This window comes from Pantoea sp. EKM103V (assembly GCF_011800365.1).
GTDB lineage: Bacteria > Pseudomonadota > Gammaproteobacteria > Enterobacterales > Enterobacteriaceae > Pantoea > Pantoea anthophila.
In genome coordinates, this window is record NZ_JAALFQ010000011.1 from 1 (window position 1) to 115,343 (window position 115,343).

At 56.0% G+C, this 115,343-nt stretch carries 93 protein-coding genes and 2 pseudogenes (1 of these 95 running past the window's edge); 49 read left to right on the forward strand and 46 right to left on the reverse strand.

Going from position 1 to position 115,343, the window contains the following annotated elements; genetic code table 11:
* The first annotated feature begins 472 nt into the window (after positions 1 to 472).
* From HFD97_RS18200 to HFD97_RS18230, 7 genes are all read left to right on the forward strand, one after another.
* Entirely contained in the window at positions 473 to 940 is a 468-nt protein-coding gene (locus HFD97_RS18200; RefSeq protein ID WP_167432306.1) for an SgcJ/EcaC family oxidoreductase, read from the forward strand.
* Between the two features lie 270 nt (positions 941 to 1,210).
* Positions 1,211 to 2,422, forward strand: coding sequence for an SfnB family sulfur acquisition oxidoreductase (locus HFD97_RS18205; protein WP_167432305.1), 1,212 nt, complete (start codon positions 1,211 to 1,213; stop codon positions 2,420 to 2,422).
* A gap of 9 nt (positions 2,423 to 2,431) precedes the next feature.
* Positions 2,432 to 3,622, forward strand: a complete 1,191-nt coding sequence (locus HFD97_RS18210; protein WP_167432304.1) for an SfnB family sulfur acquisition oxidoreductase — start codon at positions 2,432 to 2,434, stop codon at positions 3,620 to 3,622.
* A complete protein-coding gene (locus tag HFD97_RS18215) occupies positions 3,619 to 4,977 on the forward strand; it encodes an LLM class flavin-dependent oxidoreductase (RefSeq protein ID WP_167432303.1) in 1,359 nt (452 codons plus the stop codon). The genes HFD97_RS18210 and HFD97_RS18215 overlap by 4 nt, the downstream gene beginning before the upstream one ends.
* A 24-nt stretch (positions 4,978 to 5,001) precedes the next feature.
* On the forward strand, positions 5,002 to 5,808 hold the full coding sequence (locus HFD97_RS18220) for a MetQ/NlpA family ABC transporter substrate-binding protein (RefSeq protein WP_167432302.1): 807 nt from the start codon (positions 5,002 to 5,004) through the stop codon (positions 5,806 to 5,808).
* A 2-nt stretch (positions 5,809 to 5,810) separates the two neighbouring features.
* A complete protein-coding gene (locus HFD97_RS18225) occupies positions 5,811 to 6,914 on the forward strand; it encodes a methionine ABC transporter ATP-binding protein (protein ID WP_167432301.1) in 1,104 nt (367 codons plus the stop codon).
* Positions 6,898 to 7,548 carry a methionine ABC transporter permease gene (locus HFD97_RS18230; protein WP_167432300.1) on the forward strand — a complete coding sequence of 217 codons (651 nt, stop codon included), beginning with the start codon at positions 6,898 to 6,900 and terminating at the stop codon, positions 7,546 to 7,548. Before HFD97_RS18225 ends, HFD97_RS18230 begins: the two co-directional genes overlap by 17 nt.
* Positions 7,549 to 7,583: 35 nt before the next feature.
* Here the strand turns inward: HFD97_RS18230 and HFD97_RS18235 are convergent, their stop codons facing one another.
* The 5 genes from HFD97_RS18235 to ssuD all read right to left on the reverse strand — a co-directional run bounded on the left by HFD97_RS18235 (position 7,584) and on the right by ssuD (position 14,545).
* Positions 7,584 to 8,801 (reverse strand): monooxygenase, encoded by a 1,218-nt coding sequence (locus HFD97_RS18235; RefSeq protein WP_167432299.1) that lies wholly within the window; start codon positions 8,799 to 8,801, stop codon positions 7,584 to 7,586.
* The gene (locus HFD97_RS18240; RefSeq protein WP_167432298.1) at positions 8,794 to 10,254 is read right to left on the reverse strand and encodes an MFS transporter; all 1,461 of its coding nucleotides are present in this window, start codon (positions 10,252 to 10,254) and stop codon (positions 8,794 to 8,796) included. The genes HFD97_RS18235 and HFD97_RS18240 overlap by 8 nt, the downstream gene beginning before the upstream one ends.
* Positions 10,255 to 10,464: 210 nt before the next feature.
* Entirely contained in the window at positions 10,465 to 11,871 is a 1,407-nt protein-coding gene (locus tag HFD97_RS18245; RefSeq protein ID WP_167432297.1) for an LLM class flavin-dependent oxidoreductase, read from the reverse strand.
* Between the two features lie 69 nt (positions 11,872 to 11,940).
* The gene (locus HFD97_RS18250) at positions 11,941 to 13,353 is read right to left on the reverse strand and encodes an FAD/NAD(P)-binding protein (protein ID WP_167432296.1); all 1,413 of its coding nucleotides are present in this window, start codon (positions 13,351 to 13,353) and stop codon (positions 11,941 to 11,943) included.
* Between the two features lie 19 nt (positions 13,354 to 13,372).
* Positions 13,373 to 14,545, reverse strand: a complete 1,173-nt coding sequence (gene ssuD / locus HFD97_RS18255; RefSeq protein ID WP_009093153.1) for an FMNH2-dependent alkanesulfonate monooxygenase — start codon at positions 14,543 to 14,545, stop codon at positions 13,373 to 13,375.
* 275 nt (positions 14,546 to 14,820) lie between these two features.
* On the opposite strand from ssuD, the gene HFD97_RS18260 reads away from it, so the two are divergent.
* The 3 genes from HFD97_RS18260 (at position 14,821) to HFD97_RS18270 (ending at position 19,201) form a co-directional block, all read left to right on the forward strand.
* Entirely contained in the window at positions 14,821 to 16,710 is a 1,890-nt protein-coding gene (locus HFD97_RS18260; RefSeq protein ID WP_167432295.1) for a sigma-54-dependent Fis family transcriptional regulator, read from the forward strand.
* Between the two features lie 94 nt (positions 16,711 to 16,804).
* Complete coding sequence (locus HFD97_RS18265; protein ID WP_150030299.1) at positions 16,805 to 17,752, forward strand: sulfonate ABC transporter substrate-binding protein; 948 nt, start codon at positions 16,805 to 16,807, stop codon at positions 17,750 to 17,752.
* Between the two features lie 315 nt (positions 17,753 to 18,067).
* Positions 18,068 to 19,201: a glutathione-independent formaldehyde dehydrogenase gene (locus HFD97_RS18270; RefSeq protein ID WP_009093156.1), complete on the forward strand. Its 1,134-nt coding sequence runs from the start codon at positions 18,068 to 18,070 to the stop codon at positions 19,199 to 19,201.
* Between the two features lie 530 nt (positions 19,202 to 19,731).
* On the opposite strand, the gene HFD97_RS18275 is transcribed toward HFD97_RS18270, so the two are convergent.
* A complete protein-coding gene (locus HFD97_RS18275; protein ID WP_167432294.1) occupies positions 19,732 to 20,799 on the reverse strand; it encodes a LacI family DNA-binding transcriptional regulator in 1,068 nt (355 codons plus the stop codon).
* A 197-nt stretch (positions 20,800 to 20,996) separates the two neighbouring features.
* Here HFD97_RS18275 and HFD97_RS18280 point away from each other — a divergent pair, with 197 nt between their 5' ends.
* The 5 genes and pseudogenes from HFD97_RS18280 to HFD97_RS18305 all read left to right on the forward strand — a co-directional run bounded on the left by HFD97_RS18280 (position 20,997) and on the right by HFD97_RS18305 (position 26,223).
* Positions 20,997 to 22,166, forward strand: a complete 1,170-nt coding sequence (locus tag HFD97_RS18280) for a Gfo/Idh/MocA family protein (protein ID WP_167432293.1) — start codon at positions 20,997 to 20,999, stop codon at positions 22,164 to 22,166.
* 10 nt (positions 22,167 to 22,176) lie between these two features.
* Positions 22,177 to 23,241: a Gfo/Idh/MocA family protein gene (locus HFD97_RS18285; protein ID WP_009093161.1), complete on the forward strand. Its 1,065-nt coding sequence runs from the start codon at positions 22,177 to 22,179 to the stop codon at positions 23,239 to 23,241.
* Positions 23,242 to 23,345: 104 nt separating this feature from the next.
* Positions 23,346 to 24,902: an MFS transporter gene (locus HFD97_RS18290; protein WP_167432292.1), complete on the forward strand. Its 1,557-nt coding sequence runs from the start codon at positions 23,346 to 23,348 to the stop codon at positions 24,900 to 24,902.
* Positions 24,903 to 25,027: 125 nt separating this feature from the next.
* Positions 25,028 to 25,332: pseudogene (locus HFD97_RS18300) on the forward strand (glucuronate isomerase); the annotation flags it as partial.
* A 186-nt stretch (positions 25,333 to 25,518) separates the two neighbouring features.
* Entirely contained in the window at positions 25,519 to 26,223 is a 705-nt protein-coding gene (locus HFD97_RS18305) for a haloacid dehalogenase type II (RefSeq protein ID WP_167432291.1), read from the forward strand.
* Between the two features lie 22 nt (positions 26,224 to 26,245).
* Here the strand turns inward: HFD97_RS18305 and HFD97_RS18310 are convergent, their stop codons facing one another.
* From HFD97_RS18310 to HFD97_RS18350, 9 genes are all read right to left on the reverse strand, one after another.
* Complete coding sequence (locus HFD97_RS18310) at positions 26,246 to 27,775, reverse strand: Fic family protein (protein ID WP_167432290.1); 1,530 nt, start codon at positions 27,773 to 27,775, stop codon at positions 26,246 to 26,248.
* Positions 27,776 to 27,924: 149 nt separating this feature from the next.
* Positions 27,925 to 28,290: a 4-amino-4-deoxy-L-arabinose-phosphoundecaprenol flippase subunit ArnF gene (arnF, locus tag HFD97_RS18315; protein ID WP_009093165.1), complete on the reverse strand. Its 366-nt coding sequence runs from the start codon at positions 28,288 to 28,290 to the stop codon at positions 27,925 to 27,927.
* A complete protein-coding gene (arnE, locus tag HFD97_RS18320) occupies positions 28,287 to 28,607 on the reverse strand; it encodes a 4-amino-4-deoxy-L-arabinose-phosphoundecaprenol flippase subunit ArnE (protein WP_167432289.1) in 321 nt (106 codons plus the stop codon). The genes arnF and arnE overlap by 4 nt, the downstream gene beginning before the upstream one ends.
* A complete protein-coding gene (arnT, locus tag HFD97_RS18325) occupies positions 28,607 to 30,274 on the reverse strand; it encodes a lipid IV(A) 4-amino-4-deoxy-L-arabinosyltransferase (RefSeq protein ID WP_167432288.1) in 1,668 nt (555 codons plus the stop codon). The genes arnE and arnT overlap by 1 nt, the downstream gene beginning before the upstream one ends.
* The gene (arnD, locus tag HFD97_RS18330; RefSeq protein WP_009093171.1) at positions 30,274 to 31,176 is read right to left on the reverse strand and encodes a 4-deoxy-4-formamido-L-arabinose-phosphoundecaprenol deformylase; all 903 of its coding nucleotides are present in this window, start codon (positions 31,174 to 31,176) and stop codon (positions 30,274 to 30,276) included. Before arnD ends, arnT begins: the two co-directional genes overlap by 1 nt.
* A complete protein-coding gene (gene arnA / locus HFD97_RS18335) occupies positions 31,176 to 33,155 on the reverse strand; it encodes a bifunctional UDP-4-amino-4-deoxy-L-arabinose formyltransferase/UDP-glucuronic acid oxidase ArnA (RefSeq protein ID WP_167434911.1) in 1,980 nt (659 codons plus the stop codon). Before arnA ends, arnD begins: the two co-directional genes overlap by 1 nt.
* Entirely contained in the window at positions 33,152 to 34,135 is a 984-nt protein-coding gene (gene arnC, locus HFD97_RS18340) for an undecaprenyl-phosphate 4-deoxy-4-formamido-L-arabinose transferase (RefSeq protein WP_058957519.1), read from the reverse strand. Before arnC ends, arnA begins: the two co-directional genes overlap by 4 nt.
* 1 nt (position 34,136) lies before the next feature.
* On the reverse strand, positions 34,137 to 35,273 hold the full coding sequence (gene arnB / locus HFD97_RS18345; RefSeq protein WP_167432360.1) for a UDP-4-amino-4-deoxy-L-arabinose aminotransferase: 1,137 nt from the start codon (positions 35,271 to 35,273) through the stop codon (positions 34,137 to 34,139).
* A gap of 251 nt (positions 35,274 to 35,524) precedes the next feature.
* Positions 35,525 to 35,728, reverse strand: a complete 204-nt coding sequence (locus HFD97_RS18350) for a hypothetical protein (RefSeq protein WP_167432359.1) — start codon at positions 35,726 to 35,728, stop codon at positions 35,525 to 35,527.
* Positions 35,729 to 35,933: 205 nt separating this feature from the next.
* Here HFD97_RS18350 and HFD97_RS18355 point away from each other — a divergent pair, with 205 nt between their 5' ends.
* From HFD97_RS18355 to HFD97_RS18365, 3 genes are all read left to right on the forward strand, one after another.
* Complete coding sequence (locus HFD97_RS18355) at positions 35,934 to 36,536, forward strand: YceI family protein (RefSeq protein ID WP_167432366.1); 603 nt, start codon at positions 35,934 to 35,936, stop codon at positions 36,534 to 36,536.
* 308 nt (positions 36,537 to 36,844) lie between these two features.
* Entirely contained in the window at positions 36,845 to 37,282 is a 438-nt protein-coding gene (locus tag HFD97_RS18360; protein ID WP_050544672.1) for a PACE efflux transporter, read from the forward strand.
* Complete coding sequence (locus HFD97_RS18365) at positions 37,275 to 37,478, forward strand: Hha/YmoA family nucleoid-associated regulatory protein (protein WP_009093180.1); 204 nt, start codon at positions 37,275 to 37,277, stop codon at positions 37,476 to 37,478. The genes HFD97_RS18360 and HFD97_RS18365 overlap by 8 nt, the downstream gene beginning before the upstream one ends.
* Positions 37,479 to 37,558: 80 nt before the next feature.
* On the opposite strand, the gene HFD97_RS18370 is transcribed toward HFD97_RS18365, so the two are convergent.
* From HFD97_RS18370 to HFD97_RS18385, 4 genes are all read right to left on the reverse strand, one after another.
* Positions 37,559 to 41,479, reverse strand: a complete 3,921-nt coding sequence (locus tag HFD97_RS18370; protein WP_185155364.1) for a S6 family peptidase — start codon at positions 41,477 to 41,479, stop codon at positions 37,559 to 37,561.
* A 525-nt stretch (positions 41,480 to 42,004) separates the two neighbouring features.
* Positions 42,005 to 42,250: a DUF333 domain-containing protein gene (locus tag HFD97_RS18375; RefSeq protein ID WP_150030287.1), complete on the reverse strand. Its 246-nt coding sequence runs from the start codon at positions 42,248 to 42,250 to the stop codon at positions 42,005 to 42,007.
* A 147-nt stretch (positions 42,251 to 42,397) separates the two neighbouring features.
* Positions 42,398 to 43,033: a LuxR family transcriptional regulator gene (locus HFD97_RS18380; protein WP_140923721.1), complete on the reverse strand. Its 636-nt coding sequence runs from the start codon at positions 43,031 to 43,033 to the stop codon at positions 42,398 to 42,400.
* 35 nt (positions 43,034 to 43,068) lie between these two features.
* On the reverse strand, positions 43,069 to 43,659 hold the full coding sequence (locus HFD97_RS18385) for a helix-turn-helix domain-containing protein (protein WP_033736875.1): 591 nt from the start codon (positions 43,657 to 43,659) through the stop codon (positions 43,069 to 43,071).
* Positions 43,660 to 45,128: 1,469 nt separating this feature from the next.
* On the opposite strand from HFD97_RS18385, the gene HFD97_RS18390 reads away from it, so the two are divergent.
* The 13 genes from HFD97_RS18390 to HFD97_RS18450 all read left to right on the forward strand — a co-directional run bounded on the left by HFD97_RS18390 (position 45,129) and on the right by HFD97_RS18450 (position 59,618).
* Positions 45,129 to 45,686: a fimbrial protein gene (locus HFD97_RS18390; RefSeq protein WP_223812778.1), complete on the forward strand. Its 558-nt coding sequence runs from the start codon at positions 45,129 to 45,131 to the stop codon at positions 45,684 to 45,686.
* A gap of 54 nt (positions 45,687 to 45,740) precedes the next feature.
* On the forward strand, positions 45,741 to 46,538 hold the full coding sequence (locus HFD97_RS18395) for a molecular chaperone (protein ID WP_154929200.1): 798 nt from the start codon (positions 45,741 to 45,743) through the stop codon (positions 46,536 to 46,538).
* The gene (locus tag HFD97_RS18400) at positions 46,516 to 49,101 is read left to right on the forward strand and encodes a fimbrial outer membrane usher protein (protein WP_167432357.1); all 2,586 of its coding nucleotides are present in this window, start codon (positions 46,516 to 46,518) and stop codon (positions 49,099 to 49,101) included. Before HFD97_RS18395 ends, HFD97_RS18400 begins: the two co-directional genes overlap by 23 nt.
* Positions 49,102 to 49,109: 8 nt before the next feature.
* On the forward strand, positions 49,110 to 50,453 hold the full coding sequence (locus tag HFD97_RS18405; protein WP_167432356.1) for a fimbrial protein: 1,344 nt from the start codon (positions 49,110 to 49,112) through the stop codon (positions 50,451 to 50,453).
* Between the two features lie 7 nt (positions 50,454 to 50,460).
* Positions 50,461 to 51,156 carry a fimbria/pilus periplasmic chaperone gene (locus HFD97_RS18410; RefSeq protein ID WP_244319828.1) on the forward strand — a complete coding sequence of 232 codons (696 nt, stop codon included), beginning with the start codon at positions 50,461 to 50,463 and terminating at the stop codon, positions 51,154 to 51,156.
* Positions 51,157 to 51,245: 89 nt separating this feature from the next.
* Positions 51,246 to 51,806 carry a LuxR C-terminal-related transcriptional regulator gene (locus HFD97_RS18415; RefSeq protein WP_167432355.1) on the forward strand — a complete coding sequence of 187 codons (561 nt, stop codon included), beginning with the start codon at positions 51,246 to 51,248 and terminating at the stop codon, positions 51,804 to 51,806.
* Positions 51,807 to 51,828: 22 nt separating this feature from the next.
* The gene (locus HFD97_RS18420; protein WP_167432354.1) at positions 51,829 to 53,148 is read left to right on the forward strand and encodes a TolC family outer membrane protein; all 1,320 of its coding nucleotides are present in this window, start codon (positions 51,829 to 51,831) and stop codon (positions 53,146 to 53,148) included.
* Between the two features lie 14 nt (positions 53,149 to 53,162).
* The gene (locus tag HFD97_RS18425; RefSeq protein WP_167432353.1) at positions 53,163 to 54,422 is read left to right on the forward strand and encodes an HlyD family secretion protein; all 1,260 of its coding nucleotides are present in this window, start codon (positions 53,163 to 53,165) and stop codon (positions 54,420 to 54,422) included.
* Between the two features lie 24 nt (positions 54,423 to 54,446).
* Positions 54,447 to 56,609 (forward strand): peptidase domain-containing ABC transporter, encoded by a 2,163-nt coding sequence (locus HFD97_RS18430; protein WP_167432352.1) that lies wholly within the window; start codon positions 54,447 to 54,449, stop codon positions 56,607 to 56,609.
* Positions 56,610 to 56,657: 48 nt separating this feature from the next.
* Complete coding sequence (locus HFD97_RS18435) at positions 56,658 to 57,095, forward strand: DcrB-related protein (RefSeq protein ID WP_167432351.1); 438 nt, start codon at positions 56,658 to 56,660, stop codon at positions 57,093 to 57,095.
* 645 nt (positions 57,096 to 57,740) lie between these two features.
* Complete coding sequence (locus tag HFD97_RS18440) at positions 57,741 to 58,079, forward strand: colicin V synthesis protein (RefSeq protein WP_167432350.1); 339 nt, start codon at positions 57,741 to 57,743, stop codon at positions 58,077 to 58,079.
* 197 nt (positions 58,080 to 58,276) lie between these two features.
* Positions 58,277 to 59,152 (forward strand): winged helix-turn-helix domain-containing protein, encoded by an 876-nt coding sequence (locus tag HFD97_RS18445; RefSeq protein WP_167432349.1) that lies wholly within the window; start codon positions 58,277 to 58,279, stop codon positions 59,150 to 59,152.
* Entirely contained in the window at positions 59,145 to 59,618 is a 474-nt protein-coding gene (locus HFD97_RS18450; RefSeq protein ID WP_167432348.1) for a hypothetical protein, read from the forward strand. Before HFD97_RS18445 ends, HFD97_RS18450 begins: the two co-directional genes overlap by 8 nt.
* A 95-nt stretch (positions 59,619 to 59,713) precedes the next feature.
* Here HFD97_RS18450 and HFD97_RS18455 read toward each other — a convergent pair whose 3' ends face one another.
* Together HFD97_RS18455 and HFD97_RS18460 are read right to left on the reverse strand one after the other, a co-directional pair.
* Positions 59,714 to 60,211, reverse strand: a complete 498-nt coding sequence (locus tag HFD97_RS18455; protein ID WP_058957537.1) for a FidL-like protein — start codon at positions 60,209 to 60,211, stop codon at positions 59,714 to 59,716.
* Positions 60,208 to 61,032, reverse strand: coding sequence for a transcriptional regulator (locus HFD97_RS18460; protein ID WP_167432347.1), 825 nt, complete (start codon positions 61,030 to 61,032; stop codon positions 60,208 to 60,210). Before HFD97_RS18460 ends, HFD97_RS18455 begins: the two co-directional genes overlap by 4 nt.
* A gap of 316 nt (positions 61,033 to 61,348) precedes the next feature.
* On the opposite strand from HFD97_RS18460, the gene HFD97_RS18465 reads away from it, so the two are divergent.
* Positions 61,349 to 62,230, forward strand: coding sequence for an ROK family protein (locus HFD97_RS18465; RefSeq protein ID WP_167432346.1), 882 nt, complete (start codon positions 61,349 to 61,351; stop codon positions 62,228 to 62,230).
* A gap of 210 nt (positions 62,231 to 62,440) precedes the next feature.
* Here the strand turns inward: HFD97_RS18465 and HFD97_RS18470 are convergent, their stop codons facing one another.
* The gene (locus tag HFD97_RS18470; protein WP_167432345.1) at positions 62,441 to 63,229 is read right to left on the reverse strand and encodes a MipA/OmpV family protein; all 789 of its coding nucleotides are present in this window, start codon (positions 63,227 to 63,229) and stop codon (positions 62,441 to 62,443) included.
* 129 nt (positions 63,230 to 63,358) lie between these two features.
* Here HFD97_RS18470 and HFD97_RS18475 point away from each other — a divergent pair, with 129 nt between their 5' ends.
* The 4 genes from HFD97_RS18475 to HFD97_RS18490 all read left to right on the forward strand — a co-directional run bounded on the left by HFD97_RS18475 (position 63,359) and on the right by HFD97_RS18490 (position 69,494).
* Positions 63,359 to 64,060: a response regulator gene (locus tag HFD97_RS18475; protein WP_150030274.1), complete on the forward strand. Its 702-nt coding sequence runs from the start codon at positions 63,359 to 63,361 to the stop codon at positions 64,058 to 64,060.
* Complete coding sequence (locus HFD97_RS18480) at positions 64,057 to 65,226, forward strand: cell wall metabolism sensor histidine kinase WalK (RefSeq protein WP_150030273.1); 1,170 nt, start codon at positions 64,057 to 64,059, stop codon at positions 65,224 to 65,226. Before HFD97_RS18475 ends, HFD97_RS18480 begins: the two co-directional genes overlap by 4 nt.
* Positions 65,227 to 65,319: 93 nt before the next feature.
* Positions 65,320 to 66,453, forward strand: a complete 1,134-nt coding sequence (locus HFD97_RS18485) for an efflux RND transporter periplasmic adaptor subunit (protein WP_167432344.1) — start codon at positions 65,320 to 65,322, stop codon at positions 66,451 to 66,453.
* Positions 66,450 to 69,494: an efflux RND transporter permease subunit gene (locus HFD97_RS18490; protein ID WP_167432343.1), complete on the forward strand. Its 3,045-nt coding sequence runs from the start codon at positions 66,450 to 66,452 to the stop codon at positions 69,492 to 69,494. The genes HFD97_RS18485 and HFD97_RS18490 overlap by 4 nt, the downstream gene beginning before the upstream one ends.
* A 38-nt stretch (positions 69,495 to 69,532) precedes the next feature.
* On the opposite strand, the gene HFD97_RS18495 is transcribed toward HFD97_RS18490, so the two are convergent.
* Both HFD97_RS18495 and HFD97_RS18500 read right to left on the reverse strand, forming a co-directional pair.
* Positions 69,533 to 69,778 (reverse strand): hypothetical protein, encoded by a 246-nt coding sequence (locus HFD97_RS18495; RefSeq protein ID WP_033736884.1) that lies wholly within the window; start codon positions 69,776 to 69,778, stop codon positions 69,533 to 69,535.
* Positions 69,779 to 69,849: 71 nt separating this feature from the next.
* Complete coding sequence (locus HFD97_RS18500) at positions 69,850 to 70,752, reverse strand: LysR family transcriptional regulator (protein WP_167432342.1); 903 nt, start codon at positions 70,750 to 70,752, stop codon at positions 69,850 to 69,852.
* 104 nt (positions 70,753 to 70,856) lie between these two features.
* On the opposite strand from HFD97_RS18500, the gene budA reads away from it, so the two are divergent.
* The 6 genes from budA (at position 70,857) to HFD97_RS18530 (ending at position 78,456) form a co-directional block, all read left to right on the forward strand.
* Positions 70,857 to 71,639, forward strand: a complete 783-nt coding sequence (budA, locus tag HFD97_RS18505) for an acetolactate decarboxylase (RefSeq protein ID WP_009093211.1) — start codon at positions 70,857 to 70,859, stop codon at positions 71,637 to 71,639.
* A 14-nt stretch (positions 71,640 to 71,653) separates the two neighbouring features.
* Positions 71,654 to 73,333 (forward strand): acetolactate synthase AlsS, encoded by a 1,680-nt coding sequence (gene alsS / locus HFD97_RS18510; RefSeq protein ID WP_167432341.1) that lies wholly within the window; start codon positions 71,654 to 71,656, stop codon positions 73,331 to 73,333.
* 23 nt (positions 73,334 to 73,356) lie between these two features.
* On the forward strand, positions 73,357 to 74,130 hold the full coding sequence (locus HFD97_RS18515) for a (S)-acetoin forming diacetyl reductase (protein WP_167432340.1): 774 nt from the start codon (positions 73,357 to 73,359) through the stop codon (positions 74,128 to 74,130).
* Positions 74,131 to 74,333: 203 nt separating this feature from the next.
* Positions 74,334 to 75,785, forward strand: coding sequence for a flagellin (locus HFD97_RS18520; RefSeq protein ID WP_167432339.1), 1,452 nt, complete (start codon positions 74,334 to 74,336; stop codon positions 75,783 to 75,785).
* Positions 75,786 to 76,116: 331 nt separating this feature from the next.
* On the forward strand, positions 76,117 to 77,430 hold the full coding sequence (locus HFD97_RS18525) for a CitMHS family transporter (RefSeq protein WP_009093217.1): 1,314 nt from the start codon (positions 76,117 to 76,119) through the stop codon (positions 77,428 to 77,430).
* A 165-nt stretch (positions 77,431 to 77,595) separates the two neighbouring features.
* A complete protein-coding gene (locus HFD97_RS18530; protein ID WP_167432338.1) occupies positions 77,596 to 78,456 on the forward strand; it encodes an MBL fold metallo-hydrolase in 861 nt (286 codons plus the stop codon).
* Here the strand turns inward: HFD97_RS18530 and HFD97_RS18535 are convergent.
* From HFD97_RS18535 to HFD97_RS18545, 3 genes are all read right to left on the reverse strand, one after another.
* On the reverse strand, positions 78,453 to 80,990 hold the full coding sequence (locus HFD97_RS18535) for an excinuclease ABC subunit UvrA (RefSeq protein ID WP_167432337.1): 2,538 nt from the start codon (positions 80,988 to 80,990) through the stop codon (positions 78,453 to 78,455). The two genes, HFD97_RS18530 and HFD97_RS18535, sit on opposite strands and share 4 nt — an antisense overlap.
* 252 nt (positions 80,991 to 81,242) lie before the next feature.
* On the reverse strand, positions 81,243 to 82,619 hold the full coding sequence (locus HFD97_RS18540; protein ID WP_244319826.1) for a DUF2382 domain-containing protein: 1,377 nt from the start codon (positions 82,617 to 82,619) through the stop codon (positions 81,243 to 81,245).
* A 363-nt stretch (positions 82,620 to 82,982) separates the two neighbouring features.
* Entirely contained in the window at positions 82,983 to 83,552 is a 570-nt protein-coding gene (locus HFD97_RS18545) for a pyridoxamine 5'-phosphate oxidase family protein (protein WP_167432335.1), read from the reverse strand.
* A gap of 247 nt (positions 83,553 to 83,799) precedes the next feature.
* On the opposite strand from HFD97_RS18545, the gene HFD97_RS18550 reads away from it, so the two are divergent.
* The gene (locus HFD97_RS18550; protein ID WP_167432334.1) at positions 83,800 to 84,336 is read left to right on the forward strand and encodes a GNAT family N-acetyltransferase; all 537 of its coding nucleotides are present in this window, start codon (positions 83,800 to 83,802) and stop codon (positions 84,334 to 84,336) included.
* A gap of 48 nt (positions 84,337 to 84,384) precedes the next feature.
* On the opposite strand, the gene HFD97_RS18555 is transcribed toward HFD97_RS18550, so the two are convergent.
* The 3 genes from HFD97_RS18555 to HFD97_RS18565 all read right to left on the reverse strand — a co-directional run bounded on the left by HFD97_RS18555 (position 84,385) and on the right by HFD97_RS18565 (position 88,820).
* Positions 84,385 to 86,520 carry an EAL domain-containing protein gene (locus tag HFD97_RS18555; protein WP_167432364.1) on the reverse strand — a complete coding sequence of 712 codons (2,136 nt, stop codon included), beginning with the start codon at positions 86,518 to 86,520 and terminating at the stop codon, positions 84,385 to 84,387.
* A gap of 278 nt (positions 86,521 to 86,798) precedes the next feature.
* Entirely contained in the window at positions 86,799 to 87,038 is a 240-nt protein-coding gene (locus HFD97_RS18560) for a hypothetical protein (protein ID WP_009093224.1), read from the reverse strand.
* 348 nt (positions 87,039 to 87,386) lie between these two features.
* Positions 87,387 to 88,820: a methyl-accepting chemotaxis protein gene (locus HFD97_RS18565; protein WP_154929261.1), complete on the reverse strand. Its 1,434-nt coding sequence runs from the start codon at positions 88,818 to 88,820 to the stop codon at positions 87,387 to 87,389.
* Between the two features lie 346 nt (positions 88,821 to 89,166).
* Between HFD97_RS18565 and HFD97_RS18570 the strand changes: the two genes are divergently transcribed.
* Positions 89,167 to 90,948 (forward strand): sensor domain-containing phosphodiesterase, encoded by a 1,782-nt coding sequence (locus tag HFD97_RS18570; RefSeq protein ID WP_167432333.1) that lies wholly within the window; start codon positions 89,167 to 89,169, stop codon positions 90,946 to 90,948.
* A gap of 24 nt (positions 90,949 to 90,972) precedes the next feature.
* Here the strand turns inward: HFD97_RS18570 and HFD97_RS18575 are convergent, their stop codons facing one another.
* The 7 genes from HFD97_RS18575 to HFD97_RS18605 all read right to left on the reverse strand — a co-directional run bounded on the left by HFD97_RS18575 (position 90,973) and on the right by HFD97_RS18605 (position 99,807).
* Positions 90,973 to 92,553 (reverse strand): sensor domain-containing diguanylate cyclase, encoded by a 1,581-nt coding sequence (locus HFD97_RS18575; RefSeq protein WP_167432332.1) that lies wholly within the window; start codon positions 92,551 to 92,553, stop codon positions 90,973 to 90,975.
* A gap of 134 nt (positions 92,554 to 92,687) precedes the next feature.
* The gene (locus tag HFD97_RS18580) at positions 92,688 to 94,568 is read right to left on the reverse strand and encodes a sigma 54-interacting transcriptional regulator (protein ID WP_167432331.1); all 1,881 of its coding nucleotides are present in this window, start codon (positions 94,566 to 94,568) and stop codon (positions 92,688 to 92,690) included.
* Between the two features lie 136 nt (positions 94,569 to 94,704).
* Positions 94,705 to 95,868, reverse strand: coding sequence for a metallo-dependent hydrolase (locus HFD97_RS18585; RefSeq protein ID WP_167432330.1), 1,164 nt, complete (start codon positions 95,866 to 95,868; stop codon positions 94,705 to 94,707).
* A gap of 13 nt (positions 95,869 to 95,881) precedes the next feature.
* Positions 95,882 to 97,279, reverse strand: a complete 1,398-nt coding sequence (locus HFD97_RS18590) for a DASS family sodium-coupled anion symporter (RefSeq protein ID WP_167432329.1) — start codon at positions 97,277 to 97,279, stop codon at positions 95,882 to 95,884.
* Positions 97,280 to 97,349: 70 nt separating this feature from the next.
* Complete coding sequence (locus HFD97_RS18595) at positions 97,350 to 98,048, reverse strand: RraA family protein (RefSeq protein WP_167432328.1); 699 nt, start codon at positions 98,046 to 98,048, stop codon at positions 97,350 to 97,352.
* 10 nt (positions 98,049 to 98,058) lie between these two features.
* Complete coding sequence (locus tag HFD97_RS18600) at positions 98,059 to 99,012, reverse strand: hydroxyacid dehydrogenase (RefSeq protein WP_167432327.1); 954 nt, start codon at positions 99,010 to 99,012, stop codon at positions 98,059 to 98,061.
* 585 nt (positions 99,013 to 99,597) lie between these two features.
* On the reverse strand, positions 99,598 to 99,807 hold the full coding sequence (locus tag HFD97_RS18605) for a hypothetical protein (RefSeq protein WP_058958532.1): 210 nt from the start codon (positions 99,805 to 99,807) through the stop codon (positions 99,598 to 99,600).
* Positions 99,808 to 100,231: 424 nt separating this feature from the next.
* Here HFD97_RS18605 and HFD97_RS18610 point away from each other — a divergent pair, with 424 nt between their 5' ends.
* Positions 100,232 to 101,143: an N-acetyltransferase gene (locus HFD97_RS18610; RefSeq protein ID WP_167432326.1), complete on the forward strand. Its 912-nt coding sequence runs from the start codon at positions 100,232 to 100,234 to the stop codon at positions 101,141 to 101,143.
* Positions 101,144 to 101,145: 2 nt separating this feature from the next.
* On the opposite strand, the gene HFD97_RS18615 is transcribed toward HFD97_RS18610, so the two are convergent.
* The gene (locus HFD97_RS18615) at positions 101,146 to 101,385 is read right to left on the reverse strand and encodes a hypothetical protein (RefSeq protein ID WP_058958373.1); all 240 of its coding nucleotides are present in this window, start codon (positions 101,383 to 101,385) and stop codon (positions 101,146 to 101,148) included.
* Positions 101,386 to 101,614: 229 nt separating this feature from the next.
* On the opposite strand from HFD97_RS18615, the gene HFD97_RS18620 reads away from it, so the two are divergent.
* The 3 genes from HFD97_RS18620 to HFD97_RS18630 all read left to right on the forward strand — a co-directional run bounded on the left by HFD97_RS18620 (position 101,615) and on the right by HFD97_RS18630 (position 104,170).
* Positions 101,615 to 102,148: an SRPBCC family protein gene (locus HFD97_RS18620; protein ID WP_150030334.1), complete on the forward strand. Its 534-nt coding sequence runs from the start codon at positions 101,615 to 101,617 to the stop codon at positions 102,146 to 102,148.
* Positions 102,149 to 103,315: a zinc-dependent alcohol dehydrogenase gene (locus HFD97_RS18625; RefSeq protein ID WP_046103058.1), complete on the forward strand. Its 1,167-nt coding sequence runs from the start codon at positions 102,149 to 102,151 to the stop codon at positions 103,313 to 103,315.
* A gap of 309 nt (positions 103,316 to 103,624) precedes the next feature.
* Positions 103,625 to 104,170 carry a chorismate mutase gene (locus HFD97_RS18630; RefSeq protein WP_167432325.1) on the forward strand — a complete coding sequence of 182 codons (546 nt, stop codon included), beginning with the start codon at positions 103,625 to 103,627 and terminating at the stop codon, positions 104,168 to 104,170.
* A 37-nt stretch (positions 104,171 to 104,207) separates the two neighbouring features.
* On the opposite strand, the gene HFD97_RS18635 is transcribed toward HFD97_RS18630, so the two are convergent.
* From HFD97_RS18635 to HFD97_RS18670, 8 genes and pseudogenes are all read right to left on the reverse strand, one after another.
* Positions 104,208 to 105,212 carry a substrate-binding domain-containing protein gene (locus tag HFD97_RS18635; protein ID WP_150030333.1) on the reverse strand — a complete coding sequence of 335 codons (1,005 nt, stop codon included), beginning with the start codon at positions 105,210 to 105,212 and terminating at the stop codon, positions 104,208 to 104,210.
* A 28-nt stretch (positions 105,213 to 105,240) separates the two neighbouring features.
* The gene (locus HFD97_RS18640; RefSeq protein WP_167432324.1) at positions 105,241 to 106,650 is read right to left on the reverse strand and encodes a sucrose-6-phosphate hydrolase; all 1,410 of its coding nucleotides are present in this window, start codon (positions 106,648 to 106,650) and stop codon (positions 105,241 to 105,243) included.
* Positions 106,650 to 108,020 (reverse strand): sucrose-specific PTS transporter subunit IIBC, encoded by a 1,371-nt coding sequence (locus HFD97_RS18645; protein ID WP_046103061.1) that lies wholly within the window; start codon positions 108,018 to 108,020, stop codon positions 106,650 to 106,652. The genes HFD97_RS18640 and HFD97_RS18645 overlap by 1 nt, the downstream gene beginning before the upstream one ends.
* Before the next feature lie 66 nt (positions 108,021 to 108,086).
* Positions 108,087 to 109,601, reverse strand: coding sequence for a carbohydrate porin (locus HFD97_RS18650; protein WP_167432323.1), 1,515 nt, complete (start codon positions 109,599 to 109,601; stop codon positions 108,087 to 108,089).
* Positions 109,602 to 109,759: 158 nt separating this feature from the next.
* The gene (locus HFD97_RS18655; protein ID WP_167432322.1) at positions 109,760 to 110,686 is read right to left on the reverse strand and encodes an aminoimidazole riboside kinase; all 927 of its coding nucleotides are present in this window, start codon (positions 110,684 to 110,686) and stop codon (positions 109,760 to 109,762) included.
* 183 nt (positions 110,687 to 110,869) lie between these two features.
* Entirely contained in the window at positions 110,870 to 111,841 is a 972-nt protein-coding gene (locus tag HFD97_RS18660) for a ParB family protein (protein WP_009093251.1), read from the reverse strand.
* The gene (locus HFD97_RS18665; RefSeq protein ID WP_009093252.1) at positions 111,838 to 113,040 is read right to left on the reverse strand and encodes an AAA family ATPase; all 1,203 of its coding nucleotides are present in this window, start codon (positions 113,038 to 113,040) and stop codon (positions 111,838 to 111,840) included. The genes HFD97_RS18660 and HFD97_RS18665 overlap by 4 nt, the downstream gene beginning before the upstream one ends.
* 624 nt (positions 113,041 to 113,664) lie before the next feature.
* A pseudogene (locus HFD97_RS18670) lies at positions 113,665 to 114,542 on the reverse strand (LysR family transcriptional regulator).
* Between the two features lie 63 nt (positions 114,543 to 114,605).
* Here HFD97_RS18670 and HFD97_RS18675 point away from each other — a divergent pair.
* Positions 114,606 to 115,343, forward strand: the 5' portion of a protein-coding gene (locus HFD97_RS18675) for an SDR family oxidoreductase (protein WP_167432321.1). 126 nt of this gene lie beyond the right edge of the window; only the first 738 of its 864 coding nucleotides appear in the window; its start codon is at positions 114,606 to 114,608; its stop codon lies off the right edge, out of view.

The following is a 115,343-nucleotide window of genomic DNA, read 5'->3' on the forward strand; positions in this document are numbered from 1 at the left end:
TTAACTGAGATCCGTCAATGTCCGGTCGTGAAGTAATTAGCCATCTGGCGCTGATTAAAAAACTGCGACGCTATATTTACCTCCGCTTTAAATATCACCCGAAACGCTGCGGACACGTTATCTGCGCCCCCTGCTTTACTCCTGAAAAATGCGCTTTAACGCCGTTAACAACCCGATGAGGAGAATATGAAATCAGTATATAAATCTAAATAATCGCATATCAGAGATTTAAGTTCCATGCAGAGCAGGGCGTAAGGTAACGTTACGTCATAATAGCAGAGCACTGACAGACAGGCTTAACAAAAGTATAAATAAATCCGGCTGCTTTTTATTCATTACGGCATCAGAAAATAATTACATCCTTTACATTTCAGATTCACGATTCCTTATTTTAACCCGTATTTACCGGTGTTTTCTCAGAGATTAGAGAGGGCGCCACCCTAAGCCAGGATGAGTTAATGGAGACTATTTCATGAAAAAAACATTATTATCACTATGCCTGACAGGTCTGCTTTGTGCGCCCGCCATTACGCTGGCACAGCAGCCAGAAACCTGCATTAAAGCCTCTGAACAGGATGTCGCCAGCCTGTTCGACAAGTGGAATGACACGCTGGCAACCGGCGATGCGACTAAAGTTTCGCAACTCTATGTCAGTGATGCGGTATTACTGCCCACCATCTCCAATCAGGTCAGACTCACCGATCAGGAACGGATTGATTACTTCAAAGACTTTCTGAAAAAAGGCCCGCGCGGTAAAATCAACTCCCGCACCATCAGAACCGGCTGTAATAAAGCGATTGATGCCGGCGTTTATACCTTTACATTTAAAGATAACACGCAGGTAACCGCGCGCTATACGTTTACTTACGTCTGGGATGGAAAAGGCTGGAAAATTTCGACCCATCACTCCTCGGCAATGCCGGAGTCTGCAAGCAAATAATCCCTGCACATCATTACCATAAAAATTAAAACCAGCCTCTGAAGCTGGTTTTAATTTTATATAAACCGACAGTTTCACTTCTGCAGTACCAGCCATATATGCATTTAAAATGCAAAGCTGTAATATGAATTAGCTTTGCGTATATTGTAATAACCACGCTATTTACTTCGTTCTGACCAGCTGCCTATTATCGCTTTCAACGTTAATTAATGTGATGCCCTCAATATCAGCCTGCCTGATTTGATGTCTCGCTCTTTTACCGGAAGCGCCATGAATCTTATTTCCGATCCACCCGAAACCTTTCAGGTGGCTGTCATAACCTGTCGAAAACAGGCCATTCAGGCCGCGCATGCGCTGGCTGAACAGGCGAAACCGGGTGCTGTTGCCCGGGATCAGCAGCGGCTCTATCCCCGTGAACTGATCAGCCAGTTTACCCGGCTCGGACTGGGCAGCATCAGCGTGCCACGCCGCTTTGGCGGTGGCGGGCTGGATTTCCAGACCGTGGCGGAGGTCTTCCGCATCATCTCGACCAGCGATCCCTCCCTGGGCCAGATCCCGCAGAACCACTTTGGCCTGATCCAGTTCATTCTTGGCGAAGGCGAACCGTCACAGCAGGAAAAATGGCTGCAGGCGGTGGTCAGTGGCAAGCGACTGGGCAACGGTGGCCCTGAAAAGAACAGCCGCCATACCCGCGACATCCAGGCCCGACTGGTGCGTGAGGGTCAGACATCGCGTCTGAGCGGGGAGAAATTCTACTCAACCGGCGCATTGTTCGCGGATATCCTGGTCACGACCGCACTGCAGGAGGACGACCAGCCGGCCATGGCTTTTATCCCGCTGCCGGCCGAAGGGGTGGAGATCTTGGATGACTGGTCAGGGATGGGTCAGCGTACCACCGCCAGCGGAACGGTAAGGCTTGATCGGGTCATCGTCGGGCCTGACGCAATCATTCCCCTGCCATCGTCAGACAAACCGACCCTGCGTGGTGCGGTGTCACAGCTGATTCAGGCAGCGATTGATGCCGGTATCGCGCAGGGCGCGCTGGACGATGCGCTGGAGTTTGTCCGCCATCACTCACGTTCCTGGGTGGATGCAGGCGTCGCTCGCAACGCTGATGACCCCTATATCCTGGCTGACATCGGGCGCATCAGTACCGAACTGAGTGCCGCGAATGCCCTGCTGCGACGGGCGGCCCGCGTGCTTGATTCGCTGGCCTCGCAGCCTCTGACGGCGGAAAACAGCGCCGCCGCCTCAATTGCCGTGGCGGAAGCCAAGGTGCTGACCACCGATATCGCGCTGCGTGCCAGCGAAAAGCTGCTGGAATGGGGTGGAAGCCGCGCGACGCTGCTGCAGCATGGACTCGACCGCCACTGGCGCAATGCCCGCACCCACACGCTGCATGACCCGGTGCGCTGGAAAACCCACGCCATTGGTAATTACTACCTCAATGCGATCTACCCTGCGCGCCATGCGTGGATTTAAGGAGAAAGAATGAGTCAGGTTCAGCCGAAACAGCCCGCCGACCGCATCCGCAGTGAGCAACAGGCGCTGGACGTGGCCGCGCAACTGGCGCAGGCGTTCCGTGCGGGTGCCGCCGAGCGGGATCGCGAACGTGAGCTGCCCTATGCCCCCTTGCAGAGACTGTTTCAGTCAGGCCTGGGGGCGATCACCGTGCCAAAGGCGTATGGCGGCATTGCGGTTTCAACCACCACGCTCGCCTCCGTTATCACCCTGCTCAGTGAGGCCGATGCGGCGATAGGGCAGGTTCCGCAGAATCACTTCTACGCGCTGGAAGTCCTGCGCCTCAACGGCAGCGAATCACAAAAGCAACGCTTTTATGGCGAGGTACTGGCTGGCGTCCATCTGGGAAATGCACTGGCGGAATTTGCCTCCCGCGCGGCGCATCAGCGCACCACACAGATCCGCGATAATGTCCTTAACGGCACTAAATTTTACGCCACCGGTGCGCTGTTTGCCGATCGTATTCCCACGGCGGCGCGCGACGAAGACGAGAAAGAGCAGCTGGTATTTGTGCCCCGACATCAGGCAGGCGTGACGGTTATTGATGACTGGAGTGGTTTCGGTCAGCGCACCACCGGCAGCGGCAGCGTCCTGTTTGAGAACGTCAGGGTGGAGGCAGACGATGTGGTGCCGTTTCAGACGGCATTTGAACGGCCAACTTCGCTGGGCCCTTTTGCGCAGATCCTGCATGCCGCGATCGATCAGGGCATTGCCCAGGCGGCGTTTCAGGACATGCTCGACTTTCTGCGTCAGCGTGCCCGGCCGTGGCCAGACAGCGGCGTGACCCGCGCCTGTGAGGACCCCTTAACACTCGATCGCACCGGGCGTCTGGCGGCACGGTTGCGGGCCGGCGAGGCGCTCATCGCGGAGGCGGGTGCAGCCATTGACGTTGCGCAACAACAGCCTGACGCTGATACGGTGGCGCAGGCTTCGATTGAGGTGGCGAAGGCGCGCGCCTGGACCACAGAGGTCGCACTGGAGGCCGCTAACCTGCTGTTTGAACTCGGCGGCACTCGGGCCAGTCTGCGTGAATATCATCTCGACCGCCACTGGCGCAATGCGCGGACTCACACCCTGCACGATCCGGTACGCTGGAAATATCCCGCGATAGGCAACTTCCTGCTCAATGGCGTACAGCCGCCGCGCCGGGGCACGCTATGAGTCAGAAACAGGTTCTGCTCAACGCCTTCAACATGAATTGTGTCGGGCATATTCATCACGGCATGTGGACACACCCTCAGGATCACTCCACCGAATTCAATAGCCTGAGTTACTGGACCGATCTGGCACGCCTGCTGGAGCGCGGGCTGTTCGACGGACTGTTTATTGCGGACATCCTGGGCGTCTATGACGTTTATCAGCAGGGTATCGGGCTGACGGCGAGCGAGTCGATTCAGCTGCCGGTCAACGATCCGCTGATGCTGGTTTCAGCCATGGCGGGCGTCACACAGCATCTCGGTTTTGCGGTGACCGCCAACCTCAGCTATGAAGCACCGTTTCCCTTTGCCCGTCGTTTCTCAACGCTCGACCATCTTACGCAGGGGCGGATTGGCTGGAACATCGTCACCGGCTACCTGGACAGTGCCGCACGGGCGATGGGTAACAAACAGCTGCTGGCGCATGACCAGCGTTACGCTCAGGCGGATGAGTTTCTCGACGTCAGCTATCAGCTCTGGGAAGGCAGCTGGCAGGATGATGCCCTCGTCGTCGACAGCCAGCGTCGTCTTTATGCAGATGCCAGCAAAATTCATCCCATCAGACATCAGGGGGAATTTTATCAGGTTGAGGGGTATCACCTCAGCAGTCCGTCACCCCAGCGCACGCCGCTGCTGTTTCAGGCCGGCACCTCTGCCCGGGGTATTCAGTTTGCGGCGCGTCATGCCGAGTGCACCTTCGTCAATGCCGCGACACCCGCGGCAATGCGTCAGCAGACGCAGCGGCTGCGTGAAGCGGCGACCGCAGCGGGCCGCCGTGCAGAGGACCTGCGTATTTTTATGGGAGTCGGTGTGATTGTGGCTCCGACCGAGCGGGAAGCGCAGGAGAAGCACCGCAGCTATCTCGAATATGCCAGCCCGGAGGCGGGTATCGCCCATTTTTCCAGCTCGATTGGCCTCGATCTGGCAGCTTTCGGTCCCGATGAGCCGATCATCAGCGGTGAAACACGCGCGATAGAGTCGGTCAGTCAGGCGTACAGCGGCTGGACTCGCCGTCGCCTGCTGGAGCAGCACGCCATGGGCAGTCGTTATCCCCTGATTATCGGCAATCCCGCGCAGGTTGCGGAGGCGCTGCTGCAGTGGATGGATGAGGGAGATATCGACGGCTTCAACCTGACCCGCATTCTTAACCCGCAAAGTTACCGTGATTTTATCGAGTTAGTCGTGCCGGAATTACAACAGCGCGGTCGCTACAAAACGGCTTATCAGCCCGGATCACTGCGCAACAAACTCTTTCAGCAGGATCGCCTGCCCGATCGCCACCCGGCGGCGCAGTGGCGTCATGCCACCGGCCGTCGTTGATCCGCTTAACCTCAAGGAATCATCATGACACGAACAAACAGATTACGCGCCACGCTGGGCGGCTTGCTGCTGACACTCTCTGCCGTCGCCGCTGCAGACTATTCCGGTCCGCTCAAAGTGGGCACGACCGCGGCCTTTGCTCCGCCGCTGGAGACGGCGGTGGCGGAAGCGAAAAAGCAGGGGCTGGCGGTTGAACTGGTTGAATTTACCGACTGGACTGCGCCCAACGTCAGCGTGGAGAATGGCGATATCGACGTTAACCTGTTCCAGCATAAGCCTTTTCTGGAGAACGCTAATCAGTCAGGAGGGTTCCATCTGGTCGCTTATGCGCCTGCTATCATCAACAATATCGGGCTTTACTCTAAAAAGCACAGCGCCATTGACCAGGTGCCGGAAGGGGGCATCGTCGCCATCGCCAACGATCCAATCAACGGCGCGCGTGGATTACTCCTGCTGCAGAAGGCGGGGCTGATTACCCTCAAGCCGGGCGCCGGACTGAAATCCACGGTCGATGATATCGTCAGCAATCCTAAGAAGCTGAAAATCATTGAGGTCGAAGCGGTACAGCTCTCACGGTCGCTGGAAGAGGTCGACCTGGCGCAGGGGTATCCGCACTATCTGCGTCTGGCGAAAACCATCGATCCGAATCACGCGCTGCTGTTCGACGGGCTGGAACATCCGGAATATGTGATTCAGTTTGTGATTCGGGAGGGGCACCAGGACGATCCGCGCCTGGCAAAATTTGTCGATATCTATCAGCATTCGCCGGTGGTACGCGCCAGCCTCGACAGCTTCTACGGCAGACTCTATCAGCCGGGCTGGAGTCAGTAACGATGGTCAGCCTGGTCATTCCTGACGCGACGGCGTTGCCCCATGCCGCCGCCGCAATCCGCACCCACGCTGCTGCTCACGTCAGGCTGGAAGCGGTCAGTAAACGCTATCCCGGTCAGACGGCCGATGCGCTGCATCACATCAATCTGGAGATCCAGCGCGGTGAGATTTTCGGCATCATCGGCCGCAGCGGCGCAGGTAAATCCACGCTTATCCGCTGCCTGAACCGCCTGGAAGATCCCACCGTTGGACGCATCGTCATCGACGGCACCGACATCAGTGCGCTGAGCGCGCGGCAGCTGGTCGAATGGCGGCGCAGCACGGGCATGATCTTTCAGCACTTCAATCTGCTCTCCGCCAAAACCGTCAGACAGAATATTGAGCTGCCGCTCAGGGTCGCTGGCGTGCCGGCGGCGGCGCGGGCGCGAAAGGTGGATGAACTGCTGGCGCTGGTCGGGCTGGAAGCGCGGCAACACGCCTGGCCTGCACAGCTCTCCGGGGGGCAGAAGCAGCGCGTCGGTATTGCCCGTGCGCTGGTGCACGACCCGGAACTGCTGCTGTGCGATGAAGCCACCTCAGCACTCGATCCCGAGACCACGCGTGCGATTCTGGCGCTGCTGAAAAAGATTAATCAGCAGCGTCATATCACCATTGTGCTGATCACCCACGAGATGGATGTGGTGCATGACCTTTGCCACAACGTGGCGGTCATCGATCAGGGAGAAATCATCGAACGCGGCCCGGTCTGGCAGGTCTACAGCGACCCGCAGCAGGAAACCACGCGTCAGCTGCTCAATCCCGGTCATCAGACGCTGCCCGAATCCGTTGCCGCCCGCCTGAGTGATCACCGGCTGCATCAGGATGCGCGGCTGTTACTGCGTTTGCGCTACACCGGACAGGGTGCCCGGCCCGACATCGGCGCGCTGGGCGCGCGGGTGCCGGGGGAAATCACGCTGATCCACAGCGCGATTGAGTGGGTGGAACAGAAACCGGTGGGGCAGCTGCTGGTGCTGCTGGATGCACAGCATGAGGCGCAATCCGTCACCGCTCAACTGGCGCACATTGCCGATCGACTGGAGGTAGTGGGTTATGTCACAGGCTATTGATCGTTTGTGGACCGCGTTACTGGACACCCTGCTGATGGTTGGCGTCTCCTCTGCGCTGGCTCTGGCGCTGGGGTTGCCGATGGCGGTGATTCTGGTGGTCAGCGGACGGGGCGATCTCTTTCCCAGTCCGGCACTCAATCGTGTGCTGGGCTGGATAGTGAATCTCTTCCGCTCCATACCCTTTCTGATTCTGATGGTGGCGTTAATCCCCTTTACCCGCTGGATCGTCGGGACGACCTACGGCGTCTGGGCGGCCGTCGTGCCGCTGACCCTGGCGGCAACCCCGTTCTTTGCCCGCATTGCGGAGGTCAGCCTGCGGGAAGTGGATAAAGGGCTGACCGAAGCGGCGCAGGCGATGGGTTTTCATCGCTGGCACATTATCTGGCATGTCCTGCTGCCGGAGGCGCGCCCTGGCATCGTCAGTGGTTTCACCATTACGCTGGTCACCATGATCAACGCCTCAGCCATGGCGGGTGCCATCGGTGCCGGGGGATTAGGGGATCTGGCCTATCGCTATGGCTACCAGCGCTTTGACATGCAGGTCATGGTGACGGTCATTGTGGTGCTGGTCACACTGGTCACGCTGCTTCAGTTATGCGGAGACCGGCTGTCGCGTCGTCTGAATCATCGCTGAGCGGGTAAGGCCGGGAACCCCCGGCCTTACCGTTCTCACGCGCCTTCGCCGTTGCCTATCTGCCAGATGAACGTCGGATCGCTGCCGTTCACTTCCCAGTCACCCACATTGCGGATTTTATAGATCACCGGATTGTGTGATGAAACCGTGCGGGCGTTGCGCCAGTGGCGGTCCAGCGCCTTGCTGACGCGGGTGTCCGACGCGCCAAGCGCATTAAACAGCTCCGTGGCGGCCCGCGTCACCAGCTCCGTGGCTACGGTCTGCGCTTTAGCAGATTCCACTTCTGCCAGCACGTTAGCCGCGTGAAGGGCAGCGTCATCCGCGCCGCTGAGCTGTAACTCAAACGCCCGCTGCAGTGAGTGGGTCGCGCGCTCAACGGCGGCTTCGGCGGCCCAGGCCCAGCTGCTGATCTGTCCCACCACCTGCAGCACCTGCACATCCTGCCTCACCTGAGGGGCGTTGCCGTGGCTGTAAATCCGCTTACGCTGCGCCACCCCCTGTGCCGCATCGCGCACCACCGCCCGGCCAATTCCCGCCAGCGTTGCGAGCAGGACATGCTGGTAAAAAGCGGTCTGATAGCGGAAGCGCTCGCTGAAATCATAAACGTGGGGCTGCTCAACCCCGGCCTGATGAAAGCGGGTGGTGCCACTGCCGGTCAGCCGCTGCCCGAAACCATCCCAGTCGTCATCGCGCTCCACCCCGGTCTGGTGCGTGTTCACCAGCGCAATCACATCACGGCCGTTGTCCGTCCGCTTTGCATAGACATCGATCCAGTCGGCATAGAGGGTTCCGGTGCTGTAAAACTTTTCACCGCTGATCACCCATCCCGCCGGCGCGGGGGAAACCTGGGTGATCACCTCACCCAGCTTCACCGCGCCGACCTCGCTCCAGCCGCTGCCCACCAGCTCACCGTCGACGAAACGCCGGAACCAGCGACGGCGTGCGTCGCTGTCAGGCTGGTTCAGGCGATCCTCGATAAAGGCAAAGTGCGCGCGCAGCGCCTGTGGCAGGTTCGAATCTGCCTCGGCCAGGTCAGTCAGTAACGAAAAGAGCTGGGGCAGCGAAACACCAAAGCCGCCGTCCTCTTTCGGGATTCGCAGTGTGCCGAACCGGGCCTCTTTCAGCCAGCGGATCGGCTCATGCAGCAGCGTGCGGCCGGTTTCCCGTGCCGCCGCCTCGCTGGCAATACGGTCAAAAAGCGGTCTGAAATGGTCACGCAGCGCGGCAAATTCAGTCGGGTTGAGTTCAGACATGATCGTCTCCTGTGGCGGGTTGTTCATCAATGTCCTGTCGGGTCGGTTCAAACCGGACGATCAACAGGAAAATAATCGGAATAAGGGCGGCGAGAGAGACAATCCAGAACATATTGGTGCCGTAGCGCGCCTGCAGAATGGGCAGAATAAACAGCGCCAGCGCACTGCCAATGCCGGAAAGCGAGCGGCTGAAGCCGACGCCGGTGGCCCGGATAGGCGTCGGGTAGGAGAGTGCCGGATAGATCATCAACTGCGCACCCGGCCCGAAACCTTCAGCAAACAGCCAGAGACCGAGCATCAGCACCGCCACCACCACGCCCGTCGTCGCCTGCGGATGACCAATCAGTGCCAGCGAGATCAGCGCGATAAACTGCAGCGCAAAGCCGGCAATCGCCACATGACGGGAGGGGAATTTCCACGCCATCCGCATGCCCAGCAGGCCGCCGGTAAAGGCAAACAGCGCATTCAGCCCCAGCGAGGCAGAGATAGTTTCGAAGACGCCCGCCCCCAGAAACTGCGCAAGGATCGACGGCAGGAAGAAGGCGATGGCGGTGTATTCAAAGGCGATACAGACGTTCATCACCCCACTGACCAGCGTGCGCTCGAGATAAGGCTTCTGAAACAGCACCCGGAAACTCACTTCCGGCGCCGCCTTCACGGTAACGCCTCTTTCGGGCTGCACTTCATGCGCCTCGATGCCGTAAGAGTCGCGCAGGATGCGCACCGCACCACGCAGATCGCCCTGATTAGCCGCCCAGAGGGGAGACTCGTTCATAAATCTGCTGCGCACCGCGATAATCAGCAGGGCCGGTACGGCACCAAACAGCAGCGAGGCGCGCCATAACCAGTCGATGTGTTCAGCAGGCAGCAGAAAATAGAGCGCAAAAATAATGAAGAAACAGGCGGATGAGGCGGCATACCACATCGGGCACCAGGCCGCGAGGCGCGACGCTTTATTGCCTTTGCCGGAGAATTTAGAAAACTCCGCCAGATAAGCCATAGCCACCGGCAGATCGATCCCCACGCCGATCCCCATCAGAAAGCGCGCTCCAATCAGCACCCAGACGTTGGGTGCCAGACCCGCAGCGATGGCCGAGACGACAAAGAAGAGCATATCCGCCATAAATACGGAGTAGCGGCCATATTTATCGGTCAGCCAGCCGCCGATCAGATTGCCCACGATAGTGCCGATCATGATGGAGGAGGTCACCAGCCCGGTGAGCACCGGCGTCAGGCTGAACTCCCTGACGACATCATCAATGCCGTAAGAGAGCGTCGTCAGGTCGTAGGCATCAAGAAACACACCGCCCAGCGCCAGAAACACGATCCAGCGGGCGTAGCTGTTTTTCTCACTTTTACTGTTGATAAGCCGGGCCACGTCGCTCACCGAACGCACCGGCGTGGAGTGGGGCGGCGGGATGGTCAGGGTGTCGTCAATATTCAGTGTACTCATCGTATCCTCGTTATTGTATTCAGCAGGTAACGAGGCTTTTATAGGTATTCCCGGCGCAGTAAACAACCAACAAATATGGATAAGGATTATAATAAATTCAATAAGTTAATGATTTTTTTACTGGCATGCGAAAGGCCGGATGAAGGGGTTATTTCATCCGGCAGCGTTCAGGTAAATCCGTTGTCAGGCGGCTGTGCGAACAGCCTGATGCTAAACCGCCAGGTTGAGCGTCCGCTGCGCTGAATCAGAACGCCGGCGATAGCCAGCCCCGGGATGCGGCAACGCCAGCCGTGGCCCCTGTCCGAACAGCTTTTCACGCAGCGTTCCCGGCTGATAATCCTGTTTATAGACACCCCGTTTTTGCAGCTCCGGCACCAGCAGCTCCACTACGTCGGTAAAGGTTTCATGCGTTACGGCGTAGGCGAGGTTAAAACCATCCACATCGGTTTCCTCCACCCAGCTCTGCAGCTCATCCGCCACGGTTTCGGCACTGCCCACCAGCAGTGGCCCGAATCCCCCGATCCCGACCCAGTCTGCCAGGCCCTGGACCGTCCACTGGCGGTTCGGATCGGCGGTGGAGAAGGTCTCTACCGCAGACTGAATCGCATTGGTGTGCAGATGCTTCAGCACCTGATCCGGCTGATACTGGCCGAAATCGATACCGGTCCAGCCGGAGATCAGCGCCAGCGCGCCTTCGTAACTGACATAGCTTTTGTACTCCTGCCATCTGGCCTGCGCTGCCAGGTCAGTTTCACCCACAATCACCGTCTGCAGATTGAAGATCAGTATGTCGCGTGGATCGCGTCCCGCCGCGGCGGCTCGCTGGCGAATATCCGCCACGGTTTTTTTCAGCAGCACTTTCGAGGGCGCCGCCACGAACACGCACTCGGCATGTTCCGCCGCAAACGCCTTGCCGCGGCTGGAGGCTCCCGCCTGGTAAAGTACCGGCGTGCGCTGCGGTGACGGTTCGCAGAGATGAATGCCCGGCACCTGAAAGAAGGTGCCCTGATGGTTAATCGGATGGATTTTGTCGGGATCGCTGAAAATATGGCGTTCGCGATCGCGCACGATTGCGTCATCTTCCCAGCTTCCCTCAAGCAGTTTGTAGATCACCTGAAGATATTCATCGGCATAGTCATAGCGCGCGTCATGATCGGTCTGCGTCTGCTGGCCGATATTGCGCGCGCCGCTCTCCAGATAGGAGGTCACAATGTTCCAGCCAATGCGGCCTTTGGTCAGGTGATCGAGCGTGGAAATGCGCCGTGCAAACGGGTAGGGGTGTTCAAACGAGAGCGAGGCGGTGAGGCCAAACCCCAGATGCTCCGTCACCAGCGCCATCGGCGTGATTAATGCCAGCGGATCGTTGACCGGCACCTGGGTGGCCTGGCGAATGGCCGCCTGGTTATTGCCGTTGAGCACATCATAGACGCCCAGCACGTCCGCAATAAACAGCCCGTCAAACTTACCGCGCTCCAGCAGGCGCGCCAGGTCGGTCCAGTACTCCAGATCTTTATACTGCCAGGAGCGGTCGCGGGGATGCGCCCACAGGCCGGGAGATTGATGACCGACACAGTTCATATCGAAAGCGTTAAGACGAATTTCACGTTGCGATGACATAGCGACTCCTGAGCGGATGCGGCAATCGCTTGCCGCCCGCGTATAGATTGAGGTTTTTTCAGGGCTGAATCAGTGCGTCAGGGAGCCGGGACATCGCTCACTGAGGGAGGAGGGCGTGATGCTCAGCAGCCTGTGCGCCACCCATTCCGCATGCTCTGCCACCTGTGGCAGTCCCATCAGCTCGCCAAAACGTCCGCGTGCGGCAGGCCCGGCGACATAGAGATGCGGGTTGGGTTCGCCCCTGGCATCCAGCGTCTGCGACAGCGCATTGACGCTGATGCCCAGCGACAGCGCGTCGGGCTGAATCACGCCGTCGCGGTGTAGCTGGCGCAGCAGATCATTGCTGTTGAGCAGCGCGTTATGCGCCGGGCCGGTCGTCACAATCACCCGATCCACTAGCCGGCTCTCCTGATGCGCGCCCCGCAGCCGCAGCGTCAGCCGGAGCGCATCTCCCGCCGGTTCGGCGGCGATCAGACGCGCCGCCTGCAGCGAAAGCTGCCCGCTGGCCTGCAGCTGAGTCAGCACCTGGCTGACCTGCGGGGCGATGCGGTAGCGGTGAACGTCCCACCAGGGACGAAGATGCTGCAGAAAGCGTTGCTGTTCATGCAGCGGCAGGCTCTGCCAGATACGCTGCCCGTTGCGGCGGATATCATCCAGCACGAGCTGCCAGGGCAGGTTCAGCGCCGCGGCCTGTTTAACCTCCTGACGCACCCGATGTAACCAGCCTCGCGCGCTGGCGGGCTGCGGCAGGCGGTAATCCAGCCTGTACTCTTCTTCGCTGCCGCTCAGGTTGGCGCGCGGCACCAGCCCGCGACGCGAGAAAACGGTTATCCCGCCGCGATGCCGCTGGCGGTGCAGCGAGGCGACGACATCAGACATGGTCAGCCCTGAGCCGATGATCGCCACCCGCTCGTCTGGCGCAATCCGTGCCAGCGCATCACCCTGCCAGGGATTAGCGATGACGGCGGGGTGCGCCTGCAGCGGCTTCAGCAGCGCAGGCAGTTCAGGCGGCGGATGACTGATCGCCAGCACCACCTGATCGGCCCGGATGCGCTGACCGGAAGCCGTAGTGACGATGCCATCCTGCAGGGAAACCGCGCTGTCCCGTAAATGGCGAAGCGTCACGGGCGAGTGCTGCTGCTGATAAATAAACTGCGCGTTGACCCAGCGGCCAAACTCACCGCGCTGCGGGTAAACATTGCCGTCATGCCACAGCGCGTCTGGATCGTCGCGGAAGTGCGGCGAGGCGCGGTAGTCACGGTCAAACGCGCCGGCTTCATCCCCGGCCAGCTGCATTCTGGCAGCCGGCACATTGATACGATGCGCCGGATCGGGCGTGCCATACGCCACGCCCTGCGCCAGCTGCGCCCGCGGTTCGATCACCGTCACGCTCAACCCCGCCTCGCCCAGCCGGGCGAGATGGATCGCCAGTGCGGTGCCGGTGAATCCCCCGCCGATGATGACAATCTGCTGTTGTGACATAAACGAGCCTTTTCTTCTGTTAACTGGCGCTGGAGTGCTTTTCCGGGCGACGGTCGCCGCCAATGGTTTCTCCAAAGGGCCCGGTATTCACGCTGCGCTGTTTCTTTTCAGCATTTGCCGCCAGCGGTAGCAGCGGCATTACCAGATCGGCAAAGCGGTGCGCCTCTTCAAGGTGCGGATAGCCGGAGAAGATAAAGTTCTCAATGCCCAGCGCCTGATATTCACGAATACGATCGGCAACCTGCTGCGGATTGCCCACCAGCGCGGTGCCGGCGCCGCCGCGCACCAGTCCCACGCCCGCCCAGAGATTAGGCCCGATGCGCAGACTCTCCCGCGACCCCTGATGCAGCGCACTCATCCGCGCCTGACCGGCTGAATCCATCCGGGCGAAAATCTTCTGCGCTGCAGCGATCGTTTCGTCATCCAGATGCGAGATCAGCCGATCGGCGGCGGCCCAGGCCTCCTCTTCCGTTTCCCGTACAATGACATGTAACCGGATGCCATAGGAGAGCGTGCGGCCCTGTTCCTGCGCCCGCTGACGCACCACCGCCAGCTTCTCTGCCACCTGTTCGACCGGTTCTCCCCAGGTCAGATAGGTATCGATCTGGCTGGCGGCAACGTCGATAGCCGCCTCGGAGGAACCGCCAAAATAGAGCGGCGGGCCGTTCTCCTGCACCGGGGGAAAGAGGATCTCCGCGCCTTCTACGCGAATGTGCTCTCCTGCGAAGTCGACCTTCTCGCCTTTCAGCAGGCGGGAGTAGACGTCGAGAAACTCTCTGGTCACCTGATAGCGTTCGGCGTGACTGAGGAAGATGCCATCACCCTTGTTCTCCACCGGGTCGCCGCCGGTGACCACGTTAATCAGCAGACGCCCGCCCGAGAGGCGATCCAGCGTCGCTGCCATGCGTGCCGCCAGGCTCGGCGGTTGCAGGCCGGGGCGCACGGCCACCAGATAGCGCAGGTTTTTGGTGATCGGGGCCAGCGCCGAGGCGACCAGCCATGAATCTTCGCAGCTCTTGCCGGTCGGGATTAACACACCGTAGTAGCCCAGATTGTCTGCCGCCAGCGCCACCTGCTGTAAATAGGGTAAATCGACCGCCCGGCCTCCTTCGGTTGTCCCCAGATAGCGCCCGTCACCGTGGGTGGGCAGAAACCAGAAGAGATTCAGGTTTTCCTGTGTCGCGTGGCTCATTAGCAGATTCCTTTATAACGATATTTGAATTTAATACATAGGGATAATTCCTTTGGTTATATAGCCATTAGCAGATAGCGTGCCAGAGTAAGCTGCTATTTTTATCCCGTTAATTCAGTGAGATAGGCATTTACCATTTCGACTGGCGCTGCTGCATTTGCAACAGCCAGGGTGGCAGGCTGTCGCGTCGGCAACAATCCGGCACCTCTGGCCTCTCGTTTATGCGGCGGACGCGCGGTATGGTCATCACTCTTCTGGTAACCCGGTAAAACGAGATGCAGATTTCCAGCCCTGAGTTGATTGACCCCGCATCGCGCGCGTTTAAAAGCGTGCTGGATCAGCTCGCCCCCACCGATGCGACCGTACTGATTATTGGCGAAACCGGCACCGGTAAAGAGGTGATGGCGCGCTATCTGCATCACCACAGCGCGCGCAGCCGGCAGCCGTTCCTGGCGGTTAACTGTGGCGCGCTGACCGAAAGTCTGGCGGAGTCAGAACTGTTTGGACATGAGAAAGGGGCGTTTACCGGCGCACAGGAGCGGCATCGCGGCTGGTTTGAAGCGGCAGAAGGCGGCACGCTGCTGCTGGATGAAGTCGGCGAACTGAGTCTGTCGCTACAGATAAAGCTGCTGCGCGTGCTGCAGGAGCGTGAGATCACCCGCGTCGGATCGTCACGGGCGGTAAAGGTCAATGTGCGGGTGATTGCGGCGACGAACCGTGATCTGGCCGCAGCGATTCGTGAACGGCGATTCCGGGAAGATCTTTACTACCGGCTGAATGTGGCCAGCGTGACGCTGCCTCCGCTGCGCCAGCGCAGCGAGGATATCCCGGTGCTGGCCACGCACTTTCTGCAGCTCTATGCGCGTCGCCTGGGCCGTCCTCAGCTCCGCCTCAGCGAGGATGCGCTGGCGACGCTGATGGCCTACAGCTGGCCGGGCAACATCCGCGAACTGGAGAACACGCTGCACAACGCCGTGCTGCTCAGCAAAAGCTCCGTGGTGACGCCGCAGCAGCTGCGGCTGAGTCCGCTGGCGGAAAACGATCTGCCGCCTGGCGAAGAGGCGCTGGATCAGTTCCTGCGTCAGCAGATGCAGCAGAGCGAAACGCCACTCTATCCCCGCGTGATTGCCGCGCTGGTAAAAAATGCGCTGGAACTGACCCAGGGCAATCAGCTTCAGGCTGCCGCTCTGCTCGGCATCAGCCGTCATACGCTGCGAACCCAGCTGGGACACCTCGGCGTGATTAAACCGCGCCGCACCGCCCTGCGTCAGCGCCAGATCCCTTCCTGCCAGGCTCCGGAGCGTGAGCGGGAACTGCGCATCGGTTATCAGAAGTTCGGCAACCTCGGCATTCTGAAAGCGCGTCAGTCGCTGGAACAGCAGCTGGCGGATCGTGGCGTCAGCGTATTATGGAGCGAGTTTCCGGCGGGTCCGCAGCTTCTGCATGCGCTGAGTAATAAGGAGATCGATTTCGGCACCACCGGCGAAGTGCCGCCGCTGTTTGCCCAGGCCAGCAACAGCCCGATGATTTATGTCGCCTGGGAGCCAGCGGCGCCGCAGAGTGTCGCGCTGCTGGTGCCGGACAGCAGCCCGATTCAGCAGATAAGCGATCTCAGAGGGAAGCGTATCGCCGTCAACCGCGGCTCCAACGTTCACTATCTGCTGCTGCAGATTCTGGATGAGGCGGGGTTAGCCCTGGATGATGTGCGTATCGTCTACGCGCCGCCCCGATATCCCTTAACGCCCAGCGATCTCAATGCGGTGGATGCCTGGATGATGTGGGATCCCCTGCTCAGCGATGCCGAGAACAGCGGGCAGTTCAGGGTGATTGCTGACGGCACCGGGCGGGTCAACAACCATCAGTTCTATCTCGCCGAACGCGGATTTGCCGCCCATTCGGGCGATCTGCTGCAGGTTCTGCTTGGCGCGCTGGAGCAGACGGGACGTTACATTGATGCGCACCGCGCGGAAGCGGCCGGACTGCTCTCTACCGAACTCGGCATCTCTACTTCCTCTCTGATGCATGCCCTGGCCCGGTGCAGTCATCAGACCCAGCGCATGAATTTAGCCATCATCCGCGAACAGCAGACCATCGCAGACCGCTTCTATGCGCTGGGGCTGTTTAGTCGCGCTATCCGGGTTCGCGAGTCAGTCTGGCATCCATAGCGTTTTTTCAGCTAAGCATCGAACTTTTCCTCGCTAAGCGCGGCAACCCGCGTTTGATATGTTGCGCTGACTACAACAGACTCAGGAATGAGAAATGAAAAAAGTATTACTCAGCGCACTCATTATTGCCGCTCAGGCGGGCTTAGCATTCAGCACCCAGGCAGCAGAGAAGCCCGAAACGATCAATATCGGTTTCCAGAAGGCCAATATCTTCGCGCTGCTGAAATATCGCGGCACGCTGGATCAGGAATTTAAAAAGCAGGGGATCGCGGTTCACTGGATTGAGTTTCCGGCCGGGCCGCAGATGCTCGAGGGGCTGAACATCGGCAGCATCGACCTCGCGGCGACCGGCGACGCGCCGCCCACCTTTGCGCAGGCCGCCCAGGCCGATCTGGTCTATCTGGCACATTCGCCCGCCAACCCGAAAACCGAGGCGATTGTGGTTCCGGCCGACTCGCCGATCAAAAGCGTTGCGGATCTGAAGGGGAAGCGCGTCGCGCTGAACAAAGGCTCTGACGTGAACTATCTGCTGGTCACCGCGCTGGAGCAGGCGGGGCTGAGCTACAAAGACATTACGCCGGTTTATCTGCCTCCTGCCGATGCGCGTGCCGCTTTCCAGCGCGGCGCGGTGGACGCCTGGGTCATCTGGGATCCTTACTATGCGGAAGTGGAAACCAATGCTCACGCGCGGCTGATCAAAAATGCAGAAGGACTGGTGCCCCATTACACCTTCTACCTCGCCAGTCGTAAGTTTGCGGAAGGGTACCCGCAGATCGCCAGCAGGGTCGTGGATGAACTCGGCACGCTCAGCAGCTGGGCCAATCAGCATCAGGAAGAGGCAGCCAGAATCATGTCCACCTCAACCGGGCTACCCCAGCCTGTCTGGCAGCGCGCGCTGGCGAGAATGCCGTTTGGCGCAGAGCGGATGACGCCAGAGGTCTTCACCCAGCAGCAGGCGCTGGCGGATACCTTTACCCGGATTGGTCTGCTGCCGGTGAAGGTCGATATCCGCAGCGCCACCTGGTCGCAGGATAAAAAGTAGGGGAGAGCCGGGCGGGGTTTCGGGGCAATCTCCGCCACCGGCTTCAGAGCAAAAATTAACCTGCCGTAAGGCAAGCGGCAGCAGGACGCAAAGGCGTTGATAAGGAGAGAAACAGGAGGGTTTTAGCGAAGCGGTGCTTACATTTCATAGGGTTACATAATATTAATATCCTCAGACTGCGTCATGCGCTGTTCTACACTTAGACATTCAATCACGTCATTTGATTGAAAAAGCAGCATCACGAAGAGGGTGGCGACCGCAAACATTCACGCAGCCGAAGCCTTCATAACTGATCATGCACGTGAGGAGAACACCATGAAAGCAGTTGTCTATAACGGACCATTTGACGTTTCAGTCAAAGAGGTGCCGGATCCCAGAATCGTTCGTCCTACCGATGTCATTGTCCGTATTACCACCACCAATATCTGCGGTTCCGACCTGCATATGTACGAAGGGCGCACCAGCTTCGAACAGGGTCGCATCTTTGGCCATGAAAACCTGGGCCAGGTCATTGAAATCGGCGGCGCGGTTGAGCGGGTCAAAGTCGGCGATTATGTCTGCCTGCCCTTTAACGTTGGCTGCGGATTCTGTGAAAATTGCGAGAAAGGGTTAACCGGTTACTGTCTGACAGCAAACCCGGGTACGGCCGGTGCCGCCTATGGCTTTGCTGAAATGGGCGAATGGGATGGCGGACAGGCGGAGTTACTGCGCGTTCCCTATGCTGACTTTAACTGCCTGGTGCTGCCGCCTGATGCGGTAGAAAAAGAGGAAGACTACGTTCTACTGTCCGACATCTTCCCCACCGGCTGGCATGCCACTGAACTGGCAGGATTACGCCCCGGAGAGAGTGTTGCCATTTACGGTGCCGGACCGGTCGGCCTGATGGCTGCACACTCGGCCCTGATCAAGGGCGCCTCGCAGGTGTTTGTGGTGGATACCCATCCGGACAGACTGGCGCTGGCCGAGCAGATGGGCGCAGTGGCCATCAACGGCGTGGGTGATGAGGCCGTCAATAAAATCCTCGAATTAACCGATGGGCGCGGCACGGATTGCGGTTGCGAGTGCGTGGGCTATCAGTGCTGCAATAAACATGGCCACGAGGACAACTCTGCCACGCTGAACAGCCTGGTCGCCTCAACCAAGGCCACAGGCGGCATCGGTGCGGTAGGCGTTTTTGTTCCGCAGGACCCCGGCGGAGCGACCGATCTGGCCAAAGAGGGTAAAGTGCCTTTCGATTTTGGTAATTTCTGGTTCAAGGGTCAGTCGATCAAGACCGGCCAGTGTAATGTCAAAGCGTATAACCGCCAGCTCGCCAGGCTTATCCATCAGGGCAGAGCCAATCCGGCGCAGATCATCTCGCACCGACTCGCGCTGGCAGACGCAGCCGAAGGCTATAAGCATTTTGATGATCGTGATAATGGCTGGACGAAAGTCATTCTGAAACCCTGACAGGTCGTTCAGAAGAAACAAGACACATTCAGGCGGTGGGAAGAGGGAGAACGCAAACTGCCTGTCTGTGGCTGGGGATGTTCAGTGCAATCATATCCTGGGATATGAGAGAAGAGGAAAACAGCACGGCGGGCAATGAGATCAGGGATCCATAGCGATCATCGCCCCTTAATTTAACATAAATTACATTATGCGAATCAATATAACGGTACGTGAAAACTATGACAGAAGCCCCGAACCGCTCGCGATGAAGATATAAGCAACAAAGTTGGAGTTGAGATGGAATGGTAGTGAAAAAATTATACCGGCGGCAGCGGGCATCGTTAACTCAAAATACAAAAGCTGTCCGGATATGACGGTTCAGGATCAGGTAAGCCAGCGGGCGTAGTATTTTTACATTATTAATAACGCCTCATAAATTAAAATTATAAATAATAATCATCATTCATTACTGATATTAAAATGGCAGATATCCACATCAGTCGCATAAAACAACACCATCTTTAATTCCATAAACTTTAACCACATCCTCAATCAAATTGGTTATTGATTTCTTCACGAGCAGCATGGCGTGTCGCATTCGCTACGGTTCCGCGATCTACCAGTTTCCCCTGTAACAACAGATTATAAATGGGTGAATGTGGGCGATTAAGGCGGTTCTGAATAAGCTGAATCGCTTCGTAACCTAACTCACGGCAAGGAACGGCAAAGCCGGTAACAGGCATCTCCGGTGAGCCTTCCAGCCGACTCGCCAGGTCAGTGGTCATTATCGAAATATCTTCGGGCACCCGGAGACCTCGTGCCAGCAGCACATTCTGAACTCCAGTGACAATGCCCTTCCCACCCGGCAGAATCACATCCGGCCACTGGTCCCGTGGGTGATCATCCAGCCAGCGATTCAAGGCAGTCTCCGTGTCTCGTGACGAGTAAGCTTCAATCACAATCAAGTCATGCTGTGCATTAAACGGCATATGAAAGTGGCGATAAGCTTGCTTGATCCCCTCCAGACGCAAAAATAGCGTTTCGCGTCGCAGGCAGGTCACGGTTAACACGCGTCGATGCCCCTGTTCAAACAGATATTGCATTGCGGCAAAACCAATTGCCCGATGATCCGGTGATACTGCGTCCAGCATCATGTCTTTATCACGCGAGTTGATCAGCACGCAGGGTTTACCCAGTGACGAGGCCAGATTGAAAATAGCTTGATCGTCGGTGCCAATAATGATGATCGCGCTTATATTTTTCGCCCCTGCTTTTTCCAGAAACAGTTTCACATTGGCCCGTTGCTCTTCCAGAGGACAATAACTGATATGGACATCGTGAGATGCACAGGCCGCAGCAATACCACGGGTAACTTCGAGGTAGAAGTGATCTCCGCGCGGAGTGAATGTGCGTCCCGGAGCAAAGACGACGATGTCATTAATCAGAAGGCGGCCACTTACCATGTCCTGCAATACGCCGAGTCGACGCGCGCAATTAACAATCGCTTCACGTGCTTTATCGCTGGTATAGGATTTGCCGCTCAACACGCGTGAAACTGTACTTACTGAGTAACCGGTCAGGGTTGAAATTTCATCCATCCGAAGCTTGCCAGCCATAATGTGATCTCTATCCCAATCAGTTTTTGCAAATTTTTGCAAACGTAATGCTATGACATTACAACTATTTTACATCGGGTTCCCAAGTATTCGCCCTGCTCTGCGAACATTCTCACAAAAAGAGTTTGCTCCTTTCACTGCCCTTTTTTTATGTTCGCCCCAGGCATCTTAATAACGGTAACAGGTGGAGAATCCCGATGTTAAAAGTTGCGATAGTCGGCATGGGTAATATTACCCATTCACATATCCAGGCGTTTTTACAATTTCCTGAGCGAGGCAAAATTGTCGCAGTTGCCGATGTCTATCCGGAAAAAGCGCGCGAAAAAATACAGCGTTATGGTTTGCATGATGTTCGTGTTTATAGCGATCTCGGGGAGATGCTGGCCGGGGGTGATGATATTGATGTGGTGGATGTCTGCACTCCGCCTTATGTGCACGCAGAAAACACCATTACAGCATTGCAGGCAGGTAAGCACGTGCTGTGCGAAAAACCGATGGCCGCCTCGCTTGAGGAGTGCGATGCAATGATCGCGGCTCAAAAAGCGAGCGGGAAAATATTGTCGGTAGTGGCCCAGAATCGCTTTACCGACGCCTTCTGGCGTCTGAAAGCCGCCGTTGACTCCGGGCTGGCTGGCAAAATTTGCCATGCGCAGGTGGATTCGTTTTGGTGGCGTGGCCACTCCTACTATGACTTGTGGTGGCGCGGTACGTGGGAGAAAGAAGGCGGCGGCTGCACCCTTAACCATGCGGTACACCATATCGATGCCATGCAATGGATACTGGGTGCGCCGACTGAAGTCGTCGCCATGATCAGCAACGTGTCACACGATAACGCGGAAGTCGAAGATCTCAGCGCCGCCATATTCCGCTATCCCAATGGTGCCCTGGCACAGCTGACAGCCTCCGTAGTCCATCACGGCGAAGAACAGAAGATCGTGTTGCAGGGGGAAAAAGCGCGTCTCTCAGCACCGTGGAAAGTCGTCGCTATGCAGGCGGCGGAAAATGGTTTCCCGGAAAAAGAGAACAACTTATCACTTGAAAGCGAGCTTGAACGTTTTCAGGCGGATATGCAGCCACTCGCCTGGACTCTGCACGCCGGACAGGTTGATGACTTCTTCTCCGCCATCGAGCATCAGCGCACACCGTTGGTTGACGGCGAGCAGGGTAAACGCTCACTGGAACTGATCACCGCGATCTATAAATCCGCCATCGTCAGAAGCACGGTCTCACTGCCGATTGCACGTGATGACACCTTCTACCGTACCGGAGGATTAATCGCCAGCGCCCCACACTTCTATGAAAAACAGTGTTCGGTAGAAAACTTTGCCGACGTCGATGATATCCCTCTGGGTAAAAACTTTGCGTGAGAAAATAACCATGAACAAACAGGATGGCATGAACTACGCACCGAAAGGTAAACCACTGCCGGTGGTACAGCCTGGCGAATTTGTTATAGCGGCAACCGGCCTTGATCATGGCCACATTTACGCCATGTGCAATGGCTTAACGGAGGCCGGCGCGACGCTGAAGTGGGTCTATGATATCGATCCGGCCAGAGTGGATAAGTTTGTACAGCAATTCCCTCAGGTTAAGGTGGCAGACTCACTGGAGACTCTTCTGACTGACCCGCAGGTTCAACTGATTGCCGCAGCGGCAATTCCGTCACAACGCTGTGCGTTAGGCCTGAAAGTGATGGCTGCGGGTAAGGATTATTTCACCGACAAAGCGCCTCTCACCACTCTCGAACAGCTCGAAGATGCTAAAGCAATGTGCGCCCAAACCGGACGTAAATATGCGGTTTACTACAGTGAACGCTTGCACGTGGAAAGCGCAGTATTTGCCGGGCAGTTAGTAGAAAAAGGGAGCATTGGGCGGGTAGTGCAAACCCTCGGTACCGGCCCGCATCGGGAAGGTATCGGTCGCCCCGAATGGTTCTATCAGCGCCGCTATTTTGGCGGCATTCTGTGTGATATCGGCAGCCACCAGATTGAACAGTTCCTCTATTACACCGGCAACAGTGATGCCACTGTTGTTGCCAGTCAGGTGAGAAATTTCCATCATCCGCAGCATCCACAATTTGAAGACTTCGGTGATGCCATGCTGGCTGGCGAAAATGGCGCTACAGGCTATTTTCGCTGTGACTGGTTCACACCTGATGGCTTATCCACATGGGGTGATGGACGCATGACACTCCTCGGTACTGATGGTTATATCGAAATCCGTAAATACACCGATTTAACGCGTGGTGAGCAGGATGTGGTCTATCTGGTTAATAAAGAGGGAGAGTTCCGCTATACCGTTTCTGGCGAAGTCGGTTACCCCTTTTTCGGCCAGTTAATTAAAGATTGTATCAATCGTACCGAACATGCCATGACGCAGGCGCATGCGTTTAAAGCCGCTGAACTTTGCGTCAAAGCGCAGATGTTAGCTAACGCGTCATAACGCATCTATTTAATACGTTGAGTTCCAATTCTGTTGATAACAATAGCGGCAGGGCATTGCACCTTGCCGTTAATACAACCCCTACCAGAACAGGAATCGGATCGATGGTTAAACCTACAGAACGTCGCGTGGGCTATGGCGTAGCCATTGGCTATGGCTTAACAGATTTATTTGGCGGCGGTGCTTTTGCCGTTATCGGCACCTGGCTGCTGTTCTTCTATACCACCTACTGCGGATTATCCGTATTTGAAGCGGGATCGATATTTGCCATCGCCCGCGTGATCGACGCAATATTAAGCCCGATTATGGGGTACATTACGGATAATTTTGGTAATACCCGGCTGGGGCGTAAATTTGGCCGCCGCCGTTTCTTTCTGCTTATCTCCTCGCCTTTAATGTTGTTGTACGGTGCATTGTGGGTAACGGATATGGGCTACTGGTATTACCTGGGTACCTATCTCACCATCGAATTACTGTCGGCAATGGTGCTGGTACCGTGGGAAACACTGTCGTCAGAAATGACTAATCGCTTTAGCGAACGCACACGTCTCTCAGGTGTCCGCCTGATGTTCTCGGCGCTTGGTAGTTTCCTGGCAGTTTCCGTGCCAGGTCTAATCATGCAATACACCGGCAAAGATAACGCCATCACCTATACCCTGACCGGGGTAATCTTCTCGGTAATCTATTGCATCTCGGTATTTATTACCTGGCTGACAACCTGGGAAGCGAAAGATATTCAACCTGAGCAGGATATTGCACAGCATCCCGCGCGAAAAGGTGGTTTCACGGCACATTTTAAATACCTTTTTCTGGACCTGGCCTCTTCATTCCGGATTAAAGCTTTCCGTCAGCATCTGTTGATTTACCTGTTTTCCTTTACCGCGATCGACGCGTTTGTGGCGGTATTTACCTACTTTGTCATTTATGGTCTGAAACAGGATGCATCCCTGGCGTCGTTGCTACTGAGCAATATGATGTTTATGTCCATTCCGGGCACGTTTATTTTTATGATGTTACTCGGCCGTTTCAATATGACGCCGTCTAATGCCTTACGTATCGCTTACCTGGGTATTATGGCTGTATTTATTTTTCTGTATGCCATTTATCAATGGCAATGGCAGGTGCCTACGCTGGCCTTTAGCGCGGTATTTCTGTTCCTGGGGATTATGCGTGCTGGCCTCATTTATATTCCGTGGAATATTTACAGCTTCATTCCCGATATTGATGAAATGGTGACCTGTAAACGGCGCGAAGGGATCTTTGCCGGCGTCATGGTATTAACGCGAAAAAGCTCGGTAGCGGTCGCCATATTTATGATTGGTGTGGTGCTGCAGGAGAGTGGTTTTGTAAAAGGCAACGGTTCACAACCGGAGAGTGCCGTGCAGGCGATCGTTGGATTGATGGTGTTTGTCACTGCTGGTCTTCTGGCCGTTAGTTTCTGGCTGACTTTCAGGTTCAAACTAACCCAGCGCAGCCACAAGTTATTAGTTAAAGAGGTGGCTCGCCGTAAACTCGGCGGCACGCCGGCGCAGTGCGATGAAGCAACCCGGGCCGTGATTAAAGAACTCACCGGTTATGCCTATGACGAAGTCTGGGGAACAACGCGCACGAAAACCAGCAGCGATACGGCGATTAGTCGCGAATTGAAATCGAAGCTTTAACCACACTACAGCGGAGCCATCAAACCGGGACTTACTGATGAGCCAATTTATGATTATCACAGCCATTTGAATCCACGAGAAATGGCTGAAGATCCCCGGTTTGCCAATCTGAGCGAGATAGGGCTGGGAACTTTCAGACGGCGGGCATCGCGGGTAAGGTCCAGTTTGGCTCGGCCTGGTGGTTCAACGATCAACAGTACGGGGTGCTGCGACAGCCGGAACGGGTTGCACAGACAGGACTTCTGAGCCAGTTTATCGGTATGTTGACCGGTTCACGCAGTGTCCGCGTCATGAATACTTGCGGCGTATTCTGTGTAACCTGCTCGGTCAGTGGGTCATAAATGGCATATTACCGGATGATGAGAAGCGGCCCGGAAGCATGGTGCAGGATATCTGCTTTAACAACGCAGGACGTTATTTTACGCAGTAATCGTGACCAATCTGCAGGACCGCGTTGCATTATAGCCCGGCAGTTGCACTATGGCACAATTCGCTTTAAGCGGTTTCACAGCCTGAATTACACCCTCACGCAGCCCCCGTTCTTGAGCAATCCTTCCCGGTGTCCTACCTTCAATCAGCGCCCTTAACGCCTCTCATCAAGCCAACCGGAGTCAAGATGACTAACAATTTCAACCCCCATTCCTGCAGTGACACCCTCTTTTTCGATGTCAATGAGACCCTGCTGGACACGACTGAACTGAATCAGGTGGTCGCACAGCGACTCGGTGACCAGCCGGAACGTGCCGAAGCCTGGTTTACCTCGGTGGTGCACCACTCTCTGGTCGAATCCGTGACCGGCAGCTGGCATAGCTTTGGTGATATCGCCGAAGCGGTGCTGAAGATGACCGCTTCGCGTTACGGTGTAACCCTGCCTGAAGAAGCAACGCCACTGGCTGACATTATCGCCGCAATGCCGCCGCATCCTGATGTCGCCGCAGGGCTGACTGCCCTGCAGCAGCAGGGTTTTACGCTGGTTGCGCTGACCAACTCCTCTGCCGCGCTGGCTGAACAACAACTCAGTTCAGCCGGGCTGGCACCGCTATTCGCCCGCATTCTCAGCGTGGAGCAGGTTAAGGTTTATAAGCCCGATCTGAGAGTTTATCAGTGGGCAATGAAAGAGATGGGCAAGCCTGCCGCAGAGTGCATGATGGTGGCGGCGCATGGCTGGGATGTCGGTGGCGCAAAACGGGCAGGGATGAAGACCGCATTTATCACCCGCAAAGGCCAGTCACCTTATCCACTGGCGCCTGCACCGGATTTGATCGTCAGCGATACAGGTGCGCTGGCCGCACAGCTTAAACGGCTCTGCTTAACGCAATGACCGGCAGATCAAATCCGGGCATTCAGCCTGCCTGTGTCTCAAATGCCGATCTGACCGCTTCCACGATGCGTCCGGACAGCGTCGCGTCGTCCAGCATCGGGAACGTTTTTTTAAGCTTGCCGGAGATCTGCCAGCCATTTTCCTTCAGCGAACGGATAATCCGGCTTGCATCCTGATCGGGCATTTCCACAACCTCTTTCAGACGCTGCTGCGCACGCTGAAATATGACTAACACGCGCGCTTCATCTGCCATTTCTGTTCGAACGGTGTGCTCTATCACTCTGCATGTATAGAGCACATGCTCGGTTAAGTCGGGATAACGCCAGGCGAAACGGGCATCCTCATAGTCGCTGAAAATGAAGTTACTTTGCGTGCCATCTTCATAGGTTTTGAGTTCACCAAACCGATAGCAGCCTGCATAACGCCGCATAAGCCGTTTAGAAAACACGTCCAGCGTGCGATCGTAACCGACGCGAAAGTCCATCGAGCTGGTGATGGTGGCCGAGACGGGCAGGATGACCCCATCTGGTATCGCTCCGTCACGAATCAGCGTGTCATTAATTAAAAAGCGATGGATCCGGCCATTGCCATCGCGCATGGGATGGATATAGACAAATCCAAACGCAACAACAGCGGCACGGGCCAGTGGCGCGGCTCCGTGCGTCGCCTGTTCAAAAGCCTTCAGCCCCTGCATGAAGCGAGGAACATCATCATAGTGCGGCGCAATATAGTGGACGATATCTTCACGCATTGTCGACTGCCCGACAAATACCGGCGAGCGTCGCAGACCCAGTCCCAGTGCATCCTGCCCCAGAATGCCCTGCTGTATCGTGTGCAGGCTGACATCGCTGAGTGGATCGTCCAGCTGACCGCAATACTGCGCGATAACGTGGGCAAACCGCTGAATGCGATCGCCCTGGTCCGACTCTTTCTCAATCAGAAAACTGGCGCGGGACTCTTTAAATGTCAGCCAGCTGGCGGTACGCATCAGAATATCTGCGCCAAAGGCCTTATCCAGATCTGAAAAGGCCGCATTGAGATCGAACGCCAGCGCCTGTTCAACGGCAGCTGTTCTGCGCACCAGGGGGCAGAAATCGATCGATCCCGGCAGGTTATCGTTAATGCGCCAGCGTCTGCTGCGTTTCACGGTGGTTCGGGTCAGATACGCTTTCGATGAAATCGCATCAATATAGCCGCCATTAGTGACATCGGGCACCTGCAGCAGGTTACCGGTCAGCCACTCATAGAAAAACCCTGCCCGACGCGCATATTGTCCGAACGGCTCCTGACGACACCACGCCTCCAGAGGTTCCGGCCCGATTACCGTAAACAGGCGGGCAAAAAACTCCAGGTGGATCTCCTCATATTTGAGACCAAAGGCAAAATGCCCGGCAAAGTTATCCTCCGGCTGATAACCAGGAGGATAGTAATTTTCTACCTGCCCCTGACTGTCATGATGAGAACGTACCGTTCCAATCGCTGATTTCACACGCAGTGGCTGCGCCAGTCTGATTGCATAACGTTCGCGCAATGCGCTAAAGCCGACCAGCATACTGAATCCTTTATTTTTCACGCTAAAACGATAACAGAAAGGATTTTTATCACGAAAACGATAATTTCGCTACGCCGACCCGGCTAATCTTTGTCCGAAAACGTGAATAAAAAAGTGAGTTGATGCGAAAACAGTAATGCAGACCCTATTCAGGGCTTAACCACGATGCACAAAAGCCCGATGACAATCATCACCACGCCCGCCAGACTATGCCAGCTGAACGCCTCATGAAATACCGGCAGAGAAACTGCAGCCAGCCAGACCAGCACATAACTCAGGCTGAGCAGCGGATAGACCCGGTTCAGGGGGAAATGTCCCAGCGCCCGGATCCAGCAGAGCATGGAGAGGCCATAGGCGCCCAGCCCCGCCACCAGCAGCAGGGCGGGCAGTAGGCCGATAGCGGGCAGTGACGTCAGGCTGCTGACATCGGGCAACTGCGGCATCGCCCAGCGCATCATCAGCTGCGCCGCCGAGACCAGCAGCACGCTGCAGGCAACCCATCCATACCCTTTCATATCTGACTCGCCATCAGCGCCACGCCGGTGACCACCAGCAGCGTGCCGGTTATCTGGCGCGGCGTTAGCCGTTCACGCCACAGGAGACGTCCGGCCAGCGCCACAAAAATAAAGTTAAGGCTCAGCATCGGGTAGGCCTGGCTGACCGGCACCCGCTGCAGCACCAATAGCCAGAGGAGCATCGCAACACCCAGCAGCAGCACGCTCACGCCAATCCAGCCAAGGCGCGTCCGGCGGGATACCGCCCTCGTCGCCTGCTTCTGACAAAGCTGTGCGCTGCAGCTGAGCAGACTGACCAGAATAATCAGCAGCAGCATTACTTCGTCTGGCTGTAGTAGAGGCAGACCAGCCTGCCCTGACGATAGACGGCGTCCGGCACCGGCACATCCTCATCGATATCGCTGTGAACCGAGTCCATCAGCAACAGCAGCGACACGCTCCCCTCGCGACGATGTGGGGCAAGCCAGCCGGCGAAATCTGCCCGTGAAACAAAGCGGGACTGCGCATCCGGGTAGCCGAGCCCATATTCCAGTTCACCCTTACTGTCATAGAAACCGATATCGCTGCGCTGCAGGTGCCAGGCGGCCGCAGAGGCGATGCCAGGGTTATCAGCCAGGATAAAGCGGCTGGCAGCCAGTTGCTTACTGATAACCGCCACAAAACGCTGCGGCTGTTTGGCATCGCGGATCTTATCGGGGATGGCCGCACCGATAACCAGCGCAAGGCCCAGCGGGCAAAGTGCCGCCGCCAGCCAGCGACGCGAGGAAGAACGGCAGCTGTATGCCCCCACCAGCCCCCAGCAGAGGAATGCCACTGCCGCCAGCACCAGCTTCAGCATCTCATGCGTGGCGAACAGCGCATGATGCGTCAGGCTCCAGGGGGCCAGCACCAGCAGTACGGCGGCCAGCGTCAGGATACCGAATATCAGGTTCAGCCAGCCATTCAGCGTCAGGGCGCGCCCTGCCCGCTGCGCAGCGTTCAGGCCATAATGGGCCATCAGCAGTGACAGCGGAACAAAACAGGGCAGGATATAGGTCGGGAGTTTGCCCTTGGCCAGACTGAAAAAAAGCAGCGGCATCACCGTCCAGCTCAGCAGATAGAGCGCACCGGGATGCTGATGACGCTCACGCCAGCCCGTAAGCAGAGCCCCCGGCAACAGTGCCAGCCACGGCAGCGTGCCCAGCAACAGAATCGGCAGGTAATACCAGAATGGGGCTTTGTGCTGCGCATTCGCTTCTGCGAAGCGCTGGATATGCTCGACCCAGAAGAAGTAGTGCCAGAAATCGGGAGCCTGATGATAAATGGCCAGCACCCAGGGCGCGCTGATTGCCGCAGCAGAGAGCAGCGCCAGTGGGCCGAAGCAGAGCAGCTCCGGCACTCTCCTGCGCCAGATCGCCCAAGGCAGGATTGTCAGTACCGGCAGCGCCAGTGCCAGAAAGCCTTTGGTCATGAATCCCATGCCGCAGGCCAGCCCTAGCAGCAGATAGCCGCCCACGCGCCCGGCGCGCCCACTGGCCTCTGTCGCCAGCCAGAAGCTGCACATGGCGGCCGCCAGCCAGAGCATCAGCATCGGATCGAGCACCGCATAGGTGCCGACCCCATAGACCAGCAGCGAGCTGAGGAAAATGATCGCGCCGGTGATCGCGGTTCGCGAGGAAGCAAACATCCGCCTGCCGAGCCAGAAAATCAGGGCGGCGGTCAGGGCAGTGGAGAATATCGAGCCGGCCCGTACGCCAAAATTATTGTGGCCAAACAGCCACTGACCCAGCGAGTTAATCCAGTAACCCGCAATCGGTTTTTCAAAATAGCGCAGGCCGAAAAAGTGCGGCGTGATCCAGTTGCCGGATGCCAGCATCTCCCGGCTGATCTCCGCATAGCGGGTTTCATCCGGCTGCCAGAGATCGCGGAACACCGGCGGGACAAGGTAATAGAGGATAAAAAAGCTGAAAAACAGCAGCCATATTGTCTGGTTACGTATCCGCACTAGTTCGCCTCTTCCATCCGTTTCTGGCAGCCCAGCCACCCTTCCCGTCCGGCAATTTCGCCTCTGACCACCCGGCCTAATGGCAGCGTCGTCAGATCGGCGGGCAGCAGTTCACTGAGCGGACAGAACTGAATGCCGTTATCGGCGGCCAGGGTCAGGAGGCGATCGAAGTCCGGGTAGCCGATGATCCCCTCCACTTCGGCATGAACGGTGTAAACCGCCCCCTCTTCCGCAGCGAGCATTCGGGTCAGAATGAAGTCGTTGTACCCCTCTGCGCTGACCTCGCGCCCCACCACCTCATCCCAGGTCGGCAGCGTCACCGGGATCTGCACCGTCCCAATCTGCCCATCTGGCAGCACCGGCCGGAACGGGCCGCTGCCGCGACAGTCGCTGTTGTAAGTGAATCCGAACGGCTGTTTAGCGGCGACCACTCGGCCATCCGCGCGCCATCCGGCGACGGCCGAGCAGCTGACCGGATGGCCGAGGATCTCACTCAGCAGGTCGGTGCCGCGCGCTATCTGCTCTGCCAGCTTTTCCTGCGGCCAGACGCCCGCCCAGGTCTGCCACGCAAAGTGGTCCCAGGCGTGCAGTCCCACCTCATGCTGACGGGTGGCGTCCTGAATAATGTGCCGCAGACGGCGCCCCATCTGCTTGCCTGGCCACGCCGTTCCGGCCAGCAGGATATCCCAGCCATAGAGCGACGCGGCCCGGGAACGCACCATTTTCAGGAGAAAGGCCGGTTTCACCAGCCGCCAGAGATGGCGGCCCATGTTGTCCGGCCCCACACTGAAGAAAAAGCTGGCCCGCACAGCATGACGCCGGAACAGCGTCAGCAGCGCCGGCACGCCCTGCTGCGTGCCGCGCCAGGTATCTACGTCAATCCGCAGACCGATCTTCTTCATCACTTATCAGCCTGTTGCTCAATGGTGCGCAGGAAGAAGTCGAGCGTGTTGTCGATGGTGACATCCATCGTCACGGTTGGGGTCCAGCCGAGTAAGCGGCGCGCATTGCGGATAGCAGGTTTGCGGTGCTCCACATCCTGATACCCTTTTCCGTAGTAGCTGCTGCTCTCCACTTCGCGGAAACCGGCAAACGGCGGGAACTGGCTGCGCAGTGGATGACGCTCAAAACTCTCCAGCAGCTGCTCGGCCAGCTCTTTGATACTGGCTTCGTTGTCCGGGTTACCGATATTGATGATCTGCCCATCACAATTCTGCTGTTTGTTCTCGATGATGCGGAACAGCGCCTCCACGCCATCTTTGATATCGGTAAAGCAGCGCTTCTGTTTGCCGCCGTCAATCAGCTTGATGGGCGAACCTTCCACCAGGTTGAGGATCAGCTGGGTAATGGCGCGGGAGCTGCCGATACGCGCGGCATTGAGGTTGTCCAGACGCGGCCCCATCCAGTTGAAAGGCCGGAACAGGGTAAAGCGCAGCCCCTCTTTTTCGCCATAAGCCCAGATCACCCGATCCAGCAGCTGTTTGGAGACCGAATAGATCCAGCGCTGTTTGTTGATCGGCCCGACCACCAGGTTGGAACAATCTTCATCGAAGCTGTCATCGGTACACATGCCGTACACCTCAGAGGTGGACGGGAAAATGATGCGCTTCTGATACTTCACACAGTCGCGAATGATTTTCAGGTTTTCTTCGAAATCGAGCTCAAACACGCGCAGCGGATTGCGGGTGTACTCAATCGGCGTGGCGATCGCCACCAGCGGCAGGATGACGTCACATTTCTTGATGTGATACTCAATCCATTCGGAGTGGATAGCGATGTCCCCTTCGACGAAGTGGAAACGCGGATGGTCGAGGAAGCGGCTGATGGCATCGGAACTGATATCCAGGCCATACACCTCGAAATGCGCATCCTCCAGCAGCCGTTCGGTAAGATGGTTACCGATAAAGCCGTTAACGCCGAGGATCAGCACCCGGGTGCGGCGCTGGAGCGCCGACTGCGGCTGCGAATAGAGCAGCGCGCCAGGCACCATGCCCAGACTTTGCGCCAGCTGACTGCCGTTCATATAGACGCCATGCTCGGACTGCCCGGTCTGGATTTCAAGCGCCCCCTCACCACAGGCAATCAGGAACGGCTGCTTAGAGATTACCGTGCCCGGTCTGGCCTGATGCGACTCGTGATGAACCCGGCTCTTCCAGACAATGAAACGGACCGACCCGGCGAAGGCAAAGGCACCAGGCCAGGGATCGGTGACCGCTCTGACCAGATTGTGGATCGTCTGAGCAGGCTGGTTCCAGTCAATCCGTCCATCTTCGGCGGTACGACGGCCGACACGGGTCGCCTGACTCTCATCCTGGGGCCACTCACTGACCTCACCCTGACGCAGACGGGGTAAAACGTCGCCCAGCAGCTGCTCTGCGACACTGATGAGTTTACGGTGCAGGGTCAGCGCATTGTCCTGGTCGTCGATAGCCACCGCCTGCTGCGCCAGAATATGACCGGCATCGGCACGCTTTACCATGCGATGCAGGGTGACACCCGTTTCACGTTCACCGTTCACCAGCGCCCAGTTGAGGGGTGCCCGCCCCCGGTATTTTGGCAGCAGCGAGCCATGCAGGTTAAAGGCCCCTTTTTGCGCGCATTGCAGGATCTCATCGCTGAGCAGATGGCGATAATAGAAGGAGAAAATCATCTCTGGCGCCATGCTGCGGATACGATCCAGCCAGATCGGGTGATTCGCCTCGTCGGGCGCATAGACCGGGATGCCATGCTCTGCCGCCAGACGCGCAACCGAGCCGAAAAAAGGATTTTCGGTCGCCACGTCGTTGTGGGTGAAAATGGCGGTGATCTCATAGCCTGCCTTCAGCAGCGCATTGATGCCGACACAGCCCATATCGTGATAGGCGAAAACGAGGGTCTTCATGATTGAGTATCCTGTACTGATGGCTCTTCTGGAGCCTGAACAATGCGTTGAACGAAATAGCGCGGACGCGCCCGAACGTCGTTATAAATGCGCCCGATGTACTCCCCGAGCAGTCCCATGCCCACAAACTGGGCACCCGTAAACATGAACAGCACGGCAAACAGAACAAAAACGCCATCCCCCGCCCAGGCCGCACCAAAGAAGAGGCGCAGAACAATCAGCACCAGCGAGAAAGCGAAGCCAGCGAGCGCAATCAGGCTGCCGATAACGCTGAGCAGTCGTAGGGGGGTGGTGGTCAGGCAGGTCACCAGGTCGTACATCAGGTTGATCAGGCGCATAAAGCTGTATTTCGAGTCGCCAAATGCCCGCTCAGCGTGGATCACCGGCAGTTCGATGGTGTGACGGGCAAAGGTGTTCGCCAGAATCGGAATAAAGGTGCTGCGCTCGTGGCAGTTGAGCATCGCCTCAACGATGTGGCGACGATAGGCGCGCAGCATGCAGCCGTAATCCCCCATCGCTTTGCCAGTCACTCGCTGGATCAGCCGGTTGAGCGTGCGCGAGGCTTTACGTCGGAACCAGGTGTCCTGGCGCTGCTGCCGGACCGTGCCGACCACGTCATAGCCCTGACGCGCCGCCTCAACCAGCCGCGGGATCTCCTCCGGCGGGTTCTGCAGATCGGCATCGAGCGTGATAATCAGATCGCCACGCACCTGACTGAAACCGGCCATGATGGCGGAGTGCTGGCCGTAATTGCGGTTGAGCAGCACACCGATGACCCGGCTGCCGGGTGCGGAAGCTGCCTGCTCAATCAGCTCGGCGGAACGGTCACTGCTGCCGTCATCGACCAGCAGAATTTCATAGTCCATCTGCAGTGTGTCGCAGGCGGCAGCGGTGCGCTGAAGTAGCTCCGGCAGGCTCTCCTGCTCGTTGTAGACCGGGATAACCACGGAGAGTCTGTTGATCGGTTTATTCTCGCCCATATCAGACTCCGGCAATGTCATGCAGCGCCTTAATGACGCGCTCGACATCCTGGTCCGTCATTGAGGGAAACAGGGGAATCGAACACATCTGCTGGCTGTTGCGTTCACTGGCGGGCAGACGTAAATCGGGATAGCGCTCGCGATAATATCTGTGGGTGTGGGCGGCCCGGAAATGCAGGCCACTGCCGATATTGCGCGCCTTCAGCGCCTGCATAAACGCATCACGCGACAGGCCACACTGGCGTTCATCAATACGGATAATAAACAGATGCCACGCATGCTGATGAGGCCAGGCGGGCAGTGACAGCGGCGTGAAAGGCAGTGCGCGCAGCGCGGCAAGATAACGTTCGGCAATCTCGCGGCGGCGTGCAATAAAATCGGGCAGTTTCTGTAACTGCACCAGCGCTATGGCTGCGCTGATGTCGGGCAGGTTATATTTAAAGCCGGGCATCATCACTTCTGCCTGCGGCAGTCGGCCCTGCGTCTGGCGATCAAAAGCATCAACGGCCAGACCATGAAACTTCAGGCTGCGTATGCGATCGGCCAGCGCGGCGTCATCGGTTACCACCAGGCCACCTTCCGCACAGGTAATATTTTTAATGGCGTGAAACGAAAAAATTGCCGTGCCGCGGTGCCCGATCGGCTTTCCGTGATAGGTCGTGCCTGCTGCATGTGCCGCATCTTCAATGATGGCAATGTTATGCTGCTCAGCCAGCTGGTAGATCGGGTTAAGATCGACCGGTGCGCCAGCGTAATGGACCGGAATAATGGCGCGGGTCCGGGGCGTAATCGCCTGTGCAATCAGTTCCGGCGTCACCATCAGGGTATCAGGGTCCACATCGAGCATGACCGGCGTGGCGCCCAGCAGCGTGATCAGATTCAGCGTGGAAACCCAGGTCATGGAGGGCGTAATCACCTCATCACCTGGCCCAATTCCCATTGCCATCAGCGTGACGTGCATTCCGGCGGTGGCAGAGCTGACGGCAATCGCGTGCAGGTTGCCGGTCAGGCGGACAAAGGCCTGCTCCAGACCGGCGCACTGAGCGCCGGTTGTGATCCAGCCCGAGTCAAAGACCGCTTTCACGGCTGACAGCTCTTCATCACCCAATGAGGGACGGGAAAAAGGCAAAAAATCCATGCTAAAACTCCTGCAGATCAAACCCATAAGCGATCGCGCGAAATTAATCAGGCACAACGCCGGAAACAGAACTTAAATAGCGATTTATCATCCGCCGGCAGGGATGTTATTTACCCCAGGCGTCCATTTCTGGAATAGGGGTTGCCGGACGGGTAATACAAACTAGCGCACGAAAGTTAACTGAACATTAAATGAAGGGAATGAATAACAATAAATTAATGCAGGGTTCATTTGGTCATTTCTGAAAAAGTTCACTGATATGCATTAATATCGCCTCCGGGCAGACTTCTTTTTGATTGATTGATGATTTGTTTATAAAACAACGTAATCTGCCGCTGAATGATCGGCTTTCCATTATGTCCGGTCAGGGAGCCTCTCAGATAAAAATAGCTTACTGAAGAACGCAGATGATTAATCACCGCCCTCTTACAATCCCGGTAAACGTCAGATTCCATATTCCCGCCTTAATGTATTCTTAATATTTCCCGTTATTTTTGCGCTGAGACGGCGGCCACCGTTAACGTTTCGTGAATCTCAGATGACAGCACGTTAATATTTGTCACATACGTCACGACAGAAAGGTAAAACAGTGTTACAAAGTCAATAAAATCGCGGTTTCAGGCGTCAGCGTTTGAGCCCGCTCAGAATGAGAAAATAGTGATGAACCGTGTCGCCTGCTTATACGCTCTGCTCGCCTTGTTCAGCCCGGCGCTTTACGCCGCCCCCGTCACCTATACCATCGCGCCTGAGAAAACGTCGATCGGCCTTTCATGGCGTGCCTTTGGTCATGACTTTTCTCAGGCCACACTGCGCGGCGTGACCGGCACGGTGACGCTTAATCGCGATGAAGAGCGTGATGACCATATTGACGTCACCATTCCGGTCGCGACGCTGGTGGCCTCAAACAGGCTGTTAACCTGGCAACTGAAAAGCGATCTGTTTTTCGATGCAGAGCATTATCCGCAGATTCACTTCGTCAGCAGCCGCGTTGCCTCGATGGGGGGCGCTGATTACCGGATTTTCGGGTTGTTAACGGTCAAAGATGTCAGCCGGCCAGTGGTGATGCTGGCCACGCTCGACAGCGGACAGGCCTTTGACCCCGCCTCAGATTCGCTGGCCCTGCATGCCTCGACCGCGATTTCCCGCACGGCATTCCGGGTGGATCGGCTGGTCGGCGTGGTGGATGATCGCGTCAACATTGCACTGACCATTGCGGCGGAAATGAAGCGGCCGCTGTCCTCACCGTTAACCTCGTCCCGATAAGGGTTGTCCCTTAACCTGACTCGCAATATAAACGCTCAGGTCAGGCTAAAAAACTATAGCCAACCTGAATACTAAAATAAAAAACTATATATGCGGCTTTCGCAGCTTTAATCTTTTATGACTTCGGGGTGGCGTTAATATTGCTTCTGGTGCGGCTTAACGTTTATGAACTGCGTGTTCAGAGAGAACCGGACAGCCTGCATCAATCAATTAACAGGCAGGCAGAAAGATCGCAACGGGGCGGGCCCGACGGATATTACGGCACGCCAGGGCAGATCTGCGTACTGACGACATTATGAGAATCTGGTTTGGAACACGCTTTATCCCCGATGCGCACGACAACAGAAAGGGTGCTGCATGCCATCGTCTTTGAGGTGGTCGCCAATTGTCTGGTGTTCATCATTCTGATGATCTGCGCCTCCGCGGCGCCTGCGCAGTCGGCACTGTTGACGGTAGCTTCATCAGCACTGGCGATGGGATGGAACTATCTGTTTAACCTGTTGTTTGACCAGTTCCTGTTGCGAAAAGGCATGAAAAAAAGCTGGCGGATAAGATGCCTTCACGCCCTGTTATTTGAAGCGGGGTTGTTAGTGGTATTAATCCCCTTTGCCGCATGGTGGCTGGATATCTCGCTGCTTTCAGCGTTGAAGCTTGAATGCGGTCTGGTGCTGTTCTTTCTGGTTTATACCTGTCTGTTCAATCTGCTATGGGATTATGGAAGAGAATTGCAAACACATTATGAATAAAGTCTATTATCTGGAAAAGTTAAGAAACTGCCCCTCCAGGGATATCCTGGATATCGTGACAAGCTATATGCGTAAAAAACTGCCTTATGACGATCTCTCTTCCTTTGAAGGTGCCTACGATCATCGCAAAGCCGAGCTGATAATGAATGAGACCTTCACTGAAGTACCTGCAGATGTCTGGCGACTGGTCTGCTGATCCGGTCAGATAATCAGCAGACAGGGCATCACGTCATCCGGTAATGACGTGATGCCCGGCGAGCAGGAAACCGTGCGCGATCAGAAATGATATGACAACCCGATCAGCCCGCTGTAATCCGTATTAAAGACGCTCCCAAAACTGCTATCGACTTTTGCATTCACAGAAAGGTCAGGGAGAATTTCGCCCTCCAGCCCGATACTGCTGCGGTAGCGGTCATCAGACCAGGCGCTGTAGCGCCGGTCAGACTGGCGATCGGAGAGCGTGGTCGTGGATCCTCTCCTGCCCGGTGAAGCGTGATAAGAGAGGCTGGCATTAAGATTAACCTTTGGCAGTAAAGTCCCCAGGCCGCGTTTCTGCACCATTACCCCACTGGTGGTGAAGCAGGGCGTGGCTGAACTTAATGAGACTGTCGCATCTTCCCCCTTAAGGCTATAGCCGGACAGGATACCGGCGCTGACGCCGACAAAAGGCGCAACAGAGATCGTGTCGTCGGCCAGACGAAACTGATAGCCGGTGCGCAGACTCCCCGCCACTATGTGACTCTCCTTTTTCACCCCCGGGATGCGTAATGCAGGATCGAGGCTTATTTCCTGAGTCAGAAACATATAGCGGCTGGCGGCATCCGCGAACCATCCGCCATCACGCTGCCAGGCATAATAGGCACCTAATGTGGCCAGACGGTGTTTCTCCTGTCCCCCTCCTTTCACCTCACCCAGGGTGTAGCTGGCACTGACGCCTGCCGTATGCGCACCGCCGCGCCTGTCCCAGCCGACATTCAGCGTCTGCTGGTCACTCGTCAGGCCCAGAAAATGCCCTTGTGATTGCTCAATTGCGGCCAAGCTGCCGCTGCGATCCGGGGAGGCGCGCAGACTCTCTGTCCGGTTGTGCAGCTGGCTGACAGCCTCACTGACAATATATTGCCGCGCGGCCATCAAAGCGCGGGTTTGCTGAATCAGTGGCTGGTTGTCATAAACCGTGAACCACTCATCCGGATTGAACGCGGTTTTTTGGGTGTCCTTTTCGGCTTCTGCTGTAGCCTGCGCCTCTGCTTGCGCTTCAGGCTTTGCTTTCTCTTTTTCAGCAGCGGCTGGCTGCTCTGCTGGAGCCTCGGGGTCAGAGGTCACATCCGTTACCGGGGTGGGCTCTGGCGTTACGTCTGCAACAGGGATGACGTCTGATACAGGTGCGGGTTCCGGAACCGGGGTAACATCCGGCAGAGGCATCGGCTCTGGTGCCGGCGTGACATCTGTCACCGGCGCGGGCTCTGGCGCGATATCCGGTACAGGGGGCGGCTCCGGCGTGGCATCGGGTTCTGGTTCTGGTTCTGCCGTTTTACGGCTTTCAAGCACCCATAGCACGCGATTGTTATTCTCTTTCACCTCATAATTCGGCGTGTAAACACTGAATCCGCTGTAACTGTCAGCAAAGGAGAAGTAGCTGTGTGACGTGCCAGCAGGGGCATCCACCATCACCAGATCCTGAGATAAGGTGGCCTGCCCTTCGTTGCCCAGTAACAGGCTCACGTCCAGCAGATTATCGCCTCCGCTGACAGCGTTTTTAACCATCAACCGATCGTTTTCACTTGTTGAGGGTTTAGCGCCCAGCAGCAGCTTCAGCCCGGTTGCGTCCAGGGTATCCACGCTCAGCGTTTTGGGACGCCAGCTACCCGCTGGCACCATCGAAAGCGAAGCGCCACGCTGTGCCCGGAGTGATGTGACGTTACTGTGGCTGGTCATACTCCAGTTTGCGTCTGACGCCAGGGTCATCTGGCTGCTGCCGGATGATGTCACCGCACCCTGATAATCTACTTTACCCAGATAGAGCGACGCATGGTCTGCCAGCCGGACATCACCTTCAACCTCACTGGCAGGCAGCCGCGCCAGCGTCTCTGCACTTCGTACAGGCTGACTGCAGCGAGTCTCATCGGCGTAAATGGGAGCATAACAACGCCAGCTCTTCTCCCCTGTCAGCGGGCTGTCATTGTAGCCAAATGAGAGCGTGGCTGACTCAGCAGCAACAAAATTCGCTTTGACGCCAGCGTACTCTCCCGCCTGGAAAAAAGCCCCGGCACCCACATTAATCTGCCTGGCGCTGAAAAGTGAGGTGCGCCAGTCGTCATCAATCACCACTCCTCCTGCATGCGCCACGGGCTGTCCCGACAGAATCAGCGTGCCATTATCCACATTCAGATCGCCATTCAGATTCATTCCACCGGTCAGGGCAGTAATGGCCGTCGCGTTGCGCGGCTGGATGTTAACGTTCATCGCGCCATTCAGGATATTTTCCCGTGTCTCACCAAGAAAACCGCGAAAAGCCTGAACGTTAAGTTGCGTCAGACGGTGATTGATAGCTTCATTTGCGTCGGTACCAAGATAAGTCCAAGTTTTCGTCGACGATTTATCGGTAGGGAAGTACCAGTATGAGGCAGTATTTAACTGAAAATATTCGGTCTCCTTCGTATAGGGATTGTTATAAACATAAATGTTACCTGGCGTTCCTTCAGGAGTCCTGCTGCTGAAGGTGTAGAAAGGGACGTCGGCGGCGGTACTGCCCGTAATGTTGAGCGTCGCCGTGGTATCACTGTGGTTGACCAGTTTAGCCCCACCATCCGTATGATTAATTTTTTTGAAGGTCAACGCATTGCCATTTAAATCTAAATGACCACCGCGATAGCCAAAGAAAATCTGGTCAGTCGCGACCTGATGCTCATCGTTTAACACGACAGTTGGCCGGCCACTGACTAACGTCACGGCGGAAAAGGCCTGTTTGTTACCTGAAGTATCAGCCTGCTGATCCAATATAACGCTGCCGTCGCCCACATTCAGTGAGCCCGCATTCACGCCTTCAGCCTTCACGTGGAGCGTGCCCGCGCCAATTTTATGCAGCGCATCGCTGGCTAACCCGTTAACCTGCCAGACAACTTTTTTGCCGGCGTCTACCTCGACCCCGCCCCCTGCCCAGGTTGCGTTCACGCCGCTGGCTGAAGTCAGGGTGTAATCACTGGAAAACTGGAGTTTTCCCGCGCCCATATTGATCGGTGTGCTTAATGTGATCAGCCCACCATCTCCGTTAAAACGAAGATCTTTCGTGGCATCCAGTTCAGATGTGGAGGCTTTAGCAGGGGCGACGGACGCATAGGCTGAGGTCAGCCCCGACCAGGACCATGAAACGCCATCCTGTTTTATTGCATCGTCGTTCCATAAAACCGTGCCATTTCCGGCGCGATCAACAACGTCCGGCGAGGTATTGGCTGCCTGTACTGAAGCGACAAAATCACCGGGGATGTAACCTGCGACGGCGCGCTTGCGGTAGAGACCGCTGTCAGCGTCATAGCCGACGTGCACCGCAACCAGTTTCCATTGCTGCCCGATGTCGTCCCAGGCAAAAACCGGACTGCCGCTGTCTCCGGCATTAGCTCCGATTGACAGGGGTGTGGTATCTGCATCGTCAGGCCCAAGGTTGTAGTAGCGCAGATAGCTATTATTGGAAATGTCGCGCACATTCGCCGCACCGATAGTGCCACCCGATTTCCAGTTGTAAGCACCCGTCAGGCGTACCCGCTTCGTCTGCTCATCATTAATTTGCTCCTGTGTTCCTGTTCCTGCCCGCGTATACCAGGCATAACGTGATTTATAGTCAGACAGAAAGTCCGCTTTGGAGACATAAGAATAGGGGGCGGCTTCAGTGACGACCTTATCAAGGCGTGGCGCATGGAAATCCTGCGTGCTGAGATCATTGCGATTGATAAGACGGTAAGCGGTGGCGTATCCGGCCCCGTTGCCAAACTCCACCGTTTTATAACCGGTATTGTGCTTAACACTCAGCACATAGGAAGGCGAAACGAGCGTCGCATAACCTGACGAAGAGACTCCGCCAAAATCGGGAACAGGAAAACGAAGATAGTCAGAAAGTGATCCCTCTTTTTTATAAACCGGAACATTCATTGCCCCGGCATTATAGTTACCCAGGTTTTCGGCAAAATCCCGATAGGTCTGCACGTCGATATCATTAAGCATAATACCAGCATACGAAGCAGTGCAGTTAAAAAAGGTGCAGCATAGCGCCGCGCGCCCGAAATATCTCAACAGAATATCCTCATGCGGCCATTATTATTTGCGAGAAGATTTTAATCTGACAAATAGTATCACCTGGCAAATCCTTCCCTGAATCCACAACAGGTACTGATATTGACCAGCATCAAAAAAAACAGGCCATACACCAGCAGGACATCGATAAGCTATTGAACAGAATGACAATAAAATAAATACCAGAATGGAATGGTTATTAATTTAATATTAAATCAACATAGACCTGAAAGGCTTTAGATTGAATAGCTGACTAAAAATAAAAGCAAACAGACACATATGGATAAGAAAAAAACCAGATACTGTCTGAAGACAGACCTGTTTTATGTAAGGTAAAAAGAAATACCTTTTCGTGACAGTGGGGGTAAACATAAAATATTAGCTCGGGAAGCCTTCGCCTGAATCGAAAAGATAACTCTATTCAGGCGAGGTCTGAAATTACTGCGGGTGGTCGCGGTGATACAGTGCCCATTGCTCAATACGCTCGCCAGACGGCAGCAGACAGTAAAGGGTACTGTCTGCCGGAGATATTCCCTTTACTTCCTGGCCGCCACGCTGAAGGCACCAGACGCTGGCAGGATTACGCATTGTCATACGCTGCGGTTGCTGAGCGTGTGGAGCACAGGCTGTAAGTTGCAAAGCCAGCATCATCACTGAAATGCCGGACATCTGTTTTATACGCATAATGAAAGCCTCGGGAATAACGTATTCAAAATAGAGAATGAAAGGGTGGCACTCAGATTGACAGCTGCCCTGTCGTCAGTCATTTACTGTGACCCTGCGGCAGCAGAGAATCGTCTGCCCTGCTACCCGTCAAACGATCCGGAACAATTAAACCTCAACAGAGTTTATGACTCCTCTGTAAAGCTCCAGAAGAGAGAGATCGTTAATAAATGCGTTAAATTCCATATCACCCCGCAAGGCGAATTTTCGCATCACGTTATATTTGTGCGCATAGATGGTTTTTTCTGACAGATCCAGACGCTTCGCCGTCTGTCTGACGCTGTAACCTTTTTTTAAAAGGCTGAGCACCTGTAACTGTACCACTGTGATGCGAGCGAACTCACAATGCAGACAATCCGCTGGCAAAAAAGCGTGCATCCTGTCCTGAAAGGCCAGCCAGGAACAGATGACTTTCTGAGATATCGTACGAACAGAATCAAGTCGTGAAATAACAACCAGAGAGCGATAACAGACCGGAAGCTGCTCTGTCATAATATCGTCAGTCTGATTAACAAAAACCATGATAATGCTACCGGGCTTCCGATCCCGGTACGCAGGTTGACACATATATAAACGCCATTGCGAAACATTGATCAGGATAAAATCAGCCTGCCTGAGATTGTGGCTGTCAAAACCCGACAAAAACTCCACATTAGCTTCAGTTAACAATGCGCCCTCAATCACTTTTGAGATGCCTATCCTGAAGAAATAATTCTCTTCTGTACAAATGACTTTAAGATCCATTTTTCTCCTCAGGCATCTCAAAAACCTCCATAAATTCAGGTAAACTTCCCGTTAACCAGCACAAGCTCGCCTTTCTCTTTAAGCTCTTTAAGTACTCTGCAAATTGAACTTTTGGAAAGGTGCGAACTATTTTCAATCAGATACAGGGCAGAGAAACGTTTCTTCAGATGAGCCGGTAGTTTTTCCCAGCGTCCGATTAAAGAAATAACCTCATCGTAAGAGTTGCTCTTAGGCAGCTGGATGTAGTCCATCAGATCTGAATACTGTCCTGAAAGAACGGACATGGCATCGTTGAAAAGATCTTTCTCAAAAATCAGCCGCCAGAACACATCATAATCAATGAAACTGACTTTGCCGTAATCTATTCTCTCCAGATAAACCGGTGGCTCATCCAGTGCCGGTGTGACACCAACAACAAAAGGAGCAGAGACAATATTAAGCACTTTATTTTCACTTTTGAGCTTGAGCAAAAAATCGCCATCAAGAATAAACATAACCCGACGCACATTATCTTTCGTCAGGTGGTAACGGCGTTTTCCGCGCGAGATCTCATCCGGATTAGCCACCTGCGTATATCCTGCTAGTGCATCAATGATTCGTTCATGATTTTCAGTCACTCTATACATAATAATCAACTCAATCTAACTAACACAGGTTAGTGATTAGTAGCAAAATTAGTAAAGCTGGTTTTTATAATCTTCTTTTTCGCCTGGTGTACGACAATCTTCCAGTTCACACTTCTGATATCGGATAAAATACGTAATTGGCTTGACTATAGTAAAACAGGAACTGTGAAACTCAACACCATAAACATGCGAAAAGGGAGAGTACTTCGCCAAACAGTGGCGTAGCAACCATACATTACACCGCTTTAAAGTCACTCAATTAGCATATTAACCCATCATGCCGTGACTTACTGAAACTGTTATAACTTTTTTCTATAAAAGAGAACCCAACATATTCATTTGAAGTTTCATGTTAAGAAACAGATACAGTATTAACATGAATGTATGCACTTCAATAAAGAAAGCCGATAAATGAAAAGGTCAGAATCACATTGGCATCATTGTTAATTCTCCTGGAAAATTAAAAATACTCAACATCACTCCCTGGAAATGATTAAACCATAACGATGTCAATTAGGAGATTTAAATTAAAAAACGCCATGCATTTAGATTTATGTTCTGATTTATATTTGATTTTCAGTTTTAAAATCCAATGCACTCAGAATCTCTTTTCGGTGCGTTTCACTTCTCAGCACAAATGATAATGTTATGGCTGATTCCAGTAGCCTGATTCCAGCAGCGATCTCAGAAGCCAGCACCTTTAAAGCAGAGCTGGCGCCGCTAGTCTCATTGCCCTGAACCGGATATTAACAGGCGTACCTGCAGGGAGAGAAAGTGAATCCCTGACACAATAGACTGCCTATCGGCATCACTGTTTCGCGTTAAAAGTTAATCTCTTGTGAGTTCTGAGCAGTGCTCTTATGAGATGACGTTTAACATTACTCGCCTTAATTTTCTCACTTCACATCTGATTCCACCGCTTTATTGTACGAAAAGGCGATGAGCAGATTGATTCAGCATGCAGTACGCAATGTGCTGCCGAATAATGAAGATTATCCATTAACTGGTCTTTGCAACGAATTCAGAAGGACCGAGAAGGTGACTGATAGTTAACTCTGTAAAAAATAAAACCTACAGCGTGACAGATTAAAAAATAGTGTGGAAAGGCGTTAAAGCACCCCATCGGGTTGAAAGTCCCGATGCGCTAACGTACCTGAGAGGGTAAATGTTGTTACAGAAGGTTTTTATCGCACCCTGGTCACAGAAAACATGGCTTAATAGGCCGTCTCTGTATAAATGTATACAAATTAACATTATCTTCACCTATTAACAAAAGGCAAAAATATTAACCCTGAATGTCAGCACCCTTCTCATTTGGGAATGATACAGCCACGCTGAAGTTAAATTAAGCTTTATTAAGATTACTTCAGAAGCAACAGATTGCCTCCGGGCTTAACCTTTAAGTGGTCGGACAAGATTATTTGTCCTGTCTGTAGCACGTCAACGCAGTCCAACTTTCAATAGGGAATTTGAACATGAAAAAAATCGCCTTTTTAACCGCATCTGTAGTATCTGCACTGTTAGCTTCTCAGGCATTTGCGGTCTCCAACAATACTATTACGTTCCAGGGATTGGTCACAGGAGAAACCTGTACCGTGACAGTCAATGGTAACACCGCTAAACCTCTGGTGCTCCTGCCAACTATCAGCACCTCTGCGTTATCAAATGGTAATGTCGCGGGTAAGACAACGTTTGAAATTGGTGTTACTGGCTGTACAGGAAGTGATACTGATGCCACAACAATCTCTACCCAGCTTAGCGGTAATAATGTCACTAAGGCGGGTAATCTGGGTAACCTGGCAACCGAAGGTGCTGCGGAAAATGTAGAAATTCAGATTGTGAGTAATAAAGAAAATAAAATTATTCCATTTGGTGAGGGTACTTTTACCGGTCAGGGTCATCTGACTCTTGCTGCCGGAGTAAAAAATGCCTCTGCAACCTATACTGCGCAATATGTCGCCGTTGAAAAGGACGCAGTTGCCGGTGCGGTGGAAGCCACAATGCAATACGCCATCATCTACAAATAAAAAATCAGCATGGATGCGAAATATTTTTAATCTATAAGTGGATTTAATCAGGCCATGGATGGCCTGACTTACTTTATCCAGGGTCTGGTAGTAAAATTTCAACGGATGGTTATTATGCCTCGATTGCTTATCACTCACTCATCATTGCGTACCATTCTATTACTCCTTCTGTCTCTTGTTATTTACCCGCCAGCATTCGCCAGCGTTGTTATGACGGGATCTCGCATTATTTATCCCTCTGACGAAAAATCGGTCGATGTTAAACTGAAAAATAATGATGCTTTCCCGTACGTAATCCAGGCATGGTTGGACAATGGTGACGAAGAATCTACGCCAGCCACCGGCAAAGCGCCGTTCATCGTCACCCCACCGACATTCAGAATTGCCGCTAAAGATGGTCAGGTGCTGCGCATTTTCTTCACGGGTGCAAATTCATTACCCCAGGATCGTGAATCCGTTTTTTATTTTAATTTTCTTCAGGTCCCACCAGGCAATGTTTCTGGTGACAAAGGCAATCAGATGATGTTGTTATTAAAGAACAGACTGAAACTGTTTTACCGCCCAAAAGGCCTTAAAATCAGCACCCATCACATTTCTGAATATTTAACATTCAGTAACGTATCGTCGCCCAGCGTACGCATCACCAATAGTTCACCCTATTATGTTTCACTAACCAAAGTCGTTGTCAGAAACAGAGTCGCAAAAGAGACTGCACCGATGATCGCGCCGTTTTCATCTGTTGATGTGCCATTAACAGAACAGAAATTAACAAAAAGCGCCCAGGGAATAGAAATAGGCTTAGTGAATGATTATGGGGCAACGGTGACATATGAGTTTCCAATTCAAAAATAAAAAAACAGATCCTCGTCTGGCTATAATCAGTTGCGTTGTGAAAGCGGCTTTATTGACACAGACTGCTCATGCCGAAGAATACCATTTTGATAGTCGTTTGCTGGCAGGGTCCGGTTTTGAGGAAGGCGTAGACCTTAAGCAATTTAACGAAAAACAGATCACTATTCCTGAAGGTCAACAGCTTCTGGATATCAGCCTGAATGGCATAATAATAAAAAGTCAGGTGGCGGTGAATTTTCGCAGGAAGGATGTCGCCGATAAAAGTGCGCAACCCTGTATTGATGCCGACATGGTCAAACTGTTGCAGCTGAAGACCGGCCTGAAAGAAGCGGCTGAATCGCAGTGTCTGTTTCTGTCAGAGATCAGCAGTCAGGGTAACTGGAATATCCGCCAGTCCACGCTGACACTTAATTTTCTGATCCCACAGATTCTGCTGAACCGCCAGCCACGCGATTACATCCCGACCTCTGAATGGAATGCGGGAGCTCCATTGCTTTTTTTGCGTCATAGCTCCAGCTTTACCCGCAATATTTTGCGCGACACGCACTCCAGCTATCTCTGGAGCATGATCAACGCAGGGGGTAACCTGGGCATGTGGCAGTTACGTCATCAGGCCAATCTCCGCTATATGAACAGCAGCGTCAGCACCGATCAGTACAAATGGAATGCTGTACGCACCTGGGTACAGCGTCCCCTGCCCTCTCTTTCCAGCGAACTGGTGGTCGGTGATGCCTACACTGACAGCACGATGTTTGGTTCAATGTCCTTCAACGGCGTGAAGATCGCGACCGACCAGCGTATGTGGCCTCAGGCACGTCGCGGATATGCGCCGGAAGTCCGGGGCGTCGCTACCAGCAACGCCCGTGTGCTGATAAGCCAGGCCGGTAACGTAATCTATGAAACTCAGGTCCCGCCAGGCCCATTTATTATTGACGACTTATATAACACCAAGAGTCAGGGCGACCTGAAAGTACAGATCGTCGAGGCTGACGGCAAATCATCCTTTTTCACTGTGCCTTATGCCGCGGTGCCGAGCTCAATGCGGCCGGGTAATCTGAGTTATCAGTTTGCCGCCGGGAAGGTGAGGAACTTTTACTCCGTCCAGAACACCTTTACTGAGGCCGTTTTACAGTATGGTCTCAGTAACAGTCTTACCACCAATACCGGGGCGCGCTTCGCAAATGGATATCAGGCTTTACTGGCTGGTGGCGTCTACGCCTCTCCAGTTGGCGCGCTGTCACTCAACACCACCTGGTCACATGCGAGGGTAGAAAACGACATCACCAGAAGCGGCTGGCGTGCAGAGGCATCGTACAGCAAGAGTTTCCCCACCAGAACGAACCTGGTGCTGGCAGCCTATCGTTACTCGACTTCCGGTTATCGCGATCTGGAAGATGTACTGGGCGTTCGTCGTCAGCAGAATGGTGGGGCGGACTACTACTCCGATACGCTCAGACAGCGAAATCGCTTCTCTGCGACGGTAAGTCAATACATGGGTGACTACGGTACCCTGTCTTTGAGCGGCAGCAGCACTGACTACTATCACAATCGCTCACGTATCTCAGAGATGCAGCTTTCATACAACAATATGTGGAAGAAAGTAAGTTACAACCTTAACCTCAGCCGGCAACGCTCCAGCTGGAACAGCAAAGACGTCTATAGCGTTTACGACAGCGATTACGATGCTAACCGCTATCAGAAATACACAGAAAACGTCATCTCATTGGGTTTTTCCCTTCCGCTGGACTGGCGTGATAGCCGTTCCACCGTCTCTCTGGATATGACCAGAGATAAAACGACTTCATCGGCAATGACCACCCTGTCGGGTTCCGCGGGCCAGGAGAGCGATTTTACTTACGCCCTCTATTCCAGTTACGACAAATACCGTGATGTATCTCAGGGAAAAAGCCATGCGATGCGCTGGGGAACGAACGTACAGGAACGGACACGCCTGGGTGCCATTCGCGCCTCTTATGCCCGCAGTGATGATTATCACCAGCTTGGACTGGGCACATCGGGCACGCTGGCCATCCACGGGGGCGGTATCACCTATGGTCCTTACGCCAGCGACACCTTTGCACTGATTGAAGCCAAAGGTGCCAGCGGCGCGCGCATCAACAACGGTCAGGGTGCCAGGATCGATACCTTTGGCTACGCCATCATGCCATCGCTGGCTCCCTACCGTTATAACACCATCAGCCTCGACGGCAGCTCAATCTCTCAGGATGTTGAACTCGAAGGCGGTAACGTGCGCGTGGTGCCGGTGCATGGTGGCGTACCCAAAATAGCCTTTAAGACCCTCACGGGTACGCCGGCACTGATTCTCGCCTCGCAGGCTGACGGCACACCTGTTCCGATGGGTGCAGAAGTTAAAGACAGACAGGGCAACAGCCTTGGGATGGCAGGCCAGAACGGGCAGATTTACGCCCGTCTTCCCAACGCCTCTGGCACGTTGTTTGTCAGTTGGGGGAGCAGTAACACCTGCCGGATCAACTATCAGCTGCCCTCTAAAAAAATTGTTGATGCCAGCTTTGTTCATTTAAACGGCACCTGTATTCAGTGAGGAAGAAGATGAAAACAGCACATAGCCGCCTCATAATCTGGCTGCTCGCATCCGCTTTTATAGTGTGTACGCCCGTGGCACAGGCGATTTGTTACAAGATACTTAAGGTAGGTGATCGGTTTAATGAACTGCCGCAGGAAGTGGTGAATCAGGGCTATATCGCAAAGTCATGGGGTACGGGCACAGGGGATGCCATAAGTGCGAAGCTTGACTTTGGGGCAATCAGTATCGGAACTGGCGCGGATTCACTTGCGCCAGCCGGAACCGTGCTGGCCTCTGCTGACATGCCATTTCTGACGAAAGGATTGAATGTCCCCTATGAAGCCAATCAGATTGTCTATAAATGTGCACTGTCCGACGCGGACAGCTTGTATGAAATTTATGCCCTGGCTGCCTCATATGGGGCAGAATATGGTGGTAAAGCCGTGAGTGATGTTGAGGGGGGATATCGGACACCGGCACAGCATATCGCCTATCGCATAACTAACCTGAAAACCGGACTCTATTACAAGAGTGAATGGCAGGAGCGAAAACTGACCGCCGATGACTACATTACTGTAGGTTCAAATATTTATATCCCGGCATCATCGTTCAGTAGCGCGACTTTCGAACTGATCAAAAGTGACGACGATTTCGGCCTCCCTACGCGAAATGCTTTCGGGCAAATAACCGTTCCGCAGGGATATATAGCGATCAGAACACCCACGATAAATACCACCAATAAAACAGGTGAAGTTGCCTATCCACCCAGCTCTGGGTATGCCTCAGCAGTCTGGAGTATGCGCGGCGGTAATACCACCGTCATACAGGGAAAGAGTTGTCTCCTTGGGGATTTTGACCAGGTTGTAACCCTGCCGACCATCAGCGCCAATGACTTGCGTAATGGCATGACCAGTAGCAATACCTTCAGCGTGGAGATTAATTGCGAAAAAGGGGCCGTTTCAGGTACTGAATCCAGCGATTCAAAACCGCCAGTCGCGATGGGTTTTCTGGTGACACAACCGACGGCACTGGCTCAGGCGAAAGCCCTCGGGCTGGAAACGAGTGCCGGAGGCATCAGCCATTTACTCGACAATAACTACGGCACACAAGGCGTTGCAGAGGGTGTTGGCATCCGCATCTATGCTGGAAGCAGGGCGTTAAACCTGTTGTCCAGTAATGCAATAACGGGCACAGGTTCAGAAGCGGGCTGGTACGGATTTACGGAACTGCTGAGTAAAACCGGGTTATCGCTTAAAGGCGATAAATCCTATGCCGGTGTTTTTACGGCGTCCCTTGAGCAACTTCCGGGAGAAACCGCACAGGGAGGATCGGTCAATGCGCAGGCACAGATTCTTGTCAGTCTGCAGTAGCCTGCTATTGGCCAGCGCGCTGACTCTTAGTGCTGGCCCGGCCGGCGCGGTAGTTAACAGCACCCAGAGTCGGCTGGTGTTCAATGAAAAGAGCGTGGCGGAGTCTCTTACCGTGGTGAATTCTGTCAGATCCCCGGCACTGGTACAGGTCTGGAGCGATGATGACGAGCCTCTCAGTCCGCCCGATCGCATCAGTACACCCCTCGTCGTCGTGCCGCCACTGTTTAAACTGGCCCCCGGTGAATCGCGCAACCTGCGTGTCATGCTCATTTCCCGCAAAGGGATGCCTGCAGACCGCGAGCGTCTGTACTGGCTGAACATTTATCAGATTCCACCAAATACTGCCCAGAAGTCGGCGCTGGAGAAGAAAGTAATTTTGCCGCTGCGCATCCGTTTAAAAGTATTTATCCGCCCGACCGGTTTAAAGGAGCCGGAAGAAGATGTCGGTGAAAAATTACGGTTTATCCTCGGCCAGACACAAACTAAACATGCACAACTGACCGTGAAAAATCCAACACCCTATTACATGACATTAGGGAGTATCACGCTCGGGAGAACACCACTGAAAGCAGAGATGATTGCACCCTTTTCGTCTCTCACCCTTGCGGTAAAAGAGATAAGTACCGATCACACCCTGAACTGGACAGTAATCGATGATTACGGCAAGCATATACCTTATAAAAGAGAGTTGAGCAGCCAGTGAAAGACACCACACACAAAACAATAAACATGACCTATTTTCATAAGTATCATATGTCATACGATTTAATTACCTCGTTCCTCCGGCAGGAAATGAATAACACGCAATTTAATCTGCACCATTTTCCTGATGTAAAAAGTTTACTGAAGGCCGCAGAAGAAAATCGCATCGACGTGATTATTATCAATTCCGCCTGTCTGTTCGATGGATCGTTCCGGGAGACAGAAATCAAAAAGGTGCTCAGCGTACTGTGTGGCAATGAAAACATCATTACTGTTTGTTTTACTCAGAACATGCGGTCTGTGCTGCTGAAAAAGATGCTTGATGCAGGTGTAAACATCATGCTCAGTCTGCAGGATACCCCGCAGGAGCTGGTTAACGCACTCAGAAGCATGATGCCTGCATCGTCTGCAGAAACCTATATTTCCCGCTCTGTGCATGAACATTTTCAGGAGGAGTGCACGGATTTAACACCCAAGGAGTGGGAGGTCATCAATCTGATTCAGGAGGGTTATTCGCTGTCAGAAATAGCGTCTAAAAAATGTCGCGCAATGAGTACTATTTCAACACAAAAAAGAAACGCCATGAATAAGCTACATCTGAGAAATGAAACAGAGCTATTGCGCTTTCTGCACCAGAACGCATTTTTTTAATTCGTATTAATTTCGGAATCTCATGCTGAAAAAATTTTTATTCCCGCTGGCGGGAGGATTATTGCTGTCCGGTCAGGCCGGTGCGCTGTCACTTCAGGAGTCGCTGATGGCTGCAAACAGTTATAATGCAGAAATGAACGCTGCCCGCAGTGAACATGATGCCGACGGGCAGAAAAAATATCAGGGCTTTGCGGGATTACTGCCGGCAATCTCCATTGACGGTACCTGGGTTAAAACGGATCAGCCGGATGCGGCCTATTCTGCCGGTGTCACCCGCCACAATTATAGCGTCAATCTGACACAGCCCGTTTTTGATATGGCAAAGTATGCCACCTGGCGCAGAAGCGTGGTGATTAGCAATCTGGCCGATGTCAATCTGCTTATTGCACAGCAGAAAATGATCGCCAGTGTCACCACGGCTTATTACGACGTGCTTTATCAACGCAGCGTGCTGGAAACCAGTCATCGCATTCTTGCTGCCTTCAGTGCACGGCTCAAACAGACACAAAAAGCGCTGAAAATAGGCGACGGCACCCGGCTCGATTTAGCTGAAGCACAGGCCAACTATGATAAAGCCGTGGCAGACGAACTGGTGGCAGAAAACGATCTGAACGATGCCAGTCTTGCTTTTCGTCAGCTTACTGGCAGGGATCCCCGGAGCATCCCAGACAGCAGCATGCGCTGTGTGCGCTTTCCCGACAGGCTCGTTCCTGAACAACTGAAACGCGATGCCGCTGCTAACAACCTCGACGTACTTGCCGCTATTCAGACGCACAAAGCCAGTGAGACAGACATTCTGTCCGCCACCTCCAGTCATATGCCGGTCGTCACCCTGCAGGCTGGGTACGGCAAGAACTGGAGTCGGGCAGAAAACGGCAACTATCTTGACACGCTTTTTGGCACCACCTCTAAAACTGATAACACCCAGATTAGCGTTAATGTTTCGATCCCCCTGTTTGGCGGGGGTGGCCCTGTCTCACAAAGTCTGGAAGCGGCGCACCGTTTCGAACAGAGCAAAGAGCTAATCACCGATGCCAGACGCAAAGCGGAACAGCAGGCCATTCAGGCGGCGTCCGGTGTGCATAACAGCCAGTCCCGGATTAAAGCCTGTCAACGCGCAATCGCCTCAGCAGACAAACGCCTGAGTGCCACCCGTTATGGCCGGGAAATCGGTCAGCGCACCCTGATCGATGAATTCAATGCAGAAAAGGATTATTTCCAGGCCGTGCAGGATCTGGCACAGGCGCAGAACGCGCTCATCCAGTCAATCGTCAAACTAAAAACGGCCACTGGCTCGCTCGACTACGCCGCGATGAAAAGTTTCAGCTGTGGCGCGGCATAACGGGAATCGAATAGATGAATAACGACTTATTTCGCCAGGAAGCGCTGGATGCCAGGAAAACTAAAGTTCTGGGCTCTGTTGCGTTGTATTGCCCCCCTTTCCGCTGGGTTGTCATCACGCTGATCGGACTGCTGGTTGCCGTCATGATCGCCTTTTGCATCTTTGGCACTTACACCAAACGTGAAAGTGCGCAGGGTGTACTGGTACCGGAAAAAGGCATGATGACGATTACAGCGATGAGCACCGGCACGGTTATCGCTCTGCCCGCACGGGAAGGTGAGAGCCTGCAAAAGGGCAGCCTGATCGCCACCGTCTCATCAGAAATTTCAACACGCTATGGCCAGACACGGGAGGCGATTGCGGCCCAGCTGGAGTTTCAGCAAGCAGGGCTGAAAAATCAGCTTATCAATCTTGAGCAACTGCACACCGAAACGCTGAAATCTCTTGAGGAAAAGGTCAGTTTACTCGGCCAGCAATCGGCTGAACTGGAGACCATTTATCGCCAGCGCACCCAGCAGATTCAGCTGTCCAGAACACAACTCAATAAAATGAGCGCCATGCGCAAAGAGGGCTACGCCTCCAATACGCAGGTAGAACAGCAGCAGAATGAGTTGCTTGATGCCAGCGTGCGTTTACAGGATGTCGCACGTCAGCGTATTGATATCCGCCAGCAACTGGCTCAGGCGCGGCAGCAGCTGCGTGAGCAACCCCTCTCTTATAACCAGCAGAAAAACGAGTTACAGCAAAAGCTTTCCGGGATCACGCAGTCGATCATGGAAAACGAATCCCGTCGTTCGATTGAGCTGCATGCGCCGGAAAACGGCACCGTCAGTGCCGTGCTGGTCAAACCGGGACAGATCATCACGTCGGGTCAGACTGTGGCGATGATGCTGCCGGATAACGCGCGTTTGCAGGCAAGGATTATGCTCAGCAGCCGCGCCATCGGCTTTATCCGGCCAGGCCAGCGTGTCGTGCTGCGCTATCAACCTTTCCCATGGCAGAAGTTCGGCCAGCAATACGGCACCGTGCTGGAAATTTCAAAGTCGGCCCTGTCACCGCAGGAAGTCGCCAGCCTGACCGGCGATGGTCAGGTGAAAGAGTCGATGTATCAGGTGAAAGTGGCGCTGGATAAGCAGACGGTGCAGGCCTACGGCAGGCAGAGCAGCCTGCATGCGGGCAGTGCGCTGGAGGCAGACTTTATCGTCGATAAACGACGCCTCTATGAGTGGGTTCTGGAGCCATTAAACGCATTGGGCAAAATGACGTCCTTATAATTTCATTATCTTATCAGGTTACCTATGGATTTATTTCACAAACTGAATTTGTCATTTCGCCAGAAACTGCCCGTTTTACGTCAGACCCAGGCGGCTGAATGTGGCCTGACCTGTATCGGCATGATTGCCGGCTATTATGGTCATCACACCGATATGGTCTCGCTGCGCCAGCGCTTCCCGACCTCCCTTAAAGGCAGCACGCTGGCGAATGTGATGTCATTCGCACAGAGCATGGGCATGGGCTGTCGTGCGGTTCGCCTCGAACTGGATGAACTGGATAAACTGAATCTGCCCTGCGTTCTGCACTGGGAGATGAACCACTTTGTCGTGCTGAAAGGCATCGCTAAAAACAGGCTCATTATTCATGACCCGGCGCGTGGCATACGTAAAGTGCCGATGGATGAAGTCTCCGCCTCATTCACTGGCGTCGCGCTGGAACTTTATCCCGGCGCCACGTTTGAGAAGAAAAACGAGAAAAAATCGATTTCAATGCTGAGCCTGATCCGTAACGTGTCCGGAATTGGCTCTGCGTTCGTGCAGGTGGCCTTACTGTCACTGGCACTGGAATTTTTTGGCATCATCACGCCATTTTACATGCAGTGGGTGATGGATCAGGTGCTGGTCTCTGCGGACCGTGATTTGCTGACGCTGCTCGGTGTCGCCTTTATCTGCATCACCCTGTTTCAGAACCTGATTTCAGCACTGCGAAGCTGGGTTACGACCTGGTTCTCCAGCATGCTGAGCGTACAGTGGTCATCTAATCTGTGCGCCCATCTGCTGGGATTACCGCTCAGTTACTTTGAAGAACGTCATGTTGGCGACATTCTTTCTCGCTTCGGATCCATCAGCAATATTCAGAGCACGCTAACCGGCCGTTTTATCTCGTCTGTTTTTGACGGGGTAATGGCGCTGGTCACCCTCGGCGTAATTTTCACCTATAACGCCACCCTGACCTGTGTGGTCGTTGGCCTGTTCCTGCTTTATGCACTGATTCGCTGGATCTCATTCGAACCCTTTCGCCAGGCGAATGAGAATCAGCTGATGGCCTCCGCCGTAGTGCAGTCACAGCTGCTTGAATCGATCCGTGGCGTGCAGGCGATCAAGCTCAACAATAAGCAGGATCTGCGCGTTTCGACTTATACCAATGAAACCGTGGAGTCGACAAACAAAGGGATTACGACGCAGAAACTCTCGATTGGATTCAACACGCTGCAGGGGACAATTTCCGGCGTTGGCAAAATTGTTCTGATCTGGCTGGCTGCGGCGCAGGTACTGGACGGTAACTTTACCAGCGGGATGCTGGTGGCGTTCATCTCGTTCTCCGATCAGTTTATCTCTCGCTCTGCGGGCCTGATCAACGCGCTGATCGAATTCAAAATGCTCCGCTTACACGGTGAACGTCTCTCCGATATTGTCCTGACGGAGAAAGAGCAGAATATGGAAAGCCACATCGCGCTGGCGGAAGAAACAGGGCCGGTGCGTCTGGATATCAGCGACATGACCTTCCGTTATTCAGCCACTGACGAAGAGATCTTCTCTGACTTCAGCCTGAGCATTGCGGCCGGTGAATCTGTCGCCATCATCGGCCCCTCCGGCCAGGGCAAAACGACGCTGGCAAAATTGCTGCTCGGACTGCTCAAACCGAACGCCGGTATGATCAGCATTAACGGTATCGACCATACAAAACTGGGAATGACGCATTACCGCGATCTAATCGGAAGCGTGATGCAAAACGATATGATGTTTGCCGGCTCCATCATGGATAACATCAGTTTCTTTGATGCCAGCCTGGATAAAGCCAGGGTCGAGTGGGCAGCACGTATCGCCCAGATACATGGCGACATTATGGCAATGCCTATGGGCTACAACAGCATGGTGGGCGATATGGGTTCGTCTCTCTCCGGAGGGCAGGTGCAGCGGGTCATCCTCGCCCGCGCGCTTTACCGCCAGCCGCGCCTGCTTATCCTTGATGAGGCCACCAGTCATCTGGATGTGGCCAGAGAGAGTGCCATCAATGATGCGATAAAGCACATGAGCATCACCCGCGTCATCATCGCACACCGGCCGGAAACGATCATGAGCGCAGACCGCATTATCCAAATCAACCGCCATGGCGTGACCGAAATCACCAAAGCAGAGTTTGCAGCTTTAGTGAATGCCTCACAGGTGACGCTTGAAATAAATTAACAGAGGGCACTGTTAAGTGCTGCCCAGCCCTGAAACCAAGGAGTGAATATGAAAAACAGTCTAATCTGCCTGGAAGGCACGCTTAAATTTGACGAAGAAGTCAGAACTCAGACAATTAATGTTGTGGCATTCAGAACCGGCCAGCAGATCACCATCAACCGCGACCGGCTCGCTGAAGGACAAACCCTTGGCGAGAATATTGCCTTACAGGTCAGTAATGCCGAAAAAATATTTAATCAGTTCAACCTGGTAAAAATGGAAGAGGTTAACGATAGCCATGCATTTACGAAAACTTTCCAGGTGATTTACAGCTTTATAACCGGCCAGGGCGGCAGTCAGCGAGTCTGGCAGGTAACCTATGCCTGTCTGATGGCTGATAATGTTACGATCAACTTCACGTCAATCTACCCTGATGAAGTATCCATGAAGAACGAGATGCACAGGCTGGCACATTGCGTAAAGTCATTTACGCTTAACAACACCTGAGGTATTAACACGGATTTTAAAATGGCCATACCAGATACAAACACAAAAGCTGAAAGAAATTAAAAATAGAAGTAATTCTATTTAAGAGGCTTCAGGTTAAATGCATAATTAACGCCGAAAATTAACATTAATAACACCACCTGCCATCAGTGACAGGGGCAGGAAGTGACCGTGCGTGATATCAGTATCACGGAAGCTGACGTTTGCACCGCTGAATATTCAGGAGGAATGCTTCAACCGCGTTCTGCTGATATCTGCAAGGGATGTTGCGGTCGTCGTCATCATCGGGAATCACTTAACGGGCGTAAAGTCGCTGACGGACCCGTGCCAGCTCATTTCCTGACTGAAGCATGACGGCATAATGCCGCAGCAAAATTAATCGGATAAGAGATAAAAAGAGAAGCGCTAAGCCATTCACTTTATCGTCAGAATATTGAATGTGTAATCCTGATAGGTTATCCATGTAGCACAGGATAATAATTCAGAAAGGCATGCTGTAATAAAAATGCCTGTTTTACCTGTTTTGAAACAAGACAGCATGTCACTGCCGTCATTTTGAAACAGCCTATGAAAAGTCATATTTTAATTTCTCAAATGAGAAGATAAGACATGGCTTAACTTTAAAATTAATCTGAGGAAATAATAATGCGCGATTTAAGCATGACGGAAATTGATGCCGTATCGGGTACGGGGTTATGGGAATCACTCACCAGCAGCGTTCTGCTGGCAGCGGCAGGCTACGCTGCGGGTGCCACCATCGGCGGCATGCACGGTGGCGACGGTGGCGGTATCCTCGGGATTGGTGCCATTGGCCAGCTGGTGGGTATGTTGGGTGCAGGCATGATCGGTGCCGCGGCGGGTGCTGTCGCCGGTGCAATTATGGGCTGGAATGATTCAGAGTCAGTATATGCTCTGGTCAACCAGTTTATCACTAACGCTTTCAACGGCACCTTCCAGGATAATGCGGCAAGCCGCTTGATCTGATGCTTACATGACTGGCGTTGACAAGGTGCAGAACATTCTGCACCTTTTTTTATGTCCGGTAAAAGCGGGCTGCGTTGTGACACTGACCGTATAAAAATTCCCAAATGAAAATGGAATCTTAAAATGTCGCACAGATTGGAGGTAACAATAAGGGGGTAAAAAAGCTAGACTCAAATTTTTCTGCTGAGTTTAGCCTGATGCATAATCACTACATCATTAATGGATTTATTGAGTTTCATCCTGCGGCCAGTACATTGCGTAATCTGAACGATCCAGAAAAATGTGTAGTCCTCAATTCTCCGGCAGGCCGCTGCCTCTTATTATTAATCACACGAAATGACACGATTATTACGCAGCAGGAGTTTATGGAGATTGTCTGGGAGAAAAATGGGATGCTGGTTTCTCCCAATACCTTTTATCAGAATATTTCTATTCTGCGGAAGGGTTTAAAAAAGGTCGGGCTAGCGGAAGATCCTGTCGTAACAATCCCACGCGTCGGTCTGACACTGGCCAGTGGAACAGATATAAAGAAACGCAGTAGTGAAACGCACGTTGATGGCAGTCAGGAAAACACGCACTCCAGAGATGAAGACACTTTTGCGGAAGAACCTTATGATGAGATGAGCCTGCCATCCTCAGCGGATACTGAACAGGGCGAGCCGCTGGTGGCGCAAGCTGCCCGGCAGGAATCGGGAGCACTGCTGAAATCTTTCCTGCCAGCGGTTTTACTCTGGACCATGAGCCTGGTCGCACTGATTTTGCTGATGGTAATTCTGAAAACTAACAGCGCATCAGATGCGCCCCGCGTCCATTTTGATGAGTACCCGTTTCTGGCAGATATCAATGGATGCCGGGTTTATATTGCCGACAAAGATGCCCGTTCAGAGGAGAAAAAGAAAACGCTTTCTCTGGTTGAAAAATTGAAAAGCAGCTGCAGCCATTATCCCTGGGTCTATGTGACGCATTATGCGCTCCTGCCCAGAACCTCAGTCATTCGCTGCAATAAACCGATGAGCCAGAAAAATCAGTGCATTTCAGAATATCATTTCAGAGGATTGAATCCGGGTGATTAAAAAAACGCTTATCGCAGTAACGGGTATCGTAATTTTAATGGAGGCGGCTTTTCTGGCTTACCCCTATCTGCAGCGCCGTCCCACAGAAAGTTTTAACTGTGTTGCAAACTTAGTAGAACATTACAGTGACGACATTTATCATCTGTCACTCAACTATATGATTCGTGATAACTTTGCGTTAGCCCATATCACCGGCTATTCAGAAATGAATCCTGGAAAGGTGTTTAATCGTAAAGTCTCCTTCAGCCTGCAGCGCAATGGCGATATCTATTATATGTCCGCTGAAAAAAACATCAGGCTACCGGATGACAATCTCAGTGATGACGAGATCAGCCAGTATCTCTCGCGGTTTTTCATCGCCTCTGAGAAGGAAGTTTATATGCGAATCATCAGGCAGAAGAACAAAAACTTTCTTTTTATAGTCAATTTTATCCCGACCTATATCTGCAATTCGATATCAGGTTAACAACCTCTTAGTCCGATGCAGGGAAGAGCGGATACACTCAAAGCCTAACGTCCGCTTTCAACGCTTAACAGGCCCCTGCAGAGGCCTGCCGTCATTCAGTAACGCTTGCAGGTAAACAGATAGGAGAGCGGCCCGCTAATCAGGTAGGCCTGCTGATCCACCTGGCGCACATCCAGCTGCAGGTAGGTCGGATCCAGCGTGATCTCCGCCAGCAGCAGATTGAATACCGCATCCGGGGTGGTATCGTTGGTCGAGGTGATAATCGATTTAATTTTATAGCGATAAGTATCGCTCTCTATTTTTCCGCCCTCGCTCAGTGCAATACGGCGATTGAGCGTGGTGACCTTATCTCCCAGCGTGACCTGCCCGTTGAGTAACAGATAACCCGAGTGCGCATCAATAAAACGCAAATCCTGCGACACCGCAAACTCGACTTTCTTCCCTTCCTGACGACTGAGATCGTAGCGGCTGAACGCCGAGCATCGGAACGGCAAATCAGTTTCCTGATGACGATAAAAATTGATGGCTGCAAAGGTAACCAGCAGCAATATGGCCAGCGTTGCCGTCAGCGTAAGAGTGGCGCTGCGTTTCAATTCATTCTCCAGTCGAGATAATAAACGTTGTCACAGGAAATGATGTGCCCACGCTCATCAAGATTACAGGCTGACAGCATCGTTCTGCCGTAGTTCGTGGTGGTGAACGCCGTGTTTTTATCGAAATAGATCCGTCGCCCGGCGCTGCAGGATTGATTATTCTCCCGGAGCATCTGCAGTATCTGTTGATCAATAGACTCGCGCTCTACCACATCCAGGCCTTTCAGCAGTACCGCTTCACAGCCGCCCGCCAGTGACACAGTGGTCAGCCCGCTATTCTTCTGCGCAGGATGGATGAAGATGTAAAAGCTGAAGGCAACGATGAATATCGCCAGAAGAATCAGGGCCACACTCAGTTGTCGGGTCCTGCGCATCGGCTTTGCCACAGGAGCCAGAGAGGGCTCCGGCGCGGTGACGTTATCTGGCGGCGCATCGGTGTCTGTGCCCGCTACCGGCTCCGGCGCGATATCAGACACCGCCACCGGCTGAGCCGTTTGCCGCACAATCCTGATCTCCGGATTCAGTCGGATGCCAATCTTCGGCAGGGTCATTATCAGATTCTGGCAACCATAGGCCGCAAGCGCCCTGCGCAGAATACTCAGATACTGATTCAGATTACTGTTAGATCCGCGCAGGCCATACCGGTCCCAGACCTCTGTCAGTAAGGTGTCACGCGACAGGATTTCTCCGCCAGAATTCAGCAGCTGCTCAAACAACCGGCCGGAAGAGATACTCAGGCTCAGCGACTCCTGAGTAGGTATATGGCTCAGCGTACAGTCATCTGAATTATACGTAATCTGGTCATCGATAATGTAAATCATTAAGAAATCACTGAATTTGCGCTCATTGCCGACAGTATAATTCAGCTGGATTGAAGAAGCACCAGGCAGGGTTAATCCGGTAAATTAATACCGAAAACATTCGCTTAACAGAAACATCGCCGCCGGAATGTTCACTATTCTCCGCACCGCTTACTTAATAGCAGCACCTTCCGTTATTAACGCTTCGCTCATGGCGCCCTGTTCCGGCAGCTTTATAAATCTGTACCTTTCCTGACAAAATTAGGGCTGCCCGGCCGCCTGCGGTTTTATTTCGACACTACAATTAAGCGCACCAACATCATTTCAGAGAACGTTGATGAATATTGCAGCTTTTGATATTGGCGGTACCTCTTTAAAAATGGGCGTGGTGGACGATCGGGGAAACATTCTGACGCAGGAGAGCGCCGACATTTCCCACAACGCGCGGGACAAAATTCTGGAAGAAATAGTGGGCTGGCTGAAGAAGAATCCCGGCTGTGAAGGTATCGCCGTGAGTACGCCCGGCTATATCGACCCCGATAAAGGCTTTATTGAGATGGGCGGCACCATCCGTGACTTTGACGGGTTTCATCTGAGCCAGTGGCTGACGGAGAAAACCGCCCTGCCTGCCACGGTGGAAAACGACGCGCACTGTGCCCTGCTGGCGGAATACTGGCTGGGCAAAGCGAAAAAACTTAACGACTTCCTGATGCTGACCATCGGAACCGGGCTGGGCGGAGCCGCTTTCTGCAACGGTGCGCTGATTCGCGGTGGCCGGAACCGGGCAGGCGAGTTTGGCTGTCTGCTGACCTCACGTCCCACCAGCAGCGACATTGAACGCCACACCATGAGCCAGAGCTGTACCATGACCGCGCTGCGGGAGAATTACAGTCAGCTCACCGACCGGCCTGTTGATGACGTCAGTGGCAAAGATGTGTTTGACGCCTGCGACCGCCAGGAAAAAATGGCGCAGCAGGTGGTGGAAAAATTCTACCAGGATCTCGCGGCCTGCTTATATAACCTCTTCAGCGTCTTTGATCCGCAGATGATATTTATCGGCGGCGGCATTACGGCGCGGGAACCTTTCCTTGAAGAACTCGCTGAGCAGCTGGCAAAGTATCAGATTGATATTCGCATTGATGCGGCCACCTACGGCAACGACTCCGGCATGCTGGGTGCAACATGGAATTTCCTCCAGCGCCAGCCAAAGAAAAATTAGCTGACCGGTCAGGGTCATGCGGCCCGCAGACAGCGTCAGGATAAGGGAGGCGCCCAGCCCTCTCTGTCGCCTCCCTGTCGCGTCGGCTCAGCTCCGGCGCATCAAACAGGCTGAGTGCGACACCGGTCAGGGTAAAGACCAGCAGATATAACAGGATGAGCGCGACAAGCAGAGCACGGTGACTGCGCATCCCGCTTATTCCCATGTGGCTCAGAAGGTGTAGCTGAGGGCCAGCGTGACCCCGGCACCGTCATGCCGTGCGACAAGGGGACTGTCGGAGGCAGATTTATCGAGCCAGCTGTAGTCACCCGTGACGCTGGCTGCCCAGGCAGGGGTTAGCTGATGACTCCAGGTCAGGCTGGCGTCCGTTCCGTAGAATCCCCCTGAAGCGTTATACCGTGCAAACCCGCTGCGCGCACTCTGCTGGCTGTTCACGCCGTACCAGGTGTTCATGTAGCGTCCATCATCGAACAGACCGGCCACCTGCAGCGCAACGGTATCGTCCGCGGTCTGCCAGGGGATCAGGGTGACGGACGTCCGGTACTGCACGCCCTGACTGTCACTCAATGGCAGCGTCGCTTTGCCCTCCAGCACCAGCCACGGCGTCACAGACCAGCCCAGCGCCAGCGCGGTATTGACCGTCGCGTCGATATTTCCCATTCCCCGCAGCCGGTCATCCCCGTCACGCCAGGAGGAGTTCCGGTCTGAGCGGCCCAGCCCGTAGCCCAGCGTATGCTCAAGGTAAAGTCCGTTATCCGCCTGCAGGTCATAGCCGATACCTTTTTGCGAATCGAGAAAAAACGCTCCGTCGCGCGCCTGAATCACCGGCATCACCTGCCAGTGATTCCTCTTTGCGCCGCTGTAGCGCGGTGCGTTAATGCCCGCAATGCCCAGCGTCATGCTGGGAGGCGGCGTGGGACTCTCTTCGGCCATCGCGGCGGCGGCACTGAAACCCAGCGACAAACAGACCATGTGAAGCGTTATTTTTCCGGTTATCATCACGTTTCCTCATTATCACATCCGGTGCGGAGCTGGGGAGTCAGTACCGCGTCACCGGAGGTGAGTATGCGAGGCGCGTATCAATGAACGGCCAGGGATTTATGAAGAAACAGTCAAGGTGGTCCGGAAATGCAGGAAAAACGTGTACTGATTATTGAAGATGACGCGGATGCAGCGGGCGTCCTTGAGGCTTATCTGAAACGTGAAAACTATGCGGTTACGATAGCCGGTGACGGACCGGGCGGGCTGGAGGCGGCCAGACGCTGGCAGCCCGATCTGATCCTGCTCGATATCATGCTGCCCGGCATGAACGGCACCGAGGTGCTGGCGGCGCTCCGGCGGCGTGACGATACCCCGGTGATCATGGTCACGGCGATGGGGGACGCGCCCGATCGCATCGGTGCGCTACGCTATGGGGCCGATGACTATGTGGTAAAACCCTATCATCCCGGTGAAGTGGTGGCGCGCGTGCAGGCCGTTCTGCGCCGCAGCCAGAGCCAGGCGCCCGCGGCCGCGGCCGGGGTCCTGCGCTGGGCTGGTTTAACGGTCGATCCCGAGGCGCTCACCGCGATCGTGGAGGGCGACAGCGCCGCCCCACACCGGCTCGATCTGACGCCCACCGAGTTTTCCCTGCTGGTCACGCTGATGCGCGCTCCGACGCGTCCCTTTACCCGCTTGTTTCTGCTGGAGCACTGCCTGCCGGAAAGTGATGCGCTGGAGCGGGTAGTCGATACCCATGTCTACAACCTGCGCCGTAAACTCGAAGCCGCTGGCATCTCTGATGTGCTGCCAGCGGTGCGCAGCGTCGGCTACCGGTTCAGACAGCCATGAAGAACGCAACCCACACCTCACTGTGGCGCTGGATCTGCATCCGGGTCCTGTTGCTGGCGATAGGCAGCGTAGTGCTGATCGCCCTCTGTATGTGGCTGCGATTTGCGGTGCAGGCGGTCTGGGTCTACCACCGGATGCCCCCCGCGCTGGTGGAGGAGTTCACCCGGCTGCGCCAGCATCCCGCCAGCGATCCGGCGCGCTTCCATCAGATTGTCGATCAATACTGGGGCATCAATTTTTCCGATCCGTCGCTGGCCTCCTCTGACTGGCTGACCGTCATCCTTCTGGTCGTGGTCACCATTCCGCTTATGGTGCTGATCGCGCTGCGCTTTGCGCGTCCGCTCTCCGCACAGTTCAGCCAGCTGGCAACGGCGGCGCGTGCGGTGTCGCAGGGGGAGTTTGGCCGCCCGGCGGCGGTCGTTGACGCGGCTCCGCAGGAGCTGGTGCGCTTTACCGAAGACTTTAATCAGATGACACAGCAGCTGGCGCGTTACGAGCGCGAGCTGCGCGCCTCTCACGTCGCGATGGCGCATGAACTGCGCTCTCCGCTGACGGCGGCGATGGGCCGTCTGCAGGGCATTCTGGATGGCGTTTTTCCGGCCGACCCTCAGCAGCTGACGATGATCATGAAGCAGCTGACACAACTGAGCCGGCTGACTGACGAACTGCATCTGCTGTCACTGGCGGATGCGGGGCAGCTTACGCTGAACCCGGAGTGCTTTAACCCCGCCGAGCTGCTGCGTGAGCGCACCGGCTGGCTGCTGCCGCAGGCAGAGCAGGCAGGCCTGACCCTCCGCGTGAAAGCCCCTGACAACCTGCTGCTCTGCGCCGATGCGTTCCGGCTGGGGCAGGTGGTGACCATCCTCTGCGAAAATGCGCTGCGCTACGCGGCGGACGGCGGTGTGCTGCTCATCTCCGCCAGCCGGGACGCCCGGGCCACGATACTGACCTTCCGCGATTACGGTCAGGGCGTGGATCCGGACTTCCTGCCACAGCTGTTTGACCGCTTTACCCGCGCCGACTCCTCACGCGCCCGCCACTCCGGCGGCAGCGGACTGGGATTGTCCATTGCCAAAGCCATTGTCGACGCGCACGGCGGGACGATCACCGCCTCGCTACCCGCCGACGGCGGCCTGCTGATTCGGATAACACTCCCGGATCGATAAATTGTTCTGACTTGACCATTTCTTGATGGTTCATGGAACGTTTCTGGACACGGGCCGGGTTCAATGAGCACAACTCATTACAGGAACCCGGCTATGACAGACTTCTTATCTGATGCTGCCCGCCAGATGTGGCGTCACCTCTTCTCTGTTCACCTCGTGGTGCCGTTCGTCTTTGTGCTGTCCGGGGTGCTGATCATGACCGGCTGCCGCGATAACAGTGCGGCCCCGCCGCCAGCTCCGCCCCGTCCGGTAAAAACCGTGACCGCGCCGCCGCCCGGCGGTGCGGCCTCTCTGCGGCTGACCGGTGAAATCCAGGCGCATGACGAAGTCACCCTGGCCTTCCGGCTCGACGGGCGGGTCGTCAGCCGCACGGCTGAACTGGGCGATCGGGTCAGTGCCGGGCAACCGCTGGCGGCGCTGGAAAACGATCAGACGCGTAACCAGCTGAGCAGCGCCCGGGCCGATCTCGACAGCGCCAGGGCTGCGGAGCGGGTCGCCGCGCTGAATCTGCATCGGATGCGGTTGCTGATGCCCGGCGGTGCTATCGCCCGCAGCCAGCTGGACAGTGCCCAGGCGGACTGGCAGAGCGCGCAGTCCCGCCGTCTCAGTAGCGAAGCGGCGCTGAAAAATGCTCAGGATAGCCTCAGCTGGACCCGGCTGACGGCCCCTGCTGCGGGCCGGATCACCGCTATCACGGTTCAGCCGGGTCAGGTGGTCAGCGCCGGACAAAGCGTGATGACGCTGGCCGCGGGGGATGCTCGCGATGCGGTGTTTGATCTGACCACGACCGAGCGGCTGCAGATCGCTGATCGCACACCGCTGAAGGTGACGCTGCTTGCCGACCCCGGCACCGAGGCCAGCGGCACGGTCCGTGACATCAGTCCGCAGGCTGACCCGCAGACCCGCACCTGGCGGCTCCGTGTCACGCTGAATCAGCCGCCCGAGGCGATGGCGCCCGGTGCCACCGTTATGGTTACCCTGCCCGACTCGCAACCGCCGGTCATCGCCCTGCCCGCCAGCGCCCTGACGCGCTTAGCCGATCAGCCGGCGCTGCTGGTTGTGGATGCGGCTTCCCGTCTGCAGCTTCGCCCGGTGGTGCTGGCCCGCTTTGACGCTCAGCAGATCTTCGTCGCATCCGGTATTCAGCCGGGCGAGCGCATCGTTACCGCCGGCGTCGCCACCCTGCAGCCTGGCGAAAAAGTGTTGCCTGCGCAGGAGGAACCATGAAAAAACCGGCTGGCTTTAACCTCTCTGGCTGGGCGCTGGCGCATCAGCAGCTGGTGGTCTTTTTCATGCTGCTGGTGATGGCCGCGGGCGTGATGAGCTATGAACATCTGTCACGCAATGAAGATCCGGCGTTTACCATCAAAACCGCGGTGGTCTCTGCCCAGTGGCCGGGCGCCGACGTTAATACCATGGTGCAGCTGGTGACAGACGTGCTGGAGCAGAAGGTGCAGGAACTTCCCTCTCTCGATACGGTGGAGAGTGAGACCCGCGCCGGGCAGACGGTCATTTATGTCAATCTGCGTGACGATACGCCGCCGTCTCAGGTCGCGGGCATCTGGTATCAGCTGCGCAAAAAGATGCAGGATGTGAGCACCTCTCTGCCGCAGGGCGTGCAGGGTCCGGCGGTGAACGACGAGTTTGATGACACCTTCGGCACGATTTATGGCTTCACGGCGGAGGGCTTTAGTGCCCGTGAGCTGCGCGACCGCGTCGATAACCTGCGGCGTGCTCTGGCGACCCTGCCCGACATCGGCAAAACCCGGCTGCTGGGGGTGCAGGAGCAACAGGTGGTTATCGCCTTTTCTCCGCAAAAGCTCAATGGCATGGGTCTCGATTTGCAGCAGGTCAGCGACGCCATCAACGCGCAGAACGAGGTCGTTCCGGCGGGCAGCCTGCGCACCGACCGCGAGAATATTGCGCTGCGGGTCAGCGGCACCCTGACCTCCGTCGACAGCCTGCAGGCGATGACACTGCATATCGGCGATCGCTTTATCCCGCTGACCGATCTCGCGACGATCAGCCTGCAACCCGCCGAACCGCCCGCCCCGACGTTCCGGGTCAATGGCGTGCCCGCTATCGGGCTGGCCGTCTCCATGGCCGCCAGCGGCAACCTGCTCGACTTTGGTCAGCAGCTGAATCAGCGCATGCAGACGCTGGCTGGTCAGTTACCACACGGCATCACCATGACCCGCGTTGCCGATCAGTCTGCGGTGGTAAAAACGGCGGTCAGCGATTTTGTGCGAATCCTGGGCGAAGCCGTGGTGATTGTGTTAGCCGTGTCGTTTATCTCGCTGGGGCTGCGCGCCGGACTGGTGGTGGCGGCGGCGATCCCGCTGGTGCTGGCGATGACCTTTACCGGTATGTTGCTGGCCGGTATCGGGCTGCAGCGCATCTCGCTGGGTGCGCTGATTATCGCACTGGGGCTGCTGGTGGATGACGCCATGATCACCGTCGAGGCGATGGTGGCCCGGCTGGAAGCGGGTGACAGTAAGTGGCAGGCCGCCACCTGGGCGTTTAAAACCACCGCCTTTCCGATGCTGACCGGCACGCTGGTCATGATCGCCGGGTTCATTCCGGTTGGGTTCGCCGCCTCCAGCGCCGGCGAGTACTGCTACTCGCTGTTTGTGGTGATCGCGCTGGCGCTGCTCTGCTCGTGGGTCGTCGCGGTGATCTTCTCTCCGCTTACCGGCTGCTGGCTGCTGTCGGCAAAACTGAATCATGCCGACCCGCGACCGGGCGTGCTGATGCGCGGCTATCACTGGCTGCTGGAAGTGATTCTGCGTCATCGGGGCGTGACGGTCAGCGCGGCGCTGGGGGTGCTGCTGGTCAGCCTGTACGCCACCACGTTTATGCAGGGTGAATTTTTCCCGGCGTCCGACCGCCCCGAACTGCTGGTCAGCCTCACGCTTCCCGCCAGTGCGACGCAGGCTGAAACCACGCGCCGGACCGCACAGCTGGAAGAGGTGCTGCGCCATGACCGCGATGTCGCCAGCTTCAGCAGCTACGCAGGGTCGGGCGCCATCCGTTTCTATCTGCCGATGGATGTGCTGCTGGAGAATGAAAACATCGCGCAGCTGGTGGTGGTCGCCAGAAACCTGTCGGTGCGCGACCGGCTGCAGCGCAGGCTGGAGAGCAGGCTCGGTGAGAACTTCAGTGATATCACCACACGGGTCTCGCCGCTGGAGCTGGGACCACCGGTTGGCTGGCCGCTGAAATATCGCCTTACCGGACCGGATTATGGTCATGTCCGGCTGGCGGCGTCCCGGCTGGCGGCGCTGATTGCCCGCTCACCGCTGACCCGCGAGGTCAATCTGACTGCCGGAGAACCGGAGCGCGTCATGACGCTGGCCGTCAATCAGACTGAAGCCCGCGCGGCCGGACTCTCCTCCGGGACGATAGCCCGTGCCCTGAATACGCTGATGTCCGGCAGCGTGGTGACGACACTGCGCGACCGCAACCGGCTGATTGATGTGGTGTTACGCGGCAATGACGCCGAGCGGCAGGATACGGCGACGCTGGCGGGTTTGATGATCACTAATGCCAGCGGTCAGAAGATCCCGCTGCGCCAGGTGGCGACCCTGAAGTGGGGCGTGGATGACCCGGTGATCTGGCGGCGTCAGCGGCTGCCCTACATCACGGTGCAGACGGATATCGCTCCCGGCCAGCGGGCGGAAGCGGTCTCTCAACAGCTGGCACCGGCTATCGCCGCCCTGCGTGCTTCCCTGCCTGCCGGGTACACGATTGAGGAAGCGGGCACGGTAGCGGAGTCGGACAAGGGCAACAGTTCGGTCTTTGCCCTGCTGCCGATGACGCTCTGCGCCATGCTGGTCCTGCTGATGATTCAGCTGCAACGCTTTTCCGGCATGCTGCTCGCGCTGAGCATGGCCCCCTTCGGCCTGCCCGGCATCGTTTCCGCCATGCTGCCGACCGGCACCCCGCTGGGCTTTGTGGCGCTGCTGGGGATTATTGCACTGGCAGGTATCATCATCCGCAATGCGGTGATCATGATCAGTGAAGTGGATGCGAATGCCCGCGCCGGGCTGGCCGCGGGTGAGGCCATCCGCCAGGCGGCGCATCACCGCGCGCGGCCTATCCTGCTGACCGCCTGCGCCGCGATCCTCGGCATGATCCCCATCGCCCATCAGGTTTTCTGGGGACCGATGGCGCTGGCGATTATCGGGGGGCTGGTCAGCGGAACGCTGGTGACGCTCACCGTGCTGCCCGCCGCGCTAAGCCTGTTGATGCAGCGCCGGTCGCGCTGAAACGGTGTCAGGCGATCGCGCGGGATCGCCTGGCATGCTCAGTTCATCACCTCCACCAGAATCAGCGGGCACTTTCTGACTTTACAGGCCTGGGTATAGGCCAGCGAACAGACCGAACAGAGGTCGCGCACGTCAGACTGGTACTCATACTCCATGAAATAGCGGAACTGGCCACCCGCCGAATCTGTTCTCCAGAATCGCTGCGGCTCCAGAATTTCATCCAGTTGCCTGAATGTCAGGGCTGACGGGTTATGAAACCCGACTCTTACGCGGTATGTAGTCATGCACCGATTATTAATATCCCGCCCACCGCTCGCCAGCTGGTTATTGTTTTCAGTTCAATAGCTGGCGCTTATCAACCCACTTCGCCTGAAGCCGACTGTTCCGCCAGCAGCGACAGCAGGTGCAGCACCGCTTTCGAGGGGTGATGCCGCCGCCAGGCAAACGCCACGTCGGTGAACAGCGTGTTGTTTTCGATATCGCTGAAGCTGACGTCCGGGTTATCAACGCAGCGCATCGACTCCGGCACCAGCGCAATCCCGCACCCTGCCGCCACCATACCGAGTGACGTGGTGATCTGCGGCGCCTGCTGGAAGGTATGACGCGAAAACCCCGCCCGCAGACAGGCGGTGACAATCAGCTCATACAGGCTGGGCGAAACGTCACGCGGGAAAATTACCAGGGTTTCACTGGCCAGGGCCGATAAGGGCAGAACGGGTGTGCCGCTGAGAGGGTGGCAGCGCGGCAGCGCAATCAGCATCTTTTCGGTGGAGATGACGCGCAGATTAAACGCCTTGCTGCTTTCGCACGGCAGCCGGATAAAGGCGGCATCCAGCAATCCCTCCTGCAAATCCTGCATCAGCAGGGACATGTTCTCTTCGCGCGTCAGCAGCTCCATCGCCGGATAACGCCCGGTAAAGCGGCGGATCAGGGTAAAGATATGAGGATTAAAGGCAACCGAGCTGGCAAATCCCAGAGACAGCTGGCCGCTGATCCCACGGGCGATCCCGCGCGCATTCTCCAGCGCCTGGTCGGCAAGTTGCACAATCTGCACGGCATCCGCCAGAAAAGCCTCGCCGGCCTCGGTGAGTTCCACCCCACGCGTCAGCCGCTTCAGCAGGGGCGTGCCAATCTCCTGCTCCAGCCGCAATATCTGCTGGCTCAGCGGTGGCTGCGATATCCCCAGCATTTCGGCGGCGCGGGTGAAGTGAAGCGTCTCGGCAACGGCAACAAAATAACGCAGGTGGCGCAGTTCCATATCAAAAACGTCTCAAAGTTAACAGGTTTCGCTATTGGATCTTACGACTGAATCGGTTCACCCTTAGGTTAACACGGCTTAACGGTTAACTTACGAGGCATCAAATGAGCAATTGTGTAACTGATTGTTCCTGTGAGGATCAACTAAAACGAACTGTCTTAACGCTTTCCCAGGATGCACCAGAAAGTGTTATCTATCAGACCTCTTTAATGAGTGCGCTACTGAGCGGCGTTTACGACGGGAACACGCGGATTGCCGATCTTCTGCGCAAAGGCGATTTTGGCCTGGGCACCTTTAACCGGCTGGATGGCGAGCTGATCGCCTTTGACAGTCAGGTTTACCAGCTGCACGCCGATGGCAGCGCCCATCCGGCCGATCCAGCGCAGAAAACCCCCTTTGCTGTCATGACCTTTTTCAAACCGCAATATCTGTTTGAGTTTGACCGGCCGATGTCGCGTGAGGCCATCCATCAGGTGATCGACAGTGAAATCACCTCCGACAACCAGTTCTGCGCGCTGCGGATCAGTGGCCGTTTCAGCCGGGTCGAGACCCGCACCGTGCCCTGCCAGTGTCGCCCCTATCGCTCCATGCCGGAAGTGCTGGGCGATCAGCCCACCTTTGCGTTCCGCCAGCGTGCGGGGGAACTGATCGGCTTCCGCACCCCCCAGTACATGCAGGGGATTAACGTCGCGGGCTATCACGAACATTTTATTACCGACGATCGCGAAGGCGGTGGACACATTCTGGATTATGCGCTGGAACAGGGAACCCTGACCTTCGGTGCCATCAGCAAACTGGTCGTGGATTTGCCGCAGGACAGTGACTTTCTCAATGCCGACCTGAACCCCGCCAATCTTGACGCTGCCATCCGTGCGGTCGAAAGCTAATCAGAGGAATGACGATGAAAACTCCAACCGATACCACGCTCTGGACCTGTGGCGCTGACCTGGTGGTCGCGCAGCTTGAGGCGCAGGGCGTCCGCCACGTCTTTGGTATTCCCGGCGCCAAGATTGATAAGGTTTTTGACTCCCTGCTGGACTCCTCCATCCAGACGATTCCGGTTCGCCACGAGGCGAACGCGGCGTTCATGGCAGCAGCCGTAGGCCGCCTTACCGGCAATGCGGGAGTGGCGCTGGTCACCTCCGGACCGGGCTGTTCTAACCTGATCACCGGCATGGCTACCGCCACCAGCGAAGGGGACCCGGTGGTCGCCCTCGGCGGCCAGGTAAAACGCTCCGACAGCGCCAAACAGGTGCACCAGAGCATGGATACCGTCTCGATGTTCCGCCCGATCACCAAATATGCCGTTGAGGTCACCGATCCCTCCGCGCTCTCCGAGTGCCTGTCGAATGCGTTTCGTCACGCCGAGCATGGCCGGGGCGGTGGCGCGTTTGTCAGCCTGCCGCAGGATATTGTCGACCAGCCTGTTACCGGCAAAGCACTGAGCAGCAAAGCGCGTCCCGTCCTGGGTGCGGCACCGGACGCGATGATCGATGCCGTGAGCCAGGCTATCGCCGGGGCTAAAAATCCGGTCATCCTGCTGGGACTGATGGCGAGCCAGCACGAGAACAGCGAGGCGATCCACGATCTGCTGAGCCGCAGTCACATCCCGGTCACCAGTACCTATCAGGCCGCCGGTGCCATCCGCCAAGAGCACTTTTCACGCTTTGCCGGACGCGTCGGCTTATTTAACAACCAGGCGGGCGACCGGCTGCTGCAACAGGCTGACCTGATCATTACCATCGGTTACAGCCCGGTGGAGTATGAACCGGCCATGTGGAACAGCGGCAACGCCACCCTGATTCACATCGACGTGATCCCCGCAGAGACCGACAACCGCTACCTGCCGGACGCCGAGCTGGTGGGCGATATCGCCGCCACGCTGCGTAAACTGGCGGCGCGCATCACCGCGCCGCTGCAGCTGACGCCGGAAGCCGCCACCATCCTCGATGACCGTCAGCAGCAGCGGAAACTGCTGGCGATGCAGGGTGCCAGCCTCAATCAGTTTGCCCTGCATCCGCTGCGCATCGTGCGTGCCATGCAGGACATCATTAACAGCGACGTCAGCCTTACGGTTGACATGGGCAGCTTCCACATCTGGATCGCCCGCTATCTCTACAGCTTCCGCGCCCGCCAGATCATGATCTCCAACGGTCAGCAGACCATGGGCGTCGCCCTGCCGTGGGCAATCGGAGCCTGGCTGGTCGACCCGCAGCGCAAAGTCGTTTCGGTCTCGGGCGATGGTGGCTTCCTGCAGTCCAGCATGGAGCTGGAGACCGCTGTCCGGCTGAAAGCCAACATTCTGCACATCGTCTGGGTCGACAACGCCTACAACATGGTGGCGATGCAGGAAGAGAAAAAATATCACCGCGTCTCCGGCGTTAACTTTGGCCCGGTCGATTTCAAAGTCTATGCCGAAGCGTTTGGCGCAGCAGGCTTTGCGGTGACCAGCGCGGCAGAACTGGAGCCGACGCTGCGTAAAGCGATGGATGTTCAGGGACCTGCGGTAGTGGCTGTCCCGGTGGATTACGCCGATAACCCGCTGCTGATGGGCCAGCTGCATCTGAGCCAGCTTCTTTAATTTCATGCAAAAAGGAAATCACGATGAAAAACAGAGTGGCATTTGTAACCGGCGCAGGCCAGGGCATTGGTGAAGCGATCGCCATGCGTCTGGCGAAAGATGGACTGGCGGTCGCGGTGGCGGACTTTAATCAGGAAACCGCCCGTCAGGTGGCGGAGAAGATTACTCAGCAGGGCGGTAAAGCGATCGCGCTGAAAGTGGATGTGTCGCAGCGCGATCAGGTGATGGCGGCAGTTGAGGAGGCGCGTCGTGCGCTGGGGGGCTTCGACGTCATCGTCAACAACGCCGGTATTGCCCCCTCGACGCCGATTGCGGAGATCACCGAAGAGGTGGTCGACAAGGTTTACAACGTCAACGTCAAAGGCGTGATCTGGGGTATGCAGGCGGCGATAAAGGCTTTTGCGGCTGAAGGGCACGGCGGCAAAATTATCAACGCCTGCTCTCAGGCCGGACACGTCGGCAACCCGGAGCTGGCCGTCTACAGCTCCAGTAAATTTGCCGTGCGGGGCCTGACACAAACCGCCGCGCGCGACCTGGCCGCGGCCGGCATTACGGTCAACGCCTTCTGTCCCGGCATCGTCAGGACGCCAATGTGGGAAGCGATCGATCGGCAGATATCGGAAGCGGCCGGAAAACCGGCCGGTTACGGCACGGAAGCGTTCGCCAGACGCATTACGCTGGGACGTCTCTCTGAGCCGGAAGATGTGGCGGCCTGCGTGGCCTATCTTGCCAGCCCCGACTCCGACTACATGACCGGCCAGTCCCTGCTGATCGACGGCGGCATGGTCTTTAACTGATCCCCCTGCCTGCTGCGCCAGCGCGCAGCAGCTGTTTTTCCTCCCCGGCTTCACCCTTAAATATTTTTTATCTGAAAAGCGGTTAACCATCAGCAGGTTGCCCGCCTGGCCGCGCCCCTGCTGGTTTTTTGTCACTGTAGAGGTTAAAGCTGCTTATCACCCTGCCGATAAAACAGAGACTCCTCTCCCTGTTCGAAGCGACCATGTTAACAATCAACCATAACGAAACCGCCGCGATAGCGAACAAAACGCGGTACGGCACTGACTCTGTTCTGGGACGAACGGTTGAACGACTTTCATCAGGGATGCGGATTAACAGTGCTAAAGATGACGCGGCGGGTCAGGCCATCGCCAACCGCATGACGGCCAATGTGAATGCCGATGCGGTTGTTGCGCGCGGCCTCAATGACGCGATCAGCTACTCCCAGACGGCAGGCGGCGGCCTGGGCACCATCGCCAATCTGCTCATTCAGGCCCGCACGCTCTCCGTGCAGGCGGCGAACGGCACGCTCTCTGATGCGGATCGGCAGAGCGTTAACGCCCAGTATCAGCAGATTCTGGCCGGCATTGATGAAGTGGCCGATCACACTGAGATTTTTGGCCGTTACCCGCTGGCGACCGATAAACCCGATCTTCCGCCCGCGAAGCTGGGCAACGTTGATCCCATCAACACCAAATTTCCGGTTTCGGGCAGGAATTACTCCTTCAGCTCCGGGGTGATCCCGCTGGCCTATATTCCGGCAGGCGCGACGTCGATTACCATCACCATCGACTCGCTGGGTCAGGATGATGACCTTCAGCTGTTTACCCGCGACGGTAAGCATCTGGTCGGCACGCCGCTGGAAGGCAGCGCGCCCGACTACACCTGGACCAGCAAGGGTATAACCGATGCGGCGACCGCAAAATCGCGTCTGCTGACCAGCAGTAACGGCTTTGACAGCAACGCGGCCTATGACAGCTCCTCCCTGCTGGAAGGGGGATCGAGCTGGGCGCTGGCGGGCAGTAACAGTGGCAGCTACAACGGCATGAACATCACCTACAGCGGTGACGGCGATCGCTATGAAGATGCCACCAGCGGCGATTTCAACAACGGCACCATTACCGGCAACCGGCTGGAGCGCATCACGCTGGATACCGTCAGCGAAGATCTGATTGTAGTGGTGGTCGGCAACGGTTCTTTCACCAGCAATCTGACCTGGGGGATCCTGCCTGAGCCGAAAGGGATGCCCGCCATACCGCCGCATAAGAGTCAGCCGATGGAGGTGATTACCAGTGCGGATTATGGTCAGCCGGTGCAGTCGGACTCGATTCCGGCCACGCCCTCGGACACCAAAACGCTGAAGCTGAATAACACCACGCTGCTGACCAGCGGAGACATCTCCGTCACCATGAAGGCGCTGGATTCAGCCCTGGAGAAGATCAGCAGCTACCAGTCGCTCTATGGCGCGAAGATTAACCGCTACGAGTCGAACCGGAATGTGCTGTCGCAGCAGGGTGTGGATACCGCCACCGCCCGCAGCCGTATTCAGGATGCTGACTACGCGGAAGAAGCGAGCCAGCTGGCACGCAGCCAGATTATTCAGCAGGGGCAGACCGCTGTCAGCAAAATGGCCAACAAAACGCCTGATATGATTATCCAGTTGCTGAATAATTAAAGCCTATCCGGCTGAGCGCTCGCGCTCAGCCGCTTCCCCTTGACGGCTTTTCGCCGCTGCATCAGCCCCCGTCTGGCCCGTAATTCCCTCTGATGCCCCCGTATCGTTTGATCTCAGTCACACAATCTCGTTTAACATTCGTTTAAAGATGATCCCGATCACCCTTCCCTGTTAAAGAAATGCTAAAAAATGATAACAATTTAATATCATCTTTCTGCTCAGGGTTAATTAAAACAACAGGTTAATCGTTACCACGCTAAGCAATTTCCTGAATTTTCCTGACTGAACGCCACCTTTTCATTACTTTTACGCCATTGTGAGGGCTGTTATTTTGCTGACGATACTGGGTTTTTCCATGGTTGTTTGCTTCATGTATCTCATCATGACCAAACGCATGTCAGCCTTAATTGCGCTGATCCTGATACCAACCATTTTTGCGCTGATTGGCGGTTTTTATGCGGGACTGGGCGAAATGATGCTGGATGGCGTCAAAAAGCTGGCCCCCACCGGTGTCATGCTGACCTTCTCGATTCTCTATTTTGGTCTGATGATCGACGCCGGCCTGTTTGACCCGCTGGTGCGTTTTATTCTCCGGCTGGTGCGCGGCGATCCGCTTAAAGTGCTGGTCGGCACCGCCGTACTGACGCTGCTGGTTTCACTGGATGGTGACAGCTCCACCACCTACATGATCGCCATCGCGGCTTTCCTGCCCCTCTATCACCGGCTGGGGATGAACGTGCTGATGATGACGTGTCTGGTCAACCTCGCCAGCGGCATCATGAACCTCTCGCCCTGGGGTGGCCCGACCGCCCGCGCCGCCGCCGCCCTGCGCATTGACGCTCTCGACATCTTTATCCCGATGCTGCCCGCCATGCTGCTGGCCTGCGTCAGCCTGGTCGCGATGGCTATGCTGTTTGGCCTGCGTGAGCGCAAGCGTTTAGGCGTCATGACGCTGAAAGATCACCATCTCGACAACATTGAGCTGGGGCTGGGCGATGCCGATGAGTGCGCCGCCAACCGCCGTCCTAAGATGTTCTGGCCCAACTTCATCCTGACCACCGTGCTGCTGGTGCTGCTGGTGGTCGGGTTAATGCCGATTCAGATCCTGTTTATGCTGGCGTTTGCGATTGCCGTGATGCTCAACTATCCAAGCCTGGAGGAGCAGAAAGCGCGCATCAGCTCTCATGCCGGTAACGTGCTGGCTGTGACCGCGCTGATTTTTGCCGCCGGTATCTTCACCGGTATTCTCTCCGGCACCGGCATGGTGGATGCCATGGCGAAGAGCCTGCTGGCGGTGATCCCGCACAGCTTCGGACCTTATCTGGCCGTCTTCACCGCGCTGGTCAGTCTGCCGTTCACCTTCTTTATGTCGAATGATGCCTTTTACTTCGGCATTCTGCCGGTCATCGCACAGACGGCGGCCAGCTACGGCATTACCGCAGAGGAGATCGCCCGCGCCTCTATCGTCGGTCAGCCTTTCCATCTGCTGAGTCCGCTGGTGCCGTCAGTCTATCTGCTGGTGGGTCTGGCAAAAGTCGATATCGGCGACCACCAGCGCTTTGCGATTAAATGGGGGATTCTGGTCAGTCTGGTGCTGATGGCGGGCGGTCTGCTCACCGGCGCTTTCCCGTTCTTCCATCGTTAACTCTGCTTTCTGGCGGATAACCGGCAAATTTGCCCGGTTATCCGCTTCACCGCTCCGCCTACTGTTACAACCCTCTCTACACTCTAAAGCCAGGCTGATCTGCTGCGTGCCGGAGACGAGCCGAAGCACCTCAGCCATTCTGCCGATGATTGCAATGGAGGCCCGATGAAAATTCACCACCTGAACTGTGGCTGTATGTGCCCGCTGGGCGGGGCATTTTATGATGGATTCAGCAAAGGCATCAAAGCGCATCTGGTCTGTCACTGCCTGCTGATTGAGACGGACCGCGACGGGCTGGTGCTGGTCGACACCGGCTTTGGCCGCCAGGATATCCACGCGCCGGGCAGCCGCCTGTCCGGCTTTTTCCGCGCGCTGAACAATATTCAGCGTCGCGACGAACTGACCGCCCTGTCACAGGTCAGGGCGCTGGGCTTCCGGGCTGAGGATGTGCGGCATATTATTCTGACCCACCTCGATTTTGATCATGCGGGCGGACTGACCGATTTTCCGCAGGCGCGTATCCACCTGCTACAGCAGGAGGTGGACACGGCCCATCAACGTCATAGCTGGCTGTCGCGGGAGCGTTACCGTCCCGGACAATGGGGTGGGATCAGCCACTGGGAGACCTATCAGCCGCAGGGCGAAACGTGGTTTGGTTTTGAGGCGGTTAATCGCCTGCGGGATTTACCGCCGGAGATTCTGCTGGTGCCGCTGGCGGGCCACACGCCGGGTCATGCGGGCATCGCCATTCAGCAGCCTGATGGCTGGCTGCTGCACGGTGGCGATGCGTGGTTCTATCGGGGCGAAATGCGCCAGCAGACGCGCCACTGCACGCCTGGACTGCGTTTTTACCAGTGGATGATGGCGATGGATAACAGTGCCAGACGACACAACCAGCAACGCCTGCGGGAGCTCTCCTGTCAGCGCGGCAGCGAAATCACCTTTTTCTGCAGTCACGACGCGCGTGAGCTGGAGGCCCTGCAGGTTAATGCGCCGCGGTTCAGCCAGAGTGCCCGGCCCGATTAATCCGGATCGCCCGCTCGCTTTTGCAGCTGGGCTGACAGCCACGGAGCGGTCAGACTCTCTGATGACTGACTGACCGTCTCCGGTGAGCCGGATGAAACAATCCGGCCCCCCTTATCGCCCGAACCCGGCCCCAGATCGATCACCCAGTCCGACTCCGCCACGATACGCATATTATGTTCTGCCATGATGACCGTGTGGCCGCGTTTAACCAGCTCATCCAGCACCCGCAGCAGCTTATCCATATCCGCCGGATGCAATCCGGTCGAAGGTTCATCGAGCAGGTAGAGCGTGGCGGTGCGCTGGGCCCGCTGCAGTTCCCAGGCGAGCTTGATACGCTGACACTCTCCGCCGGAAAGTTCCGTGGCGGGCTGCCCCAGCCGGAGGTATCCCAGCCCCAGCGCCGTCAGTGCCGACAGCGAACGCTGAATCCCTTCGTTGCCGCTAAAGACCGCCGTTGCCTCGTCCACCGTGAGATCGAGCACATCCGCAATCGTCAGGTTGTTCCACCTTACCTCCAGCGTCCCGGGGTTGTAGCGGTTGCCCGCGCAGACGGAGCAGGTGGCCGTGGCGCTGGGCATGAACAGCAGCTCAATGGAGATCTGCCCCTGCCCCTCACACGCAGGACAGCGCCCGGCAGGCAGATTGAATGAGAACCGCCCGGCGTCGAAGCCTTTTGCCTTCGCTTCGGGGGTATCGGCAAACAGTCGGCGAATGATGTCGAAAAAGCCGGTATAAGTGGCCAGGTTGGAGCGTGGCGTCCGTCCGATAGGACGCTGATCGATTCTGATGAGTCGGCCGAAGGCGTCGCTTCCGCTGACCACGCGTCCCTTCACGTCGGGCACCAGATCCTCGTCCTCCCCCTCCTCGCTGTCGGACTCTTTATCCGCATGACCGAGCATTTCAGGCAGCACGCGATTCAGCAGCGTCGATTTCCCTGAGCCTGACACCCCGGTGATGGCCGTCATTCTCGCCAGCGGAAGGGCGATATCCATCCCGGCAATATTGTTGCAGTCGATCGCTTCCAGCCTGAGCCACTCTTCCGGCGACTGACGCTGGCGCAGTCCGGTGTAGCGTCGGGAGAAGAGATAGCCTGAGGTGGGCGATTCGACCTCTTTCACTCCCGCCGGGGCGCCGTTGTAGACGATCGCCCCGCCATAACCGCCCGGACCGGGTCCGATCTCTACCAGCCAGTCCGCTTCCGCGATAAGGTCAGTGTTATGTTCCACGACTATCAGCGAGTTACCTGCGCGGACCAGCCTTTTCAGGGAGGCAAGCAGCGCTTTCACATCTTCCGGATGCAGCCCGGCGGACGGCTCATCCAGCACGTAGAGCACGCCAAACAGGCGCGAAATCATCTGGGTTGCCAGACGGACGCGCTGCAGCTCGCCGGAGGAGAGCAGCGTGGTGCGACGCCCCGGCGCGAGATGTCCCAGCCCCAGCGCGTCAAGCTGCTCAAGCCGCATACAGATGTCTGCCGCCATCCGGATGACCGCCTCACGCAGCGCCGGCTCTTCAGGCAGATCGGGAGAGTCGCCACGGGCATAGGGACGAAAGCGTTCCGCCAGCGCGGAAACCGTCAGCTCGCTCAGACTGGCGATGTCATACCCGGCAAACGTCACGGAGAGCGCATCGCGGTTGAGTCGTTTACCGTGGCACTCAGAACAGGGCGTGACCGTCACAAAGCGCGCCAGCCGTTTTCTGACCGATTCGCTGCCGCCCGAATAGCTCTGCAACACGATTTTTGCGGCGCTGGTGTAAGTGCCGGTGTATCCCGGTTCCTCACCTGCCGCTATCGCCTTTTCGCGCTGCTTGGCGTTGAGACCTTCGTAGATGGGCACCGACGGCTGCTCCTCGGTCAGCAGTATCCACTGCCGGTCACGCTCAGACAGGGTGTGCCACGGCGCATCGATATCGTAGCCGAGCGTATCAAGGATGCTGCGCAGATTCTTGTTGTGCCAGCCCCTGGGCCAGGCGGCGATAGCCCCCTGCCGGATGCTCAGTGAGCTATCCGGCACCAGCGCCTCAGTTCTGACAGTGTGAACCTTTCCCAGCCCCTGACAGTGGGGACAGGCACCCTTTGGGTTGTTCGGTGAAAAATAGTCGGCCGTCATAAAAGGAACACCGTCCGGTCTGGCGCCCGCACGGGAATAGAGCAGACGCAGCGTGACGGCGATCCGTGTAAGGCTGCCGACCGTCGATCGCTCCTGCGCGCCCGCCCGGCTCTGCTGCAGGGCCACCGCAGGCGGAAGTCCGTCAATGTTATCGACATCCGGCGCCGCAGCCTGATCGATCAGACGGCGGGCGTGAGGTGAAACCGACTCGATAAACCGGCGCTGCGCTTCCGCATAGATCGTATCAAAGGCGAGGGACGATTTACCGGAGCCGGAAACCCCGGTGAACACCACCATAGCGTTACGGGGAAAACGCAGCGACACCTCTTTAAGGTTATGGGTACGCGCGCCCTGCACGGAGATACAGGGATCGATCTCCCCCTCTTCAGCGCGGTATGTTTCGGTAAAGCGGTGTTCTGTCATGATGTCCCTGCCTGGTGAAATGCGGCCGACTGATGATCGCCTGCGATGAATGGCCGAAAACTGCAGCGGCTAATCTGGCGGACGCACTGGCCCGCTTCTGAAAAACAACAGCAAGGGTAGTCAGGGAACCGGGATTTAACAATTTATGGAGTGGAGTAACGCCTTGAATCGGCAAGGGGGGCCGGAGGTACATGACCTTCTGTAGTCAGCCGGGAAAGGGGCAGAGACGCCCCCCTTCCGGCCCTCACAGCATCACGGCTTTTTAAACTTGTCTTCGACCTTCTCTTTCGCTTCGGCGATTTTGTCCCCGGCCTTGTCCATCAGCCCCTCTTTATGATCGGAATGGTCTGGCGTCAGCGAGCGATGATCCTGCTCCGCGCGGGCCTGCCGCGTGCCTTCAAGCAGGGGATCGGTCGCTGTGCCTTGGCCGCTGACCGGTGCGGTGCGGGTGTGATCGGCCCTGGCATGATCGATGTCGACTTCCTGACGGCGCACCGAGTCATTGATGGTCTCCACCCGGTCGCTCTCCTCTTTACGCAGCACCACCTCTTCGATGATTTGCGCGGTCTTGTTGACCACCGGCTGCTCGTGCGACTCCTCCACTTCCACCGTTTTTTCTGACCAGTCGACATTATCGGGCGAACCCGCTTCGTTCACCGGGCGGCGGAAGATTTCGGCGTGCTGCTCATGCAGCGAGACATTTTCAGACACCCGATCGGTGACCGTATAGCGACGGACGCGGGTCGAGCCTTCGCTGACCAGTCGCTTGCCCACTTCCAGTCGCTCTTCAGCCAGACGCAGCACATCCTCATCACTCTCATCACCGGTCAGCGCGGTGCGGGTCGTGCCGCGCTCACTGCTCAGCGGATTGACCGTCTCGTTACCCGGTAACGTTCCGCTGGCTGGCGGCGTCAGGCCATTGTCAACCTCAGCGTCACCGGGAACGGCGGCGGTACGCTCCGTCAGCTCTTCATGGGCATCAAGAATGCCCAGCGCGCGCGGCAGCTCATCTTCATCAGCGCGCAGCGACAGCACCACCCCGCCGGTACGCATCGCATCTTCATACACTTCGGCCTGATCTTCCTCCAGCGTGTTGCCGAACAGGCGTTGCCAGAAGCCAGGATGGCGGGCCTCATGACCTTCTGTCCGCAGCCGTTCGCCGGAGATGATATCGATATCATCATCCAGGAAGCCTGCTTTGATCAGGTTACGTTTTGCCCCCTCTGCCAGTGAGATATTGCTGAACATTGTTACGATTGTTTCACGCGCCATGTTGTGTTCCTCGCTGATGAATTCGGATGACTCTGGATGAGGGGATCGGGTCAGGTGAGCGTGCTGTCTGCGCAGGGTCACGACCTGTTCTGTCGCCGCCTCGCTGACGACCGTGCGGATGTGCCACTCCTCTTTCAGCACCAGATGACGAACGATCTCGACTTCCTCTTCCACAATCGGGATGATCAGAACGCCATTTTCCTCCCGGATCGCCGGCATCGCCGCCAGCCTTTCCGATTTGGGAATGCGCTCTATCGCCGCCGTCTGCTGCCGGAGCATCAGCGCCATCGTCTGCTGATGCTCAGTGACCTGCCGGGTTACCCTGACAACGCCGTCACTGATCCGCTGTGTTGACACCTCTGCCGTTTCTTCAGCAAGGCTTATCACCTGCTCGTTATCCGCTGACCCTGATTTTTCAGGAGGCTGATTGTTCATGGTTAACCTGCCTGTCATACAGAGCGATCATTTGTACTTCTCCTGGCCTTGAGCATAAGTCACTGCTTTTCGGTTAGTTAAAGCCTGGCACAAAGATGGGCAAAAGAAAGCAAAATGCAGATAAACGCAGCCATATGAGGATAACGTGGCGCTAAAATCGCATAACCGAGGCGGCAGATAAAAAAAGGTTCTTACGGTGTCAGACAGTCAGATTGCTGTTTTAGCCTGCTCAAAAAAAGGGCCAGCCCTTTTTCAGGCCGGCCCGGGAAACAGAGATGTCTGCGTTCAGGGATTGAGCCACTGACACGCCTTCAGTTCGCCGTCGGGCGCATAGCGAAACAGGGCGCGCTGATTGTCGTTACGCTGTAACTGGTAGCCCTCCAGTGTGGTGACCTGCAGGATCACCACGCCGAAGTGCGGCTCGCCAGACTCTGCGGCGTGAACAGCGGGCATCTTATTCGCCGGTATCGGTATCTCGCCCGGCGGCCCGCCCTGATAGGTCTGCCGGGTGTGCTGAGGTAATGCCTGCCAGGCCTGCCGGGCGATATCACTCCCCGCCGCATAACAGCTGACCCGGCCCGCCAGTCGCAGCTGCAGGCGGCGCTGCAGACAATATCCGAGTGCGGTGACCGCCGGATTGGCCGCCATCTCCTGCCACTTCGGGCTGCGGACATCAGTGTGAAAAGTCAGCATCCGACGGGGACTGCGACTCTGGCGCAGGACCAGCGTGCGCGCCTGGGGGCGCTGCTCAGCGTCAACGGTACAGAGTGCCAGATAACGAAATGCGTCCTGTGGATCGGCGGCGGCCGCCTCCAGCGCAGCCCAGGCGGTTGCTTCAAACTGTGTCAAATCCATCGGGGTTTCTCTCGTCAGGGTTGGGGGGGCAAGCCAGACGGCTCTGCTCAAGCGTAGCAACGAAGTGACCAGATGGCCTGCCATCGCAGGAGATAGACTGCGGGATCGGGCTCCTTTCGCCAACCCGGTCGTCACTGAACGGGTCAGGAAGGGGGAAAATGCGTGCCGCATGTTCTGTTTCTGCGTCTCTGTGTTATTTTTGCGCTATCCCTGAGATCGCGAAAAGCGTTACGCCATGGAGGCGGCTATGTTGTCTGAAATGTGTTCGCCACGTATGACCTACCGGCCGCTCAACTCTGAGGACTGGCCCTTCTATCTGGCAGTCAGTCAGGACAGATCGGTGATGAAATATATCTGTGACCCGCGCAGCGCCGAAGAGATAAAAACCCGCTCTTTTGATGTTCGCCTGCCTGAATGGGAAAAGGGCTGCCAGCACTGGCTCTGCCTGGTGATGGAGGAAAAAGCCAGCGGGCTGCCCGCAGGTTTCTGCGGGTTTATCGATCGCGGAGACGGCATTGCCGAGTTCGGTTTTATTGTTGCCGCCCATGCGCAGGGAAAAGGCTACGGCCGTGAGTCACTGCATGCCACCATCAGGCTCTGCTTTGAGCAACTGGATTACCGTCGTCTGGTCGCCACGGTGACGGCGGGTAATGCAGCCTCACGCCGCACCCTGCTCTCGGCGGGTTTCGTTCAGGAGGGAACACTGCGGCAGAATTTCTTTCTGGACGGCGCGTGGCAGGATGACTGGATCTTCGGCCTGCTGAAACAGGAGTACCGGCCCTGAGGCCGGGAGAGGCCGTAGATGACTCTCCCCCGCCTCAGTGACGCGCGATCAGCGCAGAGCGGCCCCTGAACCGGCGGCGATGGCCGCGGCAGGCAGAGACGGCGTTTCTGCGCAGAGCATCGCTTCAAAATCGGCCGGGCTCAGCGGCTGGCACAACCCGTTACCCTGCATAATGTCGCATCCTGCCGTCGTCACGAACGCGATCTGCTCTTTTTCCTCGACCCCTTCGGCGGCGACCCGGATACCCAGACTTTTACCCAGCCCGGCGATAGCCCGGAACATCATACGCACCCGCATACTCGAGCCCAGCTCGCGCGTCAGTGACTTATCGATTTTAAAGCCCGACACAAAGCTGTAGCGCAGCAGGTTGATCGCGCCCAGCGTCCGTCCGAAATGGTCGATAATGAATGAAGCACCGGTCTGGCGGATAGCTTCAACCTGCACCGGCATATCCTGCACCAGCACCGTCAGCAGGGGCTCATCCACTTCCAGCTCGACAAAACCGGCATCGCCACCGGCACTCTCACGGAGCACCTTCTCCAGGCTGTTGCCCACCAGCTGGCGCGGAAACAGATTGATGCTGACGCGAAGATGGGGCGCGCGTACCTGCCACTGCCGGACCTGATCCAGCGCCGTCCGGATAATCCACTCTCCCAGCGTGACGGAAAGCGGGCTCTTCACCAGCATGGCGATGAAATCAGCCGGCAACAGCAGGCCGCGCGTCGGATGCTGCCAGCGCACCAGCGTCTCACAGCCGGTGAGCTTGCCGCTTTCGACGTCGTAGCGGGGCTGATAGTAGAGCGTGAACTGCTGCTGCCGCACCGCGGACTCCAGTTCGCGTTCAAAGCGACGGCGCTGCTGCTCCGCTTCACGAAAGGCGGGCCTGAACAGGATGCTGCAGCCTTTGCCCGACGCTTTGGCACGATAGAGCGCCAGGTCGGCGGCGGACATGACCGCAGAGGGATCCCGGCCGTGCTCCGGGTAGGAGGCGATACCGGTGCTGGCGCCGACCACAACCGGTGAGTCGTGATAGCTGAACGGCGTCTGAACGGCGGCAATCAGCTTCTCTGCCGTCAGCGCCGCCTCCGCGCAGCCCCCCGTCAGCAGGATGACAAATTCATCACCGCCCAGGCGCGCCGCCGTCACCGCACCGGTGCACACGGTACGAATCTGTTCGGCAACGTGACACAACAGCGCATCCCCGGCCGCATGGCCCAGGGTATCGTTCACTTCCTTAAAGCCATCAAGATCGGTCATCAGTAACGTATAGGGGATCTCCGCTTTAGTGAGCTGAGCGACCTGATCCATAAACGCGCTGCGGCTGGCGAGGCGCGTCAGCATATCGAGAGAGGCCAGCTCACAAAGCCGTGCCTCACTTTCATGACGGGCGGTAACGTCGCGGATAATCATGCCCACCAGCCGCTCTCCCCCTTCACGCCAGCCGGAGAAAGAGACCTCAGCCGGAAATTCGCGTCCGTTACGCGTCAGTCCCCAGATCTGCAGAGAGCGCGGACGCGAGATCGCCGATTCATCGGAGGTAATCCGGGCCAGTTCATTACGGTAGTCGATCTGGCAGCGCGCCGGGATCAGCTCACTGACGAACTGACCGCGCATCTCCTCCGCGCTGTAGCCGAACAGAGCGGTAGCAGCAGGGTTCCAGAAGGTGATGCCGCGCTGCAGATCCGTGCAGATAATGGCGTCAGGCGAGGTAGAGGAGATCGCCTCCAGCCGCTGCTGACTGGTATAGCGCAGTAATTTAAGCCGGTGCATCTCCATGCGATCCATCACCAGCTCGGCAATATCGCTGAGATGCTGCCGATCTTCTGGGGTCAGCGGCGCGCGGGGACGGGTATCGGTCAGGCAGACCGTGCCGATGTGATGACCATCCGGCGTGGAGAGCGGAATACCGGCATAAAAGCGGATATAGGGATAGCCATGCACCAGCGGGCTGTCGCAGAAGCGCGGATCCTGCAGGGTATCCGGGACACAGAGTATCCTGCCCTGCGTTAAGGTGTGATGGCAGAACGCGACGTTGCGTGATGTGCCCGTAATGTTTAGTCCGTAACGGGAAGCAAAGAACTGCCGCTTTTCATCAATAAGGGAAACAAACGCGACGGGCACCTGAAACAGTCTGGCGGCAAGCGTAGTCAGACGATCCAGCGCATCGTTTGGCGGTGAATCCATCATCTGGTACTGCCTGAGTGCATCGAGGCGCGCCGCCTCGGCATCATGATAAACGGGACGTTTCAGGATCACTTCCTCTGCGGATCGGTACTGTGGACGGCATGACACAGCATAAAGAGGACACGTTCAATCAGACAGGCCAGGCAGCATGCGCTGCTGACCCGCTGCCGGAAGAAAGGCCCGTCAGTAAAATCTGGCGCAGCCGATGGCTGCGCTTCGCTTAATCTGTTTATCGGCCTGCCATATTCTAACTTCAGAGAAAACAGCGGCTGAAAACCCTATTTTTTCTGTTTTGCTACCAGCTCAAAGTGCGGATGCTCCCCGGCCAGCAGCATCAGCAATTCGTATTCCCCCTGACTGAGCCGCGCAGGATTTTTTGACGCCTCTTTGGTCTGCCAGACACGCTGGCTGAGGTCGAAACGCTCTGCGGCGATCTCCTGAGAAAACCCGGCGGCAAGGCGGAGCTCACGTACGTTGCACTGCACGGCGACAGGCCGCTGTAAAATCTGATTTCCCATATGAAACTCCCGGCTTAGGATGGCCGTATAGAGGGCAGGACGCCATCACACGCCTGACCAAAGCATAAATTCTGGTTATGTTTTAATCGCCTGGCACAGCAGGCCGTCCTGTGAAATCAGTGAATGCAGCGTGCGATGATTAAATAAGGCAAATTATCTTTCTGACGATGCCTGAATAATAAACACATCGATAAAAGAATAACCGACAGGATGAGACGCAGACTCATCCCGCGATTATTGCCGCACGCTCTGCCCTTAAAAAATAAGGTGTCAGAGCGCGATTTAATAATCATTCGCGAACGTGCACACGGTTTTCATACAGGCACATTCTTCGTCGGGCGACTGATGTCAGGCCTGACTAAAGGCAGCCCATCCGCCAGGCTGTTCCGTGGCTTCGCGTCTGTTCGCCACGGCAACCGCCTGATGCGGGAGGGTAAAGCGGGTGATGACGCTGCCCAGCGTTTGCGTCTGACCGCTGAGACTGCCTGCGGTGGCTGACACCTGCTGCACCAGCGTCGCATTCTGCTGCGTCACGCGGTCGAGCTCAGCAACGGCGACGGTGACCTGAGCGATGCCTTTACTCTGTTCATCTGACGCCAGCGCAATCTGCCCGATAAGCTCATTCACGCCGCCAACGCCGCGCAGGACAGCTTCCATCGTGGTGCCGGCGCTCTCCGCTGCACGGCGGCCATCGTCAACCCGCGCCACCGTATCTGAAATCAGCTCTTCAATCTCTTTAGACGCCGCCGCACTGCGCTGCGCCAGTGAGCGCACTTCGCTGGCCACGACGGCAAAGCCGCGGCCCTGCTCACCGGCGCGCGCTGCCTCTACGGCCGCATTCAGCGCCAGAATATTGGTCTGAAACGCGATGCCGTTAATGGTGGCGGTAAACTGACGAATTTTTTCTGACCCTTCCGCGATGCTGGTAATGGCCGCAGTCACCGTCTGCACCAGCTTCGCGCCCTGCTGCGTGGTATCGGTTGTACTGACGGCCAGCTCCCGCGCTTCACGGGCGTTCTGCGCGTTGTGGCGCACGGTGACGGTAATCTCTTCCATGCTGGCGGCGGTCTGCTCCAGGGCTGCAGCCTGGGTGGAGGTCCGATCGGAGAGGTCTGCATTACCTGCGGCAATATCCGCGGCTTCACGATGAAGAATGGCGGCGTTGTCGCGGATAGCGCTGACCATATGCAACAGGCTGTGCTGCATCTCTTTCACCAGCGGAACCAGCTGTCCGACACAGTTACGGCCCAGGTCTTCCGGCTCCTGCGTCAGATCGCCATCCGCAATGATTTTCAGGTGACCACGAATTTTTGCCACCGGACGCACCAGATGCACGACCAGATAGCGATCGCAGAACAGCAGTAACGCGAACGCCGCCAGCAGCGCCGCCAGCAGTACACCCTGCAGCTGATGCCGGTCAGCCCTGAGCGGCGCCTGATGCTGCGCCAGCTGCTGCGTGATGCTGTTCAGTTGCGCCCGTGCCGCAGAGGCATAGTCTGCAGGTGTGGTGGTGAGTGCCGTACGCAGACGCTCCCAGTCAGCGCCTTCCGGCATGGCAGCCATCACCGCACTTTTGTCGGCGGCGCTTCCGCTCTGCATGGCAATAGCGCTTTGCGTCAGAAAGCTGAGCTGCTGAGTGAGAACGGCGGTGCGATCGGTCTGACGATAGATGTCGCGCAGCACATGGCTACTGTAGCCGCCTGCCAGTGCAACCACGCCCAGTGAAATGATCATCATCCACAGCACGACGCGCCGGATGGTGAAATGCCGGAGTGAGTTCATAAGGTTTCCCTGATGTTGTTATTGGTGTGTGTAAAAGTCGGGCAATAATAAGTTCTGTTATCTGCTTTAGCGCGTTATTATATAGTGCGCTATTTTTGTTCTTTCTATCCTGGCAGGATATTTCAGAAATTCAAATTTTTTGACGACAAAATAAAAGAATCGCCGTTCTGAAAATATTTTATTGAAGAAAGCCGATCCGGTAACCGTTTGCCGCTCTCTGCATTCCGTTACGTAATAAATTTGTCAGGACACTTTATTTTTACGGAAATTGCCTGTACTCATTACACACTACTCTGCAATTTTCCTGCTTAATTTCGCTCCGTAACCAGCCGGGGCGGAGGAATTCATGTTTATAAGTCTCAGCGGCGGCGATGATGGTCGCACGCGAACCCTGCGCGCGTTGCGCAATCCCGACGAAAGTCGTGATGAAGTGCTGCGTCAGTTTGTCCGACTGGCCAGTCAGGCGCTCAGCATTCCTGGCAGTTTTATCTCCGTGCTGGATGATGAGCTGCAGCATGTGATGGCCGCGCATAATTTTACCCTTACCCGGTCCAGCCGCGAAGATTCGCTCTGCCGGTATGCGGTCGACAGCGACAGCACTGTGGTGATCCCGGATACCCTGCTGGATGAACGGTTTGCGACGCACCCCTTGATCATCGGCGCACCCTTTATCCGCTTCTATGCCGGTACGCCGCTGAAAAACAGCACGGGCATGATTCTGGGCACCCTGTGTGTCACCGACACTACGCCCCACCCTTTCAGTCCGGCTCAGGTCACCATGCTCACGATGCTGGCCACCCTGGTCATGTCATTCCTGGAAGCCTGGTATTCGGCAGGTTTTGCCGATCCCGTCACCGGATTGCCTAACCGTCAGCGGCTTATCCGTGACCTCCAGTTTCTGGCCGCCTCGGGTGATCGGACGCCACGGCGACTGGTCCTGATTGACTGCATTGATATGCCGCGCGCTTACGAGCTGGCGCGTTCAATGGGGATGGGGCCGGTTGAAAGCCTGCTGAAAGATGTCGCCACGCTGCTGCCTCTGCGCCTGCGCCCGGCGCCGGGCGAGATACTCTATACCGTGGCCACCGGGCGTTTTGCCCTGTTAACCCGCCAGGAGAGCCGGCTGAGTGCCGGATGGGTGGCGAAGCAGCTGACGGGCATCAGCGCGGATCTGGGCGACGGGCTGTCTGTCGCGCTGATGACGCATACCGGTGAGGCCAGTTTCATCACCGGTGAAATGCCCGCACAGGAGATCCTGCGCCGCGCCGTCAGCGCCCTTCATGAAGCGATCGCCCGGGATGTCGCGTCGATGTGTTTCAGTGAAGCCACCGACACACGGCATACTCAGGATTTCACGCTGATGCACGATCTGGCCCTGGCGATACGGGAAAACAAAGGATTGTGGCTCGCGTATCAGCCGAAAATCTGTCTGCATAGCGGAAAGCCGATTGGGCTGGAAGCGCTGATCCGCTGGCGGCATCCCCAGCGCGGCGAGCTTTCTCCGGCAGAGTTTCTGCCTTTTGCCGGACAGACTGAACTGCTCAGCGAGCTGACCCGCTGGGTGACAGAGCAGGCCATCACCCGCCTTTCCCGGCTGCGTGACAACTATATTCAGCTGCCCGTCACCATCAACGTCAGCAGCAGCGATTTCTCCCGCAGCGGGTTTGCCGACGAGCTTGAAGAGCAGATGATCAAGGCAAAGCTGCCGGTTTCACTGCTGGGCATCGAGTGCCTGGAGACAGAGCGGATTCTGGAGAGCCCGGCCGCGATGCAGGGGCTTGAGATGCTGAAACTGCGCGGATTTGGGATCTCTCTGGATGACTTTGGTACCGGCTACAGCAACATCAGCTACCTGCGACGTATGCCACTGGACGTGATCAAGCTGGACCGTTCCCTGATCAGTGAAATCGCCAGTGATACCGGCTCGCGGGTTATTGCCCGCAGTATTATTGCGATGCTGAAAGATCTCGATTATACGGTGCTGGCCGAAGGCGTGGAGAATGCGGAAACGGTCAACACGCTGACTGAATTTGGCTGCGATCAGGCGCAGGGATTTTTCTACTCCCGGCCACTGGCGGAAGCGGCGCTGGATGAGTGGCTCGGCTGGCGACTCCGCAGCAAATGCTGAGCCGGTTGCGCCAGCGTCAGCCCTCTACCGGGCCGGATCAAACACGCTGAATCCCGCCGATCCGGCAATCACGACGGTATTGCGTCCGGCGCCTTTTGCCTCATAAAGCGCTTCATCCGCACGCCGTAACAGCGCTTCGCGTTCGCTGCTCTGATCCCGCGACGCGACGCCTGCGGATATCGTCATCGTCCCGACAAACGGAAACAGGGTAGCGCTGACGCTCTCACGGATACGTTCCGCCGTGCGGGCGGCGTCCGGTAGCGACGTATTCGGCAGCAGCAGAATAAACTCTTCTCCCCCAAACCGGCTGACAATATCCCCCGTACGACTGGCCTGACGCAGCAGCGCCGCCAGACTTACCAGCACCGCATCGCCCGCATCGTGTCCGTACCAGTCATTGATCTTTTTGAAATGGTCGATATCGATGGCGATCACGCACTGTTCATGTTCGTTATCACTCTGCGCCGCCAGCGCCGAGAATCCGCGCCGGTTGCAGAGTCCGGTCAGGGGGTCAGTCATCGCTTCATCGTTCAGTGCCGCCAGATGTCCGGCGACGGCGTGACGATGCTCCTGCACCGCTTCCCGGAGCCGGTCGGCTTCGTAATACCAGGTTTTGACCGAGGAGAGAGATTCCGCCTGCGCTTCGCTGCCGCCAGTGCGGACTCTGTCTGCCAGTTTCTCAAGCGGAGAGGCGATACGTCCCGCCAGAAAAGCAATAATCGCCGCGGTCAGCACGATAATGCCCAGCGTGAACCAGATAGCGTTTTCCGCCGTGCGCATCAGCAGGTGCCTGACCGTTTCTGAAGTGCCGGTAATAAACACGTTCCAGCCGGTTTTGTGCAGTGTGCCATAGCCGATCAGATAGTGACGACCGTCGTTTTCCAGCGTGAAATGCCCGCTCTCCGTATCCTCAAGCCGCTTCTGCAGCGCCTGGCTCAGCTCCATTTTCGTGCCGACCTGGGCCGGGTCGTGACTGAAGATGATCAGACCTTCATTGCTGACCACGCTCACCGTAGAGCCTTTGGTATAAAAATGCTGGCTCAGGATGTCGCTCAGCATGCTCTGTTTTTTGAGATAGATCGTGCCGCCTATGTAGCCCAGGTAGCGGCCATCGGCGCTGAACAGCGGCTGGGATAAAAACAGCACATAGTTACCGGCGGCAGAGGTGAACGGCGCGGAGATAAAGGGCTTTTTGGTGGAAATCGCCTGCAGGCTGGCCGCCGAGTGGAGTTTTACGCCAACCAGTTTCAGACTTTCCGGTGAAGTTGCGGCAATAACAGCGTCATGATTCACGACCACGACCGAGTTGAAAAAGCCCGACTGCATCCGCAGGCGATCGGTTTCGCTTTTCAGCTGCGTCAGATCGCCGAGATCCCTGATCTGCGACGCACTCCACGCCAGTTCGCGCTGCGCTGTCGCCAGATAACGATCGGTGGTATCCGCCAGTTTGCGGGCATAGGCAATGTTCCCCTCAAGCAGGCTGTCTTCAATATTGGCCTTCTGAAACAGCAGCAGCGCACCCAGCAGCAGACCGGAGGTCAGGATGACGCCGCCAATGGAAAGCAGCGTCAGCAGGGAGCGAAGACGTATTTTTTCGTGGGGCATTGCAGTCGGAATCCGGAGTAAGTATCCCTTTAGTGTAACCGTTGATGGCACGGCTGAAGGGGAGAAAAGAAGAAGATTTACCTCTCCTTCCGGATGATTACCGTTCCGGCGCTGCCCGACAGCGCGCACACCGGTCAGTCAGAGTTCAGTCCATATCGCTTCATCTTTCGCCACAGGGTGGTGGGACTGATGCCCAGCATCACGGCGGCCCGGGCGCGATCGCCACCGGTTCTGTTGATCACCGACGCGATCAGTTTCCTCTCCTGCTTCTCCAGTAAATTCACCTCGTCACTGAGCGTGCAGGGTGGCGCTTCACGCTCACCGGCTGCTGAAGAAAGGTGGCAGAGTGACTGCAATGCATCGGCATCGACTGTGCTGCTCTTATGCAGCACCACCAGCCGCAGGATAGCGGCTTTCAGCTCACGGATATTGCCCGGCCACGCCGCATTATTGAGCAGGGCAACCGCTTCGTCGCTAAACGTCAGCGTCCGGTTCTGGCTGGCCAGCAGCGCGTCGACAATCAGCATAATGTCACCCGGACGCGCTCTCAGCGCCGGCAGCCGCAGCTCCAGAATATTAATGCGGTAAAAGAGATCCTGGCGGAACTGTCCTGCGGCCACCATCTGACTCAGGTCTTTGTTACTGGCGGTGATCAGGCGGAAACTGGCGGTAATGAGCCCCTCGCCCCCTACCCGGCTGAACCGTTTTTCCTGCAGAATGCGCAGCAATTTGATCTGCACGGCGGGCGGGGCTTCGCTGATTTCGTCGATAAACACCGTGCCATTCATCGCCATTTCGAAAATACCGGGTTTGCCGCCCCGCCGGGCACTGGTAAACGCCCCTTCAGCGTAGCCGAACAGTTCACTTTCCAGCAGGGACTCCGGGATTGCCGCGCAGTTAAGCGCAATAAAAGGCCCTGCGCTGCGCGCACTGGCGTGATGAATACTCTGGGCAAACAGCTCTTTGCCCGTGCCCGTCTCCCCGAGAATATTCACCGGCAGATCGTGAGCCGCATAAAGTCTGGCCTGCTCAATCACAGACACCATCTCAGGCGAGCGGCCCACGATGTCCGAAAAGGTGTAAACCGTGGTGAAGCTGCTGCCTGCAGGCTTTCTTGCCGGAACCGGAGCGCATCCCTCGTGCTGTCCCGCTCTGACGGCGGTGATGAGGGTATAAAAATTTTGCTGACCGGGGATATGTTTCACCGTCAGCCGGAGGGCGTCGCCCTTGATCTCATGTACCTCGTCGGTGATATCCCGCTCATTGATGATGCAGCTGAACAGCGTTTTAAACGCGTCGTTTTTTAAAATCTTATCCCCGATCCGGCAGGGAAAAAGCGACAAACCCCGGGCGTTGATATTGATGACTTCACCGGACTGATCCAGCCACAGGATCCCTTCCCGCGACTGATTGAGGGCTGACCAGGCCATCGCCAGCTTCGTGCTCTCCCTGTTGATATATTTCAGCGTGCTCGCCGCGACATCAAGAGCCTGCTCGATCGCGATATTATCGGTGTCCCCCATGATGACCTTCAGATCGTACTTTCTGGCCATTTCCGCGACGGTCAGGCCGCCAATCACCAGATCATAATCATTATCTGCCAGATTTTTGACGACGTTATCAATGTCGTAGTGGTTGTAGACCTGACAGATTTTGAACTCTTCATGCGTCATGTTCTGGTAATGGCGAAGAACATGGCAGAACTGCGGAAACCCGACTGCGGCGATTTTTTGTGACTTCTTGCGCGCTTCCATCAGGATACGAAATATGCCGTGCAGGTCGTGGGCGATTTCAATGACCGGAACCGCCACGTTATTCCGAAGCAGTGCCGCGGTGCCACCCCGGCTGATGAGGATGCGGGTTCCTCCCTGAATCAGCTGTTGCGCTTTTTCAACCACGTCAAAATAGCGATATTCGTAAACCGGAATATCAATTTTTTTCTCAAGCAGGACATTCGAGATGCGTTGTGTGATGGTTTGTGACACCGAGAGGATCGCAATTTCGTTGTTTTTCATAGGCCATTCTGCGCCATCGTTTTACCGGAAAAGCGGCAACTTTCGTCACGCTGACAGCAACCGATGCCGCGTGACGAAACGAACAACGCCTGCGCAGGGTAATACGCAGGCAGATTTTTATGGGCGGGATTCTCAATCAGAAACGCTGGCGACGATAGACAATCTGTCCATTGCTGATGGTCGCACAGTTGTCGAGATAGTGATCGCCCGTTAAGCGTTCACCCCGGGTGTCTTCAAACACCACTTTCTCCTGCCGCAGTTTCACAATAGCGATATCGGCAAAGGCGCCGGAAGCCAGCGTGCCTGCCTCGCCCTGCATCTTCATCAGGCGTGCAGGCGTGGTGGTGACGGCGCGAACCACATCGAACAGTGACATCCCCATGTTCAGATACTTGGACATGATAAAGGGCAGACTGAAGACCTTATCGGTGCGCAGGCTATTTCGCAGGGTCAGATCGGTGCTGATGATGTCCGGGTTGAACCCCTGCTCCATCGCCTTCCGCGCCACGGCAAAGTCGAAGTGCGCCACACCATTCGAACAGTCGAAAATGACGCCACGATCCCTGGCCGCTTTGATGTCCGGAAAGAGCTCGCCGTTGTCCTGCAGGATGGCATGGCCGGTGCCGTGGAAACAGTGCGCGAAGATATCATCAGCCTGGAAATGCGTAATCAGTTCATCGGCGGGCAGACGCGAATCTGTCACATGCACGCACAGCCCGGTGTTCAGCTGACGGGCCAGTTCCACGGTGGCGAAGAAGGGATCGCCACTGAAGTGACGTCCTCTGGCGATATCCTGGCTGTAACGCAGCTTCAGACCGAGAATATTGTCGCGATGTTCATTCACCGTCCGGGCAATCTTTTCCACGTTGAAGTTGGCCGGGTTAGTATTTTCCAGATACCCGGTCGGCCCACCGCCCAGCGTGGAGAGGCCGACATTGACGACGTTCAGATAGCTTTTTATCCGCGTCTGCGCCGTGTTGATGACGCTGTTACGGAACAGCCCGTAGTTCACCCAGCCGCTGCTGCCCGCATCCACCACCCCGGTCACGCCATTGGGCAGGCCGATCACATCGGGGTTAACGCTGATAGCCGTGCCCCCGTGAAAAACGTGGGCATGAAAGTCAATCAGGCCCGGCAGCACCAGGCAGCCCGCCGCGTCGATAACGGTCTCCGCCTCCGGGTTGTCAACCGACTGCAGATCGACGATACGGTTGCCTGCCACCCCAACGCTCTGGTCAAGGAAGATGGCGCGTTCCGGGTCCACTACCCGGCCATTTTTAATCAGAATATCCAGTTTCATTTTGCTTTTTCCTTTATCCAATACCGATCATTTTCCAGTAGGGGATCCCTATGAGAAAAAAGACCAGCACGTTGACCAGCACCATGGCGCTACCCAGTAACCAGAAGGTTTTTTGCGGGACATACCCACTTGAGAAGGTGAAGACACCCGCGCCGTTGCCGTAATGGGTCAGGAGTGCGCCATACCCGGCAGAGAAGGCCAGTGACAGTGCGATGTACATCGGGTGGGCCTGCGTGGTCATGCCCAGCGTGAATAACACCGGATAGAAAGAGACCACAAAGGCACTGTTAGAAACGAAGAAGTAACGCACCGCGAGGCTGATAAAAACCAGTACGCCAAGGGCACTGATTTCGCTGAGTTGCGACAGGTCCAGATAGTTTTTGATCACGTCGACCAGAAAGACATAGAAACCGCCTTTAGAGAGCGCGACCGCACAACCGTAAAACGCACCGTACCAGACAAAGGTCTGCCAGGCCGATTTTTCACTGGCTACATCGTTCCAGTTCAGTACGCCGAACAGCAGCAGACAGGCCAGGAATGCCAGCCCCACCGGAATGAAGGGGATCCCCGTTAAAGAGCCGGTCATCCAGCCGAGAATACCCAGCACAAAGAAGACCATCAGCAGTTTCTCTTCACGCTTTACCGGGCCCAGCTCGTGCAATCCCTGAACGGCAATGTCATTGACGTTATCGATGCTCTTCAGTTCAGGCGCATAGAGTTTATAGAGGATCCAGGGGGCCGCCAGCAGCACCAGTCCCGCCGGCAGGATGGCAGCCTTAAACCAGACCATCCAGCTGAGATTCACATTCATGATCTCATTCGCCAGCGAGACGGTAATCGAGTTGGTTGCCATCCCGGTCAGGAACAGGCTGGAGGTGCCCATCGAGACGACATACATCAGAATCGTGAGATAAGCGCCAATCCTGCGACTGCCCTTATCGGGCGTTGATCCCAGTGCTTCGGCGATGTTGCGGAAAATGGGATAGGTGATGCCGCCGGAACGCGACATGTTTGAGCCTGTGGCCGGTGCCAGCACCGTGTCGGTTACCATCATCAGGTAACCCAGTGTCAGCGTATTTTTGCCATACCGCTGAAGCAGCTGGTAAGCGATACGTTTACCTAAGCCGGTGATCACGAAGGCTTTGCAGATGATAAAGGCACTGATGATAAACCAGACCATCGGGCTGCCAAATCCGGCAAACAGCGGGCCAGGCGCAATGAACAGTGACGCGAAGCCCAGAATAATCAGCATAATCACGGCGTCGGTGAACGGACGCAGAACCAGACCGCACAGCATCGCCAGATAGATACCGACTAAGTGCCAGGTCTGGGCGGAGAGGCTTTCCGGGGGCGGGATCATCCAGAACAGAACGGGGAAAAAAAGGATGGGTAAGAGCTTCAGATAAAGCATGATGATATTACCTCTGCTTAGCAGCCGCGTGCCGGGACGCCGGGACGCGGCTTTTCATTATTTTTAAGAATTAGCGGTAAACGTCGTCGATGAACTCAACGCCTTTTTCATCTAATGCTTTTCTGACCCATGCGCGGTTCGCGGTGCCACGCTTCGCTGCAGCAACTTTACCGGCGTCAAAACTGGCGTATTCCGTCGCTTTTTCGAGCAGCGCCGCGGCATCGTTCAGCGGGACGACTATCACTCCGTCCGCATCGCCCACGATCAAATCCCCCGGACACACCGCGACACCGCCGACGGCGATGGGGGTATTGACTTCTCCCGGTCCCTCTTTAAACGGACCGGCGGGGTTTGAACCGGTGGCGAAGATGGGGAAATCGAGCACCGAGAGGGCATCAATATCCCGGACAGGCCCATCCAGCACGATGCCGGCAATTTTGCGATCGTAGTGAGCGTAAGCGATCATGATCTCCCCCATCAGCGCACGGGACCGATCGCCTTCGTTAGAGACCACGATGACATCGTTTTCTGTTGCCATATCCAGCGCCGCATGCAGCATCAGATTGTCACCGGCGCGCGCCTTCACGGTTATGGCATAGCCCGCCATGACAGGTTTCACCGGTGAAGAGATCCGCCTGATGCCGTTACCGAGTACAGCAATTCGGTTCATGGTGTCAGCAATGTTGGCCACAGGCAGCTGCTGATAGGCTTCGAGTAACGCCACGTCAAAAGCGGGACGCTGTGTGAAAATACGATTACCAATAGACATACGCTTCTCCTTAAAAGCCCGGCACCGGCCAGGATGGTTTTTTGCCCGATAACACTTCATCAATGCCGATAGCGGAATGCAGCGAGGCACGGTCCGTGGCTTCTTTCGTGGCGGCACCAATATGGGGGGCAATTACGACGTTACTCAGTGCAAAAATGGGATCGGCGGGATCGAACGGCTCTTTCTTCAGGACATCCAGCCCGGCTCCGGCAATCTGAGAGGTCGACAGTGCGTGATACAGCGCTTTTTCATCGACCAGCTTGCCGCGTGCGGTATTGATGAAGTAAGCCTCTGGCTTCATCAGTGAAAACTGCTTTTCACCGACAAAGTCAAAGGTCTCTTCTGTCGCCGGGCAGTGTAGCGAAACAAAATCACTCTCCCGGAAAATCCGGTCAAAATCCTGAGTTAACTCAACACCGTCCGGCACCTGAGCAGCTGTTTTGTAGGGGTCAAAAGCAATGACTTTCATGTTGAAGCCATGCAATGCCTTCATGGCTACGCGTGAACCGATATTGCCGACGCCGATAAGGCCGAGGATTTTCCCGTCCAGCTCTACTTTTGGCGTGCGCAGTTTTGCCCAATAATAATCTTCCAGCATTTTCTCTTCGACGAGACGGAAGTTACGTGAGCAGTGCAGCATGAAGAAAAGCGCCAGTTCAGCCACGGACATACTGTTGGCGACAGGCGCATTAAGCACCGTGACGCCGTGGCGTTTTGCCGCCTCTAAGTCAACGGTGTCATAGCCTGCGCCATGGCGTGCAACCACTTTTAATTTTTTTGCTGCGGCAAATACGCGCTCAGACATTTTTGAAAGTCGAACAATAATTCCGTCACAGTCAGGGATGTCGCGAATGATATCCTCCTCTTCCATGCCGGAACCGGTAATGAGTTCGTAGCCACGACTCTCCAGATAGTCCCGCCCTTCCTTCATGATCTCCTGCGGAAGCAGAATTTTATAGCTCATTTAAGGTACTCCCTTGTGGTTTCTTTCCCCGGCTGTTGCAGAGGTCATGCCAGAATGAAAAAGACAGCCAACAGGAAATAAATAAGATCATGAAAAATAATATTTTTTTATTTTAATGTTAGCTGACACGCCGCTTTAAAAGAGTGACAACAGTCTCATCCTGCGCAATGGAAAAATAAGCACATTTCAGAGTGAAAAGAAAAAATTTCAATATGAAATAACCACTACGTTAATAGCTGGTTAATTAAATTTTCTTGTTTTTTCTGACTGGTTAAAACAACGTAGATCAGATTAATTAAGGGATAAAATATAACGCTGTTAATGTTATTTCCAGACTACCGACAACAGGAAAGAAATAAAGATCTCTTTTTCCTGCAATAATGAAAAAGGAAAGGTTTTTCGTTCCGGACTGCGCTCAGAGGTGACAGATAAAAATTTTCATTCCGTTCAACTTTTTTGAGCGCTGATGACAGGCGCTTCGTTGAAAAACGGATGGGGCTATTTCTGCCCCACCCATCATTTTTTCAGATACAGATGAACGGTACTGGCTGGCGAGAGCGTGATAACGTCATCAATCAGGTTACGTTAACGCCAGAATGACTTAATATAAGAACGGCTGCTGAGTCTTTTAATAAAATGGTAGGGACAGGTAAAACGCTGCCCATCCCATTCAAGATTAAACCACTGAAACTCATCATCTTTTATTTTCTCTACCAGGCTCATCGCCTGCATGGGCGTCTGAAAAGCATAAGCTTTCATCACGCCCTCTTTGGTGCATAAATCAATATGAACCATGGAACCCCCTGCTGTGTAAAAAAGCACGCTTTATAATTATGGAATAGCCTTTAAAGCATAATGCAGGATCCGCCCGCCGATTATCTGAATCTGTAATATTTACGTAAAAGATCGGATAACGGTTTTTTTTGTCTCTTTTTGGGCAAGCAAGCCTTATTACATCAATTAATTTGATGATGCAGACATGACAGGGCTGGATGTGAATAGACGCCCCTTGTCGCGATTGACGACAGCACAGATAACACGCTCATCCGCGCATTTTTTCAGCCTGCCGTTCCGGCTTCAGATGCGCGCCCGCTCGGGCAGAGCGTTACCGATGCTGTCGGGATGGTCAAAAACAGAGCATATCGTTACACTCTCAGCAGCCTTCTCTGCGAACCGGCACGGCTCAGACGTTCCCTTACGGCAGGCAATAAGGACTCTTATGCTGGATTATATGGTGTCGCTCTACCGTACTGTTCCTGTCTCGCCGGGCTGTCTCAGCGCCTGGCTTGCCCGCTGGCTGGCCCGGGAGCAGAGTCGCTGCCACGATCATCACTTTTCCGCCGCGTTTCCCTGGCGCGAAACCGGCCTGCCCCAGCACACCTTTTTGCAGCGGGAACTGACGATAAACGGCCAGCGCTATCTCACCGGGCCGCGCTATCTGGGAGGAGAACTGGCTCAGCCCTTCATTGATGTCATCGCACGTGATGGCGCGCTGGATTATGCGGCGGCTGACGCCATCATGCGGGCGTGGCAGGTGCTGAATCCGCTCAGGCTGCGGGTCCTGTTGCCTGTGACTCACGCTGAAATCGGCTTTACTGACCAGCTGCTTTTCCTCAGCGATCCCGCTTCGCTGCCGGAACCTGTCACAGGCGAACTGTCTCTGGTCACCGCCAGCCGGCGCGATTATCCCGCCTGTCTCGCGGCGATCCATCACGCCTATCGCGTCAGCAGGCAGATCCTGCCGCATCTCCGCGATCAGTTACAGGCTACCAGCAGGCAGGAGTTACGGGATGATATCGCTGACGGGCACGTCCGTCTGATTGTCTGGCAGGAGAGGATGGCTGGACTGATTATTTGTGTGCCACGGCAAACGGCGTTTATTGAAGGCTTCCAGATTATGGATGAAGTTATTATCCCTGCCTGTCAGGGCCGGGGGCTTGCCGCGAGCGCGCAGCGGCTTTTGCTGCGGCAGCTTCATCTGCACCATGGCGCGCGCGCGCTGCTGACCGGCACGATTCTGCCAGGCAACCTTCCTTCTTTACGAACGGCCTGCAATGCCGGACGACGCTGCGTGCTGAAGTATCAGTTTTTTACCCCCGCCGATTTACGCACGGGCGGTCTGATCTGCTGAGGTCACCACAAGGCGAGCGCAATCAGCTTATCCTGCACCCGGTAAACACGCTGCTTCAGACTCAGGCTCTCTTCAGCACCGATGAGGTTAGCCTCATAAGCCGCATTGATTTTTTCCAGCGCGCTTTTGGTGCTAATTTTCAGTCCTTCATGCCAGTTCGCTTCTGAGCGGCTGGCTGCCTGCTTCTCCAGCTTTCTCACATATTCCGCGACGTTTTTGTTCGCGGAAAACAGGTTACTCACGGCCCTATCTCCCTCTTTTTGCTGCTGAAAAAGTCCCTCCCGGCGGCGCCAGGTCTCTGTTCCGGAATGCCAGAGTGCGTCTCTGCACTGGCTATCCGGCAGGCATCCTAACCTCTTTCTGAGATTGCAACTTTGATCTGACTGACGCGGCTTCGCTCGCATAATCCCCCGCACTGTCCTTAACTCAAATCTTGTAATCCCGTTCCACTGAGAACTCCCGGAGGACGCTTTGACAACCACATCTGAGACAACGACCAGTGACAATACCCTCACGCTCCGGCGCTGGATAACGATCGGCCTTCCCGCAACCGAGCTTTTTGCCCTGTGGCTTGAGCCGGATACCCTGCCCCGGATTATGAGCCACTTCGCCAGCGTGACACCGGTGAATAAAAGCGATGCACACTGGCAGGTTGAAGGGCCTCTCGGCAGGCATTACCGCTGGGAAAGCCGGATTGTTGAAGCGCACCCGGGCGAAGTCATCGCCTGGCGTTCGCTGGACGGCGCGGACATTCCTAACGAAGGTGAACTGCGTTTTCGCCCCGCGCCGGGTGAATGGGGGACCGAACTGGCCCTGACGCTGCAGTTCACCCCGCCGGGCGGGGCACTGGGGAAAAAGGTGACCACGTTATTCGATCTGCTGCCGAAAGAGGTGGCCAGCAAAGCGTTACATCGCTTCAAGAGCCTGGCTGAAACCGGTGAAATTCCCACGCTGGAGGGGCAGCCTGCGGGCCGCCATGCCAGCCGTAAGGATAAGGAGAAATAGATGCGCGCACTCTGCTGGAATGGCGTCAACGATCTCAGCGTTGAAACGGTGGCCGATCCTGGTCTGATTAACCCTCACGATGCCATCATACGGGTCAGGCTTACCACTACCTGCGGCTCCGATCTCCACGTCATTGACGGTCTGATCCCGACGATGCGCGAGGGGGATATCCTGGGCCATGAATTTATGGGCGAGGTCGTCGAGGTCGGCAGCGCGGTGAAAAATATCCGCCGCGGCGATCGGGTGGTCGTACCCTCCTTCATCTCCTGCGGATCCTGCTGGTATTGCCAGCAACAGCTCCCCTCCTGCTGTGACAACACACATCCGCAGTGGGAAAAAGGGGAAACGGCGCTGGGCCATCCGACCGGCGGGATTTACGCTTACAGCCATGCTTTTGGCGGCTATGCGGGCTCGCATGCGGAGTATGTCCGCGTCCCCTTTGCCGACAATGACTGCTTTGTCGTACCCGACGGTGTCACCGATGAGCAGGCGCTGTTCCTCTCCGATGCGACACCAACCGGCTACATGGGTGCCGATTTCTGCAACATCCATCCGGGTGACACGGTGGTGGTCTGGGGCTGTGGCGGCGTCGGCCTGATGGCTCAGCAGAGTGCCTGGCTGATGGGTGCACATCAGGTCATCGGTATCGATCGCTATCCTGAGCGGCTGGCGATGGCGCGGGACTTTGCAGGCAGCATCGCGCTGGATTACACCTCGGTCGATATCCACGAAGCCCTGCTGGAACTGACCGGCGGCCGCGGCCCGGACAGCTGTATCGATGCGGTCGGCATGGAGGCCAGGGGGGAAGGCTTAAGTCAGGTCTACGACAAGACGAAACAGATGCTGCATCTTGAAACGGATGTGGGTGCCGCCCTGCGTCAGGCACTCTACAGCTGCCGCAAAGGCGGCAACATCGCTATCCTGGGCGTGTATGGCGTGATGGATAAGTTTCCGCTGGGGCTGATGATCAACAAGAGTCTGACCATCCGCACCGCCCAGCAGCACGGGCAACGCTATATGCACAGGCTGCTGGAACATGTCGCGCAGAATGAACTCAACCCGGCGTTTATGGCGACGCATCGCTTCCCGCTGGAAGAAGCGCCGCGCGGCTATGAGATGTTTAAGCATAAAGAAGATGGCTGTGTTCGTGCCGTCTTTGTTCCCTGAGAACAGGATGCCCCTGACCGATCCGGGCGGCTGAGCCGCCCTTTTCTGTTTATTCCCCGCGCTTACCTCAACGTCCGATTATCCTTTTATGGCAGCCCATTTCCCCTGACCAGAGCGGAAGCTGACCGTTCAGGATGGCAGGATCATATGAATTTTTTATGAACCTGAAGCCAAAAAACGATGTTAAATGAATAACCTGCCTGAATGTTGCCGATACCTCCATCATTCACATTTTGTAAAAATATTAATCACACTACGTTATCGTTTCATGCATAAATTAGTGCCACCTTTCACTCATGGAGCAGGCAAATGACGCAGTTTGTAGCGATTTTTTTCTCTTCACTCTTTATGTGCAGCAACGTTTTCGCCGGGTCGGTCTCTTCCGTCTCACTCGGGGCCATTTCAACCGCCCTGAATGAACGTATGCAGGTCATGAAAGCCGTGGCAGGTTATAAAGCGCAGCATCATTTACCCGTGGAGGATCTGCCCCGGGAGCAGGTGGTACTGGAGAACATGCTGCACAATGCGCAGCAGGAAGGACTTGAGCCGGAATCGGTGGAACCTTTTATTCACGCCCTGATGAATGCCAGTAAAGCCATTCAGTATCGCTATCGGGCTGACTGGCTTTCCACACCGGATAGCCTGCAGGCTGTTCCGGATCTGGCAGAGACCCGGCAGCAGATACAACGGCTGGATACACAGTTACTGACGGCGATCAGTCAGCGGCTGATGGCAGGCACCCTGGCTGACGCCGACAAAGCCTGGCTGCTTTCGCAGCTCGCGGCCCCCCACCTCAGTGAGGCGGACAAAAACAGCCTCGTGACCTCCCTTTCCCGCATTCAGCGCAGGCATTAGGGATTAGAGAGTTAACGGCCGGAAACACGTCTGGCCGTTAACCGCGCAGCCGCAGTGTGGCCGGCAAGACCAGCTGACTCTCGGAGGGATCGTCTCCCCGGATCAGGGTGGTCAGCATGGAGAAACAGGCCTGCGCCAGCGCCGGGACATTCTGCTCTACCGTATCGATCGGAATGGAGAGCGAATCATACAGATAGTGATCATCAAAACTGGCGATGCGGATATCGCGGGTCAGCAGGTGATGCTCGCTCATGTAGCGCAGCACCCCTTCCAGCAGACCACAGGCGGCGGTGAACATCGCTTTAGGAGGACGTCCCAGCCGGTCACACAAGGCCGAAAACATCTCATAGCCGCTGCCGGGATGGTAGTTACCCTGAATAATCCACTCCGGCTGCAGGGTCACCCCCGCGCGCGCCAGCCCCTGCCGGAATCCCGACAGACGATCCTGGGTGGGCGACAGCGCCGACTGTCCGCCAAGGAAGTAGATCTCTTCCGGACAGGCGCGCGCCAGTTTTTCAACGAGATCGGCGGTAGGGGTGACCGAGTCGGTGATCACCCAGGGAAGCGCGGTGTTGTTCATGTGGCGATCAAACAGCAGTACCGGTAACTGTTCGCTGAGGCTGACATAGTCACTGTCATCCAGCATGCTGGAGGCGACAATCAGCCCATCAACCTGACGGGCAACCAGGTTATTCACGACCACCCTCTCCTGAGCACCATTTTCATCGGTACAGGAGATCAGCAGCTGGAGACCGGCTGCCCGGCAGAGGTTTTCCAGCGCATGCGAAAAGGCGGCGAAACCGTGGTTAGTGATCTCCGGCACCACCAGCCCCAGCGTGTGGCTGCGGGCATCATGCAGCATCCGGGCATGGATGCTGGGCTGATAATGGTGTTCACGGGCCAGCGTCAGAACCCGCTCACGCGTCTCCTTTGCCACCCGTAACTCTTCGCCACGGCCGTTAAGCACCAGGCTGGCAGTGGCTTTTGAAACGCCAGCCAGCCCGGCAATGTCACTGATGGTAACGCGTTTGGTTTTTCTCACGGCAGGACACGGTTGATGGAACAGGCCGTTATTCTACCATGCAGCGACGCAACGACCAGTAGCGGGCCGTCAGTTCTGCGCCTCCGCGCAGGGTGAGCTTCGCCGCCGTGTCCGGAAAATAGCGGCTGCTCATCACGCCCTCCCCGTCATTGATGAAAATCTCCACGCTGGAGTGGTCGCAGAGGATCTGCAACCGGCGGGCTGCCCCTGTCCAGTAGCGGAAGATCCACTCGCCCGAAACCAGACTGCGACGGGCAAGCCGCAGTTCATCCTGCTGCCACGACAGGATCAGCGTATCGGCAAAATTGAGTTCGATATATCCCTGACTCTCCAGCATCAGCTCCAGTCGCGCGGCGGCGATCGGTGGCATGTCATCAGCGCGACCCTGATAGTGCTGCTCCGCTTCGCGCAGCGCCTGCAGTTCGGCAACCGGCTGCTGACAGAGCCGCCCGTTGCGTGAGCTCAGTTCACGCAGGCAGGTCATCTGGTGGATCCAGCGGTGCGCGACCGTCGGCTGGGCCATCTCCTCGCCATCCGGCGTGCCCATCCAGCCCACCAGCAGACGCCGTCCGTCCGCAGTAAGCGTGGTCTGCGGCGCATAAAATTCAAACCCGGCATCCATTTCATTCAGCGGGCCGTGTGTATATTCAGCCTGCTCATAATCCAGAGAGCCGCTCAGCCAGGCGCAGGCGTGGCTGTTCAGGTAGCGTTTTTCTTCCGGCGCCACGCCCTGCGGACAGCAGATCAGATAAGTGCTGTCGCCCAGCGTGAACATATCCGGGCATTCCCACATGTAGCCCGCAGCACCCAGTCCCCCCCGCTCGCTGCCCGCTATTTCGCCGAGAGAGTGCCACGCGCGCAGATCGTCAGAACGCAGTAACAGCACCCTGCCCTGCCGCTGCGTGGTCTGCGCCGCCAGAACCATGTACCAGTGGTTTTCGTGCTGCCACACTTTAGGATCGCGGACGTGGCCGGTGTAGCCCTCCGGCACGGCAATGACCGGGCCGAGTTTGTCGAATCCCCCTGTGCTGTTCTGCTGCGCCAGGCACTGCCACGCGGTGCGCGAGCCATCCTCAAATTTGACGTTACCGGTGTAGATCAGCGTCAGCACGCCGTTCTCCTCCACTGCGCTGCCGGAGTAGCAACCGCTGCGGTCATACTCCTCATCAGGCATCAGGGCAATGGGCTGATGCTGCCAGTGCAGCAGATCCGCTGAGCGCCAGTGACCCCAGCACTTATGCTGATGTGCACACCCCAGCGGATTCCACTGGTAAAAGAGATGATAGTGTCCGTCAAAATGGATAAAGCCGTTAGGATCGTTGAGCAGCCCGGTCACCGGTGCCAGATGCCAGCCGGGATAGTGGCGGTCGCTGAGCGCCGCGGGCATACCCTGCATGACCGCCTGCAGGATGGCGGCCAGACGTGTTGATGCGCTCATTATTCCGCGTCCGTTTTATATTTGAGCAGGTAAGAGATCACAAACGCCGAAATGAAGGCGATGGCGATACCGATAATATAGTTCAGCAGCGATCCGGCCTGCACGATGGCCATGCCCGGCAGACCGGTCAGGCCGACGGCGGTCATGTAGACGTGCACCGAAACCACCCAGGCTCCCCCCAGCGCGCCCCCGACCAGGCCGGCAATGAAAGGTTTCATAAACCGCAGGTTAATACCAAAGATCGCGGCTTCCGTGATCCCCAGCAGCGCAGAGAACGCGGAGGGCAGCGAAATCGCTTTGATTTTTGCATCGCGGGTTTTAAACCACACCGCCAGGCAGGCACCGCCCTGAGCGACATTCGCCATCGCCCAGACAGGCAGCAGGAAGTTTACCCCGATGGACGGGTTACCCAGCAGCCCCGCCTCGATAGCGTGAAAGCTGTGATGCACACCGGTAATGACGATCACGGAATAGAGTCCGCCGAACACCAGGCCTGCCAGCCAGCCTGCGTGTGCGATCAGGGTGCTGAGCACAAAGGAGATGCCATCACCCAGCATACGGCCGGCCGGACCGATGATCAGCAGCGCAATGAAGCCGGACAGAATCACCGTCAGAAACGGGGTCAGGATCAGATCGAGGGCATCCGGAATAACCCGGCGCAGCTGCTTTTCCAGCATACTCATAAACCACACGGCCAGCAGCACCGGGAATACCGTCCCCTGATAGCCGATCATCGCCACTTCAAAACCAAAGAAGTTCATGGTGTGGAAACCCGACGCCACCCCCCAGGCATTAGTCAGGGCCGGATGCGTCAGGATGCCGCCGAGGGTCGCGCCGAGAAAGGGGTTTCCGCCAAACTCGCGCGCCGCCGTAAAGCCAATCAGGATCGGCAGGATAATAAAGGCCGCCGAGCTGCACATATCGAGCATGATATAGAGCGCATTCTCCGGGTTAACCCAGCCGTAGGTTTTGACCATCCCCAGCAGGCCCATCAGCAGCCCCGACGCCACAATGGCCGGAATGATCGGCACAAAGATGTTCGACAACAGACGGGCGATTCGCTGGAAAGGGTTGAGCTTACGGGCCGCTATATCCGCCGCCTCCGACTTACTCGATTCGCTGATGCCCGCCTCGGCGATGAACGCCGCATACACCTTGTTCACCACGCCGGTGCCAAAGATCACCTGAAGCTGTCCCGCATTGCGGAAGCACCCCTTTACCCCCTCAATCCGGCCAATGGCAGCGGTGTCCGCCAGCGCATCATCGGCCAGCACCAGCCTCAGCCGGGTAGCGCAGTGTGCGGCACTGGCGATGTTCGCTTTGCCACCCAGCAGGGGCAGGAGTGCCCGGGAAATCTTCACATAGTCCATACATACCTCTGTCTTGTTATGTTTTTATCCGCGTGACTATCCGGCCCCGGATACGGGGCCAGCCGGTCAGAACCAGGTTTCCATCTGAACGCCGAAGTTCCATTCGCCACCGGCATCAAACCCTTTACTGCCGAAGGCGTCGTCACTGGCATAGTTATCCAGCCGGTGATCCCAGTCCATCCAGGTGGCAAAGAGCCGGATTTCCGGGCGCTTGAGGAAGTCACCGACATCACCGGCTTTCAGCGTGGGCGCCACGGTGAGCTTGGTGAAGCTGCCGCTGACCGCGTTGCGATTGTTATACCCCTGCGGACGCAGATCCATGTACTGATAGGAGCCTTCATACTGCATCTCAAAGTTCTGCGTGATTTCCTGAATCAGCCGCAGGTTGACCGTCGCCCAGTCGTAGCTGTCCCCTCTGACGTAACGGTCGTCACTGCGCTGCGCCAGTAAAGCAGGCGCAATGTGCCAGCCTCCGCCCAGCGGCGTGATGCCGTAACTAGCCAGACGCCAGGTGCTGGCCTCCTGCAGCAGTGCGCCGTCAGAGCCAATGGATTTCACCTCCGCTCCCAGTCCGTGACCGTAAAGCAGTGCAGTTTTCGACGAACCGTCTGTCAGCCCATAGAAACTGTCGTTGTGCAGGCCCAGCAGCGCGTGGACGCCGGTATTGGCTGCATCGCTTTTGACTTTGTTACCCTCAATATCCCGGCGGTCATCGTTATCCTTTGCCCGCAGGCCGCTGACCATCATCTGCACCGGACCGACAAAGTTGTTCAGTGACAGGATGTAGTTCTGCGCGGTGTTTTCGTTGTTTTCAATGTCGCCAAAAGTACGGCCATAGAGAGAGAGGTTGCTGCGCGCCTGATCGCTCCATTTCATGTCGTAGATACCGGCACCGGTTCCGGCAAGGAACACCACATCGGAGTCGATCCAGTGGATATCAAAGTTATCACGGTCAAAACGCTTACCGGCCCAGACGGTGGCGTTGTCGAAGGCGCCGGTAAAAGTAGGCAGCTGGCCCAGTTCGACAAACGCCTGACGCAGATTGAGGTCGCTGCTGGCGGCCGTCCAGTCGTTATAGGTCCGCTGCCCGTCGGCCAGCATCGCTTTGAAACGGGTTGTGGCCCCGCTGGCCAGCGTCTGCTTATGCTCCAGATTCAGCTCAACGTAGGTGTCCGGTTCATTACCCAGACGACCAACGTGACCGCCGGTCTCCCCGGCGGGGGTTACGGTCGGACCGCCCTGGGTTTTCGCGGCTGAACTGTTCATCAGCAGGCCGGATCGGGCATAGCCGTGAAATTCAAAGCCGCCTTCATCGGCCGAATGCTGCTCCAGCTTCGCGGTGCGCTGTTCGACCTGAGCGGCGGAGGCCTGATTCTGCTGCTGAACCGCCGCCAGCTGCTGAGCCTGCTTCTCAGCAGCCCGCGCGCGGGTTTCGGCGGCATCCGCCCGCTGCTCGGCCGCCTGAAGCCGCTGCTCCATGGCTGCCAGACGGGCTTCGATACTGCTCATGCTGGATTCGGCCCAGACGGGAGAGGAAAGCAACAGGGTAGAAAGGGTCACTGCAATGGTGCTTTTTTTCATTTTTTTATGTCCCTGAGAGGAGGCTATCATCACCGGCTTTTTGCTAAACCGGTTTAGGCCAAATCATAGCCACGGGTAATTTCCCTTCGCAACGAAAATAGCTAAACCGGTTTAGTGATTGTGAGTTAGTTCGCAAAACAGGGGTAAAAAAGCAGGGATTACTCTGTCAGTTCGTGAAGCTGGTGGAGCCAGGGGAGTGCAGTCATGGCACCTTTAGCTGTGGTGGCGAGTGCACCGCAGCGCTGAGCACTCGCCAGCGCGCGGGCCAGCTGTGATTCAATTGCGGGCAGACCCGACTTTGCGAGTTCCCACAATAACCCCGCCACGAAGGCATCGCCTGCGCCCGTCGTATCGACACTGACCACAGGGGAGGTGCTGTAGTGCGCAACCCGGCCCTGATAACAGGCCAGCACCCCTTCCCTGCCCCGCGTCACCAGCAACAAATTGATCTGATAACGCGACGCCAGTTGCAGCATGCGCCCGGCCGCTTCACCCTCCGGACAGAGAAAATCGAGCTCTTCATCTGACAGTTTAACGACGTCGGCGTGGCTGAGCGCCTCGCTCACCACCGCCTGCAGTAGTGCCGGATCGGGCCAGAGGTCGTGGCGCAGATTCAAATCAAAACTGACATGCCCGCCTGCGGCCCGGATCTGTTCCATCGCCTTCAGCGTGGTGGTGCGCGAAGGCTCTGCCGCTAAGGCGATGGAACAGCAGTGCAGCCACTCCCCGCGGCCGAACGCAGGCAGGTCGCCCGGTTCAAGAAACAGGTCGGCGCTTGGCCGCACCATAAAGGTAAAGGAGCGTTCGCCCTGTTCATCCAGCCCGACCACCACCGTCGAGGTGCGGTGTCGGGGATCGGTTATCATGGCCCCGGTGTCGACCTGCTCTTCCTGCAGCGTCTGCCGCATGAATTCACCAAAGGGATCCGCGCCAACCCGGCCGATAAACGCGCTGTTTCCCCCCAGACGCGCGACGCCCACTGCGACATTGGCGGGCGCCCCGCCAGGACACTGCATTAACCGACCCGGCATTTCGGGAAGTAAATCCACCACGGCATCGCCGAGGCACCACACGCGAACTGACATACATACTCCTTTGATCAGACCTGAACGCTAAACCGTTTTAGCTATAGCGGGAAACGATGCCAACTTCAAGTGTTCTAGTGCTGGAGTGATGCCTCGCTGACAGCCGCGAGCAGGTTATTGCGGTAGAGAAGCGATAAAAAAAACCGGCCTGAGCCGGTTTCGTTTTCGCTGAAGCGAGACAGGTTACTTCATGGTGGCGAGAATCTGACGGATCGATGCATCTATCTGCTCAGCGATCTCTTTCGGCAGACGACTGAATTCATACTGTACGGTGCGTTTCTCGTCATTGGTTTTACGGCGCGCGTAGGTGTTTGCTGTGGTAAAGGTGGCCAGTTTTTCCGTCACCGTTTTGCTGACCGGCGCGGGCTTTTTTAACTGGCGACGGGCGCTTTTAAAGGCATTGAGAATGGCACTTTTTTTCTCATCTGCATTTGCGCTCAGCAGTGAACCCTCAGCCTCCAGCTGCTGCTCTATCCCGCTGACCAGTTCCGTGACGTCTGCGGCCTCCGCCTTTGCTTCCTCCCAGACGTCGAGCAGTAACTGATAGTCCTGCAATGTCAGTTCCGACACCACCGGGAAGAGGCCGATAAATTCGGCGGGTACGGCAGCCGCCTGGAACGCGCGGGAGACTTTGGCGTTAGAGATGCCTTCGGCTTTAGCAATCTCTGATTTGCTCATGCCGTTCTCGTTCATCAGCATAAAGCGCAGCCCCAGCTCGCGCAGGTTATGCTCTTTTGCTGTCTGAATATCCGCGGCCAGCTGACGCGCATCCGCAAGGCTCAGCGCATCGGCGGTCACCAGGACTTCCAGGCTGGCACCCGACAGAATGCAGGCGGCGCGGCGGCGGGAACCGTCCATGATCTCAATTTTGTCACCGTTCACGCGACCAATGGCCGGGAAAAACTGCTGCAGCGTAATGGTCCGGGTGATCTCCTGCAGCGACTCCGGTGTCAGGCTGCTCTGGTCCCGTCCGTTAATGGCCGGGTCGACGCTGGTCCGGGTTTCGATATCGTCATGCGGGATCAGCTGACGCACAAAGGTCGCCTTCGCGCCCGATTTCAGCGTAAAAGTCCGCGACTGGCTGCTGCTGTCGATCATGCTTGCTATCGCGGAGTCGCCAAATTTGCGGCCAATGCGCTGTATAGGTTTGCTCACAGGGTGCTCCTGATATATTCGATGCGATCAAATACCGCCCTTGAGAACTGCTCAGCTTCATATTTCGCTTTACGCAGGGCATCGGCACTGCCCGGATACGAGGAGGGGTTGGCACTGATCACCGTGTCAAAAGATTCACCGCAGCGTTCAAATCCATCCAGGCGCGGTAAGCTGCAGTCCAGCATTGATTTCGTAAAGACTTCCCGCGCATAGCTTTGTGAAGTCAGGTGATCGTGTTTAGAGGTCATTTTTGACATGAAGCCGATATTTGCCTTCAGTCGCGGTTCAACGCCTTCAGATTCAATCCGCTCCAGCATTTCCGGCAGACGGGTCAGATACTTCATCGTGGAGTGGAAGTCGACCTGGGCCGGTGGCGTAGGCGTCAGCAGCACATCACTGGCTGCGATCGCGTTTAGCATAAAGGAATCCAGATGCGGGCCGGTGTCCAGGAAGATAAAATCGTAATCGCCTGCCAGACGATCGATGACGTTACGGCGTAATACTTCGGATGGCGCTACCCCCGGCAGGTGTTCGGCAACCAGCTCTTCCCAGTCGCTGGCCACAAAGCCATCGTCAATTGACGCCGGGATAACATCCACGCCAGGCATGACGGTCGGTTTGATGAACTGTTCGCGAAGCTGGTCTGCATCGAGATCGTTGAGCATCGCCTGAGCGGCCGTTTCCAGAACGGAACCCACGCTGTTGGTATGACTCAGGAACATGGTGCTTGATGCCTGCGGGTCCAGGTCGATAACCAGGATGCGCAGATCGTTATGCAGCATGGAGGGGTGCGCGCGCATACCGTGTGCGAGCGTAACGGTACTGACCGTTTTAGAGACCCCGCCCTTAAGGCTGACAACAAAGACGACAAAGGGGCCGTCGTGGCGGTCGCGATATTTCGGCACTTTACGGTGCTGATAAATGTCGACGACGTTCTGAATGGTCAGTGCATACTGCGAGGTACTGCCCGTCTGTTTTTTGCCAAACTGGTAGCCAGCAGCTTCCATATCCCCGATAGCCGCGACGACCGCGTGCTTGCTCAGCAAAGGCATATTGGCAACGGCATTACGTGAAAATGTCTGGTAAAAACCGGTCTGGTTAAACTCCTGACGCTGCTGCTCAATATGGTTACTCAGTCCATGTAACATGGAATTGGCGCGCGTGGCCATTTCCAGCACTCCACCATAATCACGCTTCATAAGCCCCTCTGATTTCATGTTTTTTGGCATACTACACAAAAAGCGCATATCTGCCAATTTTTTAGAAAAATGCCAAAAACCTGGATTTTTCACTACAGACGATAAGAAATCGTCGGGAAATCAGGCAGGGTGTTGAAGGGAGCCGGGTGATGGTGCGGGCATTTCTGTAGGATACAGCCAGATCTGAGCGTCTTTATGATGTGGTGTTCCGATGCAGGTAACGCCGTGAGAAGGGTGTTTTCATCATGAAAATCGTAAAATAGTTATTATTTATCAATAAGTAAAATGTGAAATCTCCCGGTGAAAAGTGCAGTTGCGCGTGGTCAGACAGTGTGCTTTTTCATTCTGCTGTTCAGACCGGCAATGAATTATGAACCACGCTTACTGAAAGGCGACCCTCACAGCTCTATTCAGCTGCGTAATCGTTAATAAAAATCCTTTTCTCAGTTAAACCTGCCTGACAGAGTAGCAAGAAGGCGGGGGAGTAAGACGTCGTTTTGTGAGCCGTTGTGTCCGGCGTCAGCCAGGTCACTGCCAGAGGCGAAGAAGCTGTAAGCACAGTGCGTGCGATGCGATAAGGCGCCCGGTTTCAGGGATGATCATCAGTTTTAACCTTTCTCTTTTTTATGGCATAAACCAGCCCGTCGTATATCTGCTACAGATGAATTCAACGAAGCATTTTACCTTCGGGCTTTGCAACCGGCGGGAAGTATGTAAAACCCATAACTGTGTTTCAGCTCCTGATATCCCCCAGGAAACAAGCTCTCCCCGCTCCAGATGGTCAGTAATAATTGACTGCGGAAGCATTGCAACGCCAGCACCGCTCAGGACCGCGTCACGAACCGACAGCAGAGAGGAAAGCTTCAGCACCGGATGGGGGTCATAAACGGTCTCGCTGTCATTCACTTTCCAGGTTTCTCCCGTGCGGAAAGAGGACATGACGACGGCATCAACAGGCACAGCACAGTGTTTACTGCTTTCCGGAATTCTGAATGCCGGCCTACCAGTCCGTCATCGCCACCTGGATTGACGCGTATGGCAACATCGAAATGTTCAGCGATCAGATCGCTTACGCGATCCTCAGATATGACTTCGATCTCTATTGCCGGATATCGTTGCCTGAACTCGGCCGTAATACGGCCCAGAGCCAGTTGTGAAAAGAGCACGGGTGCAGCAATCCTCAGCAGGCCGCGAGGTGTGCTCTCGGCATCGCGCGCAGCAGACATGGCATCTTTTATTTCCTGCAGAGGGCCTGACGTAAGAGCAAGAAGTGACTGACCGGCCTGGGTGAGTTCGATATGACGGCTACCGCGCTCCAGTAACCTGACGCCTAACGCCTCCTCAAATTCCAGTATGCGTCGCGACAGCGTTGCCTTGGAACGGCCGGAAATCCGACTTGCTTTGCCCAAGCCGCCATGGCTTGCAACTAATAAAAAATCGTTTAAGTCGTCAAGGTGCATAGCCAGTACCATTAATGAGACAGTCCATCTTATTTTTATCATCTTCTCAACAAAAGTGGAACGAATTAGAGTTCATTTACACCAGTCACCTGAAGGAAAATGAACATGACGATTCTCGTTACCGGAGCCACCGGCCGTGTCGGCCACCATGTTGTTGAGCAACTTGTGAAACGCGGCGCTGACGTACGTATCCTTACCCGCGATCCTGGCAAAGCCAGCTTCGCAGAGGGCGTGGACGTCTTTAAAGGCGATCTGCTCGATATCGATTCCCTGCGGAGAGTCTTCTGTGGCGTCGACACGCTTTTTCTTCTGAATGCTGTCACCGGGGATGAATTCACTCAGGCCCTGATCACGCTAAATGTAGCCCGGGAAGCCGGCATTGACCGGATCGTTTACCTGTCGGTGTTTGATGCTGATAAGGCCGTAAACGTGCCTCACTTTGCTGTAAAGTTCGGCGCAGAGCGCATGCTTGAAACTCTGGGATTCAGCGCGACCATCCTGCGGCCTGCCTACTTCATCGATAATGAGGCAATGATCGCAGACGTGGTCAGAAAGCATAACGTTTATCCGATGCCCATCGGTTCTAAAGGGGTGGCCATGGTTGATGCCCGTGATATTGCTGAAATAGCTGCCATTGAATTGATTCGTCGCGATCGGGCGGCGGGGAAACTGCCTGTTGAGACAATCAATATAGTCGGGCCTGACATCCTCACGGGTACTGATGTGGCTGCGATCTGGACTGAGGTGCTGGGCCGCCCCATTGCTTATGGAGGCGATGATCCGGGCGGCTTTGAGGCCAGTATGGCGAATTTCATGCCTGTGTGGATGGCATATGAAATGCGC

Excerpts from the sequence above, each read along its gene's own strand:
- HFD97_RS18545 (WP_167432335.1), bottom strand. The coding sequence starts at position 83,552 with ATGGATTTGACACAGTTTGAAGCAACCGCCTGGGCTGCGCTGGAGGCG.
- HFD97_RS18400 (WP_167432357.1), top strand. The coding sequence starts at position 46,516 with ATGAGTTTCCAATTCAAAAATAAAAAAACAGATCCTCGTCTGGCTATA.
- HFD97_RS18460 (WP_167432347.1), bottom strand. The coding sequence starts at position 61,032 with ATGATTTACATTATCGATGACCAGATTACGTATAATTCAGATGACTGT.
- HFD97_RS18220 (WP_167432302.1), top strand. The coding sequence starts at position 5,002 with ATGACACGAACAAACAGATTACGCGCCACGCTGGGCGGCTTGCTGCTG.
- HFD97_RS18640 (WP_167432324.1), bottom strand. The coding sequence starts at position 106,650 with ATGAGCGCATCAACACGTCTGGCCGCCATCCTGCAGGCGGTCATGCAG.
- HFD97_RS18470 (WP_167432345.1), bottom strand. The coding sequence starts at position 63,229 with ATGATAACCGGAAAAATAACGCTTCACATGGTCTGTTTGTCGCTGGGT.
- HFD97_RS18365 (WP_009093180.1), top strand. The coding sequence starts at position 37,275 with ATGAATAAAGTCTATTATCTGGAAAAGTTAAGAAACTGCCCCTCCAGG.
- HFD97_RS18630 (WP_167432325.1), top strand. The coding sequence starts at position 103,625 with ATGACGCAGTTTGTAGCGATTTTTTTCTCTTCACTCTTTATGTGCAGC.
- HFD97_RS18385 (WP_033736875.1), bottom strand. The coding sequence starts at position 43,659 with ATGTATAGAGTGACTGAAAATCATGAACGAATCATTGATGCACTAGCA.
- HFD97_RS18490 (WP_167432343.1), top strand. The coding sequence starts at position 66,450 with ATGAAAAAACCGGCTGGCTTTAACCTCTCTGGCTGGGCGCTGGCGCAT.
- HFD97_RS18655 (WP_167432322.1), bottom strand. The coding sequence starts at position 110,686 with ATGTCAGTTCGCGTGTGGTGCCTCGGCGATGCCGTGGTGGATTTACTT.
- HFD97_RS18485 (WP_167432344.1), top strand. The coding sequence starts at position 65,320 with ATGACAGACTTCTTATCTGATGCTGCCCGCCAGATGTGGCGTCACCTC.
- HFD97_RS18605 (WP_058958532.1), bottom strand. The coding sequence starts at position 99,807 with ATGGTTCATATTGATTTATGCACCAAAGAGGGCGTGATGAAAGCTTAT.
- HFD97_RS18500 (WP_167432342.1), bottom strand. The coding sequence starts at position 70,752 with ATGGAACTGCGCCACCTGCGTTATTTTGTTGCCGTTGCCGAGACGCTT.
- HFD97_RS18465 (WP_167432346.1), top strand. The coding sequence starts at position 61,349 with ATGAATATTGCAGCTTTTGATATTGGCGGTACCTCTTTAAAAATGGGC.
- HFD97_RS18590 (WP_167432329.1), bottom strand. The coding sequence starts at position 97,279 with ATGCTTTATCTGAAGCTCTTACCCATCCTTTTTTTCCCCGTTCTGTTC.
- HFD97_RS18235 (WP_167432299.1), bottom strand. The coding sequence starts at position 8,801 with ATGTCTGAACTCAACCCGACTGAATTTGCCGCGCTGCGTGACCATTTC.
- HFD97_RS18270 (WP_009093156.1), top strand. The coding sequence starts at position 18,068 with ATGAAAGCAGTTGTCTATAACGGACCATTTGACGTTTCAGTCAAAGAG.
- HFD97_RS18260 (WP_167432295.1), top strand. The coding sequence starts at position 14,821 with ATGCAGATTTCCAGCCCTGAGTTGATTGACCCCGCATCGCGCGCGTTT.
- HFD97_RS18665 (WP_009093252.1), bottom strand. The coding sequence starts at position 113,040 with ATGAAGCGTGATTATGGTGGAGTGCTGGAAATGGCCACGCGCGCCAAT.
- HFD97_RS18420 (WP_167432354.1), top strand. The coding sequence starts at position 51,829 with ATGCTGAAAAAATTTTTATTCCCGCTGGCGGGAGGATTATTGCTGTCC.
- HFD97_RS18520 (WP_167432339.1), top strand. The coding sequence starts at position 74,334 with ATGTTAACAATCAACCATAACGAAACCGCCGCGATAGCGAACAAAACG.
- arnA (WP_167434911.1), bottom strand. The coding sequence starts at position 33,155 with ATGAAGACCCTCGTTTTCGCCTATCACGATATGGGCTGTGTCGGCATC.
- HFD97_RS18240 (WP_167432298.1), bottom strand. The coding sequence starts at position 10,254 with ATGAGTACACTGAATATTGACGACACCCTGACCATCCCGCCGCCCCAC.
- HFD97_RS18305 (WP_167432291.1), top strand. The coding sequence starts at position 25,519 with ATGACTAACAATTTCAACCCCCATTCCTGCAGTGACACCCTCTTTTTC.
- HFD97_RS18550 (WP_167432334.1), top strand. The coding sequence starts at position 83,800 with ATGTTGTCTGAAATGTGTTCGCCACGTATGACCTACCGGCCGCTCAAC.
- HFD97_RS18580 (WP_167432331.1), bottom strand. The coding sequence starts at position 94,568 with ATGAAAAACAACGAAATTGCGATCCTCTCGGTGTCACAAACCATCACA.
- HFD97_RS18200 (WP_167432306.1), top strand. The coding sequence starts at position 473 with ATGAAAAAAACATTATTATCACTATGCCTGACAGGTCTGCTTTGTGCG.
- HFD97_RS18585 (WP_167432330.1), bottom strand. The coding sequence starts at position 95,868 with ATGAAACTGGATATTCTGATTAAAAATGGCCGGGTAGTGGACCCGGAA.
- HFD97_RS18275 (WP_167432294.1), bottom strand. The coding sequence starts at position 20,799 with ATGGCTGGCAAGCTTCGGATGGATGAAATTTCAACCCTGACCGGTTAC.
- arnE (WP_167432289.1), bottom strand. The coding sequence starts at position 28,607 with ATGCTGCTGCTGATTATTCTGGTCAGTCTGCTCAGCTGCAGCGCACAG.
- arnF (WP_009093165.1), bottom strand. The coding sequence starts at position 28,290 with ATGAAAGGGTATGGATGGGTTGCCTGCAGCGTGCTGCTGGTCTCGGCG.
- HFD97_RS18430 (WP_167432352.1), top strand. The coding sequence starts at position 54,447 with ATGGATTTATTTCACAAACTGAATTTGTCATTTCGCCAGAAACTGCCC.
- HFD97_RS18575 (WP_167432332.1), bottom strand. The coding sequence starts at position 92,553 with ATGCCCCACGAAAAAATACGTCTTCGCTCCCTGCTGACGCTGCTTTCC.
- HFD97_RS18530 (WP_167432338.1), top strand. The coding sequence starts at position 77,596 with ATGAAAATTCACCACCTGAACTGTGGCTGTATGTGCCCGCTGGGCGGG.
- HFD97_RS18215 (WP_167432303.1), top strand. The coding sequence starts at position 3,619 with ATGAGTCAGAAACAGGTTCTGCTCAACGCCTTCAACATGAATTGTGTC.
- HFD97_RS18245 (WP_167432297.1), bottom strand. The coding sequence starts at position 11,871 with ATGTCATCGCAACGTGAAATTCGTCTTAACGCTTTCGATATGAACTGT.
- HFD97_RS18560 (WP_009093224.1), bottom strand. The coding sequence starts at position 87,038 with ATGGGAAATCAGATTTTACAGCGGCCTGTCGCCGTGCAGTGCAACGTA.
- HFD97_RS18290 (WP_167432292.1), top strand. The coding sequence starts at position 23,346 with ATGGTTAAACCTACAGAACGTCGCGTGGGCTATGGCGTAGCCATTGGC.
- HFD97_RS18570 (WP_167432333.1), top strand. The coding sequence starts at position 89,167 with ATGTTTATAAGTCTCAGCGGCGGCGATGATGGTCGCACGCGAACCCTG.
- HFD97_RS18380 (WP_140923721.1), bottom strand. The coding sequence starts at position 43,033 with ATGGATCTTAAAGTCATTTGTACAGAAGAGAATTATTTCTTCAGGATA.
- HFD97_RS18225 (WP_167432301.1), top strand. The coding sequence starts at position 5,811 with ATGGTCAGCCTGGTCATTCCTGACGCGACGGCGTTGCCCCATGCCGCC.
- HFD97_RS18515 (WP_167432340.1), top strand. The coding sequence starts at position 73,357 with ATGAAAAACAGAGTGGCATTTGTAACCGGCGCAGGCCAGGGCATTGGT.
- HFD97_RS18435 (WP_167432351.1), top strand. The coding sequence starts at position 56,658 with ATGAAAAACAGTCTAATCTGCCTGGAAGGCACGCTTAAATTTGACGAA.
- HFD97_RS18265 (WP_150030299.1), top strand. The coding sequence starts at position 16,805 with ATGAAAAAAGTATTACTCAGCGCACTCATTATTGCCGCTCAGGCGGGC.
- HFD97_RS18350 (WP_167432359.1), bottom strand. The coding sequence starts at position 35,728 with ATGGAATCTGACGTTTACCGGGATTGTAAGAGGGCGGTGATTAATCAT.
- HFD97_RS18475 (WP_150030274.1), top strand. The coding sequence starts at position 63,359 with ATGCAGGAAAAACGTGTACTGATTATTGAAGATGACGCGGATGCAGCG.
- HFD97_RS18600 (WP_167432327.1), bottom strand. The coding sequence starts at position 99,012 with ATGAGCTATAAAATTCTGCTTCCGCAGGAGATCATGAAGGAAGGGCGG.
- HFD97_RS18625 (WP_046103058.1), top strand. The coding sequence starts at position 102,149 with ATGCGCGCACTCTGCTGGAATGGCGTCAACGATCTCAGCGTTGAAACG.
- HFD97_RS18230 (WP_167432300.1), top strand. The coding sequence starts at position 6,898 with ATGTCACAGGCTATTGATCGTTTGTGGACCGCGTTACTGGACACCCTG.
- HFD97_RS18440 (WP_167432350.1), top strand. The coding sequence starts at position 57,741 with ATGCGCGATTTAAGCATGACGGAAATTGATGCCGTATCGGGTACGGGG.
- HFD97_RS18650 (WP_167432323.1), bottom strand. The coding sequence starts at position 109,601 with ATGAAAAAAAGCACCATTGCAGTGACCCTTTCTACCCTGTTGCTTTCC.
- alsS (WP_167432341.1), top strand. The coding sequence starts at position 71,654 with ATGAAAACTCCAACCGATACCACGCTCTGGACCTGTGGCGCTGACCTG.
- HFD97_RS18595 (WP_167432328.1), bottom strand. The coding sequence starts at position 98,048 with ATGTCTATTGGTAATCGTATTTTCACACAGCGTCCCGCTTTTGACGTG.
- arnB (WP_167432360.1), bottom strand. The coding sequence starts at position 35,273 with ATGGATTTTTTGCCTTTTTCCCGTCCCTCATTGGGTGATGAAGAGCTG.
- HFD97_RS18205 (WP_167432305.1), top strand. The coding sequence starts at position 1,211 with ATGAATCTTATTTCCGATCCACCCGAAACCTTTCAGGTGGCTGTCATA.
- budA (WP_009093211.1), top strand. The coding sequence starts at position 70,857 with ATGAGCAATTGTGTAACTGATTGTTCCTGTGAGGATCAACTAAAACGA.
- HFD97_RS18535 (WP_167432337.1), bottom strand. The coding sequence starts at position 80,990 with ATGACAGAACACCGCTTTACCGAAACATACCGCGCTGAAGAGGGGGAG.
- HFD97_RS18375 (WP_150030287.1), bottom strand. The coding sequence starts at position 42,250 with ATGCGTATAAAACAGATGTCCGGCATTTCAGTGATGATGCTGGCTTTG.
- HFD97_RS18425 (WP_167432353.1), top strand. The coding sequence starts at position 53,163 with ATGAATAACGACTTATTTCGCCAGGAAGCGCTGGATGCCAGGAAAACT.
- HFD97_RS18415 (WP_167432355.1), top strand. The coding sequence starts at position 51,246 with ATGAATAACACGCAATTTAATCTGCACCATTTTCCTGATGTAAAAAGT.
- HFD97_RS18565 (WP_154929261.1), bottom strand. The coding sequence starts at position 88,820 with ATGAACTCACTCCGGCATTTCACCATCCGGCGCGTCGTGCTGTGGATG.
- HFD97_RS18555 (WP_167432364.1), bottom strand. The coding sequence starts at position 86,520 with ATGGATTCACCGCCAAACGATGCGCTGGATCGTCTGACTACGCTTGCC.
- HFD97_RS18280 (WP_167432293.1), top strand. The coding sequence starts at position 20,997 with ATGTTAAAAGTTGCGATAGTCGGCATGGGTAATATTACCCATTCACAT.
- HFD97_RS18610 (WP_167432326.1), top strand. The coding sequence starts at position 100,232 with ATGCTGGATTATATGGTGTCGCTCTACCGTACTGTTCCTGTCTCGCCG.
- HFD97_RS18210 (WP_167432304.1), top strand. The coding sequence starts at position 2,432 with ATGAGTCAGGTTCAGCCGAAACAGCCCGCCGACCGCATCCGCAGTGAG.
- arnD (WP_009093171.1), bottom strand. The coding sequence starts at position 31,176 with ATGAAGAAGATCGGTCTGCGGATTGACGTAGATACCTGGCGCGGCACG.
- HFD97_RS18645 (WP_046103061.1), bottom strand. The coding sequence starts at position 108,020 with ATGGACTATGTGAAGATTTCCCGGGCACTCCTGCCCCTGCTGGGTGGC.
- HFD97_RS18310 (WP_167432290.1), bottom strand. The coding sequence starts at position 27,775 with ATGCTGGTCGGCTTTAGCGCATTGCGCGAACGTTATGCAATCAGACTG.
- HFD97_RS18285 (WP_009093161.1), top strand. The coding sequence starts at position 22,177 with ATGAACAAACAGGATGGCATGAACTACGCACCGAAAGGTAAACCACTG.
- HFD97_RS18250 (WP_167432296.1), bottom strand. The coding sequence starts at position 13,353 with ATGTCACAACAGCAGATTGTCATCATCGGCGGGGGATTCACCGGCACC.
- HFD97_RS18355 (WP_167432366.1), top strand. The coding sequence starts at position 35,934 with ATGAACCGTGTCGCCTGCTTATACGCTCTGCTCGCCTTGTTCAGCCCG.
- arnC (WP_058957519.1), bottom strand. The coding sequence starts at position 34,135 with ATGGGCGAGAATAAACCGATCAACAGACTCTCCGTGGTTATCCCGGTC.
- HFD97_RS18480 (WP_150030273.1), top strand. The coding sequence starts at position 64,057 with ATGAAGAACGCAACCCACACCTCACTGTGGCGCTGGATCTGCATCCGG.
- ssuD (WP_009093153.1), bottom strand. The coding sequence starts at position 14,545 with ATGAGCCACGCGACACAGGAAAACCTGAATCTCTTCTGGTTTCTGCCC.
- HFD97_RS18395 (WP_154929200.1), top strand. The coding sequence starts at position 45,741 with ATGGATGGCCTGACTTACTTTATCCAGGGTCTGGTAGTAAAATTTCAA.
- HFD97_RS18405 (WP_167432356.1), top strand. The coding sequence starts at position 49,110 with ATGAAAACAGCACATAGCCGCCTCATAATCTGGCTGCTCGCATCCGCT.
- HFD97_RS18445 (WP_167432349.1), top strand. The coding sequence starts at position 58,277 with ATGCATAATCACTACATCATTAATGGATTTATTGAGTTTCATCCTGCG.
- HFD97_RS18495 (WP_033736884.1), bottom strand. The coding sequence starts at position 69,778 with ATGACTACATACCGCGTAAGAGTCGGGTTTCATAACCCGTCAGCCCTG.